The 115,343-nt window shown below is 67.7% G+C and carries 101 protein-coding genes (2 of these 101 cut by a window edge); 60 read left to right on the forward strand and 41 right to left on the reverse strand.

The genetic code is table 11. The annotated features are described in order from the left end of the window. The 20 genes from TEF_10945 to TEF_11040 form a co-directional block, all read left to right on the forward strand. On the forward strand, positions 1-58 hold the end of the coding sequence (locus TEF_10945) for a proline--tRNA ligase (GenBank protein ANK81254.1). 1,259 nt of this gene lie to the left of the window's left edge; 58 of the gene's 1,317 nt are visible here — the last part of the coding sequence; its start codon lies off the left edge, out of view; the stop codon is at positions 56-58. 149 nt (positions 59-207) lie between these two features. Then, entirely contained in the window at positions 208-1,458 is a 1,251-nt protein-coding gene (locus TEF_10950; protein ANK81255.1) for a multidrug ABC transporter substrate-binding protein, read from the forward strand. Further along, complete coding sequence (locus TEF_10955) at positions 1,451-2,137, forward strand: ABC transporter (protein ID ANK81256.1); 687 nt, start codon at positions 1,451-1,453, stop codon at positions 2,135-2,137. The genes TEF_10950 and TEF_10955 overlap by 8 nt, the downstream gene beginning before the upstream one ends. A 390-nt stretch (positions 2,138-2,527) precedes the next feature. Further along, a complete protein-coding gene (locus tag TEF_10960; protein ID ANK81257.1) occupies positions 2,528-6,001 on the forward strand; it encodes a DNA polymerase III subunit alpha in 3,474 nt (1,157 codons plus the stop codon). A 179-nt stretch (positions 6,002-6,180) separates the two neighbouring features. After that, complete coding sequence (locus TEF_10965) at positions 6,181-7,110, forward strand: 30S ribosomal protein S2 (GenBank protein ANK81258.1); 930 nt, start codon at positions 6,181-6,183, stop codon at positions 7,108-7,110. A 73-nt stretch (positions 7,111-7,183) separates the two neighbouring features. Beyond that, positions 7,184-8,110: a translation elongation factor Ts gene (locus tag TEF_10970; GenBank protein ID ANK81259.1), complete on the forward strand. Its 927-nt coding sequence runs from the start codon at positions 7,184-7,186 to the stop codon at positions 8,108-8,110. Positions 8,111-8,132: 22 nt separating this feature from the next. Next, entirely contained in the window at positions 8,133-8,855 is a 723-nt protein-coding gene (locus TEF_10975; GenBank protein ID ANK81260.1) for a UMP kinase, read from the forward strand. 37 nt (positions 8,856-8,892) lie between these two features. After that, positions 8,893-9,450 carry a ribosome recycling factor gene (locus tag TEF_10980; protein ANK81261.1) on the forward strand — a complete coding sequence of 186 codons (558 nt, stop codon included), beginning with the start codon at positions 8,893-8,895 and terminating at the stop codon, positions 9,448-9,450. A gap of 6 nt (positions 9,451-9,456) precedes the next feature. Next, complete coding sequence (locus TEF_10985) at positions 9,457-10,191, forward strand: di-trans,poly-cis-decaprenylcistransferase (GenBank protein ANK81262.1); 735 nt, start codon at positions 9,457-9,459, stop codon at positions 10,189-10,191. Then, entirely contained in the window at positions 10,151-10,975 is an 825-nt protein-coding gene (locus TEF_10990) for a hypothetical protein (protein ID ANK81263.1), read from the forward strand. Before TEF_10985 ends, TEF_10990 begins: the two co-directional genes overlap by 41 nt. 32 nt (positions 10,976-11,007) lie before the next feature. Then, positions 11,008-12,183, forward strand: coding sequence for a 1-deoxy-D-xylulose-5-phosphate reductoisomerase (locus tag TEF_10995; GenBank protein ANK83423.1), 1,176 nt, complete (start codon positions 11,008-11,010; stop codon positions 12,181-12,183). Next, positions 12,180-13,298, forward strand: a complete 1,119-nt coding sequence (locus tag TEF_11000) for an RIP metalloprotease RseP (protein ANK81264.1) — start codon at positions 12,180-12,182, stop codon at positions 13,296-13,298. The genes TEF_10995 and TEF_11000 overlap by 4 nt, the downstream gene beginning before the upstream one ends. Before the next feature lie 47 nt (positions 13,299-13,345). Next, complete coding sequence (locus TEF_11005; protein ID ANK81265.1) at positions 13,346-15,595, forward strand: outer membrane protein assembly factor BamA; 2,250 nt, start codon at positions 13,346-13,348, stop codon at positions 15,593-15,595. A 10-nt stretch (positions 15,596-15,605) separates the two neighbouring features. Next, a complete protein-coding gene (locus TEF_11010) occupies positions 15,606-16,166 on the forward strand; it encodes a hypothetical protein (protein ANK81266.1) in 561 nt (186 codons plus the stop codon). Further along, positions 16,166-17,194: a UDP-3-O-(3-hydroxymyristoyl)glucosamine N-acyltransferase gene (locus tag TEF_11015; protein ID ANK81267.1), complete on the forward strand. Its 1,029-nt coding sequence runs from the start codon at positions 16,166-16,168 to the stop codon at positions 17,192-17,194. Before TEF_11010 ends, TEF_11015 begins: the two co-directional genes overlap by 1 nt. Next, positions 17,194-17,664, forward strand: coding sequence for a 3-hydroxyacyl-[acyl-carrier-protein] dehydratase FabZ (locus TEF_11020; protein ANK81268.1), 471 nt, complete (start codon positions 17,194-17,196; stop codon positions 17,662-17,664). Before TEF_11015 ends, TEF_11020 begins: the two co-directional genes overlap by 1 nt. A gap of 1 nt (position 17,665) precedes the next feature. Next, the gene (locus TEF_11025) at positions 17,666-18,466 is read left to right on the forward strand and encodes an acyl-[acyl-carrier-protein]--UDP-N-acetylglucosamine O-acyltransferase (GenBank protein ID ANK81269.1); all 801 of its coding nucleotides are present in this window, start codon (positions 17,666-17,668) and stop codon (positions 18,464-18,466) included. Next, positions 18,456-19,286, forward strand: a complete 831-nt coding sequence (locus TEF_11030) for a hypothetical protein (GenBank protein ID ANK81270.1) — start codon at positions 18,456-18,458, stop codon at positions 19,284-19,286. Before TEF_11025 ends, TEF_11030 begins: the two co-directional genes overlap by 11 nt. Before the next feature lies 1 nt (position 19,287). Then, on the forward strand, positions 19,288-20,457 hold the full coding sequence (locus TEF_11035; protein ANK81271.1) for a lipid-A-disaccharide synthase: 1,170 nt from the start codon (positions 19,288-19,290) through the stop codon (positions 20,455-20,457). Next, on the forward strand, positions 20,454-20,855 hold the full coding sequence (locus TEF_11040; GenBank protein ANK81272.1) for a lactoylglutathione lyase: 402 nt from the start codon (positions 20,454-20,456) through the stop codon (positions 20,853-20,855). The genes TEF_11035 and TEF_11040 overlap by 4 nt, the downstream gene beginning before the upstream one ends. Here TEF_11040 and TEF_11045 read toward each other — a convergent pair. From TEF_11045 to TEF_11055, 3 genes are all read right to left on the reverse strand, one after another. After that, positions 20,852-21,070, reverse strand: coding sequence for a hypothetical protein (locus tag TEF_11045; GenBank protein ANK81273.1), 219 nt, complete (start codon positions 21,068-21,070; stop codon positions 20,852-20,854). The two genes, TEF_11040 and TEF_11045, sit on opposite strands and share 4 nt — an antisense overlap. Before the next feature lie 10 nt (positions 21,071-21,080). After that, positions 21,081-22,388, reverse strand: coding sequence for a citrate (Si)-synthase (locus TEF_11050; GenBank protein ANK81274.1), 1,308 nt, complete (start codon positions 22,386-22,388; stop codon positions 21,081-21,083). Positions 22,389-22,502: 114 nt separating this feature from the next. Beyond that, a complete protein-coding gene (locus tag TEF_11055) occupies positions 22,503-23,906 on the reverse strand; it encodes a glutamate--tRNA ligase (protein ANK81275.1) in 1,404 nt (467 codons plus the stop codon). A 55-nt stretch (positions 23,907-23,961) separates the two neighbouring features. Here TEF_11055 and TEF_11060 point away from each other — a divergent pair, with 55 nt between their 5' ends. Then, complete coding sequence (locus TEF_11060) at positions 23,962-26,127, forward strand: hypothetical protein (protein ID ANK81276.1); 2,166 nt, start codon at positions 23,962-23,964, stop codon at positions 26,125-26,127. Here TEF_11060 and TEF_11065 read toward each other — a convergent pair. The 6 genes from TEF_11065 to TEF_11090 form a co-directional block, all read right to left on the reverse strand. After that, positions 26,091-26,804 carry a repressor LexA gene (locus tag TEF_11065; protein ANK81277.1) on the reverse strand — a complete coding sequence of 238 codons (714 nt, stop codon included), beginning with the start codon at positions 26,802-26,804 and terminating at the stop codon, positions 26,091-26,093. The genes TEF_11060 and TEF_11065 overlap by 37 nt on opposite strands. Before the next feature lie 80 nt (positions 26,805-26,884). Further along, entirely contained in the window at positions 26,885-28,087 is a 1,203-nt protein-coding gene (locus tag TEF_11070) for a molybdopterin molybdenumtransferase MoeA (protein ID ANK81278.1), read from the reverse strand. Then, entirely contained in the window at positions 28,084-28,560 is a 477-nt protein-coding gene (locus TEF_11075; GenBank protein ID ANK81279.1) for a molybdenum cofactor biosynthesis protein C, read from the reverse strand. The genes TEF_11070 and TEF_11075 overlap by 4 nt, the downstream gene beginning before the upstream one ends. Position 28,561: 1 nt before the next feature. Next, positions 28,562-29,380, reverse strand: a complete 819-nt coding sequence (locus TEF_11080; protein ANK81280.1) for an indole-3-glycerol phosphate synthase — start codon at positions 29,378-29,380, stop codon at positions 28,562-28,564. Positions 29,381-29,382: 2 nt separating this feature from the next. Then, on the reverse strand, positions 29,383-30,402 hold the full coding sequence (locus TEF_11085) for an anthranilate phosphoribosyltransferase (GenBank protein ID ANK83424.1): 1,020 nt from the start codon (positions 30,400-30,402) through the stop codon (positions 29,383-29,385). A 5-nt stretch (positions 30,403-30,407) separates the two neighbouring features. Next, the gene (locus TEF_11090) at positions 30,408-30,986 is read right to left on the reverse strand and encodes an anthranilate synthase component II (protein ANK81281.1); all 579 of its coding nucleotides are present in this window, start codon (positions 30,984-30,986) and stop codon (positions 30,408-30,410) included. Between the two features lie 210 nt (positions 30,987-31,196). Between TEF_11090 and TEF_11095 the strand changes: the two genes are divergently transcribed. The 5 genes from TEF_11095 to TEF_11115 are packed head-to-tail and all read left to right on the forward strand — an operon-like array spanning position 31,197 to position 37,156. Next, positions 31,197-31,847, forward strand: coding sequence for a hypothetical protein (locus TEF_11095; GenBank protein ANK81282.1), 651 nt, complete (start codon positions 31,197-31,199; stop codon positions 31,845-31,847). A 7-nt stretch (positions 31,848-31,854) separates the two neighbouring features. Then, entirely contained in the window at positions 31,855-33,189 is a 1,335-nt protein-coding gene (locus TEF_11100) for a hypothetical protein (GenBank protein ANK81283.1), read from the forward strand. Between the two features lie 12 nt (positions 33,190-33,201). Beyond that, entirely contained in the window at positions 33,202-34,566 is a 1,365-nt protein-coding gene (locus tag TEF_11105; protein ANK81284.1) for a ribosome biogenesis GTPase Der, read from the forward strand. Beyond that, positions 34,563-35,942, forward strand: a complete 1,380-nt coding sequence (locus TEF_11110) for a hypothetical protein (protein ID ANK81285.1) — start codon at positions 34,563-34,565, stop codon at positions 35,940-35,942. The genes TEF_11105 and TEF_11110 overlap by 4 nt, the downstream gene beginning before the upstream one ends. A 29-nt stretch (positions 35,943-35,971) precedes the next feature. After that, entirely contained in the window at positions 35,972-37,156 is a 1,185-nt protein-coding gene (locus TEF_11115; GenBank protein ID ANK81286.1) for a formyl-CoA transferase, read from the forward strand. A 3-nt stretch (positions 37,157-37,159) separates the two neighbouring features. Here the strand turns inward: TEF_11115 and TEF_11120 are convergent, their stop codons facing one another. Both TEF_11120 and TEF_11125 read right to left on the reverse strand, forming a co-directional pair. Further along, complete coding sequence (locus TEF_11120) at positions 37,160-38,257, reverse strand: hypothetical protein (GenBank protein ANK81287.1); 1,098 nt, start codon at positions 38,255-38,257, stop codon at positions 37,160-37,162. 7 nt (positions 38,258-38,264) lie between these two features. Next, a complete protein-coding gene (locus TEF_11125) occupies positions 38,265-39,374 on the reverse strand; it encodes a hypothetical protein (protein ANK81288.1) in 1,110 nt (369 codons plus the stop codon). Positions 39,375-39,521: 147 nt separating this feature from the next. Between TEF_11125 and TEF_11130 the strand changes: the two genes are divergently transcribed. The 7 genes from TEF_11130 (at position 39,522) to TEF_11160 (ending at position 46,564) form a co-directional block, all read left to right on the forward strand. Beyond that, entirely contained in the window at positions 39,522-40,892 is a 1,371-nt protein-coding gene (locus tag TEF_11130; GenBank protein ANK81289.1) for an aminotransferase, read from the forward strand. Beyond that, positions 40,889-41,590 carry a hypothetical protein gene (locus TEF_11135; protein ID ANK81290.1) on the forward strand — a complete coding sequence of 234 codons (702 nt, stop codon included), beginning with the start codon at positions 40,889-40,891 and terminating at the stop codon, positions 41,588-41,590. The genes TEF_11130 and TEF_11135 overlap by 4 nt, the downstream gene beginning before the upstream one ends. Next, positions 41,591-42,034, forward strand: a complete 444-nt coding sequence (locus TEF_11140; GenBank protein ANK81291.1) for a hypothetical protein — start codon at positions 41,591-41,593, stop codon at positions 42,032-42,034. Beyond that, positions 42,031-42,429: a lyase gene (locus TEF_11145; GenBank protein ANK81292.1), complete on the forward strand. Its 399-nt coding sequence runs from the start codon at positions 42,031-42,033 to the stop codon at positions 42,427-42,429. The genes TEF_11140 and TEF_11145 overlap by 4 nt, the downstream gene beginning before the upstream one ends. Positions 42,430-42,501: 72 nt before the next feature. After that, positions 42,502-44,109 (forward strand): methylcrotonoyl-CoA carboxylase, encoded by a 1,608-nt coding sequence (locus TEF_11150; protein ANK81293.1) that lies wholly within the window; start codon positions 42,502-42,504, stop codon positions 44,107-44,109. Positions 44,110-44,119: 10 nt separating this feature from the next. Then, entirely contained in the window at positions 44,120-46,135 is a 2,016-nt protein-coding gene (locus TEF_11155; GenBank protein ANK81294.1) for a hypothetical protein, read from the forward strand. 3 nt (positions 46,136-46,138) lie between these two features. Further along, complete coding sequence (locus tag TEF_11160; GenBank protein ANK81295.1) at positions 46,139-46,564, forward strand: glyoxalase; 426 nt, start codon at positions 46,139-46,141, stop codon at positions 46,562-46,564. Positions 46,565-46,567: 3 nt separating this feature from the next. On the opposite strand, the gene TEF_11165 is transcribed toward TEF_11160, so the two are convergent. Beyond that, positions 46,568-47,266 (reverse strand): alpha/beta hydrolase, encoded by a 699-nt coding sequence (locus TEF_11165; protein ANK81296.1) that lies wholly within the window; start codon positions 47,264-47,266, stop codon positions 46,568-46,570. Positions 47,267-47,423: 157 nt separating this feature from the next. On the opposite strand from TEF_11165, the gene TEF_11170 reads away from it, so the two are divergent. The 3 genes from TEF_11170 to TEF_11180 are packed head-to-tail and all read left to right on the forward strand — an operon-like array spanning position 47,424 to position 49,971. Then, the gene (locus TEF_11170; protein ANK81297.1) at positions 47,424-49,085 is read left to right on the forward strand and encodes a hypothetical protein; all 1,662 of its coding nucleotides are present in this window, start codon (positions 47,424-47,426) and stop codon (positions 49,083-49,085) included. 12 nt (positions 49,086-49,097) lie between these two features. Next, on the forward strand, positions 49,098-49,340 hold the full coding sequence (locus TEF_11175) for an AsnC family transcriptional regulator (protein ID ANK81298.1): 243 nt from the start codon (positions 49,098-49,100) through the stop codon (positions 49,338-49,340). 10 nt (positions 49,341-49,350) lie between these two features. Continuing rightward, complete coding sequence (locus TEF_11180; protein ID ANK81299.1) at positions 49,351-49,971, forward strand: nicotinamidase; 621 nt, start codon at positions 49,351-49,353, stop codon at positions 49,969-49,971. 4 nt (positions 49,972-49,975) lie between these two features. On the opposite strand, the gene TEF_11185 is transcribed toward TEF_11180, so the two are convergent. Both TEF_11185 and TEF_11190 read right to left on the reverse strand, forming a co-directional pair. After that, positions 49,976-51,088, reverse strand: a complete 1,113-nt coding sequence (locus tag TEF_11185; GenBank protein ID ANK81300.1) for a hypothetical protein — start codon at positions 51,086-51,088, stop codon at positions 49,976-49,978. Positions 51,089-51,198: 110 nt separating this feature from the next. After that, on the reverse strand, positions 51,199-53,091 hold the full coding sequence (locus TEF_11190; protein ID ANK83425.1) for a transcriptional initiation protein Tat: 1,893 nt from the start codon (positions 53,089-53,091) through the stop codon (positions 51,199-51,201). A gap of 157 nt (positions 53,092-53,248) precedes the next feature. On the opposite strand from TEF_11190, the gene TEF_11195 reads away from it, so the two are divergent. From TEF_11195 to TEF_11215, 5 genes are all read left to right on the forward strand, one after another. Then, complete coding sequence (locus tag TEF_11195; GenBank protein ANK81301.1) at positions 53,249-54,907, forward strand: NAD+ synthase; 1,659 nt, start codon at positions 53,249-53,251, stop codon at positions 54,905-54,907. Between the two features lie 2 nt (positions 54,908-54,909). Further along, positions 54,910-56,256 carry a glutamate--tRNA ligase gene (locus TEF_11200; GenBank protein ID ANK81302.1) on the forward strand — a complete coding sequence of 449 codons (1,347 nt, stop codon included), beginning with the start codon at positions 54,910-54,912 and terminating at the stop codon, positions 56,254-56,256. Positions 56,257-56,289: 33 nt separating this feature from the next. Beyond that, positions 56,290-57,909 (forward strand): citramalate synthase, encoded by a 1,620-nt coding sequence (locus tag TEF_11205; protein ID ANK81303.1) that lies wholly within the window; start codon positions 56,290-56,292, stop codon positions 57,907-57,909. Positions 57,910-57,921: 12 nt separating this feature from the next. Further along, complete coding sequence (locus tag TEF_11210; protein ID ANK81304.1) at positions 57,922-58,734, forward strand: hypothetical protein; 813 nt, start codon at positions 57,922-57,924, stop codon at positions 58,732-58,734. Positions 58,735-58,829: 95 nt separating this feature from the next. Next, positions 58,830-59,450: a 30S ribosomal protein S4 gene (locus tag TEF_11215; GenBank protein ID ANK81305.1), complete on the forward strand. Its 621-nt coding sequence runs from the start codon at positions 58,830-58,832 to the stop codon at positions 59,448-59,450. A 388-nt stretch (positions 59,451-59,838) separates the two neighbouring features. Here TEF_11215 and TEF_11220 read toward each other — a convergent pair whose 3' ends face one another. Genes TEF_11220 through TEF_11230 form a run of 3 tightly spaced genes read right to left on the reverse strand, consistent with a single transcriptional unit; the run spans position 59,839 to position 62,293 of the window. After that, entirely contained in the window at positions 59,839-60,627 is a 789-nt protein-coding gene (locus TEF_11220; GenBank protein ANK81306.1) for a hypothetical protein, read from the reverse strand. 53 nt (positions 60,628-60,680) lie between these two features. After that, a complete protein-coding gene (locus tag TEF_11225; protein ANK81307.1) occupies positions 60,681-61,289 on the reverse strand; it encodes a hypothetical protein in 609 nt (202 codons plus the stop codon). Between the two features lie 35 nt (positions 61,290-61,324). Next, the gene (locus TEF_11230; protein ANK83426.1) at positions 61,325-62,293 is read right to left on the reverse strand and encodes a delta-aminolevulinic acid dehydratase; all 969 of its coding nucleotides are present in this window, start codon (positions 62,291-62,293) and stop codon (positions 61,325-61,327) included. Positions 62,294-62,487: 194 nt separating this feature from the next. Between TEF_11230 and TEF_11235 the strand changes: the two genes are divergently transcribed. Continuing rightward, positions 62,488-63,273 carry an enoyl-CoA hydratase gene (locus TEF_11235; protein ANK81308.1) on the forward strand — a complete coding sequence of 262 codons (786 nt, stop codon included), beginning with the start codon at positions 62,488-62,490 and terminating at the stop codon, positions 63,271-63,273. A 142-nt stretch (positions 63,274-63,415) separates the two neighbouring features. Here the strand turns inward: TEF_11235 and TEF_11240 are convergent, their stop codons facing one another. Beyond that, positions 63,416-63,703 carry a hypothetical protein gene (locus TEF_11240; protein ID ANK81309.1) on the reverse strand — a complete coding sequence of 96 codons (288 nt, stop codon included), beginning with the start codon at positions 63,701-63,703 and terminating at the stop codon, positions 63,416-63,418. Between the two features lie 68 nt (positions 63,704-63,771). Between TEF_11240 and TEF_11245 the strand changes: the two genes are divergently transcribed. Together TEF_11245 and TEF_11250 are read left to right on the forward strand one after the other, a co-directional pair. After that, the gene (locus tag TEF_11245; GenBank protein ANK81310.1) at positions 63,772-64,566 is read left to right on the forward strand and encodes a hypothetical protein; all 795 of its coding nucleotides are present in this window, start codon (positions 63,772-63,774) and stop codon (positions 64,564-64,566) included. Between the two features lie 189 nt (positions 64,567-64,755). After that, positions 64,756-66,579 carry a metal ABC transporter permease gene (locus TEF_11250; protein ID ANK81311.1) on the forward strand — a complete coding sequence of 608 codons (1,824 nt, stop codon included), beginning with the start codon at positions 64,756-64,758 and terminating at the stop codon, positions 66,577-66,579. Positions 66,580-66,582: 3 nt separating this feature from the next. On the opposite strand, the gene TEF_11255 is transcribed toward TEF_11250, so the two are convergent. Beyond that, on the reverse strand, positions 66,583-68,079 hold the full coding sequence (locus TEF_11255) for a betaine-aldehyde dehydrogenase (protein ID ANK81312.1): 1,497 nt from the start codon (positions 68,077-68,079) through the stop codon (positions 66,583-66,585). Positions 68,080-68,158: 79 nt separating this feature from the next. On the opposite strand from TEF_11255, the gene TEF_11260 reads away from it, so the two are divergent. After that, positions 68,159-68,647 (forward strand): hypothetical protein, encoded by a 489-nt coding sequence (locus tag TEF_11260; protein ANK81313.1) that lies wholly within the window; start codon positions 68,159-68,161, stop codon positions 68,645-68,647. 106 nt (positions 68,648-68,753) lie between these two features. Here the strand turns inward: TEF_11260 and TEF_11265 are convergent, their stop codons facing one another. Then, positions 68,754-70,271, reverse strand: coding sequence for an anthranilate synthase component I (locus tag TEF_11265; GenBank protein ANK81314.1), 1,518 nt, complete (start codon positions 70,269-70,271; stop codon positions 68,754-68,756). A gap of 20 nt (positions 70,272-70,291) precedes the next feature. Further along, positions 70,292-72,187, reverse strand: a complete 1,896-nt coding sequence (locus TEF_11270) for a hypothetical protein (protein ANK81315.1) — start codon at positions 72,185-72,187, stop codon at positions 70,292-70,294. Positions 72,188-72,332: 145 nt separating this feature from the next. Between TEF_11270 and TEF_11275 the strand changes: the two genes are divergently transcribed. The 10 genes from TEF_11275 to TEF_11320 all read left to right on the forward strand — a co-directional run bounded on the left by TEF_11275 (position 72,333) and on the right by TEF_11320 (position 87,966). Continuing rightward, on the forward strand, positions 72,333-73,082 hold the full coding sequence (locus TEF_11275) for a triose-phosphate isomerase (GenBank protein ANK81316.1): 750 nt from the start codon (positions 72,333-72,335) through the stop codon (positions 73,080-73,082). A 92-nt stretch (positions 73,083-73,174) separates the two neighbouring features. Beyond that, positions 73,175-73,507: a preprotein translocase subunit SecG gene (locus tag TEF_11280; GenBank protein ANK81317.1), complete on the forward strand. Its 333-nt coding sequence runs from the start codon at positions 73,175-73,177 to the stop codon at positions 73,505-73,507. An 81-nt stretch (positions 73,508-73,588) separates the two neighbouring features. Continuing rightward, entirely contained in the window at positions 73,589-75,223 is a 1,635-nt protein-coding gene (locus tag TEF_11285) for a CTP synthase (protein ANK81318.1), read from the forward strand. Positions 75,224-75,233: 10 nt separating this feature from the next. After that, a complete protein-coding gene (locus tag TEF_11290) occupies positions 75,234-76,085 on the forward strand; it encodes a 3-deoxy-8-phosphooctulonate synthase (protein ID ANK81319.1) in 852 nt (283 codons plus the stop codon). Between the two features lie 211 nt (positions 76,086-76,296). Next, complete coding sequence (locus TEF_11295; GenBank protein ID ANK81320.1) at positions 76,297-77,571, forward strand: phosphopyruvate hydratase; 1,275 nt, start codon at positions 76,297-76,299, stop codon at positions 77,569-77,571. Between the two features lie 83 nt (positions 77,572-77,654). Further along, positions 77,655-78,809 (forward strand): carnitine dehydratase, encoded by a 1,155-nt coding sequence (locus tag TEF_11300; GenBank protein ID ANK81321.1) that lies wholly within the window; start codon positions 77,655-77,657, stop codon positions 78,807-78,809. 1 nt (position 78,810) lies between these two features. Beyond that, positions 78,811-79,569, forward strand: a complete 759-nt coding sequence (locus TEF_11305) for a hypothetical protein (protein ID ANK81322.1) — start codon at positions 78,811-78,813, stop codon at positions 79,567-79,569. A 97-nt stretch (positions 79,570-79,666) separates the two neighbouring features. Then, positions 79,667-81,958 (forward strand): hypothetical protein, encoded by a 2,292-nt coding sequence (locus TEF_11310; GenBank protein ANK81323.1) that lies wholly within the window; start codon positions 79,667-79,669, stop codon positions 81,956-81,958. Then, on the forward strand, positions 81,906-86,804 hold the full coding sequence (locus tag TEF_11315) for a hypothetical protein (GenBank protein ANK81324.1): 4,899 nt from the start codon (positions 81,906-81,908) through the stop codon (positions 86,802-86,804). Before TEF_11310 ends, TEF_11315 begins: the two co-directional genes overlap by 53 nt. A 1-nt stretch (position 86,805) precedes the next feature. Continuing rightward, positions 86,806-87,966 carry an aminotransferase gene (locus TEF_11320; protein ID ANK81325.1) on the forward strand — a complete coding sequence of 387 codons (1,161 nt, stop codon included), beginning with the start codon at positions 86,806-86,808 and terminating at the stop codon, positions 87,964-87,966. Here TEF_11320 and TEF_11325 read toward each other — a convergent pair. The 5 genes from TEF_11325 to TEF_11345 form a co-directional block, all read right to left on the reverse strand. Beyond that, positions 87,963-88,457: a hypothetical protein gene (locus tag TEF_11325; GenBank protein ANK83427.1), complete on the reverse strand. Its 495-nt coding sequence runs from the start codon at positions 88,455-88,457 to the stop codon at positions 87,963-87,965. The two genes, TEF_11320 and TEF_11325, sit on opposite strands and share 4 nt — an antisense overlap. 34 nt (positions 88,458-88,491) lie before the next feature. Further along, positions 88,492-88,923: a hypothetical protein gene (locus TEF_11330; GenBank protein ANK83428.1), complete on the reverse strand. Its 432-nt coding sequence runs from the start codon at positions 88,921-88,923 to the stop codon at positions 88,492-88,494. Positions 88,924-90,417: 1,494 nt separating this feature from the next. Continuing rightward, on the reverse strand, positions 90,418-91,437 hold the full coding sequence (locus TEF_11335) for a cyclic pyranopterin phosphate synthase MoaA (GenBank protein ID ANK83429.1): 1,020 nt from the start codon (positions 91,435-91,437) through the stop codon (positions 90,418-90,420). A 50-nt stretch (positions 91,438-91,487) separates the two neighbouring features. Beyond that, a complete protein-coding gene (locus tag TEF_11340; GenBank protein ANK83430.1) occupies positions 91,488-92,621 on the reverse strand; it encodes a hypothetical protein in 1,134 nt (377 codons plus the stop codon). A 94-nt stretch (positions 92,622-92,715) separates the two neighbouring features. Then, complete coding sequence (locus TEF_11345; GenBank protein ANK81326.1) at positions 92,716-93,090, reverse strand: hypothetical protein; 375 nt, start codon at positions 93,088-93,090, stop codon at positions 92,716-92,718. A 137-nt stretch (positions 93,091-93,227) separates the two neighbouring features. Here TEF_11345 and TEF_11350 point away from each other — a divergent pair, with 137 nt between their 5' ends. After that, positions 93,228-93,689 (forward strand): hypothetical protein, encoded by a 462-nt coding sequence (locus tag TEF_11350; protein ID ANK83431.1) that lies wholly within the window; start codon positions 93,228-93,230, stop codon positions 93,687-93,689. Positions 93,690-93,692: 3 nt separating this feature from the next. On the opposite strand, the gene TEF_11355 is transcribed toward TEF_11350, so the two are convergent. The 11 genes from TEF_11355 to TEF_11405 are packed head-to-tail and all read right to left on the reverse strand — an operon-like array spanning position 93,693 to position 106,962. Next, the gene (locus tag TEF_11355; protein ID ANK81327.1) at positions 93,693-96,245 is read right to left on the reverse strand and encodes a hypothetical protein; all 2,553 of its coding nucleotides are present in this window, start codon (positions 96,243-96,245) and stop codon (positions 93,693-93,695) included. Further along, positions 96,226-96,540 carry a hypothetical protein gene (locus TEF_11360; GenBank protein ANK81328.1) on the reverse strand — a complete coding sequence of 105 codons (315 nt, stop codon included), beginning with the start codon at positions 96,538-96,540 and terminating at the stop codon, positions 96,226-96,228. The genes TEF_11355 and TEF_11360 overlap by 20 nt, the downstream gene beginning before the upstream one ends. Before the next feature lie 26 nt (positions 96,541-96,566). Continuing rightward, a complete protein-coding gene (locus tag TEF_11365; protein ANK81329.1) occupies positions 96,567-97,724 on the reverse strand; it encodes a hypothetical protein in 1,158 nt (385 codons plus the stop codon). After that, positions 97,715-99,538 carry an asparagine synthase (glutamine-hydrolyzing) gene (locus TEF_11370; GenBank protein ID ANK81330.1) on the reverse strand — a complete coding sequence of 608 codons (1,824 nt, stop codon included), beginning with the start codon at positions 99,536-99,538 and terminating at the stop codon, positions 97,715-97,717. Before TEF_11370 ends, TEF_11365 begins: the two co-directional genes overlap by 10 nt. 6 nt (positions 99,539-99,544) lie before the next feature. Next, positions 99,545-100,558, reverse strand: coding sequence for a hypothetical protein (locus tag TEF_11375; GenBank protein ID ANK81331.1), 1,014 nt, complete (start codon positions 100,556-100,558; stop codon positions 99,545-99,547). Between the two features lie 4 nt (positions 100,559-100,562). Then, positions 100,563-101,261, reverse strand: coding sequence for a hypothetical protein (locus tag TEF_11380; protein ID ANK81332.1), 699 nt, complete (start codon positions 101,259-101,261; stop codon positions 100,563-100,565). Continuing rightward, on the reverse strand, positions 101,258-102,349 hold the full coding sequence (locus tag TEF_11385; GenBank protein ANK81333.1) for a nucleoside-diphosphate sugar epimerase: 1,092 nt from the start codon (positions 102,347-102,349) through the stop codon (positions 101,258-101,260). The genes TEF_11380 and TEF_11385 overlap by 4 nt, the downstream gene beginning before the upstream one ends. Next, positions 102,336-103,475: a cell wall biogenesis protein gene (locus TEF_11390; protein ID ANK83432.1), complete on the reverse strand. Its 1,140-nt coding sequence runs from the start codon at positions 103,473-103,475 to the stop codon at positions 102,336-102,338. The genes TEF_11385 and TEF_11390 overlap by 14 nt, the downstream gene beginning before the upstream one ends. Before the next feature lie 10 nt (positions 103,476-103,485). Beyond that, on the reverse strand, positions 103,486-104,493 hold the full coding sequence (locus TEF_11395) for a hypothetical protein (GenBank protein ID ANK81334.1): 1,008 nt from the start codon (positions 104,491-104,493) through the stop codon (positions 103,486-103,488). After that, on the reverse strand, positions 104,490-105,182 hold the full coding sequence (locus TEF_11400; GenBank protein ANK81335.1) for a hypothetical protein: 693 nt from the start codon (positions 105,180-105,182) through the stop codon (positions 104,490-104,492). Before TEF_11400 ends, TEF_11395 begins: the two co-directional genes overlap by 4 nt. 7 nt (positions 105,183-105,189) lie before the next feature. Next, the gene (locus TEF_11405; protein ANK81336.1) at positions 105,190-106,962 is read right to left on the reverse strand and encodes a hypothetical protein; all 1,773 of its coding nucleotides are present in this window, start codon (positions 106,960-106,962) and stop codon (positions 105,190-105,192) included. A 208-nt stretch (positions 106,963-107,170) separates the two neighbouring features. Here TEF_11405 and TEF_11410 point away from each other — a divergent pair, with 208 nt between their 5' ends. The 3 genes from TEF_11410 to TEF_11420 all read left to right on the forward strand — a co-directional run bounded on the left by TEF_11410 (position 107,171) and on the right by TEF_11420 (position 108,737). Then, the gene (locus TEF_11410) at positions 107,171-107,575 is read left to right on the forward strand and encodes a flagellar biosynthesis repressor FlbT (protein ID ANK81337.1); all 405 of its coding nucleotides are present in this window, start codon (positions 107,171-107,173) and stop codon (positions 107,573-107,575) included. Beyond that, on the forward strand, positions 107,556-107,915 hold the full coding sequence (locus TEF_11415; protein ANK81338.1) for a hypothetical protein: 360 nt from the start codon (positions 107,556-107,558) through the stop codon (positions 107,913-107,915). The genes TEF_11410 and TEF_11415 overlap by 20 nt, the downstream gene beginning before the upstream one ends. Before the next feature lie 63 nt (positions 107,916-107,978). Beyond that, positions 107,979-108,737 (forward strand): hypothetical protein, encoded by a 759-nt coding sequence (locus TEF_11420; GenBank protein ANK81339.1) that lies wholly within the window; start codon positions 107,979-107,981, stop codon positions 108,735-108,737. 90 nt (positions 108,738-108,827) lie between these two features. On the opposite strand, the gene hppA is transcribed toward TEF_11420, so the two are convergent. The 4 genes from hppA to TEF_11440 form a co-directional block, all read right to left on the reverse strand. Further along, positions 108,828-110,933, reverse strand: coding sequence for a sodium-translocating pyrophosphatase (gene hppA, locus TEF_11425; GenBank protein ANK81340.1), 2,106 nt, complete (start codon positions 110,931-110,933; stop codon positions 108,828-108,830). Between the two features lie 165 nt (positions 110,934-111,098). Continuing rightward, entirely contained in the window at positions 111,099-112,331 is a 1,233-nt protein-coding gene (locus TEF_11430; GenBank protein ID ANK81341.1) for a hypothetical protein, read from the reverse strand. A gap of 70 nt (positions 112,332-112,401) precedes the next feature. Then, complete coding sequence (locus TEF_11435; protein ID ANK81342.1) at positions 112,402-113,907, reverse strand: microcystin degradation protein MlrC; 1,506 nt, start codon at positions 113,905-113,907, stop codon at positions 112,402-112,404. Then, a complete protein-coding gene (locus TEF_11440) occupies positions 113,907-114,626 on the reverse strand; it encodes a pyrimidine 5'-nucleotidase (protein ANK83433.1) in 720 nt (239 codons plus the stop codon). Before TEF_11440 ends, TEF_11435 begins: the two co-directional genes overlap by 1 nt. 110 nt (positions 114,627-114,736) lie before the next feature. Here TEF_11440 and TEF_11445 point away from each other — a divergent pair, with 110 nt between their 5' ends. After that, a protein-coding gene (locus TEF_11445) for a hypothetical protein (GenBank protein ID ANK83434.1) crosses the window boundary here: on the forward strand, positions 114,737-115,343 show its beginning. Its footprint extends 620 nt past the window's final position; only the first 607 of its 1,227 coding nucleotides appear in the window; the start codon lies at positions 114,737-114,739; its stop codon lies beyond the right edge, outside the window.

The raw sequence follows: 115,343 nt of genomic DNA on the forward strand, positions 1-115,343 counted from the left end.
CGAGAAGGAGGAGATGAGCCTGGAGGCCGCGGTCAACAAGGTCGTGGGTTTCGAATGATGGCGTGTTCGTACTCTGACGAAGTTACCGTGCAGCCCGATCCCCGGGTCTCGCCTTGCTCGACCGGGGATGACAGTTCCGGTGCTCGCCCCCTCGACGTCATCCCCGCCGCCGCGGTCGCGGCGCGCGGGGATCGGGAGGCCTCCTAGATGTTTTCCGCCTTCGAATGGATGATCGCCGTCCGCTACCTTCGCGCCCGCCGCGCCGAGGGTTTCATCTCCGTCATCGCCTGGTTCTCGCTGGTCGGCATCGCGCTCGGCGTCGCCACGCTGATCATCGTCATGGCGGTGATGAACGGATTCCGCACCGAACTGCTGGACCGCATCCTCGGGCTGAACGGCCATGTCTCCGTGCTCTCCTACGAGCAGCCCATCGAGGACTACGAGAGCCTGGCGGACCGCATCCGCGGGATCGAGGGGGTGGTCAGCGCCGCGCCGCTGGTGGAGGGCCAGGTCATGGCGACTGCCGGCGGTGAGGCGCGCGGCGCGGTGGTGCGCGGGCTGAAGCTCGACGACATCACGGCCCACCAGGCGTTGTCGGGCAAGCTGGTGGCGGGCGAACTCGCCAATCTGTCCGAACCGGGCACCGTGATGGTCGGCTTCCGCCTGGCCGAGCGCTTCGGCCTGCAACTCGGCGACCGCATCACGCTGATCTCGCCCAAGGGCTCGTCGACCGCCATGGGCTTCGTGCCGCGGCTGGCGACCTACCGCATCGGCGCGATGTTCGAGGTCGGCATGTACGAATACGACTCGAGTTACGTCTACATGCCGCTGGACCTGGCGCAGAAGTATTTCCGCACCGGAGAGGGGGTGACGGGACTGGAGGTCGTGGTGGCCGACGCCGACCGCGCCACGATGCTGGCCCAGGAGATCCACCGCGAGATCAGCAGCGACCGCAATCTGCGCGTCTTCGACTGGCAGCAGGCCAATGCCAGCTTCTTCACCGCGCTGCAGGTGGAGCGCAACGTGATGTTCCTGATCCTGACGCTGATCATCCTGGTGGCGGCGTTCAACATCATCTCCAGCCTGATCATGCTGGTGAAGGACAAGGGCCGCGACATCGCCATCCTGCGCACCATGGGCGCGACCCGGGGCGCGATCCAGCGCATCTTCTTCATCGCCGGCGCCTCGATCGGCGTGGTCGGTACGCTGGCCGGCTTCACGCTGGGCGTCGTCTTCTGCCTGAACATCGACAGCATCCGGCGCGGCCTTGAGAGCCTGACCGGCACCGAGCTGTGGTCGCCGGAAATCCGCTTCCTTTCCCAGATACCGGCCCGGATGGAGACCGGCGAGGTGGTCATGGTGCTGATCATGGCGCTGGTGCTCTCCTTCCTCGCCACGATCTACCCGGCCTGGCGGGCGGCGCGCCTCGATCCGGTGGAGGCGCTCCGCTATGAGTGATCCGGCGCTGCGACTGGACGGCGTCACCCGCACCTTCCGCCAGGGCGGGAAGGCGCTGGAGGTACTGCGTGGCGCCTCGCTGGAAGTCCGGACCGGCGAGATCGTCGCCCTGGTCGGCCCGTCCGGCGCGGGCAAGTCGACGCTGCTGCAGATCGCGGGTCTGCTGGAAAAGCCCGACGGCGGCGACGTCGTCATTGCCGGCCAGTCGGCGGCGGGGCTGAACGACGACCGCCGGACGGCGATGCGCCGGACCCTGTTGGGCTTCGTCTACCAGTACCACCACCTGCTGCCGGAGTTCACCGCAGCGGAGAACGTGATCCTGCCCCAGATGATCGCGGGCAAGAGCCGCAAGGAGGCGGCGGTGCGGGCCGCGGAACTGCTGGGCCAGATGGGCCTCGCCGAACGCGGCGACCACCGCCCGGCGCGGCTGTCGGGCGGCGAGCAGCAGCGCGTCGCCATCGCCCGCGCGCTGGCCAATCTCCCGGCCGTCCTGCTGGCCGACGAGCCGACGGGCAATCTCGACCCAGGCACCGCCGGCCGGGTCTTCGATCACCTGGTCGAAGTCGCCCGCGCCGCCGGCACCGGCGTCCTCGTCGCCACCCACAACCTCCAGCTCGCCCGCCAGATGGACCGCGCGGTGCTGATGGAGGACGGCGTCCTTCGGGAGGCGGCATTGTGAGAGAACATGGGTTGACATAAAGAGAACATAAAAGAAACATATGCCTCCAACGCAGCAGGAGGAGGCGATGATGGAATGGATGAGGGATCTCGGCGCGCTGGCCGCGCTGGTCGGAATCTGGGGCGTGCTGGCGGCCTGGACGCAGATGTTCGGCGCACTGTCCGGCATCGGCTGAGCGGAAGCGGGACGGACCCGGGCGGCGAGGCGCCGACGGTCCTGTCCACAGCTTCGTCCACAGCAATCTTGCAAACGGGGGACGAATGACGCCCGCCGCATGGGGACTTGGACGCCGCGGTCTGGGACAATGGACGCGCGGCGGCCGATTCTCCGGCAGGGCACGGGGGGCGGCCGCGCGGGTTCTGATCGGGCGGCAGCGGAGAGAGTTCGGCCATGGCGCATGCGGAGTTCGTGCATCTGAGGACGCACAGCGCCTATTCCCTCGCCGAGGGCGCGATCCGGCTCGGCGACCTTGCCGGGGCGGCGGCGAAGGCCGGCATGCCCGCGGTGGCGGTCACCGACACCAACAACCTGTTCGGCGTCATGGAGTTCTGCCCGGCGGTGGCCGGGGCGGGGGTGCAGCCGATCATCGGCTGCCAGCTTTCGGTCCAGTACGGCTGGGACAGCCGCGCGCCGGCGGGCCAGCAGCGGCCGCTCTTCGCGCCCTTCGTCCTGCTGGTCCAGAACGAGACCGGCTACATGAACCTGATGGCCCTGGTTTCCGCGGCCTTCCTCGAATCCGATCCGATGTTCTCGACGCATCTGCCGCTCGGGGCCATGGAGGGCCGAGCGGACGGGCTCATCGCGCTCACCGGCGGGGCGGGGGGACCGCTGGGACGGATGCTGGCCGACGGCGACGCCGCCGGCGGACGCGCCTGGCTTGCGGAGATGAAGGCCCGTTTCGGCGACCGGCTCTATGTCGAAATCCAGCGTCATGGCGAGACCGAGGAGGACCGGGTCGAGGAACCCATGATCGACCTCGCCTACGATCTCGACCTGCCGCTGGCGGCGACCAATGACTGCTATTTCCTCGACAAGGACATGTACGAGGCGCACGACGCGCTGATCTGCGTCGCAGAAAGCGCCTATGTCGGCCAGGAAGAGCGGCGGCGGCTGACGCCGGAGCACCGCTTCAAGTCGGCCGAGGAGATGAAGGCGCTGTTCGCCGACCTGCCCGAGGCGACGGCCAATACCCTGGTGATCGCGAAGCGCTGCGGCTATGCGGCGCCGAAGCGTGACCCGATCCTGCCGGGTTTCGCCACCGAGGGCGGCCGGGCCGAGGCCGACGAACTTCGCGCCATGGCCGAGGCGGGGCTCACCGAACGGCTCGCCTTCATGCGCGAGCAGGGTCATGAGCCCGACGAGACCGTCTACCGGGAGCGGCTGGACCGGGAACTGGGGATCATCATCTCCATGGGCTTCCCGGGCTACTTCCTGATCGTCGCCGACTTCATCCAGTGGGCCAAGGCGCAGGAGATTCCCGTCGGCCCGGGCCGTGGTTCGGGCGCGGGCTCCCTTGTCGCCTATGCGTTGACCATTACCGACCTGGATCCATTGCGTTACGGGCTGCTGTTCGAGCGGTTTCTCAACCCTGAACGCGTGTCCATGCCGGACTTCGACATCGACTTTTGCCAGGACCGGCGCGACGAGGTGATCGAGTACGTTCAGGCCAAGTACGGCCACGACAAGGTCGCCCAGATCATCACCTTCGGAAAGCTGCAGGCCCGGGCGGTGATCCGCGATGTCGGTCGGGTGCTGCAGATGCCCTATGGCCAGGTCGACCGCATCTCCAAGCTGGTGCCGGCCAATCCGGCCAATCCGGTGACGCTCGGCCAGGCGCTGGAGAGCGAGCCCAGGCTGCGCCACGAATACGACTCCGACGGCTCGGTGCAGTACCTGGTCGACATGGCGCTGAAGCTGGAGGGGCTGTACCGCCACGCCTCGACCCATGCCGCGGGCGTCGTCATCGGCGACCGGCCGCTGGAACAACTCGTGCCGCTCTACCGAGACCCGAAGTCCGACATGCCCGTCACCCAGTTCTCGATGAAGTACGTGGAATCCGCGGGGCTGGTGAAGTTCGACTTCCTGGGGCTGAAGACGCTGACCGTCCTCGACCGCGCCATCGCCCATGTCCGCGAGGGCGGCCGGCCGGACTTCTGCCTGGCCGACATCCCCGAAACCGACGAGCGGACCTTCGAGATGCTGGGGCGCGGAGAGACGGTGGGCGTGTTCCAGCTCGAAAGTTCGGGCATGCGGGATGTGCTGCGGCAGATGAAGCCCGACAAGTTCGAGGACATCATCGCCATCGTCGCCCTCTACCGGCCGGGCCCGATGGACAATATCCCGACCTACATCTCCACCAAGCACGGCCGGGAGGCGGCCAGCTATCCGCACCCGATGCTGGAGCCGATCCTGGCCGAGACCTACGGCATCCCGGTCTATCAGGAGCAGGTGATGCAGATGGCGCAGGTGCTCTCGGGCTACAGCCTGGGCGAAGCGGACCTGCTACGCCGGGCCATGGGCAAGAAGATCAAGGCCGAGATGGACGCCCAGCGCGAGCGCTTCGTCGAGGGCGCGGCGGAGAACGGCGTCACGGCCGAGAAGGCGGGCCAGATCTTCGAGCTGATCGAGAAGTTCGCCGGCTATGGCTTCAACAAGTCCCACGCCGCGGCCTACGCCCTGATCGCCTGGCAGACGGCCTGGCTGAAGGCGAACTATCCGGCCGAATTCCTGGCCGCGTCGATGACCCTGGATATGGGCAACACCGACAAGCTGGATGTCTTCAAGCGCGAGATGAAGCGCCTGAAGATCCCGCTGCTGCCGCCTGCGGCAAACCACTCGGAGGTCGCGTTCTCGGTCGAGCGCAACCGCGACCTGACCGTCGCCGGCATCCGCTACGCCCTGGCCGCGATCAAGAATGTCGGCCGCGACGCCATGGGCGCCATCGTCGCCGCACGGCGCAAGGACGGGCCGTTCGCGGACCTGTTCGACTTCGCCGTGCGTACCGCCGGCTCGGCGCTGAACAAGCGCCAGACCGAGAATCTCGCCCGCGCCGGCGCGCTCGACGAGCTGGACCCGAACCGCCGCCGGGTGCTGGCGTCCGTGGATATCCTCGCGCGCTACGCCCAGCAGCAGGCCGAAGACCGCGCCAGTGGCCAGATGGGCCTGTTCGGCGGCGGGGGCGGTGGCGGCGGCAATGCGGACCGGCCGCCCCTGCCGGCGGTCGAACCCTTCGACGACCTGGAGCGGCTGGCCGAGGAGCGCGGCGCGATCGGCTTCTACCTATCCGGCCATCCGCTGGACGACTACCAGCAGAAGCTGGCGCAGAAGGGAGTCTCCCGCATTGACGAACTGCCGGCGATACTGGGCGAGACGCAGAAGACCAACATCGCCCTGGCCGGCACGATCTCGGCGGTGCAGATCCGCCGCAACGCCAAGGGCAAGGCCTTCGCCTTCATCGGCTTCTCCGATCCCAGCGGCGAATGCGAGATTCTCTGCTTTTCGGAGGCGCTGAACCGCCATCGCGACGAGATGGAGGCGGGGCGCAACGCCGTCTTCTATGTCGACATCCTGCGCGACCGCGACGAACCCACCCTGGCGCTGAACAAGATGGCGGACCTGGACGGCTATGTCGCGGATGCGGAGGCGGGCGCACGCATCGTCATCGCCGACAGCTCGGCGCTGCCGCCGATCCGCGCCACGCTGGACCGGGCCGGGCCGGGCAAGGGCCTGATCCGGCTGGTGATGCGGCCCCAGGACCGGACGCGGGAACTGGAGCTGGAAGTCCCCGACGGCTTCCGTATCGACCGCGCCGTCCGCCAGTCCCTGAAATCCATGCCGGGCGTGGTCGACGTCCGCGAAATCTGAGACGCAGTTTCTCGCCCGCGCAGCTTGCATTTGCCGGCCCGGCGGCGTATGACCCGCCGCGATCACACACGCGGGTTCAGGGCGCGCGGACAGAAAGCCCCGCCGTCCCTTCCGGTGTCCGGGAACGATCCGGACCACACCCGCGGAGGCGAAACCGGATCAAAAGGAGCATACAGGCCATGGCATTGCCTGATTTCTCGCTGCGCCAGCTTCTCGAAGCGGGCGTTCACTTCGGCCATCAGACCCACCGCTGGAACCCGAGGATGGATCCCTTCATCTTCGGTTCGCGCAATGGCGTCCACATCATCGACCTGTCGCAGACCCATCCGATGCTGCACCAGGCGCTGAAGACCATGCGCGACATCGTCGCCGGCGGCGGCCGTGTCCTGTTCGTCGGCACCAAGCGGCAGGCCTCCCAGGCGGTGGCCGATGCCGCCGGGCGTTGCGCGCAGTTCTACGTCAACCATCGCTGGCTGGGCGGCACGCTGACCAACTGGAAGACCATCTCCCATTCCATCCGCCGCCTGCGCGAACTGGAAGAGCTGCTGGTGCAGAGCGAGACCGGCCTGACCAAGAAGGAGCTGCTGCAGCTCACCCGCGAACGCGACAAGCTCGACCGGGCGCTGGGCGGCATCAAGGAGATGGGCGGCCTGCCCGACGTCATGGTCGTCATCGACACGGGCAAGGAGAAGATCGCCGTGGCCGAGGCCCGCAAGCTGGGCATCCCGGTGATCGGCATCTGCGACACCAACGCCGATCCCACCTTCATCGATTATCCCGTGCCGGCGAATGACGACGCCCTGCGCGCCATCAACCTCTACTGCGAACTGTTCAGCCAGGCCGTGCTCGACGGCATCCAGGCGGAGATGAGCGCGGGCGACGAGGATGTCGGCGAGCTCGAAAATCCGATTGTCGACATCCCCGTCGAGGAGACCGGCGCGAGCGAGGCAGGCGAGGGCACGGGCCACGAGATCGAGGGCGGCGCCGACGAGACCACCGGCGACAAGCCTGCGGGCGAGGTCCCGGCCGCCGACGAACCCGAGACGCCGGCGCCCAAGGAGGGCGAGGAAGGCGCGGAGAACCTTGTCGAGAAATCGAAGGAAGCCTGAGCCGCAGTCTTCTGCGGGAGCGGCGTTGGCGCCGCGGTTCAAGCGGACAGGAAATCAAGGAAAGGGCTGAACAATGGCTCAGATCACGGCATCGCTGGTCAAGGAACTGCGTGAGAAGACCGGCGGCGGAATGATGGACTGCAAGAAGGCGTTGCAGGAGACCGACGGCGATCTGGAGGCGGCGGTCGACTGGCTGCGCAAGAAGGGGCTTGCCGCCGCCGCCAAGAAGGCCGGCCGTACCGCGGCCGAGGGCCTGGTCGGCGTGGCCACCGAAGGCAGTGAAGGCGCGATCGTCGAACTGAATTCGGAAACCGACTTCGTCGCCCGCAATGACAGGTTCCAGGCGCTGGTCAATGAGATCACCGCCATCGCGCGGGCGAAGGACGGCGATCTGCAGACCGTGCTCGGCGCGGACTTTCCGGGCACCGGCCGCACTGTCGAGGAAGAACTGACCAACGCCATCGCCACCATCGGCGAGAACATGAGCCTGCGCCGCACGGCCGCACTGAAGGTCGAGAACGGCGTCGTCTCCAGCTACGTCCACAACGCCGTGGCGCCGGGCCTCGGCAAGATCGGCGTTCTGGTGGCGCTGGAATCGACCGGCGACGCCGCGAAGCTGGACCAACTCGGCCGCCAGGTGGCGATGCACGTCGCCGCCGCGAACCCGCAGTCGGTCTCGCCGGCGGACATGGACCAGGACATCGTCGAGCGGGAGCGCTCGGTGCTTCGCGAGCAGGCCCTGGCCTCCGGCAAGCCCGCGGAGATCGTCGAGAAGATGATCGAGGGCCGGATCCGCAAGTTCTACCAGGAAGTCGTGCTGCTGGAGCAGACCTACGTGATCGACCCCGACAACACCGTCGGCAAGGCCCTGAAGGCGGCGGAGGCCGATGTCGGCGCGCCGATCGCCGTCACGGCCTTCATCCGCTTCGCCCTGGGCGAGGGGATCGAGCGCGAGGAAAGCGACTTCGCCGCCGAGGTGGCCGCGGCCACCGCGAGCTGATTCCGGCGGGGGCGGTGCTGCGATGACGGACGCGTCTCCATGGCGGCGGGTTCTCCTGAAATGCTCGGGAGAGGCCCTGATGGGCGAGGGCGCGTTCGGCATCGACTTCGCTGCGCTTGACCGGATCGCCGGCGACATCGCCGAGGTCCGCGATCTTGGTGTGGACGTCGCGGTCGTCGTCGGCGGCGGTAACCTGTTCCGCGGCGTGCGCACTGCCGCGCAGGGCATGGACCGCGCCAGCGCCGACCAGATGGGCATGCTGGCCACCGTGATGAACGGTCTGGCCCTGGCCGACGCGCTGGAGCGCCGGGGCGCTCCGGCGGTGGCGATGTCGGCCATTCCGATGCCCACCGTGTGCGCCGCCTACACCAGACGCGATGCGGTCGCCGCGCTCGCGGCCGGCAGCGTCGTTGTCTCGACGGCGGGCACCGGCAATCCCTTCTTCACCACCGATACGGCCGCCGCGCTGCGCGCCGCGGAACTGGGCTGCGACCTGCTGGCCAAGGGCACGCAGGTCGACGGCGTCTACAGCGCCGATCCGAAGACCGATCCGTCGGCGACCCGCTTCGATCGGCTGAGCCATGACGAGGTGATCGCGCGGGATCTGAAGGTGATGGACATGGCCGCCATCGCGCTGACCCGCGAGAACCGCATTCCGGTCATGGTTTTCGATCTCCATGAGGCGGGCGGCTTCGCGGCGGCATTGACGGGCCGGGGACGGTCGACAACGATCACCGATCAGTGAGCCGCCCGGCAAGGGCGACGGGCAGCGGGAGGGCCAGATGGCAGAACTCGACATTGACGACATGAAGCGCCGCATGGCCGGCGCGGTCGATGCGCTGAAGAAGGATCTGAGCGGACTGAGGACCGGCCGCGCCTCGGCGGGGCTGCTCGATTCCGTGACGGTGAAGGTCTACGGCAGCGAAATGCCGCTCAACCAGGTGGCGACGGTCAACGTGCCCGAGGCGCGCATGCTTTCGGTCCAGGTCTGGGACCGCAACAACGCCGGCGCCGTCGAGAAGGCGATCCGCGAATCGAATCTCGGCCTCAATCCGGCCGGCGAGGGCCAGATCATCCGCGTGCCGATCCCGGAGCTGACCGAGGAACGCCGGCGCGAATACACCAAGGTCGCCGGCCAGTATGCCGAACAGGCGCGTGTCGCGGTGCGCAATATCCGCCGCCATGCCATGGACGAGCTGAAGAAGCAGGAGAAGGACGGCGATATCAGCCAGGACGACCATCGTCTCTACGCCGACGAGGTCCAGACCGATACCGACCAGACCATCAAGGAGATCGACCAGCTTCTGGAGCAGAAGCAGCAGGAAATCATGCAGGTCTGATCCCGGATGGCCAACCCCGAACCCCGCATGGAAGCCGCGCTGCCGCCGCGTCACGTGGCCATCATCATGGATGGCAACAGGCGCTGGGCGAAGGCGCGGGGCCTGCCGCGGCTGGAGGGGCATCGCCGGGGCGCCGAGGCCGTGCGCGCGACCGTGCGCGCCGCCGCAGAAATCGGCATCGAGTACCTGACCCTGTTCGCCTTTTCCTCGGAGAACTGGCGGCGTCCGGCCGAAGAGGTCGACGATCTGATGGGTCTGCTGCGCCATTACCTGCGGCGGGAACTGGCCGAACTGCACCGCAACGACGTGCGGGTTCGCGTGGTGGGCGATCGTGAGGGCCTTGCCCGCGACATCCAGGCCCTGATCCAGCAGGCCGAGGAGACGACGCGCGGCAACACCCGGCTGGACCTGATCATCGCCGTCAACTACGGCGGCCAGGCGGAGATCGTCCATGCCGCGCGCCGGCTGGCCGGGCAGGCGGCCCGCGGCGAGATCTCGGCCGAGGATATCGACGAGGACATGATCCGCGCCGGTCTCTACGCCCCCGACGTGCCCGATCCCGAACTGCTGATTCGCACCAGCGGCGAACAGCGGCTCAGCAATTTCCTGCTCTGGCAGGCGGCCTATGCGGAGCTCGTCTTCGACGACGTGCTGTGGCCGGACTTCGACCGCGAGGCGCTGGAGCGCGCCCTCGCCACCTATGGCTGCCGCGATCGCCGGTTTGGCGGCCATATTGGCTAGAATCCCGCGCGGCCTCCGGGTTCGTATCGTCTCGGCGCTGGTGCTGGCGCCCGTCGCGCTGGTGATCATCTATCTGGGCGGCGTCGTGTGGCTGCTCATGGTCGCGGGCGTCGGCTGGCTGGTCCATCGGGAGTGGCGCACGGTGACCGGCGCGCCCGGGCTCGTTGGCTCGCTGGCAATGCTTGCGCTGACCTGGGCCGGGGCGGTGGCCCTGCACTACGGCGACGCCGACCTCGGCTGGGGGCTGGCCGGTCTCGGCTTCGTGGCGGCGGTGCTGGCGGCGCTGGGCGGCCGCGGATCGCCATTGTGGGCAGGCGCCGGCGCGGCCTATGTGATCCTGCCGACTCTGGCGCTGGTGACGGTGCGCGAGGTCGGACCGGAATCCGTGATATGGTTGTTCCTCGTGGTCTGGGCCACGGACACCGGCGCCTATCTGGCAGGCAGCCAGATTGGCGGGCCGAAGCTCTGGCCCAGGGTGAGCCCCAACAAGACCTGGGCCGGCGCGCTGGGCGGCGCCCTGATCGGCGCCGCGGCAGGCGCATTGCTGGTCTGGCTGGCCGGGGAGGACGAGGCCGTGGGAGCGGCGCTGGTCCTCGGCGCGGTGATCGCGGTGGTCGCCCAGTTGGGCGACCTGGCGGAGTCGGCCTGGAAGCGTCACTTCAAGGTCAAGGATTCCGGCGGTATCATACCTGGTCATGGCGGCGTGATGGATCGCATCGACGGTCTCATCGCCGCCGCCGTCGCCCTGGCGGTGATCATACGGCTTGACGGAGTATCGATTTGACGGTTGCCGAGCCCATCCCCAAGGCCGCCCGCCTGCGCGGCGAGATCAAGACCGTGACGGTTCTGGGGGCCACCGGCTCGATCGGACTGAACACGCTCGATCTGGTCGAACGTCATCGGGACCGCTACGCGGTCGACGCGCTGACAGCACACAGCAATGTCGACGAACTGGCGGCGCTGGCGCGCCGGCACGGCGCGCGCCGCGCGGTGATCGGCGATCCGGCGCTGCATGGCCGCTTGAAGGCGGCGCTGTCGGGCAGCGGCATTGAGGCCGCTGCGGGCCCGGAAGCGCTGGTCGAGGCCGCCGACGGCGACGCCGAGTTCGTCATGGCCGGCATCGTCGGCTCGGCGGGGCTGGCGCCCACGCTGGCGGCGATCCGGCGGGGCGCCCAGATCGGCCTGGCCAACAAGGAATGCCTGGTCTGTGCGGGCGAGATCGTGATGCGGGAGGTCCGCCGCTCCGGGGCCGAACTGTTGCCGGTGGATTCGGAACACAACGCCATCTTCCAGGTCTTCGACGTCGAACGCAGCGAATCGGTGAAGCGCATTCTGCTCACCGCGTCCGGGGGACCCTTCCGCGAATGGAGCCGCGAGCGGATGGCCCAGGCGACGCCGGAGCAGGCCGTGGCCCACCCCAACTGGTCGATGGGCGCGAAGATCTCGGTCGATTCGGCGACGATGATGAACAAGGGCCTGGAGATGATCGAGGCCTTCCACCTGTTCCCGCTGCAGCCGGACCAGATCGTCATTCTGGTGCATCCCCAGTCGGTGATCCATTCGATGGTGGAATATGTCGACGGCTCGACCCTGGCGCAGCTGGGCAGCCCGGACATGCGCACGCCGATCGCCTACTGCCTGGCCTGGCCGGAGCGGATCGCCGCGCCGTCGCCGCCGCTCGACCTGGCCGCGATGGGCCAGCTTACCTTCGAGGCGCCGGACGAGACGCGTTTTCCGGCGCTGCGGCTGGCCGGCCACTGCCTGCGGGCCGGCAGCGAGGCAGCGACCGTCCTCAACGCCGCCAACGAGATCGCTGTTGCGGCCTTCCTCAAACGCCGAATCGGCTTCCTCGATATCGCGGACTGCGTTGAAAAGACCCTCGACCGCATCAATATCGAGGATGCGACGTCGCTCGAAGACGTTTTCGCGCTCGATGCCGCCGCCCGTCGCCTGGCCGACAGCCTGATTCCCGGGAGCTCATCTCAGAAATGATCGATCTCATCATCGGCTACGCGCTGCCGTTCGTCGCGGTGCTGACCGTACTGGTGTTCGTGCACGAACTCGGACACTACCTCGTGGCGCGCTGGTGCGGCGTCGCGGTCGAGACCTTCTCCATCGGCTTCGGACGGGAAATCTACGGCTGGAATGACAGCCGCGGCACGCGATGGCGGTTCTCGATACTGCCGTTCGGCGGCTACGTGAAATTCGCCGGCGACCAGGGGCCGGCCAGCACGCCGGACCGGGCCGCGCCGGCGGACGACCCCGACAATTTCCACAACAAGCGGCTCTGGCAGCGTGCGGCGGTGGTCCTCGCCGGGCCGGCGGCGAACTTCCTGTTCGCCATCTTCATCTTCGCGGCGCTGTTCATCAGCCTGGGCCAGCCTCAGACGCCGGCACGCGTCGACACGGTGCTGCCCGACAGCGCCGCCGCGCAGGCCGGACTGCAGCCGGGCGACCTGATCGTCTCGGCCGACGGCGAGACGGTCGACGACTTCGGCGATATCCGGCGGATCGTGGCCGTGAACCTCGACCGCGAACTCGATCTGGCGGTCGAACGCGACGGCGAGATCGTGCGCTTCGTTCTCAGGCCGGAGGTCGTGGAGATCGATGACGGTTTCGGGCGCACCAGCCGTGTCGGCCGCATCGGCATCACTGCCGTCGCCCAGTCCGAATACCGCTCGCTTGGCCCGCTGGAGGCCGTGGGGGAGGCCGTCGAGCGCACCTGGGAGACGACGACTGCGACGTTGTCGGCGGTCGGCGACATGTTCCTCGGCGAACGCTCCGTGCAGGAACTGCGCGGCCCGCTGGGTATCGCCCATCTGTCGGGCGAGGTGGCCCAGTTCGGAATTGTGTCGCTCGTCAACTTCGCCGCGTTCATCTCCATCAGCCTCGGGCTTATCAACCTGTTTCCCATCCCCATGCTGGACGGCGGACATCTATTGTTTTATGCCGTCGAGGCGGTTCGCGGGCGGCCGCTCGGCGAGGCGACGCAGGAGATCGGTTACCGGATCGGCCTCGGCCTCGTCGTGGGGCTCATGTTGCTCGCGACAATGAACGATGTCGTCCAGTTCGGCCTGGCGGATTTCGTCACCGGGCTGTTCTCCTGACCGCTGAGGGGGAGGGCACTGGAACAGAGAGTGGGGCGCAGGGCTTGTTGCGACGTATCGCCGGAATACTGACGCTGCTGGTGCTGCTCGGCTCGCCGGCGGCCGCGCAGCAGGTCATGATCGAGGACATCGCCGTCGAGGGCAATCAGCGCATCGAGGCCGAGACCGTGCGCTCGTACATGCGCCTCCAGACCGGCAGCGCCTACGAGCGCAAGGAACTCGACGCTGCGCTGAAGCGTCTCTACGCCACCGGGCTGTTCGCCGATGTCACCTTCCGCCGGCAGGGCGATGTGCTGGTCGTCAGCGTGGTGGAGAACCCGGTGATCAACCAGATCGCCTTCGAGGGCAACAAGGCGCTGGACGACGATTCGCTCTCGGCCGAGGTCCAGCTCCGTCCCCGCATCGTCTACACCCGTGCGCGCGTCCAGAGCGACGTACAGCGCCTGCTCCAGCTCTACCGCGTCAGCGGCCGCTTCGCGGCTGTGATCGAGCCGAAGATCATCCAGCTGCCTCAGAACCGCATCAACCTAGTCTTCGAAATCCAGGAGGGGACGCCCACGGAAGTCCGCTCGATCCGCTTCCTGGGCAACGAGGAATTCAGCGACAGCGAGCTGCGTTCGGAGATCGCGACGCAGGAGAGCGCCTGGTACAGCTTCTTCTCGACGTCCGACATCTACGATCCGGATCTGATCGCCCTGGACCGGGAGCGGCTTCGGCAGTTTTACCTCAACAACGGCTATGTCGATTTCCGCGTGCTGTCGGCGGTGGCCGAACTGACCCCGGACCGGAAGGACTTCTTCATCACCTTCACGGTCGAGGAGGGTGAGCAGTACACGATCTCCAGCGTCGAGATCGACGCGTCGGTCAAGGATGTCGAGCCCGAGACACTGCGCGCCAGCGTCGCCGACGAGCCCGGCGACGTCTACAGCGCCGAGCGGATCGAGCAGGCCATCCAGGATATCAAGTTCGAGCTCGGCCGCCGGGGCTTCGCCTTCGTCGAGGTGCGCCCGCGCACCCAGCGCAACCGCGAGGAGCGCACGATCGACCTGACCTACCAGGTCCGCGAAGGTCCTAGGGTCTATGTCGAACGCATCGACATCGAGGGCAACACGCGCACCCTGGATTCGGTCATCCGGCGCGAACTCCAGCTCATCGAGGGCGACGCCTTCGACACCGCCAAGCTGGAGCGCTCGCGCCGCCGGCTGCGCGGCATCGACTATTTCTCGAACATCGAGATTCAGCCCGAGCAGGGTACGCGGCCGGACCGGGCGGTCATCAAGGTCAATGTCGAGGAACAGCCGACCGGCGAGCTTTCGTTGGGCGCCGGCTTCTCCACCAACGAGGCAGTGATCGGCGACATCTCGATCCGAGAGCGGAATCTGCTTGGACGTGGCCAGGACCTGCGGCTGGGGCTGTCGCTCTCGCTGCGCCGGCGTGAGGTCGACCTCTCGTTCACGGAGCCCTATTTCCTCGACAAGCCCATCGCGGCGGGTTTCGACATCTTCAACACCAACCTGGACTTCCAGGACGAAAGCTCCTTCGACCAGAGCACGACCGGCTTCCGCCTGCGCTCGGGGGTATCGCTCAGCCAGCGTCTGAGGCTGAATCTCAACTATCAGTTCCGCCGCGACAACATCAAGAACGTGGGTGCGACGGCCTCGCTGTTCATCCAGCAGCAGCAGGGCGTGGCCTTTACCTCCTCGGTCGGCTACACGCTGCGCTATGACCAGACAGACGATCCGATCACGCCCACCAGCGGCTTCGTCTCGACGCTGGAGCAGGAGTTCGCAGGTCTTGGCGGCGACGTCCGCGACATCCGCACCCAGGTTCGTCACGCCCACTTCTTCCCGCTATGGGGAAACTTCGTGCTGCAGCAGTCGGTGCGCGGCGGCGCGGTCGTGGGCCTGTTCGAGGACATCCGCATCAACCGGCGTTTCTTCGTCGGCGGCGACACCTTCCGCGGCTTCGCGCCCAGCGGCGTCGGTCCCCGCGACGTGGCCACGCGCGACGCCCTGGGCGGCGAATTCTTCGCCGTCGGCACGACCGAACTGCAGTTCCCCCTGGGGCTGCCAGAGGAACTCGGCATGTCAGGCCGGGTCTTCAGCGACTACGGCACCGCCTTCGGCGTGGTCGCCAACGGTGTGGAGGACGATCCGTCGCCGCGGCTTTCGTTCGGTGTCGGCGTTACTTGGAAATCGCCCTTCGGCCCGATGCTGTTCGATGTCTCGCGCGCGGTCCTCAAGAACGATTTCGACGAGACGGAGGCTTTCCGTTTCAGCTTCGGTACCCGGTTCTAGAGGTGTTGGCATGACGCGTTTTCTGTCATTTATCTTTCTGTTCGCCATGCTCGGCGTCGCCGCTGCACAGCACCAGGCGGCGGCGCAGTCCAATCCCCCGGCGGTGATCGCCACCATGGACAGCCAGCGGATCCTGCGGGAGGCCAAGGCGGGCAAGAGCGTCGCCAATCAGATCAAGAGCTTCATCGACGAGTTGCAGGCGGTGATCAAACGCGAGGACGAGGCGCTGAAGGCCCGTCAGGACGAACTGCGCCAGCAGGCCGCGATCCTGTCCCCGGATGCGCTGGAACAGCGCCGGGCGGAGTTGCAGCAGTCCTTCAACGACGCACAGCGCATGGTCCAGGACCGCCGCGTCGCCATCGACCAGACCCGCCAGCAGGCGCTGGAAGTGATCAAGGGCCAGATGCTCGACATCATCGAGGAACTGCAGCAGGAACGTGACTTCAACGTGGTGCTCGACCGAAGCAGCTACTCCTGGGCGCTGCCGTCGCTGGACATCACCGACGAGATCGTCAAGCGCCTGGATCAGCGTCTGCCATCGGTCAGCGTGGCGCGCCCGAAGGGTTTCTGATGGCTGACAGCCGTTTCCACAGACGGGCGGGACCTTTCACGCTCGGCGACCTTGCCGCCCGCACCGGCCTTTTCCAGGTGCCGGAAGGCGCCGATCCGTCTCGCGAGGTCGCCGATGTGGCGCCACTGGAGACTGCGGGCCCCGACGACCTCAGCTTTCTGGACAACCGCAAGTATCTGCCGCAGTTCGCCGAGACGCGCGCGGGCTTTGTCGTTGTCGATCCCGGTCTTGCCGCGCGCGCGCCGGCGGGGACGGTGGCGCTCGCGACGCCGCATCCCTACTTGGCCTATGCGCTGGTGGCCCAGGCGCTCTATCCGGAGCCGGCGGTGGACAGCGGCCGCCATCCGAGCGCCGTGGTCGACGCCTCCGCGCGTGTGGCCGAGAGCGTGGAGATCGGCGCCAATGCCGTTGTCGGACCCGGGGCCGAAGTCGGCGAAGGCACGGTGATCGGACCGGCGGCCACGCTCGGGGCCAACGTCGTGGTTGGCCGGGATTGCCGCATCGGCGCCAACTGTTCGCTGGAAACCTGCGTGCTGGGCGACAGGGTAGTGCTGCAGCCGGGCGCGCGGGTCGGTATGCCGGGCTTCGGCTTCGCCCCCCATCCGGAGCGGCATCAGAGGGTGCCGCAGCTTGGCCGCGTGCTGATCGGCGACGACTGCCAGATCGGCGCCAACACCTGCATCGCCTGCGGCTCGGGGCATGATACGGTGCTTGGCCGGAACGTGTGGATCGACAATCTTGTGCAGATCGCCCACAACGTCGAGATTGGCGACGGATCGATTCTGGTGGGCCAGGTCGGCATTGCCGGTTCGGCCAGGATCGGCCGGTTCGTGCAGATGGGCGGCCAGTCGGGACTGGCGGGCCATGTGCGCATTGGCGACCAGGTGCAGATCGGCGCGAAATCGGGCGTGATGAACGATGTGCCGGACGGCGCTGCGGTGATCGGTCAGCCGGCGATACCGGTGAAGGACTTCTGGCGGCAGCTCGCCGCGCTGCGCCGCCTGGTTTCGAAGAAGGGGTCGGACTGATGACTGAAGCGGAGAAGACCGCCGTCGGACCCGTCGAGGTGACGCGGATCATGGAGATGATTCCGCACCGCTATCCGATGCTCATGGTCGACCGTGTAATCGACATCGTGCCGGACGTGAGCGCCGTCGGCATCAAGAACGTTACCGTCAACGAACCCCATTTCACCGGCCATTTTCCGGTCCAGCCGGTCATGCCGGGCGTGCTGATCATCGAAGCCATGGCCCAGACCTCGGCGGTGCTGTTCGCGCAGACCCTGGGCGCCAGGATGGAGGGCAAGGTGGTGTATTTCATGACCATCGACGAATGCCGCTTCCGCCGTCCCGTGATCCCAGGCGACCAGTTGATGATCCATGTCCGGAAGCTGCGCGGGCGGGGCGCCCTTATCTGGAAGATGAAGGGCGAGGCCTATGTCGGCGAACATCTCGCCGCCGAAGCCGAATTCGCCGCCATGATCCAGGATGACGGCTGAGATGGCTGCCGAGGTTCACCCCAGCGCTTTCGTCGCCGACAATGTGCGGCTGGGCGAGGGCGTCCGCATCGGGCCGTTCTGCGTCGTCGATGGCGATATCGAACTGGGGGACGGCGTCCGGCTGGCCTCCCATGTCGCCGTGGCGGGGCGTACCCGTATCGGGCCGGGCAGCCGCGTCTTCCCCTTCGCCTCCATCGGCCACGAGCCCCAGGATCAGAAGTATCACGGCGAGGAATCCTCGCTGGAGATCGGCGCGAACTGCACCATCCGCGAGCATGTCACCATGAATCCCGGCACCGAGGCGGGCGGTCTGGTGACGCGGGTCGGGGACAACTGCCTGGTGATGATCGGCGCCCATATCGCGCATGACTGCCTGATCGGCGACAACTGCATCCTGGTCAACAACGTGACCCTCGGCGGCCATGTGGAAGTCGACGACTGGGCCATCATCGGCGGCATGACCGCGGTGCATCAGTTCGTGAAGATCGGACGTCACGCCATGATCGGCGGCGCTTCGGCACTGGGCACGGACGTCATCCCCTATGGCCTGGCGCGCGGCAATCTGGCGACCCTGGACGGCCTCAATCTCGTTGGATTGAAACGGCGGAATTTTAGCCGCGAGGAGATCCACACGCTCCGTCGCGCCTACCGCTTCCTGTTTGCGCCGGAAGGCACGATGGAGGAGAAGGTGGCCGACGCCGAGAAGCTGTTCGCCAACGAGGCGGGCGTCGGCGAGATCCTCGAATTCATCCGCGGCAGTTCCTCGCGCGGCCTCTGCACCCCGGCGCGGGATGTCGCCTAGGCGCCTCGGACTGATCGCCGGCGGCGGAGAGGTGCCCGGCAATGTGGCCGACGCAGCCGTCGCTGCAGGGATGGAGGTTTTCGTCCTGGCCTTCGAGGAAGCCACGGATCCCGCCCTGCTGGCGCGCTTTCCCCATCGTTTCATCCGTTTCGACAAGGTCGGCGGCACCCTCGAAGCGCTGAGGGCGAACCATTGCGACAGCGTCTGCATGGTTGGCAAGGTCGCACGGCCGGACTTCAGCAAGCTGCGGCCGGACATGGCCGGCATCGGCCTTTTGCCGAAGGTGCTGGCTGCGGCCCGGAAGGGCGACGACGCCCTGCTTCAGGTGCTGGTGGATTTCTTCGACAGGAAGGGCTTCCGGGTCATGGGCGCGCACGAGATTGCGGGCGACGTGCTGGCCGCCATGGGGCCCATGGGCCGCGTCGCGCCGGGCGAGCGGGACCTTGCCGATATCGAGAAGGGCATGGCGGTTGTCGACGCGCTGGGCGCGCTCGACATCGGCCAGGGCGCCGTGGTGCGCGACGGGCTGGTGCTTGCCGTGGAGGCCGCGGAGGGCACCGACCGCATGCTGGAGCGCTGCGCCGGCCTGGGCACGGGCGCCGGGGGCGTACTGGTCAAGCTCACCAAGCCGGGACAGGATCACCGGGTCGATCTGCCGACCATCGGCGTGGAGACGGTGGCGCGGGCCGTCGCCGCAGGTCTGAACGGCATCGCCGTTGAGGCGGGCGCCGCCATGGTGATCGACCGCGTCGCGACGCTGGCGCGGGCCGACGCCGAGGGCCTGTTCATCACCGGGGTCGCCCGCGCCGGAAGGACCTGAGATGCTCCCCATCCGCATCATGCTGGTGGCCGGCGAGCCGTCGGGCGACGTTCTGGGCGCCCACCTGATGCGATCGCTGAAGAAACTGGCCGGGGAGCGCGTCGAGATCGTCGGCGTCGGCGGCGACGCCATGGCGGCGGCCGGGCTGGAGTCGCTCTTTCCGATGGATGAGCTCTCGGTGATGGGGTTGTTCGAAATCCTGCCGCGGGCGCCGGCGATCCTGCGCCGGCTGCGGGAAACCGAAGCCTTCGCGCGCGCGAAGCGGCCACATGTGCTGCTGACCATCGATTCGCCGGGGTTCAACAAGCGTCTGGCGCGGCGGCTGCAGGATCTCGACACGATCCGGGTTCATTATGTCGCGCCGTCGGTCTGGGCCTACAGGCCGAAGCGGGCCGTGACCATGGCGGCGCTCTACGATCATCTGCTGACGCTGCTGCCCTTCGAGCCGCCGCTGTTCGAGAAGGAGGGCCTGGCGGCGACCTTCGTCGGCCATCCGGCGGTGGAGGCGGAGAACGCCTATCGGGGGGACATGCCGGCTTTCCGGGCGGCGCAGGGACTGTCCCCTCATGTGCCTGCGCTGGCGGTACTGTTCGGCAGCCGGAGGGGCGAGGTCCGGCGGCTGGGGCCGATATTCGTGGATGCGCTGCGCCGGTTGGCGGCCCGGGTGCCGGGCGTCCACGTGCTGGCGCCGACACTGCCGCATCTGCAGGCGGAGGTCGACCGTCTGCTCGCCCGCCAGCCATTGCCGTACACCGTGCTCGGGCAGACCGGGAAGATGGACTGCTTCCACGCCGCCGACAGCGCCCTGGCCGCCTCGGGCACGGTCGCGCTGGAGCTCGCGCTGGCCGGGACGCCGGCGGTCGTCGCCTACCGCATGAACGCGCTGACCGCGGCGCTGGCGCGGCGGCTGATCCGCATACCTCATGCCAGCCTGGTCAACATCCTGATGGACAAGCCCGTCGTGCCCGAGCTGATTCAGGAGAACTGCACCGCCGGGGCCATCGCCGGCGCGCTGCAGCGGATCATGACCGATCCGGTCGCCCGCGACGCCCAGATCGAGGCCGGGCGGACGGTCGCCATGATGCTGAAGCCCGGCGCCCTCTGGCCTTCGGACAAGGCGGCGCGCGTGGTATTGAACCTGGCCGAAGCGAACAGGGAGAAGGACGCATGAAGGACGCTCGTCTGCTGCACACCATGATCCGGGTGAAGGATCTCGACCGATCGCTGGACTTCTACACCCGCCTGCTGGGAATGAACTTGCTGCGAAAGAAGGATTTCCCGACCGGCGAGTTCACGCTGGCGTTCGTCGGCTATGGCGACGAGGCCGACAGCACGGTCATCGAGCTGACCCACAACTGGGGCCAGGCGGAGAACTACGATCTGGGGGACGGTTTCGGCCACCTGGCAATCGGCGTGCCGGACATCTACGGCACCTGCGACGAGCTGGAAAAGGAAGGCGTTCCCATTCCGCGCCCGCCGGGCCCCATGAAGCACGGGGGATCGGTCATCGCCTTCATCGAGGATCCGGACGGCTACAAGATCGAGCTGATAGAGCGCAAGGCAGCCTAGGTCAGGGCCGCGGCGCAGGCCGCGGCGGCCGCGACCGCCGCAGCCAGCAGAATCAGCCGGAATCCGGTGCCGGCCCGCCAGGGCGGCACGTTGTCGTTGGCGGGCCGTTTCGGCAGCACGGCGAGCCGGCCGATGGCCGGCCCCGGCCGCGGGAACCCGTTCCCGCGAAACCGCGGGACGGTGGCATTACGCGACTGATTCTGTTCCCGCCGCATGGTTCATGCCTCAGTCGCGCTTGTGGATCGGCACGTAGGGACGCTGTGCCGGGCCGGTATAGAGCTGGCGCGGACGGCCGATCTTCTGGTGGGGATCCTGGATCATCTCGTTCCACTGGGCGACCCAGCCGACCGTGCGGGCCAGGGCGAAGAGAACGGTGAACATCTCCATCGGGAAGCCCATGGCCTTCAGGATGATGCCGGAATAGAAGTCCACATTCGGGTAGAGCTTCTTGTCGACGAAGTAGTCGTCTTCCAGCGCCACCTTCTCCAGCTTCATGGCAATCTCGAGCAGCGGATCGTCCTTGATGCCGAGCTGGTCGAGGACCTCGTGGCAGGTCTGCTGCATGACCTTCGCGCGCGGATCGTAGTTCTTGTAGACGCGGTGACCGAAGCCCATCAGACGGAAGGGGTCATCCTTGTCCTTGGCGCGCTTGACGCACTCGTCGACGCGATCGACGGTGCCGATCTCGTTGAGCATGCGCAGCACCGCCTCGTTGGCGCCGCCATGGGCGGGGCCCCAGAGGCTGGCGATGCCGGCGGCGATGCAGGCGAAGGGGTTGGCGCCCGAGGATCCGGCCAGGCGCACCGTCGAGGTCGAGGCGTTCTGCTCGTGGTCGGCGTGCAGGATCAGGATGCGGTCCATCGCCTTCGCCAGAACCGGATCGACCCGATAGCTCTCGGCCGGGACGGCAAACATCATGTCCAGGAAACGCTCGGAATAGGACAGGTCGTTCTTCGGATAGATGAAGGGCTGGCCGATGGAATACTTGTAGGCCCAGGCTGCGATGGTCGGCATCTTCGCCACCAGCCGATACGACGCCACCATGCGCTGGTGCGGATCGTCGACGTCGGTGGAGTCATGATAGAACGCGCTCATCGCGCCGACCACGCCGACCATGATCGCCATCGGATGGGCGTCGCGGCGGAAGCCGCGGAAGAAGTAGTTCATCTGGTCGTGCAGCATGGTGTGCCGGGTGACCGTGTCGACGAATCCGGCCTTCTGCTCCGCGGTCGGCAGCTCGCCGTTCAGCAGCAGATAGCAGACTTCCATGTAGTCGGAATGCTCCGCCAGCTCGTCGATCGGGTAGCCCCGATGCAGCAGCACGCCCTTGTCGCCGTCGATGTAGGAGATCGCGGACTGGCAGCTCGCGGTCGCCGTGAAGCCGGGATCGTAGGTGAAGTAGCCGGTTTCGCCGTAGAGCTTGCGGATGTCGATGACGTCCGGACCGACCGTCCCGGAGAGGACGTCGACGTCCAGCTTGGCCTTCTTGCCGACCGAGATCGCGGCCTTTCCGTTGGTTTTGGCTTCACTCATCGTGGACCCCCATCCTGTTGTTCGTTGGGCGGCTCGGTCGCCGCGGAATTCCCTTGACCCTTATATGGGCATTATAGCCCAAGCGCCGCGCGAGAAAATCTCGCGGACCCTGCGTCAGATGCGATCACCTATGCGCGCGAGCGACTCCTCCCGGCCCAGTGCGACGAGCACATCGAAAATGCCCGGCGAGACATTGGATCCGGTCAGCGCCGCGCGCAGCGGCTGCGCCACCTTGCCGAGTTTCAGTTCGTTGGTCTCGGCATAATCGCGCACCGCGGCCTCGGCGGCTTCGGCGTTCCAGTCCTCCAGCGCGGCGAGGCTGTCGCGGACGCCGGCCAGGATCTGCGGCGCTTCGCCGGAGAGCAGCTTGGCCGCCTTCTCGTTTGTCGCGAGTGGCCGTTCGGCGAAAAGGAAGTCCGCACTTTCAGCCAGTTCGGCGACTGTCTTTGCGCGTTCCTTGAGCGAAGGCATGATGGCGAGCAGGCGGGCGCGTCCATCGGCGTCGACGTCCTGGCCCTTGCGCGCCAGCATCTCGCAGACGAGCCCGACCAGCCGGCCGTCGTCAGCCTGGCGCAGGTAGTGGCCGTTCAGATGCTCCAGCTTCTGGAAATCGAAGCGCGCTGCGCTGCGGCCGACATGATCCAGATCGAACCACTCGATGGCCTGTTCCGTGGAGAAGATCTCGTCGTCGCCATGCGCCCAGCCGAGACGCACCAGATAGTTGCGCATGGCCTCGGGCAGGTAGCCCATGTCGCGGTAGGCGTCGACGCCGAGTGCGCCATGGCGTTTCGAGAGCTTGGCGCCGTCGGGGCCGTGGATCAGCGGGATGTGGGCGAACTTCGGCGGCGTCCAGCCAAGCGCCCGGAAGATCAGGCTCTGCCGCGCCGCGTTCACCAGATGGTCGTCGCCGCGGATGATGTGCGAGACGTTCATGTCATGATCGTCGACCACGACGGAAAGCATGTAGGTCGGCGTGCCGTCGGCGCGCAGCAGGACCATGTCGTCGAGCTGTTCGTTCTGGAACGAGACCTGGCCCTGGACCAGATCCTCGATGATCGTCTCGCCGGTCCGCGGGGCCTTCAGGCGGATCGCCGGCAGAACATCCTTCGGCGCGTCCGCCGGGTCGCGGTCGCGCCAGCGCCCGTCATAGCGCACCGGTTGCCCCGCGGCGCGCTGGGTGTCGCGCATGGCCTGCAGTTCCTCGGGGCTGGCGTAGCAGCGATAGGCTTCGCCGCGGTCCAGCAGCTGTTCGACGATCTCGGCGTGACGCTGCTGGCGCGCGAACTGGAAGACGGGTTCCTCGTCGGCCTCCAGGCCGAGCCAGTTCAGGCCGTCGAAGATGGCTTCGATCGCCGTGTCCGTGGAGCGCTTGCGGTCCGTATCCTCGATGCGGAGCAGGAAGCGGCCGCCGTGATGGCGGGCGAAGAGCCAGTTGAACAGGGCGGTGCGTGCGCCGCCGATGTGCAGGAAGCCGGTCGGCGAGGGCGCGAAACGTGTGACGACGCCGTCCTTGGGCATGGATGACTTCTCCTGATGATCGGGATTGACGTAGCATCGCTTCGGGAGGGCGTGGATGTATCATATCCCCGCAGGACTGACGAGACGGCTTGGCGCGGCGGCGGCCCGCCTGTTGCGCGATCCGGCCGGCGCCCTTGCTGCGGCCCTGGAGGCGGAGCGGGGCCGGCTGTTCAACTTCGTGCCGGTACTCTTCGGCGGCGGCATCGCCGTGTATTTTGGTCTTCCCTTCGAACCCGCGCTGCCCTGGCTGGGGTTTCTCGCGGTGCTCGCGATGTTCGCCGCGGTCCAGTTGCGGGCCACGCCGATCCGTCTGCCGGCGCTTGCCTGCCTGCTTGTTGTGCTGGGTCTCGCCGCGGCGGCGCTGCGGACGGAGGCTGTTCGTGCGCCCATTCTGCCGGCGGAGGTGGGGCCGACGGAGCTGGCGGGCGAGGTGCTGGCGGTGGAGCGCCGGCCCGACGCGGCACGCCTGGTCATCGCGCCGGATCGCTTCGGCCGGCTTCGGGCCGAGGATATGCCGCAAAAGGTGCGGATTTCCGTCCGCACCGGTGCCGAGGCCATTCGCGCCGGCGACACGGTCACGATGCTGGCCGTCGCCGGCCCGCCCTCGCCGCCGGCCGAGCCGGGCGCCTTCGATTTCCAGCGCTACGCCTTCTATCGCGGTCTCGGCGGCTATGGCTATGCGCTCGGCGCGGCCGAAATCGTCCGGCCGGGCGAAGGGAGCGGCTGGCTGAGCCGGCTCAGGGACCGCATGGCTTCCCGCATTGCCGGCGCGATCGGCGGTGCGGCGGGGGGCGTCGCGGCAGCCCTGATCACCGGTGACCGCAGCCGGATCGGCGAGGCGGAGGAGCAGGCGCTGCGCGATGCGGGGCTGGCGCATCTGCTGGCGATCTCGGGCCTGCACATGGGTCTGGTGACCGGATTTCTCTTCTTCGGTCTGCGCGCGCTGCTGGCCCTGCATCCGCCGCTGGCGTTGCGGCGGCCGATCAAGAAATGGGCGGCGCTGGCCGCGATTGCCGGAGGCGCGGGCTATCTCGTGCTCACCGGCGGCTCGGTGCCGACCGTCCGCGCCTTCGTCATGGTCGCGCTCGTCATGCTTGCGGTGCTGGCGGACCGGCGCGCGATCTCGCTGAGAACCGTGGCCCTGGCGGCGATGCTGATCCTTGCGCTGTCGCCCGAAGCGCTGGTCGAACCCGGCTTCCAGATGTCCTTCGCCGCGGTCACCGCGCTGGTCGCCGCCTATGAGCGCTATGGCGACCGTTGGCGACGTTCGGGCGGGGAGAGAGGACTGCTTCGCCGCATTGGCGGCTATCTGGCCGGCGTCGCGCTCACCACGCTGATCGCTGGCGCGGCGACCGGGCCGTTCGCGATCTACCATTTCAACCGTTTCGCCGACTACGGCGTGCTCGGCAATCTGGCGGGGATTCCACTGGTCGCATTCTGGGTCATGCCCACGGGGACCCTGGCGGCGCTGGCGATGCCCTTTGGGCTCGACGGACCGCTGCTCTGGCTGATGGGGCAGGGCATCGACGCCGTGCTGACGGTTGCCCACTGGGTTGCGGCGCTGCCCGGCGCGGTCCGTCTGGTTCCCGCCATGCCGGTCTGGGGGCTGAGCGCCGTGGCCCTGGGCGGACTCTGGCTCTGTCTCTGGTCGCGCGGCTGGCGCGTGCTGGGGCTCGGCGGCATCGCCATCGGGCTGGCCTCGCCGCATCTGGCCGAGCGGCCGCTGATCCGCGTCGATTCGGACGCCCGGCTTGTCGCGGTGCGCACCGAGGCCGGTGCGGTGATGCTCTCCTCGACGCGGCGGGAGAAGTTCACGGCGGATCAATGGCTGGCGCGTGACGGACTGACGGGTTCGCTTCCATGGCCCGCGCGGCTGGCCAGCCCCGACGGGCGCATGCGCTGCGACGACGCCGGTTGTATCTGGCGTGCGGATGGCTGGATGATCGCCCTGCCGGTGCATCAGCGCGCTGTGGCCGAGGACTGTACGCGGGCCGACGTGGTGATCAGCCTGGTGCCGGTCTTCGGGCGCTGCCCGTCGGCCCGGATCGTCATCGACCGCTTCGACATCTGGCGCGAGGGCGCGCACGCGCTCTGGTTCGATGCCCGCGCCGGCCCTTCGGCCAGGTCGGTGAACGCCGTTCGCGGCCGGCGGCCCTGGATCAGGGATCCGGTGCCGGCGAAGGATCAGTACTGGCGGAAGAGGGCGGTCAGCCGGCCCTGAATGCGCACCTGGTCGGGGCGGTAGATGCGGGTTTCGTAGGCCGGGTTCTCGGCTTCCAGCGCGATGGCGTTGCCGCGGCGGCGCAGGCGCTTCAGCGTCACTTCCTCGCCGTCGATCAGGGCCACGACGATGGCGCCGTTCTCGGCGGTGTCGCAGCGCTCGATCACGACCGTGTCGCCGTCCAGAATGCCGGCGTTGATCATGGAATCGCCGGCCACTTCCAGGGCGTAGTGTTCACCCCGGCCCAGCACGTGGCCGGGAACGTCGATGTAGTTGGACTGATCGCGCAGCGCCTCGATCGGCGTGCCGGCAGCGATCCGGCCGTAAAGGGGCAGCGTGGCGCTCTCGCCGGCCGCGGGGGCGGGGGTCGCCCGGGCAGGCAGCGGCTGGCTCGCCACGACCTGGGGCTGGAACGCGCCGACCTTCGGCTCCTGTATCCTCTGGCGGCCCTCGGGCGTCGCCGAATCCGGCAGTTTGAGGATCTCCAGCGCTCGCGCCCGGTGCGGCAGGCGGCGGATGAAGCCGCGCTCCTCGAGCGCCGTGATCAGCCGGTGGATGCCGGACTTGGACCTGAGGTCCAGCGCATCCTTCATTTCGTCGAACGAAGGACAGACGCCATTGTCCTTCAGATAGTCGTGAACATAGAGCAGGAGCTGGTGTTGCTTGCGGGTGAGCATGGGCGTCGGCCTCCTGAACGCTCGAAAACGAATCCTGTTATGTTCTACGTAAGTTCCTCGATTCCGTCAATGTTCCCTCGTCAGGCGAGGTGATCGAGCGCGATGTAGTCGATCGGCTCGCCGGCCGCCATCGCCGGCGCGTGCGGCGGTCTTACCGCCAGGGCGTTGGCGCGCGACATGACCGAGAGCATCGAGGAATCCTGCCGCTCAAACGGCGTGACCGTCTGCAGCCCGTCGTCCCCGCGGACGGCGATGCTGCGCAGATAGTCTTCGCGGCGGTCGTTGGGGGGCAGGTCCCGTCCAAGACGCCCGCGGCGGAGCGGCGGCAGGGTGTCTTCGGCGCCCAGCATGGCGCGGATGGCGGGGCGCAGGAAGATGACGGCGCAGACCAGCGCCGAGACGGGATTGCCCGGCAGGCCGAGCAGGGGCACGTCGCCGAAACGGCCGAACATCAGCGGTTTGCCGGGCCGCATGGCGATGCGCCAGAAGTCGATGTCCAGCCCCTTGCCGCCCAGAACCTCCTGCACGAGATCGTGTTCACCCACCGAGGCGCCGCCGAGCGTCACCAGCATGTCGCAGCCTGCCGCCCGGCGTCCGGCCTCCGCGAGAGCGTCGGGCCGGTCGAGGGCGATGCCGATATCGACGGCCTCGCCGCCGGCCCTGGCCACCAGTGCGCCGACTGAAAGCGCATTGGATGAGATGATCTGGTCCGGTCCCGGCGCCTCGCCGGGGCGCACAAGCTCTTCGCCCGTGGAGAGCAGCGCGATGCGCGGCCGCCGCCGCACGGGAACCCAGGGCGCGTTCATGGCCGCCAGCAGGCCGATATTGCGCGGCCCGATCTCCTGGCCCGCCGCCATACCGGCATCGCCTTCGCGGAAGTCGAGGCCGGCAGGCCGGACATAGGTGCCCGACCGGACGGCTTCCCTCGGGCGGATGACGTCCCCTTCCGCTTCGGCGTCTTCCTGGATCAGGATGGCGTCGGCGCCTTCGGGCAGGGGCGCGCCGGTGAAGATGCGTACCGTCTCGCCCGGGCCGATCGATCCGCTGAAACCGCGGCCGGCCGCGGATTCGCCGATCTGCCGCAGCGGCTGGCCGGTTCCGGTGTCGGCGGCGCGGACCGCGTATCCATCCATCGCCGACATGTCGGCGGGAGGCTGGGTGCGTCGCGCCAGCACGGCCTCGGCCAGCACCCGGCCGCTGGCGCGTTCCAGCCCGACCCATTCCAGGGGTGTCGGCGTCAGCGCCGCCAGGATGCGCTCGCGCGCTTCCGCGACGGGGATCATTCGGCCTCGAACCGGCCGGACTTGCCGCCTTCCTTGGAGATCAGGCGAACGCCGGTGATGACCATGTCGCGCTGCACCGCCTTGCACATGTCGTAGACGGTCAGGGCCGCGACCGAGGCGGCGGTCAGCGCCTCCATTTCCACGCCGGTCTTGCCGGTGACCTTGCAGGTGGCGCGGATGAGAATGGCGGGCGGATCGTCCTCCGTCGCGAGATCGACCTCGACGCTGTTCAGCGACAGCGGGTGGCACAGCGGGATCAGATCCGGTGTCTTCTTCGCACCCATGATCCCGGCCAGACGCGCCACGCCCATCACGTCGCCCTTCTTCGCGCGGCCCTCGACGATCAGGGCCAGCGTTTCCTGGGAGACCAGAACCCGCGCCTCCGCGACGGCGGTGCGCTTCGTCTCGTCCTTGGCGCCCACGTCGACCATGCGGGCCGCGCCCTTGTCGTCGAAATGGGTGAAGCCGGCCATCTCAGCCCGCGGCCCGCATCGCCGGCTCGCCGATCAGGGCGCGTGTGGCGCCGGCGACATCCTCCTGACGCATCAGGCTCTCCCCGATCAGGAAACTGCGGCAGCCGGCGGCGGCCATCCTGTCCAGGTCGGCGCGGGTGTTCAGCCCGCTCTCGCTGACCGCCAGGCAACCGGCGGGCAGGGCGGCGGCGCAGGCCTCCGTGGTCGCCAGATCGACATCGAGTGTCTTGAGATTTCGATTGTTTACGCCGATCAGTTCGCTTTTCAGATGAGATTTGGCGCGCTCGAGCTCTTCGAGGTCGTGGACCTCCACCAGCACGTCCATGCCATAGCCGAATGCGGCATCCTCGAGCTCCCGGGCCTGGCCGTCCTCCAGCGCCGCCATGATCAGCAGCACGCAGTCGGCGCCGAGCGCCCGTGCTTCGGCGATCTGATAGACATCCAGCATGAAGTCCTTGCGCAGGACAGGCAGGTCCACGGCGGCGCGGGCGGCGGTGAGATAGCCGTCGGCGCCCTGGAAATAGGGCGCGTCGGTCAGCACGGACAGACAGCTTGCACCGCCGGCGCGATAGGCCCGCGCCAGCGCCGGCGGGTCGAAATCCGCCCGGATCAGGCCCTTGGAGGGCGAGGCCTTCTTGATTTCGGCGATCAGGCCGTAGCGGCCGGCGTCCTGATGTGCGCGCAGGGCCTGCAGGAACCCGCGCGGCGCCGGCTGCGCCTTCGCCGCGGCCTCGACCCGCGCCAGCGGACGCTCGGCCTTGCAGCGGGCGACATGGTCCAGCTTGTCCGCGCAGATCCTGTCGAGCACCGTGCCGGTCATGGTCAGGCGGCCTCGTTGGAGATCGTCACGAGCTGCGCCAGCCGGGCGGCGGCCGAACCGCCGTCCAGCGACGCCGCGGCCATTTCGGCGCCTTCCTTCAGGGAACCGGCCTTGCCGGCGACGATCAGCCCAGCCGCGGCGTTGAGCACGACGATGTCGCGGAAGGCGTTCTTCGCCCCGTTCAGCACGGCCTGCAGCGCCCGGGCGTTCTCCTCCGGGCCGCCGCCCTTCAGATCTTCCGGGCGCGCGACAGGAAGACCGGCGTCAGCGGGATTGACCTCGAAGACGCTGACCCTGCCATCCGCCAGTTCGGCGACGGTGGAGGGACCGGTGGTGGTCAGTTCGTCCATGCCGTCGGAGCCGTGCACGACCCAGACCTTCTCCGCGCCCAGCTTCATCTGCACATGGGCCAGCGGTTCGACCCACTGCCGGGCGAACACGCCCATGAGCTGGCGTTTCGCGCCGGCCGGGTTCGAAAGTGGACCCAGCAGGTTGAAGATGGTGCGCGTGCCGAGTTCGACACGCGTCGGCCCGACATGCCGCATGGCGCCGTGATGACGCGGGGCCATCAGAAAGCCGATGCCGGCTTCCTTCAGCGCCTTCTGGATCAGCGGGAAGGGGCAGTCGATGTTGACGCCCAGCGCCGTGAGTACGTCGGCCGTGCCGGTCTTCGACGACAGCGCCCTGTTGCCGTGCTTGGCGACGGGAATGTCGTGTGCGGCGAGGACGAAGGCCGTGGCGGTCGAGACGTTCCAGGTTCCCTTGGCGTCGCCGCCCGTGCCGCAGGTGTCGATCGCATCCGCCGGGGCCGGGATCTTGTCGGCCTTGGCGCGCATCGCCATGGCCCCGCCGGTGATCTCCTCGACCGTTTCGCCCCGGACCCGGAGCGCCATCAGAAAGGCGCCCATCTGCGAGGGCGTGGCGTCGCCCGACATCATGATGTCGAACGCCGTCCGAGCATCCTCGACCGGCAGCTTCTCACCTTCGGCGACGCGCCCGATCAGGGCCTTGAAGGTTTCCATCTCGTTCATTGCTTCAGACCCGCCAGCTTCAGGAAGTTGTCGAGCAGGGCGTGGCCGTGCTCCGAGGCGATGCTCTCGGGGTGGAACTGGACGCCGTAGACGGGCCGTTCACGGTGGCGCAGGCCCATGATCGCGCCGTCCTCCGTCTCCGCCGTGATCTCCAGCGACTCGGGGAAGCCGTCCCGGTCGACCACGAGGGAGTGGTAGCGCGTGGCGGTGAATCCCTGCGGCAGGCCGGCGAAGACGTCCTCGCCGCGATGGGTGATCGTCGAAGTCTTGCCGTGCATCAGGATCTTGGCGCGAATGATCCGGCCGCCGAAGACCTCCCCGATGGTCTGGTGGCCCAGGCAGACGCCGAGGATCGGCAGCTCGGGCGGCGCCGAGGCGACGAGTTCCAGCGAAATGCCGGCGCTGTCGGGCCGGCCCGGACCAGGCGACAGCACGATGGCCTCCGGCTTCATCTCCAGCGCTTCGGCAACGCTCAGCACGTCGTTGCGGCGCACGGCGATATCCGCGCCAAGCTCGCCCAGGAAATGGACGAGATTGTAGGTAAAGCTGTCGTAGTTATCGATCAGCAGGATCATGACCGTCGCGCCGTTGTGAGCCGCCGTTCGGGCGGGTGGGCAACAAAACAGCGCCCCGCGCGGCCCGTCAAGCGCGAGCTGGCCGGAGACCGTGCTGCCGCGCCCGCCGCGGCGTGTTTGCATCCGGACCGCGCAATCGTTATCTAGGTCGCGGATTTTCATCTGCCGCCGCCGCCATGGCGCGGCCCGTTCCGAGGACGCTTCTGACCCGTGAGTGACGATCTCATTTTCCGCGAGGTGGACGAAGACGTCCGCCGCGAACGCTACGAGACGATGTGGAAGCGCTATGGCGCCTATGCCATCGGGGCGACCGTACTGATCGTCGCCGTCGTCGCCGGCGTGGTGTTCTGGCAGGACTATCGGCTGAACCAGCGCCAAGAGGCGGGCGCGGCCTTCGAGTCGGCGCTGGATCGGCTGGACGGGGGGCAGGCGGCCGAGGCCGCCGCCGCCTTCGACCAGATCGCTGCGTCCGGTCCCGGGGGCTATGGAGCTCTGGCCGAAATGCAGGCCGCCGCCGCGCGGGCCGCCGCCGGTAACGGGCCAGAGGCGCTGGCCGCCTATGACCGGCTGATCGCCGACGGCGAGCTGCGCGCGCTGCATCGCGATGTCGTGCGACTGAAGGCGGCCCTTCTGGCTCTGGAACTTGAAGGCGGCGATGCAGCCGTTCAACGACTCGGCGATCTGCCTGACGGCGGGGGCGTGTTCGCCAATGCGGCGCGGGAGATACGCGCCTCTGCGCTGCTGGCGAAGGGTGACCGGGCCGGGGCTATTGCTGAGCTGCGCGCCATTGCCGAAGACGCCAATGCGACGGCGCGGCAGCGCGATCGCGTGCGGAACTACATCATGGCGCTGGGGGGCTGAGAAGGCCTTGGGCGCAAGTCTGCTCGGAAGGGTGCTGATCGCCGCCGCGCTGGCGGCGACGGTGGGCGCGTGCGATACGATCGGCTCCTGGTTCGAGACCGAGAAGGTGCCGTTGCCGGGCGAGCGCATCTCCGTCCTGGCGCTGGAAACGTCGCTGGAGCCGGACGAGAGCGTTCAGGATCTGACCGTGACGCTGCCGGCGGCGGTTTCGAACGCCGACTGGCCGCAGGAGGGCGGCACGCCGGAGGCGGTGATGCGGCATCTGGCGCTTTCCGGGTCCCTCAGCCGGGCCTGGAGCGCCGATATCGGCACCGGCTCCAATGATGAGGAACGCGTGACCGCACGGCCCGTTTCCGCGAACGGTCGTGTCTACACCATGGACGCCCGCGCCAGGGTGAGTGCTTTCGATCTCAGGACCGGTGAGCGGATCTGGCAGGTCGGTCTCGGCCGCCGCAGCGAGGATCCGGGCGAGATCGGCGGCGGCGTGGCCGTGGGCGACGGCGTGATCGTGGCGACGACGCCCTTCGGCGACCTCTATGCCCTGGAACCCGAGACCGGGAACTACTTCTGGCAGGTGAGGATCGACGGTCCGATCCGCGGGGCGCCGCTGGTCAGCAACGGGCGGGTCTATTTCCTGGCGTCGGACAGCCGGCTCAAGGCACACGATCTGGAGACCGGCGAGGAGATCTGGGTGCACCAGGGACTGCAGGAGACCGCCGAACAGATCGGCACGCCCGCGCCGACGGGCAGCGGTCCCTTCGTCATGGCCCCGTACGCCTCGGGCGAGATCTACGCCATCCGCGCGGACACCGGCCAGGCAATCTGGTCTGACCAGTTGCTGCGAGCCCGGCGGATCACGCCGCTCGGCGCCATCAACGACATCGATGCCCAGCCTGTGATCGACGACGGCCGCGTCTACGTGGTCGGCCAGGGCGGCGCCGCGGCGGCGATCGACTTGCAGCGTGGCATTCGTATCTGGGACCAGGAGATCGCAGGCCGGCAGACGCCCTGGTTGACAGGCGATTTCCTCTATCTGGTCTCCTCGGAATCGGAACTGGTCTGCCTCTCGGCCGACGACGGCGGCATCCGCTGGGTCACCCAGATGCCGAAGTTCGAGGATCCCGAAGACAACGAGGGCCGGCTGACATGGGTCGGTCCCGTAGTCGCCGGCGAACGGGTCATCGTCGCCAACAACGAGGGCCAGGTGGCCTTCTATTCGCCGTTCGACGGTTCGCCGGTCGGCGGCTTCGAACTGGATGACGGCATCGCCGCGGCCCCCATCGTGGTCGACGGCACGCTGCTCATCGTCACCGATGGCGGCGAACTACTCGCCTATCGCTAGGATCGGGCTTCCATGAGCCTCACTATCGCCATTCTGGGCCGACCCAATGTCGGCAAGTCGACGCTGTTCAACAGGCTGGTCGGCAAGCGCCTGGCGCTGGTCGATGACCTGCCCGGTGTTACCCGCGACCGCCGCGAGGGCGAGGGACGCATCGGGACGCTCCGTTTCCGCGTGATCGACACCGCCGGACTGGAGGAAGCCTTCGACGACAGTCTGGAAGCCCGGATGCGCCAGCAGACCGAGATGGCGCTTGCCGAGGCGGACGTGGCGCTGCTGATGTACGACGCCCGCGCCGGCCTGACGCCGCTGGACAGCCATTTCGCGGGCTGGCTGCGCGAGCAGAGCACGCCGGTCATCGTCGTCGCCAACAAGTGCGAGGGCCGCGCCGGCGAACCGGGCCGGCTGGAAGCCTATGAACTGGGGCTCGGCGATCCCGTTGGCGTCTCGGCGGAGCACGGCGAGGGCCTGGTCGATCTCAAGGACGCCATCGAGGCGCTGGCGCCGGAGACGACGAAACGGGCCGGCCGGGACGCCGCCGCCGATGAGGCGGAGAAGCCGCTGCTGCTCGCCGTCGTCGGACGTCCCAATGCGGGCAAGTCCACGCTCATCAACCGGATGATCGGCGAGGACCGCCTGCTGACCGGTCCGGAAGCGGGCATCACCCGGGATTCCATCTCGATCAACTGGCAATGGAATGGCCATCCGGTGCGCCTGTTCGACACCGCCGGCATGCGGCGGAAGTCGCGCGTCAACCGGAAGCTGGAGAAGCTGGCGGTGGCCGACGGGCTGCGTGCGGTGCAGTTCGCCGAAGTCGTGGTGCTGTTGGCCGACGCGACCCAGCCTCTGGAGCGTCAGGATCTGGTCCTCGCGCGGCAGACCCTGGAAGAGGGCCGCGCGCTGGTGATCGGCATCAACAAGTGGGATCTGCTTGATGACGGTCCCGAAGTCATGCGCGAACTCCGCTATCGACTGGAGCAGCAGCTGGCCCAGGCCCGGGGCGTGCCGATCGTCGCCTTCTCGGCGTTGACCGGCCGCGGCGTCGACAAGCTGATGCCCGCCGTCATCAAGGCCTACAAAGCCTGGAACCTCCGCGTGCCGACGGCACGCCTCAATCGCTGGCTGGAGGAGATGACGGCGCGCCATCCGCCGCCACTGGTCAACGGCCGGCGTTTCCGCATCCGCTATCTGACGCAGGCCAAGTCGCGGCCGCCGACCTTCGCATTGTTCACCTCTTCCGGCGGCGAACTGCCGGACGCATATGAGCGGTATCTGGTGAACGGGCTGCGCGAGGCGTTCGGCCTGCATGGCGTGCCGGTCAGAATGATGCTGCGCAAGAGCCACAACCCCTACGAGGAGAAGGCGGGCAAGCGACGATGACGGATACCGGACAGGGCGCGCCCAGTCTGCGCCATCCCGGCATGAACCGGCGGCTCGGCGTGATCGAGACCATGCGGGTGATGCGCGACAACGTCATCGATCTCTATCCCGACTACATCTTCGACAAGGACTATTCGGTCCGCCGCTTCGCCTTCCAGACCTTCGTCATCGTCAACCGGCCCGACCTGATCAAGGAGATGCTGGTCGCCAAGCCGGAGATCTACACCAAGGGCCGGCTGAACCGGCAGATCCTGGGGCCCGCGCTGGGCAACGGGCTGCTGACCGCAGAAGGCGATTTCTGGCGGCGTCAACGCCGGATCGCCGCCCCGGCCTTCCATTTCCAGCGGCTGCAGGCGCTGGCCGGCATCATGGTCGACAGCGCCGAGGCGACAGCCGAACGCTGGGCGGCGCATGCCGATACCGGCCGCCATGTCGACATCGCCCACGAGATGATGCGCCTGACCATGGAGATCGTGGCGCGGACGCTGTTCACCTCCGACATTGCGGGCGACATCGACCGGCTGGGCAAGGCGGTGTCGATCCTGATCGAGAACCTGGGGCGCCTTTCGCCGATCGATTTCCTGGGTCTGCCGGAATGGCTGCCGCGCTACCGCGACCCGAAGGTGCGCGAGGCGATGAAGACCCTCGACAGCATGATCTACGCGATCATCGACCAGCGCCGGACGGCGGGCGAGGCCGCGCGCGAGGATCTGCTGCAGATGTTGCTGGACGCCCGCGATCCGGAAACCGGGGAGGGGATGTCCGACCGGCAGCTCCGCGACGAGGTGATGACCCTGTTCGCGGCCGGTCACGAAACCACGGCGCAGGCGCTGAGCTGGGCGTTCTATCTGCTGTCCGTGCACCCGGAGGAAGAAGCGAAGTTCCACGCCGAGATCGATTCGGTGCTGGGCGACCGCCGGCCGAATTTCGATGACATGCGCACGCTGGAGCGTACGCGCATGGTCATCGACGAGACGCTCAGGCTATACCCGCCGGCCTTCTCCATCAGCCGCACGGCGGAGAAGGACGACCGGCTGGGCGGCGAACTGGCGGTCCCGAAGGGGGCCATCGTCTCCGCCGTGCCGTGGATCACCCACCGCAATCCGAAGCTCTGGTCGGAGCCCGACCGCTTCGATCCGGAGCGCTTCGCCGATCACGAGGTCTATGCGCGCCACAAGCACGCCTATTTCCCGTTCGGCGGCGGCCCCCGCATCTGCATTGGCTCCGGTTTCGCGCAGCTCGAGGCGCGCATGGTCCTGGCCGTGCTCGGCCGCCGTTACCGGTTGACGCTGAAGCCCGGACACCCGGTCCAGCCGCAAGGGCGCGTGACCTTGCGCCCGCGCTTCGGTATGAAGATGCGTATCGATCGACGATAGAGCGGCATTCTTTTTCGGGGAGGGGAGCGATGTCGGGAGTTCTGAGCGGATACCGTGTGCTGGATTTCGGCCGCTATATCGCGGGACCGTACTGCGCCAGCCTGCTGGCCGAATTCGGCGCGGACGTCATCCGCATCGAGAAGCTGGCCGGTTCCGAAGACCGCTGGACCACGCCGGTCAACGATGACGGCATCGGCGCGCTGTTCCTGCAGATCAACCGCAACAAGCGTGGCCTCACTCTCAACCCGATGAAGCCGGAAGGCCGGGAGATCGTGAAGAAGCTGGTTGAGACCGCCGACGTGGTGGTCGCCAATCTGCCCCCTCAGGGCCTGAAGGCCATGGGACTGGATTACGACAGCCTGAAGGCGATGAAGCCGGACATCGTCCTGACCACGGTTTCCGCCTTCGGCCATGGCGGCCCCTACAGCGACCGCGTCGGCTTCGACGGCATCGGCCAGGTCATGTCGGGCTCCACCTACATGTCGGGCAGCGAGGACCAGCCGGTGAAGTTCGCCGGCCCCTGGGTGGATTTCACCACCGCGATGATGTCGGCGATCGGCACGCTGGTGGCCCTGATGCACCGCAAGGAGACCGGCGAGGGCCAGATGGTTGAGGGCGCGCTGGTGCGTTCGGCGCTGACGATCGGCAACGCCGCGCTGATCGAGCAGGCGATGCTGGGCATCAACCGCAAGCCTACCATGAATCGAGGCCAGACCTCGGGCCCGAGCGACATCGTTCCGACGAAGGATGGCTGGTTCATCGTCCAGGTGGTCGGGCGTCCCCTGTTCGAGCGCTGGGCGAAGCTGGTGGGCCGCCCCGACCTGATCGACGATCCGCGCTTCGCCGACGACCTCGACCGCGGCAACAACAGCGAGATTCTCTCCGAGATCGCCCGCGAGCACGCGAAGGACAAGACCACCAACGAGGTGCTGGCGGAGTACGCCGCGGCCTCGGTGCCGGCCGGGCCTCTCTATACGCCGCAGCAGACCCTGGACGATCCGCATGTCCAGGCCATGGGCTTCCTGCAGGACGTCGAGTTTCCGAACCTGCCGAAGCCCGCGCCGGTGGCCAGCGCGCCCATCAACCTGTCGAAGACGCCGGGCGGCATCCGTCACCGTGCGCCCGTGCTCGGCGAGCACACCGAGGAAATCCTGGGCGAGCTCGGCTACGGCGCCGACGCCATTGCGGAATTCCGCGACAAGCGCATCGTCTGAACCTCAGTCTTTCGGGCAGATCGCCTTCAGCGCGCGCCATTCGGCGTCGCTGAGGATAGGTTCGTCGCCGGTGCCGCGCGCGGCGATGGTCTCGGCGCGCTCGGTCGGCGCCGGGTGACTGGCCAGGTACTGCAACAGCGAGCCGCCCTGGCCGGCATCGTGTTTCTGCGCCATGCGTTCGAAGAAGCTCGCCATGCCGCCGGTGGTCACCCCGATGCGGTTCAGTGTTTCGACGGCGAAGGCGTCGGCCTCCCGCTCGGCATCGCGGCCATAGGACTGGGTCAGCAGCGCGCCGCCAAGCTCGCTGCCGATGTCGCCGGCCGCGCCCGGCGCGAAGACGCTGAGGACGGCGCTGATGGCGCTGTCGCGGACCATCCGCTCCATCCCGTGGCGGTTCTCCACATGGCCGAGTTCGTGGGCGACGACGCCTGCGACTTCCTCGGCGCTTTCGGCCTGCTGGATCAGGCCGTCGAAGATCAGGACCCTGCCGCCGGGAAAGGCCACGGCGTTGACCATGTCGACCGGTACGACACGGACATCGACGCCGCGTTCCATCCGCGCGCCGTCCATGATCTGCGCCACCATCCAGTCGAGCGCCTGCTGTCCCCCGCGCTCCCGGCATTCGTTTTCCATGCCGTCGAAGAACTGCGAGAAGGCCGCCAGAGCCTGGTCGCCGAGACGTTTCTCGACCGACTGGGGAATCAGCGCGGCGACGCCGGAGACGATTGCCGGCAGGAAGAGGAAGAAGAGCGCCGCCAGCGCCGCCACTGCGCCGCCCCAGACGCCCAGCTTCTTCAGGTCGTATTTTCGGCTGTCCGGACGCCGCGCCAGCAGGCCGGGCAGGGCATCGCGCACTTGCGCCACCAGGGCCTCGCCCTCCAGCAGCAGGCGCGCGCCGTCATGATCCGCGTGACCGAGGCGAAGCGCCTTTGCATTGGCCGGGGCATCGACGACCTCCAGCCCGGCCTCGCCCCAGTGGATGCTGACGTCGTCCCCCTCGATTCCAATACCCTCGGGGGCAATGTCGACTTCGACATCGTGGATCGCGGCGGTGCGTCCGTCCGAGAATGTCGCCCTGGAGCGGTTCCATGGCGCTTCCATGACGAGGTCAGATTCCGTCCATGCTGAGCACGGCGTCGAGGCCGTCGCCCGGACCGGCGGCCTGCGGATGCACCTGCTCGATGTCGTTCCAGTCCATGCTGCCGCTGATCAGCAGGGCCTGCAGGGCGTGCTCGGTGATGCGGTACTCGACGAAATAGAGCAATATGGCCCAGGCGGCGGCGAAGAAGACGGAGAAGGCGATGACGCCAGCCACGGCGATGGCGGCGAGATTGCCGACAGCGGTGGTCGCAGCGCCGGCGGCGGCGAAGACGAGACCCGCCGGCAGGTAGAAAAGCAGACCGATCAGCAGACCGCCGATGATCGAGATGACGACGATCTTCCAGGGATCGAGCGAGGAATTCAGCGCCAGCCCGTTCATCCGTGTCGCGTTGTAGTGGTAGCGCATGGCGCGGCCCCGCCACCAGACGAGCGCGTAACCGGCCGTTGGAAGCAGCAGCAACCAGACCGCCAGCCAGGGCCTGAACAGCTCCCGGCCTCGCCCGTCATAGTGGAAGCGGGCGCTGCCGAGGGACATGTTCTCGATCAGATAACGCTGGACCACGACATTGAGCCAGGGAAAGGCCAGCCCGAGCGTGAACACGGTGGCCAGCGCCGCGGGCAGGGCGTGGCGGACAAAGCCGAGGCTCGATCCTTCCAGACCACAGCGTATGCCGCGCCAGGATGTGCGGCGGACCATGTAGCGGCGCGTGCGATAGGCGGCCAGCGCATAGAGGAAGGTGAAGAACAGGGCGTAGACGCCGAGGGAGACGACGGTGCCTTCCAGCGGGCCGAAGCCGGCGCTCAGCACGGCGAGTTGCAACAGCCAGTAGGTCAGGGCGAACAGCGCGCCGGCAATGACGAAACCGAGAAACAGCTCCAGACCGCGGCCCGAATACTCCAGCGGCGTGCCGTTGATCTTGGTATGCGCCCAGATGAAGCGGCGCACGCGGGTGCGCGCCCAGAACCAGTAGATGCCGCCGGTCGCGGCGATCAGCGGCGCCTCCCGCATCAGCAGCCGCCTGAACGCCTTCCGCTCGCCGTCATAGGTGATGCTGGTCCAGCGCGGACGTTCCGGCTCCCGGGCGTCCGGAACGCTGAGTGGCGCCTGAGTGTCCATATCCCTGCTTTCCTGCGAGCCCCGGGAATGAACAAGGTATTTCGGGAACCTGCGAGTCTCAACCCGCGATTGCGGCCGTTGCGCTGGCGGCGCGCCGGCGGCGGGTCTACTCTTGCCCCGATCGAGACGCCGGGAGGGGAGACCGCCATGAACGAATTCGCGCCGCGCCACGGCCGCAATCAGCCGTCCTCCATGTTCTTCTGGCCCACCGCCGACCGCCCGGTCGCGGTCCGGGGCGAGGGCATCTTCATCTGGGATGACGAGGGCCGCCGCTATGTCGACGCGAGCTGCGGGCCCCAGACCACGAATATCGGCCACAACAACCGCCGCGTGGTCGAGGCCATGCGCGCGCAGATGGACGATATCTGTTTCGCCTTCCGCAGCCATTTCAAGAACGGCCCCGCCGAGACGTTGGCCGACCGGCTGGCGGATCTGGGCCAGGACAAGGGCCTCACCCGCGCCTTCTTCTGTTCCGGCGGCTCCGAAGCGGTCGAGGGCGCGATCAAGCTTGCGCGCCAGTACGCCCTCGCGAAGGGGGAGGGGACCCGATACAAGATCATCTCCCGTCTGCCTTCCTATCACGGCTCTACCCTTGGCGCGCTTTCGCTGACCGGCGATCCCGCGATGTTCGCGCCCTTCGCGCCGATGATGCAGATCCAGCCCAAGATCCCGGCGCCCTTCGTGGTGGAGCGGCCCGAAGGTGAGAGCGAGGATGCAGCGGCGCTGCGCTTTGCTCAGGCGCTGGAAGACGAGATCATCAACCAGGGCCCCTCGACGGTGCTGGCCTTCATCATGGAACCGATCGGCGGCGCGGCGACCGGCGGCCTGATCGCGCCGGACGTCTACTATGCCCGCGTCCGGGAGATCTGTGACCGCCACGGGCTGCTGCTGATCTACGACGAGGTGATGTGCGGTTCGGGCCGGAGCGGCAAGTACCTCTGCGCCGAGCACTGGGACGCCAACCCCGACATCATCGCGATGGCCAAGGGCCTGGCCGCCGGCTACGTGCCGCTCGGCGCGGTGCTGGCGAGGGGCGAAATGGTCGAAGCGGTCTACGACGCCGGCGGCTACGCCCACGGCCATACATACTCGGCCGGGCCGCTGGCCTGCGCTGCGGGTCTCGCCGTGATGGACGTGCTGAAGGAGGACGGTCTGGTGGCCAACGCCGCCCGCCAGGGCGCGAAGCTGAAGGCCGCGCTGGAAGGACTGATGGACGAGTTTCCGTTCATCGGCGAAGTGCGGGGCCGGGGGCTGATGCTCGGCTTCGACGTCATGGCCGACCGCACGAAGCGCATCCCTCTGCCGCCGGAACTCAACGCCGGCAGCGAGATCGCCCAGGCCTGCTACGACCGGGGGCTGATCATCTATTCCCGGCGCATGCTGGACGGCCTCCGCGGCGACCATTTCCTGGTCACGCCGCCGCTCAACGTTACCGACGAAGAGATCGGTATGATCGTCGACTTGCTCCGGCAGGGGCTCGGGGACTTCGCCCCGAAGGCGGCGGCCGCGACGCGGTGAGCGTCCGCGGCAAGGTCATCATCGTCACCGGCGCGGCGAGCGGGATCGGCCGGGCCATCGCCGAAGGCTTCCACGCCGACGGGGCGACGGTGGTCGGCGCGGACGTGGCGCTACTCGACGGCGCGACGGACTTCACGTTGCGCGAATGCGATGTCAGCGACGCGGCGGCGGTGGGCGATCTCATCCGTTCCGTCGCCGGAGAACACGGCCGGCTCGACGTGCTGTTCAACAATGCCGGCCTCGGTTTCCGCACCGCGATCCCCGATCACGCGCCCGACCAGTTCGAGAAGCTGATCCGCGTCAATCTTCTCGGCCCCTATTACGGCATGAAGGCGGCGATACCGCTGATGCGGGCACAGGGCGGGGGACACATCGTCAACACGCTCTCCCGGGCCGCGGAAACCGGGGCGAAGGGCTTCGGCGCCTACGGCGCGTCGAAGGCGGGGCTTTATGCCCTGACGCGAACGGCGGCGCGCGAATGCGTGGGCACGGGCGTGCTGGTCAACGGCCTGATCCCCGGGCCGACGCGGTCGGGCATGAACCCCGAGGCGCCGCAGGATCCGGCAGACGTCTATCCGACGGCGAAGTGGCTTGCGGCCTTTGCCGCCGACGACATGACCGGACGGGTCTTCTGGAACCGCCAGGAATATCGCATTTTCGACGAGGCGAACGCCGCCTTCAGCCGGGAGATCGAGTGAATGGACGATATCGAGCGCATGCTGATCGAGCGCGCCTGCGAGCGGCTGATGATCGAGTACTGCCACTTCGTCGACCACGGCGAGGCGTCGCGGATCGCGGATCAGTTCACCGATGACGGGGTCTGGACCTCGCCCGACAACACCATGACCGGCCGCGCCGAAATCGAGGCGGGGTTCGGGCGGCGCGAAGCCGCGACGCACCGCCGTTCGCGCCATGTCTGCACCAACGCGCTGGTGAACGTCATCGACCGGAACAACGCCACCGGCGTGGTCTATCTGACGCTTCACCGCCATGACGACCACGAACGGCCGGAACGGGTGCGCCCGTCGGAAGTGCCCGACATCGTCGGCGAATACCGTGACACCTTCGTGCGCACGGACGCGGGATGGCGCTTCACCCGACGAGAGATCGCCGTGGATTTCGCCCGAACCGTGAAGCCGTGATCGATCACGTCTCCATCCAGGTCCGCGACCTGAAGGCGGCGGCGGATTTCTATCGTAAGGTTCTCGCGCCGCTCGGATTCACGGTGCTGGCGGACAGGCCGGCGACCGTCGGTTTCGGCAGGCGCTATCCGGAATTCTGGCTGAACGCCCGGCCCGACGCTCCCTCGGCGCGGGCCGATACGGGCTTCCATGTCTGCCTGAGGGCGCGGGACCGGGCAACGGTCGATGCGTTCCACCGCATTGCCCTGGCCGAAGGCGGAACCGGCGACGGCGCGCCGGGCGAAAGGCAGGTGGCGGTGACGACCTGCTACGCAGCCTTCATCCGCGACCGCGACGGGAACCGGATCGAGGTGGTGACCTTCCCGCGTCAGCAGGCGACAGCGGGACAGCCCTGATCGGGGTTCCCGAGTCCGGCCAAACATGCTCAATATCGGCGCAATCGTCACGGTGCAGGGGAGCGACGCCGGATGCCGGTACTGAAATCCGAACTCAACACGCGCTCGGACGTGTTCAGGGCCAACATGGACTTCTGGCGCGGCGAGGTCGGCCGTCTGAAAGAACGCGTCGGCGAGATCAAGCAGGGCGGCGGGGAGCGCGCCCGCAACCGCCATCTGGAGCGCGGCAAGATGCTGCCGCGCGAGCGCATCCGCGCCCTGGTCGATCCCGGCGCGCCCTTCCTGGAGTTCAGTCAGCTCGCCGCCTGGGGCCTGTATGACGGCGAGGTTCCCTCCGCCGGCGTCATCACCGGCATCGGCCGGGTGTCGGGGCTGGAATGCGTCATCGTCTGCAATGACGCGACCGTGAAGGGCGGCACCTATTACCGCGAGACGGTGAAGAAGCACGTCCGGGCGCAGGAAGTGGCGCTGGAGAACAACCTGCCCTGCATCTACCTGGTCGATTCGGGCGGCGCAAACCTGCCGCAGTGGCCCGAGGTCTTCCCCGACAAGGAGCATTTCGGGCGCATCTTCTACAATCAGGCCAACATGTCGGCCGCCGGCATCCCGCAGATCGCCGTGGTTATGGGAAGCTGCACCGCCGGCGGCGCCTACGTGCCGGCCATGTCCGACGACGCGATCATTGTCCGCCAGCAGGGCACTATCTTCCTCGGTGGCCCGCCGCTGGTGAAGGCGGCGACGGGCGAGATCGTCTCGGCGGAGGATCTGGGCGGTGCGGACGTCCATTCCCGCACCTCGGGCGTCACCGACCACTACGCCATGAACGACGCCCACGCCCTGGCGCTGGCGCGGCAGATCGTCGGCAACCTGAACCGCCTCAAGCCGAAGTCGGTGCGGATCGAGCGCCCCCAGGCGCCGGCCTACGACCCGGAGGAGCTCTACGGCGTGCTGCCCCGGGACGTGCGCCAGCCCTATGACGTGCGCGAACTGATCGCGCGCATGGTCGACGGCTCGGAGTTCGACGAGTTCAAGAAGCTCTACGGCCAGACGCTGGTCTGCGGCTTCGCGCGCATCTTCGGCTATCCGGTGGGCATCGTCGCCAACAACGGCATCCTGTTCTCGGAATCGGCCATGAAGGGCGCGCACTTCATCGAACTCTGCAGCCAGCGCCACGTGCCGCTGATCTTCCTGCAGAACATCTCCGGCTTCATGGTCGGGCGGAAGTACGAGGCGGGCGGCATCGCCAAGGACGGCGCCAAGCTGGTCACCGCCGTTTCCACGACGAAGGTGCCGAAGTTCACCATGGTGGTCGGCGGCTCATACGGCGCCGGCAATTACGGCATGTGCGGGCGCGCCTACGGGCCGCGGTTCCTGTGGATGTGGCCCAGCGCCCGGCTCGCCCTGATGGGGCCGGAGCAGGCCGCGGGCGTTCTGGCGACGGTCACCCGCGCCAATCACGAACGCCAGGGCAAGACGTGGTCGGACGCGGAAGAGGCGGAATTCAAGCGGCCGATCATCGAGCAGTTCGAGGAACAGTCCGATCCCTATTTCGCCACCTCGCGCATCTGGGACGATGGTCTGCTGGACCCGGCCGACAGCCGCATGACGCTGGGGCTGGCCATCTCGGCGGCGCTGAACAGGCCCGTCGAGGATACGAAATTCGGCGTGTTCAGGATGTGAGGCGGCAGAGATGGCATTGTTCGAAAAGATACTGATTGCGAACCGCGGCGAGATCGCCTGCCGCGTCATCCGCACCGCCCGCCGCCTCGGCATCCGCACCGTCGCCGTGCATTCCGACGCCGACGCCAACGCCATGCACGTCCAGATGGCCGACGAGGCCTGCCGCATCGGCGAGTCCGAGGTCACGAAGAGCTACCTGCTGGCCGACCGCATCCTGGAGGCCGCGAAGCGCACCGGCGCCCGCGCCATCCATCCGGGCTATGGCTTCCTGTCGGAGAACGCGGCCTTCGCCGAGGCCATCGAGAAGGAGGGTCTGACCTTCATCGGTCCCAGCGCCGACTCAATCCGCAGGATGGGGCTGAAGGACGCCGCCAAGGCCATCATGGAAAAGGCCGGCGTGCCGGTCGTGCCCGGCTATCACGGCGAGGATCAGGATCTGTCGGTGCTGGCCGCCGAGGCGGGTCGCATCGGCTTCCCCGTGCTGATCAAGGCCGTCGCCGGCGGCGGCGGCAAGGGCATGCGCCGCGTCGACGGCGAGAAGGACTTCCAGAAGGCGCTGGAAGGCGCCCAGCGGGAGGCGAAGAACGCTTTCGGCGACGAGCGGGTGCTGATCGAGAAGTTCCTGGTCAAGCCGCGCCACATCGAGGTGCAGGTCTTCGGCGACAGCCACGGCAATGCGGTGCATCTGTTCGAGCGCGACTGCTCCATCCAGCGCCGCCACCAGAAGGTGATCGAGGAAGCGCCGGCGCCGGACATGCCCGAGGCCATGCGGAAGGCGATGGGCGAGGCGGCGGTCGCCGCGGCGAAGGCCATCGACTACCGCGGCGCGGGCACCATCGAGTTCATCGCCGATGTCTCGGAAGGTCTCCGCCCGGACCGCTTCTTCTTCATGGAGATGAACACGCGCCTGCAGGTGGAGCATCCGGTCACCGAACTGATCTCCGGCCAGGACCTGGTGGAGTGGCAGATCCGCGTCGCCGCCGGCGAGAAGCTGCCGCTGGCCCAGGCGGACCTCACCATCGAGGGCCATGCCATCGAGGCGCGGCTCTACGCCGAGAATCCGTCGAAGATGTTCCTGCCAGCCACGGGCCGGCTCGACATGCTCCGCTTTCCACCGGAGGGTGAGGGCGTGCGCATCGATACCGGCGTCCGCGAGGGCGACAGCGTGACCCCGTTCTACGATCCGATGATCGCCAAGGTCATCGCCCATGGCCGCGACCGCGGCGAGGCGATCCGCAAGCTTTCGGGTGTGCTGGACGCCACCCGCGTCGTGGGGCTGACCACAAACGTGTTCTTCCTGAAGCGGGTGATCGACCATGCGGCCTTCGAGGCCGCGGACCTGGACACCGGTTTCATCGAGCGGTTCCAGCAGGATCTGGTGCCGGCGAAGCCGGAACCCGGCCCACGGACGCTCGCACTGGCGGCGCTGGCCGTGCTGGCGGAGCGGGAGGCCGCGCGCAGGCCGGCTCATGACAGCGATCCTTTCAGCCCCTGGAACGATGCTCATGGCTGGCGGCTGAATGATGACGGCCATGAGGAGCTGCGCTTCCGCGTCGGCGGCGACGAGCATCCGGTGATCGTGCGCTATCTGCGCGGCGGCGGCTTCCGTCTCGAGGCCGGCGGCGAAACCAGGACGGCGAGCCACGCGCTGAACCGGCATGGCGACCTGGTGGCGACGCTGGATGGCGACCGCATGCACGCCGCCTACCATCTGGAGCGCGGCCGGATTTCGGTGATCCACGATGGCGCGCTGCTGGCCTTCGAGATCGTCGATCCGCTGGATGCCGACCTCTCCGACGAGGCCGCCGCCGGCGCCATCGCCGCGCCGCTGCCCGGCAAGATCATCAAGGTCATGGCGGAAGCCGGCCGGAAGGTGAAGAAGGGCGAGGCGCTGATGATCCTGGAGGCGATGAAGATGGAACACACCATCGCTGCGCCGGCCGCCGGCACTGTCCAGGAAGTCAATTTCGGCGAAGGCGACCAGGTGGACGAAGGCGCGGTGCTGATCGCGCTGGAGACGGGATAGACGATGGAACAACGCTACACGCTGCTGACGCTCGGCGTCGCCGATCTCGAACGGAGCGTCGCCTTCTACGAGTATCTGGGCTGGCGCCGGTCGATGCGCGCAGCCAGCGGCGTCGCCTTCTTCCAGTGCGGCGGGGTCGCGCTCGGCCTGTACCCGCGTGAGAATCTGGCGAAGGAGGCGGGCGTGCCGGATGACGGCGGCGGGTTCCGCGGTGTGGCTGTCGCGCACAACACCCGCAGCCGCGACGAGGTCGATTCGGTTCTGGCCGAAGCGGAAGCCGCGGGCGGCCGCGTCGTCCGGCCGGCGGAGGAAGCCTTCTGGGGCGGCTATACCGGCTATTTCGCCGATCCGGACGGGCATCTGTGGGAGGTGGCGTGGAATCCCGGATTTCCGCTGGATGCCGAGGGCAACGTCACGCTGCCTGTCTGAGGGCTAGGCCGCCAGCCACCGTTTCAGGGCATCACTCACCGCTTCCGGGCGTTCCATGGCCGACATGTGGCCGCAGTCCTCGATCACCTCCAGCCGTGCGCCGGGGATCAGGCCGGCCATCTCCTCGCTCATGGCGAGCGGCGTCAGCGCGTCCTGGCGTCCGCAGAGCACCAGCGTCGGCACGTCGACGGTCTGGCAGGTCTCCCGGCTGTCAGGGCGGGCCATGATCGCCTTCGTCTGGTTGACGAAGCCGTCGCGTCCCGTCTCCTCGGCCATGCCGGCGATGGCGGCGGTCAGGGCTGCCTCCTTCAGCCGGTCCTCGTGGATCAGCAAGGGCATCAGCCGTTCGTGGATTCCGGTGAAGCGGCCCTTGTGCGCGAGTTTCAGAAGGTCCTTTCGCCGCTGCGTTTCCTCGGCCGTGTCACCGCTGGCGCGGGTGTCCAGCAGCGCCAGGCGCTCGACGCGCTCCGGCGCCTGACGCCAGATCTCGAAGGCGATGTAGCCGCCCATGGAAAGCCCCGCGAGCGCGAACCGCGCCGGCGCGGCGTCCAGCACCCGCCTTGCGATGGCGGCCATGTTGTCGTCCAGGTCGTGGCGGGGAATGACGATGTCCGCGGCCGGCTCCAGCGCGGCGACCTGGTCGCGCCACAGCCGTTCGGTGCAGAGCAGGCCGGGAACGAGCACGACATTCGCTCTGCTCATGCGTCCATACGCCCCTGAAGTCCGCGATTGACAAGGGATAGCGCCACCATTACGTCACCTCTCAGAACGGTTTGCTCAGAGTTAAACCGCCGCGGGCCCGACGGACAATGCGTTTCCGGGGCCACGCGTCCGAAGGAGTTCCGGTATTAGTAATCCAATGACGTTCAGGGATCTGGGCCTCAGTGACGAGGTTTGCCGCGCAGTAGACGCCGCCGGCTATCGCACAGCGACCCCGATCCAGCAAAAATCCATTCCTCATGTCCTGATGGGCCGCGACCTGCTGGGTACGGCGCAGACGGGAACCGGCAAGACGGCGGCTTTCCTGCTGCCGATGATCGACGTGATGGCGCAGGGGGTCTCCAAGCCCCGCATGCCGCGCGCGCTGGTGCTGGAGCCGACGCGCGAACTGGCGGCACAGGTCGCCGACAGTTTCGATGTCTACGCCGAACATCACGGGCTGAAGCGCGCGCTGGTGATCGGCGGAGTCAATTCCCGGGAGCAGGAAGCCGACCTGGAAGGCACCTGCGACATCATCATCGCCACGCCCGGCCGTCTGCTGGACCTGTTCGACCGCGGCATGATGATGCTGCGTGGCGTGCAGTTCCTCGTCATCGACGAAGCCGACCGCATGATGGACATGGGCTTCATCCCCGATGTCGAGAAGATCGTCTCCCTGTTGCCCGCCAACAGGCAGACCCTGTTCTTCTCTGCGACCATGGCGAAGCCGATCCGCAGGCTGGCCGACAAGTTCCTGACCGACCCGAAGGAGGTCGAGGTGGCGCCGCCGGCCTCGCCGGCGGAAACCGTCGAACAGCGCATTTTCCGTACCCGCGACGACGACAAGCGCGCGGCCCTGTTCGAGCTGATCGAGGCGGAGAACGTCCGCAACGCGCTGATCTTCTGCAACCGCAAGATCGACGTGAAGACCCTGCTCAAGTCGATGCAGAAGCACGGCTATGACGCCGTCGCGCTGCACGGTGACATGGACCAGGCCGACCGCATGGCGACGCTGGAGAAGTTCAAGACCGACAAGGCGCGGTTCATGGTCTGCTCCGATGTTGCGGCGCGCGGCCTCGACATCCAGGGCCTCAGCCATGTCTTCAACTTCGATGTCCCCTTCCATGCCGAAGACTACGTCCACCGCATCGGCCGTACCGGCCGCGCCGGCATGCGCGGGAAGGCGTTCATGCTGGTGACCCCGCGCGAGGAAAAACAGCTCAACGCCATCGTGCAGCTGATCAAGAAGCCGATCGCCGAAGTGGACAGCCAGGGCATCGACAAGGCCGGCGCTGCGACCGCGGAGAGCGGGGAGACGGCCGAGGCCGAAGCGAAGCCCTCGCGCCGGCGCCGTTCGCCGGCGAAGAAGGAAGCGTCCGAATCCGCGCCGGAGCCGGAAGCGGAGGCCAAGCCAAAGCGCCAGCGACGCAAGGCTGCGAAGAAGGACGATGCCGTGGCGGCGCCCGAGGCCGAAGCCGAGGCGAAGCCGGAGACCGAATCCGAGGCCAAGCCGAAACCGAAACGCCAGCGCCGTTCTGCGGCCAGGAAGGACGAGGCCCCGGCTGCGGCCGAAGCGGACGCCGAGGCCAAGCCGAAGCGTGCGCGCCGTGCGCCCAAGGCCGAGGCGGAGGCGGCAGACGAGCCGGCGAAGGAGCCTGCGCTGCCCAATGGCGACGGCGACAGCCGCGCCGCGCGCCGGGCCGATCCGCCGGCCGGCAAGGGCCGCCAGAACCAGAACCGGGGTGACACGCCCAAGGGTCTGGGCGACCATGTGCCGGCGTTCCTGCAGAGGCCCCTGCGGAACCAGCGCGACGCCAACTGATCGGGACAGTCGATGCAGACGATCTTCATCTGGGTGAAGTGCCAGCTCGGTGAGAGCTATGACGTCGCCGATGCGGCCATCCAGGAGATCGAGCAGGTCTCGGAAGTTCATTCCGTTTCAGGGGAATGGGACCTGTTGATGAAGTGCTACCTCAGTGACGAGCAGGATATCGGCCACTTCGTCTGCGAGAGCATCCAGCGCCTGCCGGGGATCAAGGACACGTTCACCACGATCACCTTCAAGGCCTTCTCCTGAGCCGGCGGTGATGGCGTTCGACACCGCGCGCGACCTGCTGCTGCTGATCGATATCCAGAACGATTTCTGTCCCGGCGGCGCACTCGCCGTTGCCGATGGCGACTCGGTCGTTCCCGTCGCCAACAGGCTCGCCGGCCAGTTCGACCATGCCGCCGCGACGCAGGACTGGCACCCGGCGGATCATTTCTCCTTCGCAAGTCATCACGCGGGCCGTGCGCCCTTCGAGAGCATCGACGCGCCCTATGGACCGCAGACGCTGTGGCCCGATCACTGCGTCCAGGGCACCGGCGGCGCGGCGTTTCACCCCGATCTCGACATCGGCCGGGCCGAGATGATCGTGCGCAAGGGCTATCGCCCCGATCTGGACAGCTACTCCGCCTTCTTCGAGAACGATCAGCGGACGCCCACAGGCCTTGGCGGCTACTGCCGCGAGCGCGGTTTCGAACGGATTGTCATGGTCGGGCTGGCGACCGACTTCTGCGTCGCCTGGTCGGCGCTCGACGCCCGCCGGATCGGCTTCGAGGTCTCTGTCGTGCTCGAAGGCTGCCGGGCCATCGACCTCGATGGCTCGCTCGACAAGGCGCTCCACGACATGCGCGCGGCGGGCGTCGAATTGCTCGAGCGCGCCTGATTCCCTACTCGAAGGTCTCCGGGTAGAAGAAGACACGCGAACTGCAGTCCACCGGGTCGTCCGGCATGGGCGAGCATGCCCCGGCGCCGGGCACGTCGAACGGCGCGAAGATCGACAGCGCCGTGCGCTCGCCGGCCTGCTGCGGCAGCCACAGATGCAGGTCCCAGACGCGCGGATGCCACATCAGCACATTGTTCGGTGTCGGCGCTTCCAGACCCGGGGTTGGGGTCAGGTCGTCGACGACCGTCTCTCCGGCGACATCCTCGTCCGGTGCACGCAGGGCCATGACGCCGCTCTGCAGATGGTATCCGGCTTCGTGCAGGAACCATTCGCTCGAGGGGATGCAGCCCAGAGATGGACGTCGTTCGGCGTCGTCCATGATCTTGCCCCAGGCGCCGCCGATCAGGCGGTAGGGGCCGGCGAAGCCGAGCGGGTTCGCGATCGCGGCGTTGTAGGCGGCTTCCGTTTCGCCCGCCTCGCGGGCCCGCGGAGCGAAGAACAGCAATCCGGGCGCCTCCATGGTCACCTGATTGCTCGTGAAGATACTCGCCGCGCCGGCGAACGTGACGCCGATGCCGGCCAGGCTGGTGTTGCCATGCGGTACGGCTCCGTAGCCCGGCAGAACCAGGTCGAAATGCGGTTGTGAGGTCGCGAACTGCGCAGTGAGCGCCCTCAGCGTGTCGATGGTGGCGTTGATGGCGTTCTCGCTGCAGCCGACGACGAAGTCCTGCCGGCCTGAGCGCGCCGTGGCGATCTCGTTGCCGTCCGGCAGGCGGTAGTCCAGGAACCATTCGTAGAACAGGTGATCCGCCGTCAGTGAGGCCACGGCCTGCGCCGGGGTGGCCCGATAGATTCCGCCGGGCTGGAGAGTCGCTACCGCCTCGTGCGCGTCGGCCGGTCCGGGCCAGTGGTGGCGGCTGAAACGGGCGTAGACCGCCACGAGCTCGTAACCGGAAGGCACGTCGATCTCGGCGGTCAGCACGCGTGAATCGCCACTCATCCACGGGTCGGTGGTATCCGTGATCGTCGGGTTCTCGAAACTCTGCAGAAGCTCGCAGCCGGCAAGCAGCAGAAGGGCGGCGATGATGGTGGCTGTGCGTTGCATGATCTGCTCCACGACTGCCGGGCCGTGGGGCCATGGTACCCGAATCTGCTTCGAATTGGAAAAAAGGTGGCGAACCGGAACCTGCCGCCTTCTCCCGCGTTATCCCACGGCTGGGCGGAAACTCAGCCGACCACGCCGCCGTCGTCGCGGCGGATGGCGATGACCGCCGAGCGCGGGACGGCGTCGCCGCCCCCCGGCCAGTGGCTCTTGCCTGAATCACCCGGATGCTGGATGCCGATGAAGACGGTGCGCCGGTCCGGAGTCCAGGCGAATCCGGTTATCTCGCACTCCTTCGGACCAACCATGAAGCGCCGAATCTCGCCGGTCGCCGGGTCGCCGATAAGCATCTGGTTGTTGCCCATGCCGGTGAAGTCGCCCTCGTCGGAGTCGTTGCCGTCGGTCTGGATCCAGATCAGGCCCGTGGAATCGAAGGCGAGACCGTCGGGCGAGTTGAACATGTTTTCCCGGGTCACGTTCTCCGAGCCCGCATAGGCGTCGCTGTGGACGGCCGGATTACCGGCCATGACGAACAGGTCCCACGAGAATGTGCTGGCCGTGTGGTCCTCGTTGTCGGGGACCCAGCGGACGATCTGGCCGTAGTTGTTGGCCGCGCGCGGGTTCGGGCCGTTGACCGGGGTGGGGTCGCCGCCGGCATTCGGCCTGGCGGCCCGGTGCCTGTTGTTGGTCAGGCAGCAATAGGCTTCCGCCTTCATCGGATTGGCCGCGACCCATTCGGGGCGGTCCATCGTCGTGGCGCCCACCGCCGAGGCCGCCTGCCGGGTGTGGATGCAGATCTCGGCCCGGGACTTCATGCCCGTGGTCTCCGGCGTCAGTTCCAGCCACGCGCCGCGGCCGTCGTCATGGAACCTGGCGACGTAGAGCCTGCCATCTTCCAGCAGGTCGGCGTTGTCGCCGCCAGCCACGTACCTGCGGTCGGAGACGAAGCGGTAGATGAACTCGCCGCGTTCGTCATCGCCGAGATAGACGACAACGCGCCCGTCATTGGCGACGACCAGTTCGGCGTTCTCGTGCTTGAAGCGGCCGAGAGCGGTTCGCTTCTTCGGTGTCGAGGCCGGGTCGAGGGGATCGATCTCGACGACGTAGCCGGCGCGGTTCGGCTCGTTCGGGTGTCTTGCGATGTCGAAACGCTCGTCCACCGTCGCCCAGTCATAGCCCCAGTCCTTCGGGCCGATGCCGTAGCGCTTCATCGCGTCGGTGATCGCGGGGTTCTCGTGGGACGAGGAGAAGTATCCGTTGAAGTTCTCCTCGCAGGTCAGGTAGGTGCCCCAGGGCGTGCGGCCATTGCCGCAATTGTTCCAGGTGCCGAGCGTCCGGGCTCCGGCCGGGTCGGCGGCGGTCTTCATCAGGTCGTGACCGCGTGCCGGGCCGGTGATCTCCATGGGCGTCTGCGGCGTGATCCGGCGATTGAACGCGCTGTCCCTGACGATCGACCACTTGCCGTCCTGCCAGGTGATCTCGACGACCGAGACGCCGTGGGCCAGCATGCCCTTGAGGATGTCGTCCTCGCCCGCCGGCTTGTCATTCTCCCGGTTGCCCCAGATGACCTTCCGGTTCGTGTACTCGTTGTTGACCGCGAGAACGTAGCGGCCGTCGCGGGTGAACAGCGCCATGCCGTCATTGTTGTCGCCGAAGGCGCGGGCCTGGCTGTCGGCGCTGCCGCGTGTGGCATGGTCGAACTCGGGCGCGTCGGACCACATCGGCTCGCCCCAGACGGCGACCGTGTGCCAGTTGTAGCCCTTCGGCAGCGTGATCGTGTCCAGCGTGTTGGCCTCGACCGGCGCGAACCCGAAGCGGCCCGCAGCGTGCGCCGGACGGGTCAGCGCGGAGGTGCCCAGGAACATTGCCGTCGCGCCCAACGCCGCGGCGCCGCCGACGAAGGCGCGACGGGAATAGCGGCGCGCGGCGATCCGGTCGAAATCCGTCGTCTCGACCGGCGGATTGTTGAGTTCGTCGAACTCGTCGAACGAGATTTCAGTCAGCTTCTGCTCTGACATCATGGTCTCCATCGATGGTCGGGGCGTCGTCGCCAGCGCGATCCTCATTCGCCGGCACATTTGATCCATGTAGATACTCCCGCAATGCTGCATCGCCGTGACACCGGTGTCCGCGCGGGCTGTTCCGCAGGGTGCGGATGTGGTCTAGAGAAGCTGCATGCCGGACACACTCAGAATAGCACTGGCACAGGCCAATCCGACCGTCGGCGACATCGCCGGCAATGTCGCGCTGGCGCGGATGCTGCGCGCCGAGGCCGCCGTTGCCGGGGCCGACCTGATCGCCTTTCCGGAGATGTTCGTCACCGGCTATCCGCCCGAAGACCTGCTGTTCCAGCCCGCCTTCCAGACGGCGGCCATCCGGGCGGTCGAGGATCTGGCGTCGGAAACCGGCGATGGCGGACCGGCGATGCTGATGACCGGCTGCTGGCGGGCCGATGGCCGGCTGCACAATGCGGCGATGATGCTGGACCGCGGCGCCGTGCAGGCCACGACGTTCAAGCACCGCCTGCCCAACTATGGCGTTTTCGACGAGAAGCGGCAGTTCGCCGAAGGGCCGCTGCCCGGTCCGCTTTCCTGCCGTGGCGTGCGGCTGGGGGTGATGCTCTGCGAGGACATGTGGTCCCCGGATGTGGCCGAGTGCCTGCAGGAGACCGGCGCGGAGATCCTGATCGTCGCCAACGGTTCGCCCTTCGACGTGACCAAGCCGGATCTGCGGATCAACGGCGCCGTCGCGCGGGTCACCGAAACGGGCCTGCCGCTGCTCTATCTCAACCTGGTCGGCGGGCAGGACGAGCTCGTGTTCGACGGCGGCTCATTCGCGCTGAACGCCGATCTCCGCACCCCGGTCCGCCTGCCGGAGTTCGAGCCGATGCTCTGCGTCACGGACTGGCGGCGCAACGGTGAGGCCTGGCGCTGCGTGCCCGGGACGGACATTGCTCCTCTCGGACATGTGGACGCGATCTACCGCACGGTGATGCTGGGGCTGAGGGACTTTGCGGAGAAGAACGCCTTCCCGGGCGTGGTTCTCGGTCTGTCGGGCGGCATCGACACGGCGCTCAGCGCCGCCATCGCCGTCGATGCGGTCGGGCCCGAAAGGGTCTGGTGCACCATGCTGACATCCGAGGCGACGGATGCGGACCGCCGCCGGAATGCGGAAGCGGTGGCGGCGCTGCTGGGCGTCAGGCTCGATGTCTGTCCGATCGCCGACAGCCTCTCCGCGCTCAATGCCGCGTTGGGCCCGGCCTTCGGTGAGGGCCAGCCCGACACTGTCGACCGCAATCTCGAGGCGCGGACGCGGGGATCGATGCTGACGGCGCTGGCCGAACGCAGTGGCTATCTGCTGCTCGGCACGGGCAACAAGTCGGAAATCTCGGTCGGGCTCGATACGCTCCACGAGGACGAATTCGCCGACTTCGGCGTGCTCAAGGATCTCTACAGGACGACGGTGAGGGCTCTGGCCGAGTGGCGCAACGCCAACCGGCCCGCCGGCGGGCTGGGACCCGATGGCCGGGTGCTGCCGCAGAGCCTGATCGAAATGCCTGCGGCGGCGCGGCCGTCGATTGCGGTCGGCGCCGGCGACCTGCCGGCCTTCGATGAGCTCGACGACATGCTCGAGTGCCTGATCGAAGGCGAGATGTCGGCCCGGCAAGTGGTCGAACGGGGCCATGACGCGGCTGTCGTGCGCCATGTCGAATACCTGTTCCATCGCGCCGAGCATCGCCGCCGCCGGACTGCGCCCGGGGTCAAGGTGACCACCCGGAGTTTCGGCCGCGACCGCCGGTTTCCCATCACCAACGCCTTCCGGGAGACTGGATAATCATGGCCGAACCCTCCGCGCCCCGCGTCCGCTTCGCGCCCAGCCCGACGGGCCAGCTCCACCTCGGCAACATCAAGGCGGCGGTGATCAACTGGCTGTTCGCGCGCCATCATGGCGGCGACTTCCTGCTCAGGATCGACGACACCGACGGCGGCCGGTCGGAGACCGCCTACGAGGAGGACATCCTGCGGGATCTGAAATGGCTGGGACTGCGCTGGGACCGTTTTGCCCGGCAGTCGGAACGGACGGAACGCTACGCCGCCGCCATCGAGGTGCTGAAAGGGCAGGGGCGCCTCTACGCCTGCTACGAGACGCCGGAGGAACTGGAGCGCAAGCGCGGGCTGCAGCGCGCCGCGGGCCGGCCGCCGGTCTATGACCGCGCGGGGCTGCGCCTGACCGACGAACAGCGCGCCGCTCTGGAGGCGGAGGGGCGGCGGCCGCACTGGCGGTTCCTGCTGACGCAGGAGCGGGTGGTCTGGGACGATCTGGTGCGCGGGCGCCAGGAGGTGGACGCCGCCTCGCTCTCCGATCCCGTGCTGATCAGGGAGGACGGGCGGCCCCTCTACACGCTCAGCTCGACCGTCGACGACGGCGAGTTCGGGATCACCCAAGTCATCCGCGGCGAGGACCACGTTGCCAACACTGCTGCCCAGATCCAGCTTTTCGAAGCATTGGGCCACGCGTCGCCGGCCTTCGGTCACTTCGCGCTGCTGGTCGACACCGATGGCGCACCGCTGTCGAAGCGCGCCGGCAGCCTGACAGTCGCGGCGCTGCGTGAGGCCGGCATCGAGCCGGTCGCGATTGTCAGTCTGCTGGCGCGGCTCGGTACGTCGAAACCGGTGGAACTGTTCCGCAGCAACGAGGCGGCGGGGAAAGCGTTCGACCTTTCGGCCTTTGGCCGCGCCGCCGCGCGCTTCGACATGGCCGAGCTGCAACGCCTGTCCGCACAGTTCGTTCACGGGCTGGAACCCGACGAGGCGGCGCGGAGGCTGGGCGATCACCGGCCGGCCGTGCTCGCCATCTGGGAGGCCGTTCGAGGCAATCTGAACAGCTTCGACGACTTCCAGGCCTGGATCGACCGGATCGAAGAGGCCATCGTGCCGACGATCGAGGAGCCGGACTACTGTGCCGAGGCTGCCGGACTGCTGCCGGAAGGCGACCTGGACGAGACAAGCTGGAAGACCTGGACCGACCTCCTGAAAGCCGAAACCGGCCGCAAGGGCAAGGCGCTGTTCCGCCCGCTCAGGCTGGCGCTGACCGGCCGGGAACATGGACCGGAGATGCAAAAGCTGCTACCCCTCATCGGCCGCGACCGGGCCGTGCGGCGCCTTCGGGGCGAAACAGCCTGATCCACCAGGGACTTCGCTGGCGAAGTGAATGCGATGAGCAAGGAACGCCTCTACCTGTTCGACACCACGTTGCGCGATGGTGCGCAGACCAAGGGCGTCGACTTCTCGGTCGAGGACAAGCGGACCATTGCGCTCGCACTCGACCAGCTAGGGCTGGACTACATCGAAGGCGGCTGGCCGGGTGCGAACCCGACCGACACCAGCTTTTTCGAGAACCCGCCCAGGCTGCGCCGCGCCAAGCTGGTCGCCTTCGGCATGACCAAGCGCGCGGGCCGTTCCGTCTCCAACGATCCGGGCCTGTCGCAGGTGCTGGGCGCCCAGGCGGACGCCGTCTGCCTGGTGGGCAAGTCCTGGGACTTCCATGTCGATCTTGCCCTGGGGATTCCGCGCGAGGAGAACCTCGTCTCCATCCGCGAGAGCATCGCCGCCGCCGTCGAGCGCGGGCGGGAGGCCATGTTCGACGCCGAGCACTTCTTCGACGGCTATCGCGACAACCCCGACTACGCCCTGGCCTGTATCGAGGCGGCTCTGGAAGGCGGTGCGCGCTGGGTCGTGCTCTGCGATACCAACGGCGGCACCCTGCCGGCGGACGTCGAGCGGATCGTCGCCGAGGTGGCGGCGAAGTATCCCGGCGAGCGGATCGGCATTCACGCCCACAACGATACCGAGAACGCCGTGGCCAACAGTCTGGCCGCCGTCCACGCCGGCGCCCGGCAGGTGCAGGGCACGCTGAACGGTCTGGGCGAGCGCTGCGGCAACGCCAACATGATCTCGGTGATTCCGTCGCTGATGCTGAAGCCGACCTATGCGGACCGGTTCGAGACCGGCATTCCGGTGACCGAGCTCAGGCATCTGACGCAGACCTCGCGGCTGCTGGACGAACTGCTCAACCGGGCGCCCAACCGCCATCAGGCCTATGTCGGCGACAGCGCCTTCGCCCACAAGGGCGGGCTGCATGTTTCTGCGGTGCAGAAGGACCCGAAGACCTACGAACACATCGACCCCGAAATCGTCGGCAACCGCCGGCACGTGCTGGTCTCGGACCAGGCCGGGCGCTCCAACATCCTGGCGCGGCTGGAGGAGTGCGGCATCGAGGTCGAGAACGACGACCCCCGGGTCGGCCGCCTGCTGGATGCGGTGAAGCAGCGCGAATTCGAGGGCTATTCCTATGACGGCGCGGAGGCGAGCTTCGAGCTGATGGCGCGCCGGACCCTGGGGCAGGTGCCGGAGTATTTCCGCGTCGAGCGTTTCCGGGTGATGGTGGAGCGCCGCTTCAACGCCCGCGGCGAGCTGGTCACCGTCTCCGAGGCGACGGTGAAGATACTGGCCGGGGGCGAGGATCGCCTGACGGTCGGTGAGGGCAACGGTCCCGTGAACGCCCTGGATCAGGCGCTGCGGCAGGCGCTGGACGGACTCTACGCCGAACTGTCGGATCTCCGTCTCGTCGACTTCAAGGTCCGCATCCTGACCGGCGGCACCGAAGCGGTAACGCGTGTCCTGATCGAGAGCGCAGACGGTACGGGCGAGCGCTGGTTCACGGTCGGCGTCTCGAGCAACATCGTCGAGGCGAGCTTCGACGCGCTCCACGATTCGATCACCTACAAGCTCTACCGCGACGGCGCCCGCACGGCGGGCCGCATCGCCGCCGAATAGACAGCATCGCGCATGGCCGGCACCGACCGCCGCTTCAGGGATTCCGCCTTGCCGCAGCCGGCGATCATTCTCGTCCGGCCACAGATGGGCGAGAATATCGGCGCGGCAGCGCGGGCGATGCTGAATTTCGGCCTGGGCGAGATGCGTCTCGTCGCGCCGCGCGACGGCTGGCCCAGCGAATCGGCCCGCGCCATGGCCTCCCGCGCCGACGAGGTGCTGGAGCATGCGCGGCTGTTCGAGACCACCGAGGAAGCGATCGCCGATCTGCATCACGTCTACGCCACCACGGCGCGGGGGCGGGAGATGGCGAAGCCCGTGGTGACGCCGAGGGAGGCTGCGAGCACGGGCGTCGGGCGCGTGCGCGCGGGCGAGCGGGTCGGCATCCTGTTCGGCGGTGAGCGGGCCGGTCTGGACAATGACGACGTGGCGCTGGCGCGGGCTGTGGTCCAGGTCACCGCCAACCCGGCGTTTTCCTCACTCAACCTGGCGCAGGCCATTCTGCTCGTCTCCTACGAATGGCGGCTGGCGGCTCTTGCGGCAGGCGAGGCGACGACCATGCCTCCGGCGCCGGAGGAGGCCGGGCCCGTGGCCGAAGCCGCGCAGATGACCGCGTTCCTCGATTTCCTTTCGGCGGAGCTCGACGCAGCCGGGTTCTTCCACCGCATTGCCGACAAGCGGCCCACCATGCTGCGGAACATCCGGGCGATGTTTCACCGCGCGGATCTGCGTGAGCAGGAGGTCAGGACGCTGTTCGGTGTGGTCCGCAGTCTCTCCGGCCACCGTCAGGGCACAAGGGGCGCGAAGGACGGGGAAAAGGGCGGTTGACAGCCCGCAGCCCCGGTCCTATAGCACGGCCTCCCGCGACCGGAACGCACCGGCCGCGTTCATCTGTGATTTGACCGAACGGCAGAAGGCAACCGATGTCGAAGCGTATCAGCGCGAAATACAAGATCGATCGCCGCATGGGCGAGAACCTCTGGGGCCGTCCGAAGAGCCCCGTCAACCGCCGCGACTACGGTCCCGGACAGCACGGGCAGGCAGGCAAGCGCAAGAAGGTCTCCGACTTCGGTCTGCACCTCCGCGCCAAGCAGAAGCTCAAGGGCTACTACGGTTCGATCACCGAGAAGCAGTTCCGCCGGGTCTATGGCGAGGCCGTGCGCCGCAAGGGCGACACCTCCGAGAACCTGATCGGCCTGCTGGAGAGCCGCCTCGACGCGCTCGTATACCGCATGAAGTTCGTGCCGACCGTGTTCGCGGCGCGGCAGTTCGTGAACCACGGCCATGTCAACGTGAATGGCCGGCGGGTGAACATTCCGAGCTACCGCTGCAAGCCGGGCGACGTGATCGAGGTCCGCGAGAAGTCGCGCCAGATCAACCTGGTGCTGGACGCCGCGGAGTCGTCGGAGCGCGAGACGCCCGACTATGTCGAGGTCGACCACAACAAGATGACCGGCAAATACACCCGCGTGCCCAAGCTGGCCGACGTGCCCTACGCGGTGCAGATGGAGCCGAATCTGGTCATCGAGTACTACTCGCGCTGAGTTCCGGAAGCCGGCGGGCCGAGGTTGGATGGGCCGGCCAGGCAGACCAGATCGAGGACGGCGTCGGAGCAATCCGGCGCCGTTTTTCATTTCCGGTCGGCGTGCGGGAGATTCTGTCATGCCCGTCGCCGGAGGCGCGCGGGCATCGCGCCGCGGCAAGACGCCGGAGTCCGGCTTAGAGCATTCCACGAAGTGATGGAATCACTTGGCGTCCTGGGGCTTGACCCCAGGACCCAGTCCTTCTGTCCGCTGGGCCCTTGGATCGAGTCCAAGGGCGACAGAGTAGGGCGGTTCAATCAAACATCGGAACGGCCTTGCCCGATCCCCGAGTGGCGCAGGCGCCATCGGGGATGACAACAAGGGCCATCCACGGGCGGGCGGTGTCGGTTCAGCCCATGCGCATGCCGCCCGAAATGGTGATCGTCTGGCCGGTCATGCCGTCGGATTCGCCTGAGCCCAGATAGACGGCGATATGCGCGATTTCGACCGGCTCCAGCATGCGCCCGATGGGCACGCGGTTCACCAGCATCGTCTGCAGTTCCTCGACCGGCATGCCCAGGATCTCCGCGTGATCATCGAACTGGTCGATCATGTCGGTATTCACGAAGCCCGGGCAGATGGCGTTGACGGTGATCCGGTCCTTGGCATGCTCCAGCGCCGCGCAGCGCGTCATGCCGACCACGGCATGCTTGGAGGTGTTGTAGGCGCCCTGATTGAGGGATTCCCACTTGCCGGCGGTCGAGGCGATGTTGACGATCTTGCCGCCGCCGGACTTCTGCATGTGGCGCAGGGCGAACTGCATGGCGTGGAAGACGCCATAGGTGTTCACCTGCATGATCCGGTCGAAGGTCTCGGGCTCGTAGTCGATGAAGCGGCTGGCCTTGTAGACGCCGGCATTGTTGACCAGCACGTCGAGGCCGCCGAGCCGGTCGACGCAGGTTTCGATCATGGCCTCCACCGCGGCGCGGTCGCTGACATCCGCTGCCAGCGTCTCCACCTTGCCGCCGTGGGCAGCAGCCTTCGCCGCAATGTCCCGGAGCTGCGGCAGGCCGGTCGCGACCAGCATGAGGTCCGCGCCTTCCTCGGCGTAGCGTTCCGCGATCGAGGCGCCGATGCCGCGGCTCGCACCCGTGATCAACGCCCGCCGGCCGGCGAGCCGTCCCTGTCTTTCGGCCATTCCGTGTTCTCCCCCTGGAACCCTGTAGGGGAGTCATAACCCGGCGGCGGCGGTCAATAAATCCGGCGTTTCGGGGCCCAGCGTTTCACGGCCTTGCCGCCGGTGATGACCCTGGGCACCCCGTCAGGCAGTTCGGGGCGTTCCTCGTTCGCCGCCGGCGGTGGCTTCACCTGGGCGGCGGGGCGGCGTTCGGCTTCCCGGGCGGCGGGCTGGATGAAGGTCCGGCGATAGGCCTCGGCCATCAAGTCCAGCGGAATCTCCGCATCCGGCGCGGCCTGGCGCACATCTGAGAAGATGCCATCGGTCTCGACGAAAGCGTCGAGCTGCTCGACCGGCGACCTGGCGAACTTGCGGTAGATGAGTTTCAGGCAGGCCTCGGCGCGGTCATCGATCTCCTTGGGCCGGTCGGGCTCGCCGCCCTGCTCCAGCACGGGATAGAGATTGGGGTCGCAGGGTCCGAGGGTACTGGCGACGAAGCGGCTCGGCATCAGCGCGCGGCCTTCATTGGCGGCAGCGTAGAGTCCCTGCGCCATGTAGAGCAGAAGTTGCAGCTTGCGCGGCTGCAGCCTTATGCCGTCCTGCTCCGCCGCGAAGCGGAACCAGCCGACGGCTGCAATGGTGGATTTCAGCGCGGGCGCGCGGAATCTGGGGCTCCCTGTCATGGCGCGCAGTCTCGCCCGCCATGGCGAACAAAGGGTTAATCGCCGGCGCGAATCCGCTTCGCCGCCTCGACCGCGAAATAGGTAAGAACGCCGTCGCAGCCGGCCCGCTTGAAGCCCAGCAGGCTCTCCATCATCACCTTCTCGCGGTCCAGCCAGCCATTGTCGGCGGCGGCGTTGAGCATCGCGTACTCGCCGGAGACCTGGTAGGCGAAGGTGGGCAGGTGGAAGGCGTCCTTCACCCGCCGGCAGAGATCCAGATAGGGCATGCCCGGCTTGACCATCACCATGTCCGCGCCCTCTGCGATGTCCATGGCGACCTCGCGGATCGCCTCGTCGCCATTGGCCGGGTTCATCTGGTAGGTCGCCTTGGTCGCCTTGCCGAGATTGGCCCTGGAGCCGATGGCGTCGCGGAAGGGTCCGTAGAAGGCGGAAGCATATTTCGCCGCGTAGGACATGATCTGGACGTTGTGGTGGCCGTGCGCTTCCAGCGCCTCCCGGATGGCGCCGACGCGCCCGTCCATCATGTCCGAGGGCGCGATGATGTCGCAGCCGGCCTCGACCTGGATCAACGCCTGCTGGATCAGCACCTCCAGCGTGATGTCGTTCTGCACGTAGCCGTCGCGAATCAGGCCGTCATGGCCATGGCTGGTGAAGGGATCCAGCGCCGCGTCGCAGAGCACGCCGACATCGGGTATGTGCTGCTTGACCGCGCGCACGGCGCGGCAGACCACGTTGTCGGGATTGGTCGCCTCGGTGCCTTCGTCGTTCTTCCGCTCCGCGTCGACAGCGGGAAAGATGGCGATCAGTGGCACGCCCAGTTCGCCGGCCTCGCCGACGGCGTCGACCAGACTGTCCACCGAATGACGGCGCACGCCGGGCATGGAGGGAACGTCAATGACATCATCGCCCTCGTGGACGAAGACCGGCCAGATCAGGTCGTCGACCGTCAGCACGTTCTCCGCCACCAGCCGGCGCGACCAGTCGCTGGCGCGGGGCCGGCGCAGGCGCACGCGCGGATAGGCCGACAACGGCAGGTCGGCGCGCTCGGCCTCCGGTGCGGGACGGCGGAAGGGAAGGGGATTCTCGCTCATGGCAATGGCCCGTCTGTGGCGTATAACCTGCCGAACCATAGACCAGCGCGGGCGTCGGGCAAAGCGGTCCGGCGATGCGGGATCACCGTTCGAGGGAGGAGAGACGGATGAGCTACGAACACATGACCATGGACGTGTCCGACGGGGTGGCGCTCTGCCGCTTCAACAGGCCCGACGCCGCCAACGCGATGCACCTGGCGCTGACCGAGGAACTGCTGGACATCGCCATCCGCTGCGACGAGGACCCGGCAATCCGCGCGGTGGTCTTCACCGGCGCGGGCAAGATGTTCTCCGCCGGCGGCGACATCGCCTTCTTCCAGAAGGAGGGCGACGATCTGCCGGCCATGGCCAAGAAGATGACCGTCTTCCTGCATGCCGCCATCAGCCGGCTGCACCGCATGGACCCGCCCGTGATCTGTGCGGTCAACGGCACCGCCGCCGGCGCCGGTTTCAGCTTCGCCATCCAGGGCGACCTCGTGCTGGCCGGGGAAGGGGCGAAGTTCACCATGGCCTATACGCGCCTCGGCGTTTCGCCGGACGGCTCGGGAACGTACTTCCTGCCGCGCCGCGTCGGCACCAAGCGGGCGCTGGACCTGATCCTGACCAACCGCCTGCTCAGCGCCGAGGAGGCGCGTGAGTGGGGCCTGGTCGACTATGTTCATCCGGACGACGCGCTGCTCGACGAGGCGATGAAGCTCGCCGCCACACTGGCGAAGGGGCCGACAGCGACCTATGGCCGGGTCAAGCACCTGATCCACGACAGCCTCAACGAGACGCTGGAAAGCCAGATGGAGCGGGAGACGCGGGGCATTGCCGAATCGATGCGCTCCGCCGATGGCCGCGAGGGCATCGAGGCGTTCCTGGCCAAGCGCCCGGCGAAGTTCGGGGGGTAGTCGCTCCCGGCGTCCCGGAAGGGCCGGAGGCTCTGTCCGGGATCGATGCCGGAGCATTTCCGGCAATCGGACCAGGGGCGGCGGTGCTCAGGCATGGGCCCCGGCTCAGAGGCCGGGGCGCGTCGGTCTCGCGCGCCTCGCTCTACAGCCCCTCGACGACGATGAACTGGCCGTCGGCGGCGCCTTCGCGTTCCTTCTTGGCGGCCTGGTATTCGGGTGAATTGTAGAACGCCTGCGCCGCCTTCATGTCGGCGAAGCGGAGCACCACCACGCGGCGGGTCTCCTCGTCGCCCTCCAGCGTCGCCAGCGCGCCGCCGCGGGCCAGGTACTCGCCGCCGTACTTCTTGATGGCGGCCGGGGCCAGCGCCTTGTAGTTCTCGTACTTCTCCGGATCGGTGACGTTGACGCGGGCGATCACGTAGGCGGCCATGGCTTCTTTCCTTCGCTGATTGGACTAGGCTGAGCCGCAATCTAGCCTGAACGCGCGGGGAGGAAATCATGGAACTGCAGTTTTCGACGATCGAGCGGCGGGGGCGCATCGTCATCGTCCGCTTCGACAGGGGCATCGCGGCCAATCCCCTGTCGGACGCCCTGATGAAGGAACTGACCGACATCGCCCGCCATCTCGACGACGATCTCGAGAGTTCGGTGGTGGTGCTGGCGGGCCGCGACGACAACTTTTCCATGGGCTTCGATCTGAAGGATCCGGTCGCCGAGCAGCGCGCCGAGGCCGGCCTGCTCGCCAGGCGGCGCTCGATCCAGCGCGGGCCGCGGCTCTGCCGCGCCTGGGAGGAACTGGAGCAGATGACCATCTGCGCCGTTGAAGGCTGGTGCGTCGGCGGCGGCGTGGCGCTGGCCTGTTCGCTCGACCTCCGCGTCATGGGAGAGGGGGCGACCTACTACGTTTCCGAGATCGAGCGCGGCATGAACATGAGCTGGAACTCGGTGCCGCGCTTCGTGAACCTGTGCGGCCCTGCGCGGACCAAACGGCTCGTCGTTATGGCGGAGAAGGTCGGCGCGGAACGGGCGCTGGAATGGGGCCTGGCCGACGAGGTGGCGCCGAAGGGCGGCGCGCTGGAGAAGGCGCTGGAAATGGCCGAACGCATCGCCAGCCTGCCGCCGGTGCAGGTGCGCATGTGCAAGAAGGACGTCGACGTCGCCGCCAAGGCGCTCAACCACGCCGTCAGCTTCATGGACGCCGACCAGTTCTGTCTCTCCATGACCGGCGAGGACTACAAGGAAGGCGTGCAGTCGTTCCTCGAGAAACGCCCGCCGCGCTATACGGGACGTTGAATTGCGCGGGCGGAGCGACAGTTCTGCTTCCATGAGGCCTGGATTTCCGGGTGCAGGCACACGGCATTTCAATTGGCTGTCCCGGGGCCTGGCCCCGGGACCCGGTTTGCATGGTCAGTTTCTCTGGGCCCGGCGATCAAGTCACGGGGCGGAACAGGGCCAGCATTTCGGTTCGCGGAAGGAGGATCGTTGAGGAACACCGTATCCGGCACGCCGTCCGGCCCGCCCGACTGGAGCGTGCTGCGCCGGTTGCTGCCCTATCTCTGGCCGAAGGACGACTGGCGGCCGAAGCTGCGCATCGTCCTCGCCGCCTGCTTCCTGGCCGGTTCCATCGCGGCGGGGGCGACGGTGCCGTTCCTGCTCAAGCACGCCGTCGACTCGCTGGATGCGGAGAGTATCGCCATCGGCGCGGCGATCGCCTTCGTGGTGGCCTACGGTCTCGGGCGGGTGTTGCAGCAGGGTCTGGCGCAGGCCCGCGACGGCATCTTTTCCGCGGTCGGACAGCGGGCCGCGCGGCGTGTGGCGCGCCGCGTCTTTCAGCGGCTGCACGAGCTCAGCTACCGCTTCCATACCGAACGCCGCACCGGCGCCCTGCATCAGCTCATCGACCGCGGCGCCAAGGCGATCGACTTCCTGTTGCGCATGGCGCTGTTCAACGTCGTTCCCGTGGTCGGCCAGGCGGTGATCTTTCTCGGTATTCTGGTGATCGAGTATCAGTTCTGGTTTGCGGTCGCGACCTTCGCCACGGTGATCGCCTTCATCGCCTTCACCTTTCTGGTGACCGAGTGGCGCATCGGCATCCGCCGGGAGATGAACCGCCGCGACGAGGAGGCCTATGCCAGCTCCGTCGACAGCCTGCTGAACTTCGAGACCGTGCGTTATTTCGCCAATGAACCCTACGAGGTCGAGCGTTTCGACAATCGGCTTGCGGGCTACGAGAAGGCGGCGGTGCGCAGCCAGGTCAGCCTGGCTTTCCTGAACACCGGGCAGGGCTTCATCGTGGCCACGGGCCTGGTCATCGTCATGGTGCTGGCGGCAAGGGGCGTTGCCGACGGCTCCATGACCATCGGCGATTTCGTTCTGATCAACGCGTTCCTGATCCAGCTCTACATGCCGCTCAACATGCTGGGCATGGTCTACCGCGAGGTGAAGCAGAGCCTGGTCGACATGCAGAAGATGTTCGGCCTGCTGGACCGGGAGATCGAGGTCGGCGATGCGCCGGAGGCAAAACCGCTCGCCTTCCGCGGCGGCCACATCGAGTTCGACAACGTGACCTTCGGCTACGACCCGCGGCGCACGGTGCTGGACGGCGTTTCCTTCGAGGTGCCGCCCGGCCACACCATCGCCGTGGTCGGTGAATCTGGCGGCGGCAAGTCCACGCTGACGCGGCTGCTGTTCCGCTTCTTCGACGTCACCGGCGGCCGCATCCTGATCGACGGGCAGGACATCCGCGACGTCACCCAGGCCTCGTTGCGCCGGACGCTGGGCGTCGTGCCCCAGGACGTGGTGCTGTTCAACGACACGCTGGAGCACAACATCCGCTATGGCGATCTGGAGGCCGGCGACGAGGCGATGAACGCGGCGATCGACGCAGCCCAGCTCCGCCCCCTGATCGACAGCCTGCCCGACGGCCTGGCCAGCACCGTCGGCGAACGCGGCCTGAAGCTCTCCGGCGGCGAGAAGCAGCGCGTCGCCATCGCGCGGATGATGCTGAAGGATCCCGGCGTGATGATCTTCGACGAGGCGACCTCGGCGCTGGACACGGCGACGGAGCGGGAGATCCAGAAGGCGCTGACCCGCGTCTCTCAGGGCCGGACGACGCTGATGATCGCGCACCGGCTCTCGACGGTGGTCAACGCCGACCAGATCATCGTGCTGGACGGCGGACGCATCGCCGAACGCGGCCAGCATCACGAACTGATCGCCCGTAACGGCCTCTACGCCCACATGTGGCGGCGCCAGCAGGCCGAGCGGGCGCAGGACGGCGAAGGCGCGGTCAGCGCCGCGGAGTAGATTTCAGAAGTACGGCGCGACCTTGCCGAGATTGGCGTAGATGGTCTTCGTCTGGGTGAAGTGGCCGATGGTTTCCAGCCCGTTCTCCCGGCCGACGCCGGACTGCTTGTGGCCGCCGAAGGGCACTTCCGGCGGCGTCACGTTGTAGTCGTTGATCCAGACCGTGCCGGCCTGCATCGCATTGGCGACGCGGTGGGCGCGGGCGAAGTCGGTGGTGAAGACCGCCCCGGCCAGTCCGAAGGGCGTGTGGTTGGCGCGGGCGACGACCTCGTGCTCCTCCTCGAAGGGCAGCACCGCCATGACGGGACCGAAGATCTCGTCGCGCACGAAGCTCATGTCGTCGGTGCATTCGGCGAAGACCGCCGGGTGGACGAAATTGCCTGCGGCGAGGGTCGGATCTTCCGGGCGGTGGCCGCCCACGACGTGCAGCGCGTTGGAGCGGCGCGCCGCCTCGATATGGCCCATGACCTTCTCCAGATGGCCGGCGCTGATCAGCGCGCCGATCTTCGTCGCCGGGTCGAACGGGTCGCCGAGCGGAATGCGAGCGACCTTGTCTTCCAGGCTTTCCAGGAAGCGGCGGTAGATGCGGCGCTGGACGAAGACGCGGGTGCCGTTGGAGCAGACCTCGCCCGCGGAGTAGAAATTGGCCGACATGGCGGAGTCGACCGCGCCGTCGAAATCGGCGTCGTCGAAGACGATCAGCGGGGACTTGCCGCCCAGCTCCAGGGTGACCCCCTTCAATGTCTGCGCGGCGTCGGCCATGACCTTGCGGCCCGTGCCGACCTCGCCGGTCAGGCTGATCTTGGCGATGCCGGGATGGCGGGAGAGCAGCTGGCCCACCCGGCCGTCGCCCTGGACGACATTGAAGGCGCCCGGTGGCAGACCAGCCTCGAGATAGATCTCGGCCAGCTTCAGCGCCGACAGCGGCGTCAGCTCGGCGGGCTTGAAGATCATGGTGTTGCCGCAGGCCAGCGCCGGCGCGGACTTCCAGAGCGCGATCTGGATCGGATAGTTCCATGCTCCGATGCCGGCGCAGACGCCCAGCGGTTCGCGGCGCACCATGGCGAAGGCATCGGGACCGAAATCATGGTGCTCACCGTGAATGGCGGGCGCGAGGCCGGCGTAGTACTCCAGCATCTCGGCGCCGGTGATGACGTCGACCTCGGCGGTCTCGGCGATGGGCTTGCCGGTGTCCAGCGTTTCCAGCCGCGCCAGTTCCCCGTTGCGCTCGCGCAGGATCGCCGCGGCGCGCAGCAGCACCTTCGCGCGCTCCCGCGCCGGCGTCGTCGACCAGGTCAGAAAGGCCTCCTGCGCCGCCTCGACGGCGGCCTCCACGTCCTCGGGCGAGGCCATGTCGACCTCGCAGATCACGTGGTTCGTCGCCGGATTCAGGGTCTCGAACGTCTCCTCGGCCGTGCCGGGCCGATAGCGGCCGCCGATGAAGAGCTGTTGCACGCCGAGGGTGGTGTTCGGACCGTAATGGGTCTGGTCTTCAGCCATCGCGTTGGCCTTTCCTTGATCCGCCGGAGGGCGGCGATAGGATCATTGCCCGACCGCTCGCCGCAACAGGAAATCCGGCTTGAAAGACAATACCCCCGACCCGCGCACGCCCCAGGTGGTCGCGCGCGCGCCCTTCACCGTCCGCCGTCTGGTCCGCTGGGGGGATTCCGATCCGGCGGGGATCGTCTACACCGGCACCTATCTGGATTACATGGTCGAGGCGGCGGAGGATTTCTTCATCACGCTCACCGGCCGCCACTGGCGGGACATGCAGACGGAAAGCGGCACCGGCACCCCCATGGTCCACGCCTCGATGGATTTCCTGAAGCCCGTGCCGGCGGGGCAGGCCATCGACATCGCCGTCCATGTGGGCAGGCTGGGCGCCTCGTCCTTCGATCTGCACTTCGTTTCCCGCACCATGGCGGGCGACGTCTGTTTCACCGGCAAGCTGACCGGCGTCCACATCCGCCATGTCGGCCCCGGCGCTATTGCCGCCCAGGCCATGCCGGCGGACTGGAAGGCGAAGCTGGAAGAGTATTCGAAGGCGTTTCCGGTTCCGGAGAAATAGGTCATGCCCGCCTCCGTGCGGGCATCCGGTCAATTCATTGACTCGCGGCGAAGCCGCACCGGACCCCCGCACAGGGGCGGGGGTGCCGGAGTGTGGTGAGACAACTCTACCGCATGTTCCCCGACCGCGCGGCGAAGCGCACGGCTTCCTCGGCGGCGCGCATCAGCGCTTTGGCCTTGTTCACCGTCTCCTGATACTCGGCTTCCGGGTCGCTGTCGGCGACGACGCCGCCGCCGGCCTGGACGTGCATCACCCCGTCCTTGACCACGGCGGTCCGCAGCACGATCGCCGTGTCCATGGCCCCGCCGGCGGAGAAATAGCCGATGCCGCCGGCGTAGAGGTGGCGCTTGTCCTTCTCCAGTTCCTCGATGATCTCCATCGCGCGGACCTTGGGCGCGCCGGAAACCGTGCCGGCCGGAAAGCCGCCGATCAGGGCATCGAGCGCGTCGTGGGCGTCGTCCAGTTCGCCTTCGACGTTGGAGACGATGTGCATGACGTGGCTGTAGCGTTCGATGACGAACTTCTCGGTGACGTTGACCGTGCCGATCCTGGCCACCCGGCCGACGTCGTTGCGGCCCAGATCGAGCAGCATCAGGTGCTCGGCCAGCTCCTTCGGGTCCGACAGCAGTTCCTCGGCCAGCGCCGCGTCCTCCGCCGGCGTCGCGCCGCGGGGCCGGGTGCCGGCGAGCGGGCGCAGCGTGATCCGGCCATCCCGGACGCGGACCAGGATCTCCGGACTGGAGCCGACGACGGAAAAATCGCCGAAATCGAGGAAATACATGAAGGGCGAGGGGTTGGTGCGCCTGAGCGCGCGATAGAGCGCCAGCGGGGGCAGGGTGAACGGCACCTCGAAGCGCTGGGAGGGCACGATCTGGAAAATGTCGCCGGCGCGGATGTACTCCTTCGCCTTCTCGACCATCGCGTGATACTCGCCACGCGTGGTGTTCGACGTCGGCGGCGGCAGTTCCGCCAGTTCGTCGGCGCCTGCGCGGCTGTGGGGCAGAGCGCGGTCGAAATCGGCCACCGAGTCGGCCAGCCGCTCGCAGGCCCGCGCATAGGATTGTCTGGCGCTGACGCCCTCCTCGGGCCAGACCGGGGTCACGATCGTGACCATGTCGCGCACGCTGTCGAAGATCGCCATGACCGTCGGGCGCACGAACAGCGCATCCGGCACACCCAGCGCGTCGCGGTTGCCCGAGGGCAGGCGCTCCATCAGCTTGACCGTGTCATAGGCCATGTAGCCGAACAGTCCCGCCGACATCGGCGGCAGTTCGGGCGGCAGGTCGATGTGGATCTCGGCCAGCAGCTTGCGGAAGCTTTCCAGCGTCGGTTCGGCACAGGGTTCGAACGCCTCGGGGTCGAAGCGCGCGGAGCGGTTGATCTCCGCCTTGTCGCCGTGGGCGCGCCAGATCAGGTCCGGCTTCAGGCCGATGAAGGAATAGCGGCCGCGGATCGCGCCGCCCTCCACCGATTCCAGCAGGAAGCAGTTGGGACGGCCGTCGGTCAGCTTCATGAAGGCCGAAACGGGGGTCTCCAGGTCGGCGACGATCTCCGTGTAGACGACCTGGCCGCGGCCTTCGTCATGGACCGTCCGGAAATCCTCGAGGGTCGGCGTGAAGCTCATGGAAGGGTTCCGATGGCAGGCTACTGTTCGAGATAGATGCCGTTGGGGTCCACGGCGTTGGTGAAGGCGCGCTGGTTGATCGAGACGCCGTGTTCGTCGCGGAGCGTCTGCAGCAGGGTCTGGCGCACGTCTTCGGAGAACGACTCGCCGATCACTTCGGCGAGGGCTGCGGTCCGGTCGCCGCTGCTGCTGACATCCGCCTCCGCGACCGCGTCGACGGTGACCAGAACCTGTGCGCCGCGGGCGCCGCCGCCCGCCGACTGGCCGGCCTCCAGGCCAAAGACGGTGTCGCGCAGTTCGCCGCTCAGGTCCGGCGCGCCGGCCTGACGGGTGACGCCCTCGGCGGTCTCGACCTCGGCCTCGAAGCCGCTGGCGATGTCTTCCAGGCTCTCGCCGCCCTCCAGACGCTGTTCCAGCTTCGCGCGCTCGGCGGCAGCCAGTTCGGCAAGCTGTTCGCGCCGCCAGGCGGCGGCGACCTCGCCGCGGACATCCTCGAAGGGTTGCAGGGCGGGCGGGACCACTTCCATCGCCTGCACCAGCAGAATCGCGCCGTTGTCCAGTTCCTGCGCCGCCAGGTCGTCGCCGGGTTCGGCGGCGAACAGTTCCTCCAGCGCCGCGGACGGCAGGCTCTCGGAAGGGTTCCCGCCTTCCAGGGTCAGGCCCTGGCGGGTCACCGGCGGAAGTTCCATCATCTTCAGCGACAGGATGTCGGCGACCTCGGCGACCTTCGCGCCGCCGGCCAGTTCGTCCTCGATGCGATTGGAGATGCCGACCAGATCGCCGATGGCGCGGTCCAGCTTCAGATCCTGCGCCACGGCTTCCCGCACCTCGGAGAGCGGCCGGACGTTCTCTTCGGTGACCTCCGTGACGTGAACCAGGTGCCAGCCGAAATCGCTCTGCGCCGGTCCGGCAACCTCGCCTTCCGCGGCGGAGAAGGCGGCGTCGGCCACACGGTCGGGCAGATCTCCGGGTCCGACGCGGCCGACATCGATCGGCGCGGAGCCGGTCGCATCCTCCACGGCCTTGTCGAAGGCCACGCCCTCGTTGATCCGCGCCAGCACATCGGCGGCGGCGGCCTCGTCGGCGAAGATCGCCTGTTTCACGGAGCGGCTGGCCGGGCGGGTGAACTCCGCCAGCCGGGCCTGGTAGGATTCCTCGATCTCGCTTTCGGAGACTTCGATGTTCTCGGCCAGATCCTGCGGCCGCACCAGGATGATACGGGCCGAACGGCGCTCCGGCGCAGTGAAGGGGGCGGGGTTGGCCTCGTGATAGGCCCGCAATGCGGCCTCGTCCGGCTCCGGCGCGCTCGCCAGGGCATCATTGGGCAGCCTGAGGATACGCAGGTCGCGGCTTTCGAGCTGCCAGGCCAGGATGGCGCGCGCCATCGGGGCGGGCCCCTGGGCCAGACCCGCGGTCATGGTCGACTCGATCTGCCGGTTCAGCATGTCCTGCCGCATGTTCTCGACGAACTCGCCCTCGGAAAAGCCGGCGCGGCGCAGGATTTCCTCGAAGCGGAAGCGGTCGAAGTTCCCGGTCGGGCCCGTGAACCCCGGGTCGTTGCGGATCTCGATGGCCACTGCATCGTCGGTCACGCCAAGACCGAGTTCCTCGGCTTCCTCGGCCAGAACCGCGTTGTCGACCATCCCCGAAAGGACCTGATTGTAGAGCCCGATCTGAATGGCGAGTTCCGGGTCGATGGGCCGGTTCTGCTGCTGGGAGAGAAACTGGATCCGCCGCTGCGCCTCGTTGACGAAGCGCTGGCTCTCGATCTCGCGGTCGCCGACGGTGGCCACCGGGGCATTCGGGGCCGTTCCGACAAAGTCGTTCAGACCCCACAGCGCGAAGCTGAGGATCAGGAGGACCAGCAGGGCCCGGACGACCCATTTGGCCATGCCCTTTTGCGTCTTCTGCATCATGGTGCTGTCTCGCGGCTCCGCGCTTGGAATTCGGCTGGCGGACATTAGTCGCGCCCCGCGCGCCCCGCAACCGCCGCGCGCCCTTGCGACGGGTGACCTCGGGCGCGATCCGCGCTATGCACTCCATATGGATCCAGCAGGGGGTATGGTGATGCTGATTGCCGGCAACTGGAAGATGAACGGACTTGCCGCTGACGCCGCGGCGCAGGTCAGGGCGCTGGCGGATGATATCGGACGCGCCGGCGGGGCCGAACTTCTGATCTGTCCGCCGGCGACGCTGATCCAGGTCATGGCGCGGGCGTTGGAGGAAGCCGGGATCCGCGACCGCGTGGCGCTGGGCGGCCAGGATTGCCACATCGCCGAGAAGGGCGCGCACACCGGCGACATCTCCGCCTGGATGCTGAAGGACATCGGCTGCAGCCATGTCATCGTCGGCCATTCGGAACGGCGCATCGACCACGGCGAGGACGACGACCTGATCCGCGCCAAGGCCGAAGCCGCGCTGGAGGCGGGACTCGTCGCCATCGTCTGCATCGGCGAGACCGAGGCGCAGCGGCAGGCCGAGGAAACCGAACTCGTGCTCTCGCACCAGCTCCGGGGGTCAATGCCGTCGGGGGCGACGCGGGAGAACGCGGTGATCGCCTACGAACCGGTCTGGGCGATCGGTACCGGACACACGCCGACGGCCGAGGACGTGGCCCATGTGCATCGGCATATCCGCACGGTCGCCGAGGATTTCTTCCCCGACGACCTGCGCATTCTCTATGGCGGTTCCGTCAAGCCCGACAATGCCGGGGCGCTGCTGGCGGTCGACGGGGTTGACGGCGCGCTGGTCGGCGGGGCCAGTCTGAAGGCCGAGGATTTTCTCGCCATCGCCGCGGCGGCGAAGGCCTGATGCCTGCCGCTTGACCAGCCGGGCATTGCATCCGATCTGATAGTGTGTAAAAGCCGCCCCAGCCCCAAGTCAGCCCGGAATTCCCGCAGCCCATGCTTACCATCATCACCGTCATTCACGTCCTGATCGCCATCGCGATGGTCGGCGTCATCCTCATGCAGCGGTCCGAAGGCGGTGCGCTCGGCATCGGTGGCGGAGGATCGGGCGGCGGCATGGGCGGCATCATGTCCGGCCGGGGCACGGCGAATCTGCTGACGCGGACCACGGCGGTGCTGGCGGCGATGTTCATCGCCACGTCGATCATCCTGGCCATCCTGGTCGGGGGCAAGGACGAATCGGGATCGATTCTCGACCAACCGGTGCAGCAGCAGGCCCCTGCCGCGCCCGCGCAGCCCGAAGGCCCGGCCGTCCCGCAATCCGATTAATCCGCCGGTTTTCCTGCGGCTTGCGCCGGTCCGCGGATCGGCGCTTTGTCGCCTGCGCGTTTTCCGATAGAAGGAAGGTCCATGACGCGGTTCATCTTCATCACCGGCGGCGTGGTTTCCTCACTCGGCAAAGGACTGGCATCCGCCTCTCTGGGCGCGCTGCTGCAGGCCCGCGGCTATACGGTACGGCTTCGCAAGCTGGACCCCTATATCAACGTCGACCCGGGGACCATGAGCCCCTACCAGCATGGCGAGGTCTACGTCACCGAGGACGGGGCCGAGACCGACCTGGATCTGGGTCACTACGAACGTTTCACCGGCGTCGCGGCCAACCAGGCCGACAACGTCACCACCGGCCGTATCTACCAGACCGTGATCGAGCGCGAACGGCGCGGCGACTATCTGGGCGCCACGGTGCAGGTGATCCCGCACATCACGGACGCCATCAAGGAATTCATCCTGGCGGGCACCGAGGGCCATGACTTCGTCCTGGTCGAGATCGGCGGCACGGTGGGCGATATCGAGAGCCTGCCGTTCCTGGAGGCGATCCGCCAGCTGGGCCAGGAACTCGGCCGCGACCGGGCCATGTTCGTGCACCTCACCCTGGTGCCCTTCATCCGCGCCGCTGGCGAGCTGAAGACCAAGCCGACCCAGCACTCGGTGAAGGAACTGCGCTCCATCGGCATTCAGCCGGAGATGCTGGTCTGCCGCTGCGAGACCGGCATTCCGGAAGGTGAGCGGCGCAAGATCGCGCTGTTCTGCAATGTCCGGCCGGAGGCCGTCATCCAGGCGCCGGATATCGACAACATCTACAACGCGCCGATCATGTTCCACGCCCAAGGGCTGGACGTGGAGGTGCTGAACCACTTCCGTCTGGATTCCATCGACGAGCCCGATCTGAGCCGCTGGCGCCTGATCGGTGAGCGGGTCGGCAACCCGGAGGGCGCGGTTAAGGTCGGCATCGTCGGCAAGTATGTGGGCCTGCCCGATGCCTACAAGTCGCTGGCCGAAGCGCTGCGCCATGGCGGCATCGCCAACAATGTCCGCGTGGACGTGGAGTGGCTGGATTCCGAGGTCTTCGAGACCGACGAGGGCGCGGTACAGCGCCTGGAGGACGTCAACGCGATCCTGGTCCCCGGCGGCTTCGGCGAGCGCGGCGCGCAGGGGAAGATGCGCGCGGCGCAGTTCGCCCGCACCCGCCAGGTGCCGTATTTCGGCATCTGCTTCGGCATGCAGATGGCGGTCATCGAGGCCGCCCGGAGCCTTGTCGGCCTCAACGATGCCAACACGACAGAATTCGGCCCGTGCCAGGACCCCGTGGTCGGCCTGATGACCGAATGGGAACGCGAGGGCGGTCAGAAGGAGCGGCGCACGGGCAAGGACGACATGGGCGGCACGCTCCGCCTCGGGCGCTATCCATGCGATCTGAAGGACGGCAGCCGCGTCGCGGAAATCTACGGCAGCCGCTCGATCAGCGAACGGCACCGCCACCGCTACGAGGTCAACATCAACTACCGCGAGGCGCTGGAGGCGAACGGCATGATCTTCTCCGGCCTGTCGCCGGACGGCCGCCTGCCGGAGATCGTGGAACTGTCCGACCATCCCTGGTTCATCGGCGTGCAGTTCCATCCCGAATTGAAATCGCGGCCCTTCGAGCCACATCCATTGTTCGCCTCCTTCATCGAGGCGGCCGTGAAGCAGTCGCGACTGGTCTAGGAACAACGACATGGCGGATACCGCGAAGACGCCGACACCGGGCCGGATGACCGCCGGGGCGGTGGAGATGGGCAACGACCTGCCGCTCGTCATCATCGCGGGCCCCTGTCAGCTCGAGGACCGGGATCACGCGCTGAAGATGTCGGAGGCGATCCGGGAGATCGGCCGCCGGCTCGACGTGCCGGTGATCTACAAGACCAGCTACGACAAGGCCAACCGCACCAGCCTGAAGGGCAGGCGTGGCCTGGGACTGGAGAAGTCGCTGGCGATCTTCGACGAGATCCGCCGCGATATCGGCCTGCCGGTGCTGACGGACGTTCACAGCGAGGCCCAGTGCGCCGAGGTCGCACCGCATGTCGACGTGCTGCAGATTCCGGCCTTTCTCTGCCGCCAGACCGACCTCTTGCTGGCCGCCGGCGAGACGGGATGCGCCATCAACGTGAAGAAGGGCCAGTTCCTGGCGCCCTGGGACATGGTCAACGTGGTCGACAAGATCCGCTCCACCGGCAACGGCAACGTCTCGGTCTGCGAACGCGGCGCCAGCTTCGGCTACAACACGCTCGTCACCGATTTCCGCGGCCTGCCGATCATGGCCGAGCAGACCGGCTGCCCGGTGGTGTTCGACGCCACGCACTCGGTGCAGCAGCCGGGCGGGCAGGGCGGCAGTTCCGGCGGCGACCGGCGCTTCGTGCCCTATCTGGCGCGGGCCGCGGCCGCCGTAGGGGTTGCGGCGATCTTCATGGAGACCCATCAGGACCCGGACAACGCGCCGTCCGACGGGCCGAACATGGTGCCGCTGGACCAGCTCGAGGGTCTGATCGCCACGCTGAAGCGTTTCGACGGGCTCGCCAAGTCGCTCTGAGGCGATGGAGCGCCGCCCGCGCCAGCCCCACCGCGAGCCGCCGCGCTTCCGTAAGGGGCCGCCGGACTGGCGCCAGGTGTGGCGCTTTGCCCGCGCGCCCATGATCGCCTTTGTCATTTTCGCCCTGCTGGTTTACCTCTTGCAGCGCCTCGGTTTCGCCTGACCGCCGGACAGCAGGAAAACAAGACAACAAGCCATAGTGAGGGTTCCGATGACCGCCATCATCGACATCATCGGCCGCGAGATACTCGACAGCCGCGGCAACCCGACCGTCGAGGTCGAGGTGCATCTGGAAACCGGCGGGTTCGGCCGGGCCATGGTGCCGTCGGGGGCGTCCACGGGCGCCTACGAGGCCGTGGAAAAGCGCGACGGCGACGAGCGCTATGGCGGCAAGGGCGTGCGCCAGGCCGTCGAGGCGGTCAATGGCGAAATCTTCTCCGCCATCTCCGGCATGGACGCGACCGATCAGCTCGCCATCGACCGCATGCTGATCGAGCTGGACGGCACGCCCAACAAGTCGCGTCTCGGCGCCAACGCCATCCTCGGCGTCAGCCTGGCCGCGGCGCGGGCCGCCTCCGACGCGCTGATGCAGCCGCTCTACCGCTATGTCGGCGGCGTCTCCGCGCGCACCCTGCCGGTGCCGATGATGAACATCCTGAATGGCGGCGCCCATGCCGACAATCCGATCGATATCCAGGAATTCATGATCATGCCGGTCGGCGCGGAGACCTTCTCCGAGGCGCTTCGCTGCGGCGCCGAGATCTTCCACTCGCTCAGGAAACGCCTGCAGGACGCTGGCCACAACACCAATGTCGGCGACGAGGGCGGTTTCGCCCCGTCTCTGAAAAGTGCCGACGAAGTTCTTGGTTTCATTATGTCGTCGATCGCCGCCGCCGGCTATCTGCCGGGCGAGGACGTGTTCCTGGCGCTCGACGCCGCGTCGACCGAGTTCTTCGAGAACGGCCGCTACGAGCTGAAGGGCGAGGGCAAGTCGCTCGACGCCGAGGGCATCGTCGAATACTACGCCGACCTCTGTTCCCGCTATCCGATCATTTCCATCGAGGATGGTTGCTCGGAGGACGACTGGGTCGGCTGGGCGGCGCTGACCGAGCGTCTGGGCGACAAGATCCAGCTTGTCGGCGACGACCTGTTCGTCACCAATCCGGAGCGGCTGGCCGACGGCATCGCGCGCGACGTTGCGAACTCGATCCTGGTCAAGGTCAACCAGATCGGCACCCTCTCGGAGACCCTCGAGGCGGTCGAACTGGCGCACACGGCGGCCTATACCGCGGTGATGTCGCACCGTTCGGGCGAGACCGAGGACTCCACCATCGCCGACCTGGCGGTCGCCACCAACTGCGGCCAGATCAAGACCGGCTCGCTGGCCCGCTCCGACCGGACGGCCAAGTACAACCAGCTTCTCCGCATCGAGGATCAGCTCGGCCCCGACGGGATTTACGCGGGCCGTTCCATCCTGCGGGTCTGAGGCGCGCGAAAGCCGCCTTGAGTGGGCCCCGATTAGCGGGCACTCTCCGGCCAGCAAGTGATTTGCACGGGGAGGATTGAATCATGCGCGGTCAGGGACCCCTCAGCGGGATCAAGGTAGTCGAACTGGCGGGCATCGGCCCGGGGCCGATGTGCGGCATGCTGTTCGGCGATCTGGGCGCCGACGTCATCCGCATCGACCGCCAGGAGGCGGCGGATCTCGGCATCGACCGGGGCAGCAACAAATGGGATCTGCTCAACCGTTCCAAGCGGTCGGTGGCGGCGAATCTCAAGACTTCGGATGGCGTGGAGACGGTGCTCAGCCTGGTCGAGAAGGCCGACATCCTGATCGAGGGCATGCGTCCGGGCGTCACCGAGCGTCTCGGCCTCGGGCCCGACGAATGCTGGGCGCGCAATCCACAGCTGGTCTACGGCCGCGTCACCGGCTGGGGCCAGACCGGGCCGATCGCGCACGCTGCCGGACATGACATGAACTACATCGCGCTCACCGGTGCGCTGCACGCCATCGGGCGCAGCGACAGCGGGCCGGTGCCGCCGCTCAATCTGGTCGGCGATTTCGGCGGCGGCGCGCTCTACCTCGCCTTCGGCTGTCTCGCCGCGGTGATCGACGCGAAGGAATCCGGCAAGGGCCAGGTGGTCGACGCGGCGATGATCGACGGCGCCTCCAACCTGATGACCGCGATCTACGGCATGAAGGCGGCCGGGCGCTGGAAGCAGGAGCGGGGCACCAACATCCTGGATACCGGCGCGCATTTCTACGACGTCTACGAGACGAAGGACGGCAAGTACGTCTCCATCGGCTCCATCGAGAAGAAGTTCTACGCCGAACTGCTCGAGAAGACCGGCATCGACCCCGCGGAAATGTCGGAGCAGATGAACCCGGATAGATGGCCCGAATATTCGGAGAAGCTCGGGAAGGTCATCAGGACGAAGACCCGCGACGAGTGGACCGAGATCATGGAAGGTTCCGACGTCTGCTACGCGCCGGTCCTGGACATGGACGAGGCGCCGGAGCATGCGCACAACAAGGCGCGCGAGACCTTCATCGACATCGACGGGGTGGTGCAGCCGAACGCCGCGCCGCGCTTCTCCCGTACGCCCAACGGCCGGCCGACCGTCGCGCCCGATCCGGGGCAGAATACCGACGAGGTGCTGACCGAGTGGGGCTTCACCCCCGATGAGATCGAACGGTTGAAGGCCTCCGGCGCGGTTCGCTGAGATGGGCCGTCTCGACCGCAAGGTCGTCTGGATCACCGGCGCAGCCTCGGGCCTGGGCCGGGAATCCGCGTTGCGCTGCGCCGCCGAGGGCGCCCGCCTGATCGTCACCGATCTGGCGGCGCCGGAAGCCGTCGCCGCCGGGATCGCGGACGCGGGCGGGGAAGCCCTGGCGCTGGCGCAGGACGTCACCGTCGAAGGGCGCTGGGACGAGGTCGCCGACGAGGCGGAGAAGGCCTTCGGCGGCTTCGACGTGCTGGTCAACAATGCCGGCCTGGGTGAGAACCGGCCTCTGGCGGAGACCACGCTCACCCAGTGGCGGCGCGTGCAGTCGGTCAACCTCGATTCGGTCTTTCTCGGCACGCGGCTCGCCTTCCGGCGCATGCGGCCGGGCGGTTCGGTGATCAACATCTCGTCGATTCTCGGGCTGGTCGGCAATGCCGGTACCGCCGCCTACTGCGCATCGAAGGGCGGGGTCCGCCTGCTGAGCAAGTCCGCCGCGGTCGACGCGGCGCAGGCCGGGCTGACGATCCGGGTCAATTCGATCCATCCGGGTTACATCGAGACGCCCATGGTGGTGGATGCCGTCAACAAGCGTCCCGAACCCGATCAGGTCATGGCCTACATCGCCAGCCGGCATCCGGTCGGTCATCTGGGGGAGCCCGCCGACATCGCCCACGCCGTGGTCTACCTTGCCTCCGACGAGAGCCGGTTCGTCACCGGCGCCGAAATGGTCGTCGATGGCGGCTACACCGCCTGGTGAGTCGCCGCCGGCCCCCTGCGCCCCGGAAGATTGCCCTTCGCGCCCGGTCGTGACACCTTGACCGGTCAGGGGGCAGCGCTTGGGAGTGGGCGTCGGTATGGACAGCGTCGGCGCTTCGCAGAATATCGGCGATAGTGCGCTTTCGGCCGTCGACGTGACGCCGCGGCGGCCGGCGGGAAGCCCGGGCGATTCGTCGTCCCTCGACCGCGATTCCCGCATCCGCGCGGCCATGATCGCGGAACTGATCCGCGATTCGTCCCGGCTGCGGGTCAGTCCCTTCATTCTGGTCGCGATCCTCGGCACCGTCTTCGTCGACCGCGCGCTTTGGCCGACCATCGTCCTGATCGTCGGCGCGGCCCTGTTCACGATTGCCGGCGACCGGCTGCGCAAGGCGTTCGATGCGGCAGGCACTGCGCCGGAGAACGCCGAGGCCTGGGGCCTGCGGTATGTCGCGCTTTCCGCTGTGGTGGGGGTGATCTGGGGTTCCTGCCTGGCGGGCTATTTCGACCCCGGTTCCTATCCGCATCAGGCGTTTCTGGCCCTGCTCACCTTCGGCTCGCTGTTTGCCGCCATCGTCCACAGGGCGCTCTATCCGCCGGCCTTCATCGCGCTGGCCGTGCCGACGGTGGCGCCGCTGCTGTTCATGCTCGCGCTGACGGGTGACGAACTCGGCGTCGCCACGGCTGCCATGGGTCTGCTGGGCTTCGCGGTGCTGCTGGGCTGGCTGCGCATCCTCAACAAGCGGTTCAGGGAGTCCTTCTCGCTCCGGTTCCAGAACACGGACCTGATCGAACGGCTGGAGGCGGCGCACCGTTCGGCGGAGGCCGCCCGGCAGGCGGCGGAGGCCGGCGACCGCACCAAATCCGAATTCCTCGCCACCATCAGCCATGAACTCCGCACGCCGATGAACGGCATCATCGGCATGACCGGATTGCTGCAGGGCACGAAGCTCGGCCCGCAACAGCGCTCCTACGCCGACATCATCAAGGAATCGGCGGATGCTCTGCTCAATCTGATCAACGACATCCTGGACCTGACCAAGCTCGAATCGGGCCGGGTGGAACTGGACGACAGTCCCTTCGAACTGGCCCGGACCATCGAAGGGACCGTCGGCCTGATGGCGGAACGGGCGCAATCCAGCGGGCTCGAACTGGCCAGCTACATCGCCCCGGACGTGCCGGACATCCTGACCGCCGACGCCGGGCGGTTGCGCCAGGTGCTGCTCAACCTGCTCAGCAATGCGATCAAGTTCACCGAGGAGGGCTCGGTGACGCTGACGGCGACGCTGGCGCCGCAGTCGCGCGCCATGCTGCGTCTGGAAGTCACCGATACCGGCATCGGCATTCCCGCCGACGTTCTGCCCCGCCTGTTCCGCCCGTTCAGCCAGGCGGGCGGCATTTCCAGGCGGTTCGGCGGCACGGGACTGGGGCTCGCGATCTCGCGCCGCCTGGTGGACGCCATGGGCGGCGAGATCTCGGTCGAAAGCGAGGATGGCGGCGGTTCGACCTTCCGCGTCGACCTGCCCATACGATCCGGCAAGCAGGCGCAGGCGCCCGACTCCCTGGATGGCGTCGAGGTGATTCTGGTCGGTCCGTCCGGCGTGGTGCGCGACGTTACCGCCCGCTATGCCGAATGCTGGAACGCGACGGTGCGGGCAGCGGACGATCCGGCGGAGGGACTCCGCTGCCTGCGGGCCGCCGGCGGCGATCCGGTTGCGGTGATCGACTGGCGCGTGAGGGGCGGCGCGGGGGATCTGGCGCGGCGTGTGCGGGCGGATGCCGCCCCGAAGAACTGCCGGCTGGTCCTGACCGTGCCGGTGGGCGTTGTCGAGGCGGTGCCGGAGGATGAAGACGCCCTGTTCGATGCACGGCTGTTGCAGCCGGTGCGCCGCGCCCGATTCCACCGGGCGCTGGCGGGCGGGCCGGCCGAAGCGCCGGACGAGAGCGCCCGTCCGCGCCGGACCGTTGCCGCCCCGGGCGCGCGCCTGCGCGTTCTGGTCGTCGACGATGTCGCTGTGAACCAGAAGCTGGCGGCCTCGATCGTCGAGATTTCCGGCCATGAGGCCGTGGTCGCGGGCGGCGGACGCGAGGCGTTGCAGGCGCTGCGCACGCTGCCCTATGACCTCGTGCTGATGGACGTCGAGATGCCGGAAATGGATGGACTGAGCGCGACCCGCGCCATACGGCAGATGCCCGGCACCGCCGGCGCCATTCCGATCATCGCGATGACGGCCCATCCGGGCGACGAATATGTCTCGCGCTGCATGGACGCAGGCATGAACCGTTATCTGGCCAAGCCGCTGGACGCCGCGGAACTGATTTCGATCCTGCAGGAGCATGCGGACCGCGCCGCGAGCCTGCCGCCGGGCGACACCGCCGAAGGAGACTGAACCGATGCTGCTGAAATGGTCGGGACGTTCGGAAGAGGAAGCGGTTCGCGCGGAGGCGGCGGACGAGGCTGCGGCCGCGGATATCGGCAGGGTCCGGCGCGTCACCGCCGTGGTCCTTGGCGGTGCGACCGTCGTCTGGGCGATCCTGGTCTGGCGCTACATCGCCTGGTCGGTGGGCTTCGGCTCGCTCGGCCTGATGCTGCCGCACGAAGTGGCGCTGCTGGTGCTGGCGGCCTTCACGCCGCCGCTGTTCCTGTGGCTCGCCGGTTTCCTCTACTGGCGCAGCGTCGAGGCGGGCCGCAGCCGCGCCGCCCTTCTGGAAGTGCTGTCGGACATCAGCGGTCCGAACGCCGAGGCGGAGGCGAAACTGAACGCCGTGGCGCTCTCGCTGCGCCGACTGAGCCAGACCGTCGAGTCGGAACTGTCCAATGCGCTCGCCCGCGTGGAATCCCTGGACTCCCGCATCGGCGCGGGGGCAGAGGCGCTGTCGCGCAACGCCGCTGCCGCCGGCGGCCGGGCCGACGATGTCTCCGCGCTGCTGAGCGATGCTCTGGCGGAACAGAACCGGCTGCTGGCGGAGTTCGAGCGCGTCGGCGAAAGGGTGCGTGAACTGGGCCGGACCGAGAGCGGCAATCTGAGCGCGACTGTGGCACTGGCCGAACGGCGCACGGCGGAGATCGGCGCCGCCCTGGAATCCAAGGTGAAGGCGGCCGGGGAAACCGTTGAAATCGTGGCCAGAAGGGCGGAGCAGATCGGCCATTCCATCGATCAGCCGCTGGGGCGTCTGCGCGAAGAGAGCGACCAGACGGTGCGCCGTATTGCGGGCGCCACCCAGGATCTCAAGGCCAGGATCGAGGCGCTTTCCCAGGAGATGGCGCGGACGGCGGATCAGTCCGGAGCGGTCGGCAAGGGCGTCGACGACAGCCTGATTCGGGTGCGCACCGCTGCCGGCGAGATCCGCACCCTGATCGGCGATCTGGATCAATCCACGCGGGAGCGGCTCGAGGAACTGGGCGAACTGGCATCGGGGGCCATTCGGGCGTCCGATCAGGCGGCAGGCCGCGTTGACCGGCGGATGGCCGAACTGGCGGGCTCTCTAGACAGCGTCAATGTCGGCGCCGGCGAAGCGGAGCAGGCGCTGCTGGCCGCGGTCGAACAGGCCCGGGCCGCGGTCGACCTGTTCCGCGAGCATGCCGAGGCGGCGGGCGAGACGGCGTCCGCGACTGCAGATCGCTCCGAAGGCGCCGCAGCGCATGTGACCGAAGCCGGCGCGGCCTTCGCCGCTGCGGGCCGGCAGATCGAAGCCGCCGACATCAGGCTGTCCACCGCGCAGGAGCGGATCGACGCCACCGTTTCGCATCTGTCGGGCGTCGTCGAGGAAGGCATGGCCGGCCTGGAGGAGCGCGTGCGGGAGGTCGCCAGCTTTGCCGAAGCGGCCACGGAGCGGTCGGCCGAACGGCTGGCCGCGGTCTCCGGCGGCCTCGCCGGGACCGCCCGCGACCTGGAGAAGCAGATCGCCTTCCTGGAGCAGCGCACCGAGGCCTCCGGGGAGAAGGGACGGGAGACGTCGGCGCGGCTGTCGGCGCGCGTAGCCGAACTGTCTGCCGCGCTGGAGGAAGTCGGGCTGGAAGCGGCGCGCAGCGATGCCGGTCTGCGGGACCTGGCGGAACGCGGCCAGGACGCCGTCCGCAGCCTGGGCGAGGCGCTCGACGAGGTTGCCCGCGGCGCCGAAGGCAGCGAGGAACGCGCCCGGCAGTCCGTGGAGTCGATCGAAGGTGCGGCGCTGTCCTTGTTGAGCGCCGGCGACCGTGTCGACGAGCGTCTGGCGCAACTGGGTGACGTCGTGACCCTGCGCACCGGCGAACTGGAAGACATCGCGGCGCGGATTGCCGCGGCGGCGCTGGCCGCGGAACAGGGGGCGGCCGAACGCCTGGAACAGGTCGCCGACCGGGTGGAGCATGCGACGTCGGCGGCGGGCGGATCCTTCGCCAGTCTGTCGGATGATCTGTCGGCCTTCATGTCCGACCTTCAGAGCCGGACGGGAGCCATGCGGGCGACGGTGGACGAGGCCACGGGCGCATCCGACCGGGCCTCGGCGCGGCTGTCGGAATCGGTCGCCGAACTGGCCCTTCTGCTCAAGGATATCGAGCAGGCCGTGGGCGGGGCGGGCGAGAACATGTCGACGCTGGATGGTCAGGTGCGGGATCTGGCCGCCGCGATCCGCCACAGCATCGAGGAGAACCTGGAAGTCCTGGAGGGACGCAGCCGGGCGGTGACCGCGGAACTGACCGCGCGCTCGGGGGACCTTGAGGAAGCTTCGGGCCGTCTGGAGGAGCGCGCTGCGCTCTCGGCGGAACGGCTGGTTGCGGTCGAGGGGCGGCTCGGCGCGCAGGCGCGGGAGACGGAAGACGCCTTCGGCGTGTTCGTGGATCTCTGGCGCGACCGCACCGAGGGACTGGAAGGGATGGCCGGCCGACTCCGCGCCTTGGCCGAGGGCCTGGACGGGGAGACAGCAGCCAGACTGGAAGGCGTCGTCGGCGGACTCCAGCGGGCAGTGGACGAAACCCGGAGCGCTATCGGCAGCCTGGAGACGGAGAAAACGGGCCTGCAGAAGATCAGCTCGGAGCTGGGCGAGAATCTGAGCGGTGCCGCGGCCGAACTGGAATTGAAACTGTCGGCGGCGGCGGCCACGGCGGACGGCGCCGCCGGGCGGCTGGCTGAGCGGATCGGCGAACTGGAAGCGGCTGTCGCCAGTCTGGACGCCGCCGCCGGCGCCGGCGCCGAACGGGCCGAGGAACGCACGCGCGATGTCCGTGCCCTGCTGAGCGATGTCACCGATTCATCCGCCGTGCTGGGCCGCGAGATCGTGCGCATCGCCGAGCTTGGCGACCGGACGGCGCAGTCGCTGGAGGAGAACGGAAGCCGCCTGGGCGAGACCGCCGACGGCATGCAGCGGCAGATGACCGAGGCCGCCGGCCGTCTGGCGGGCGAGGGCGACCGCATTGCAGGGGTGCTGGAACGGCTGCAGGAACATGCCGGCGGCGCGGACGAGGCGCTTTCGGCATCGCTTTCGGGCCTTGCCCGGAAGGTCACCGAAGCGAGCGAGCTCGCCCGTATCACCGCCGAAAGCCTGGAGGTCGGCAGCGGCGCTCTGACCGAGGAGGCCGAGCGCGTGCGCGACCGGATCATGGATCTGACCGCCCGGCTGCAGCAGGAGATCGACGGGCTGGACGAGCGGGCCGGCGCGGTTTCCGGCCGGGTTCTCGGCGCAGCCGACGAGATCGAACTCAGGGCCACCGCGCTCAGCGCCACGGCCGACGGCGCCGCCAATGCGAATCTGGAAAAGGCGGAGGCGATCGCGCGGCAGATGCAGGCGCTCACCGACCGCAATCAGGCGTCCCAGGCCATGCTCGAGCGGACGGCGGAGCGCATTGCCGAAGCGGCGAATTCCGGCGAGAACTCCGCGAAGTCCGCCAGCGCCGCGATGGAGGAGGCCGCGAGCGCCATGGCCGCGGCCCTGCCCAAGGCCGGCGAGGTGGAGATCGCCGCAGGGCGGCTGGCCGACGCCAGCGCGTCGATGCGGGAAGATCTTGTCCGGACGTCCGAGGAAAGCCTGGAGCGGGCGCGGCGCCTGTCGGAGGAGCGGGACGCCTTCGCGGCCGAGCACGAGCGGCTGGCCAAGGCAGTCACCGCAAATGCCCAGCGTCTGGCCGGAGAACTGGAGCAGGCCCGGGCTCGGATGTCCGCCTTCGTCAATGCCGGCGAGGCCGCAGGGGCCAGCGCCGAACAGGTGACCCGCCGTCTGGAGGCGCAGGTGGAGCGGAGCGAGCAGGTCGCGGCGACGCTGGGTGAGCGCGGCAGCGAACTGGAAGCCCTGCTTCAGTCGCGCCTGGCCGCCGTATCGGAGGCCGAGGAAGCGGCGACACGCGCGGCGGAGACACTGCGCGCCGGCTTCGAGGCGGAGGCCAGGCGGCTGCAGGCGATGCGCGAGAGCGCGGTGGAAGGCGGCCGGGAACTGACCGGGACTGTCGCCGTGGCGCTGTCCGAGTTGCAGCAGAAATCGGAGGCCTTCGAAACCAGGATCGAGACGCTCGGCGCCGCCTCGGCCAGGCTGAACGAGGATCTGGTCGCGACGGTCCGCGCCATGACCGAGGAGGTCGAGCGCACCGGTGAGGCGGGCCGGGCGCTGACCGAGACGGCTGAGAAGTCGGACACGGCGATGACCCGCCAGCGCGAGGCATTCGCCGAGTCCGTGTCGCTCGCAGAGAAGGCGGCGGACCGGGCGCGCCGCCTTCTGGGCGAGCAGGCGACAGCCGTCGCCGGCGCGTCCCAGGCCGTGACCATCCAGTCCGGACTGGCCGCCCGCGCTTTCGAAGGGCAGGCGGACAAGCTGCAGTCGGCGGCGGAGAAGGCCGCGGATGCGGCGCGGCGCGTCCGCGAGGACATCCGGCTCGACCGCGACAAGCGCTTCCTGCGCTCCGCGGCCATGGTCTCGGAAGGTCTGCATTCACTGTCCGTGGACATGCATGCGATGCTCGGCGACACGGTCGACGACCGGCAATGGCGCGCCTTCCGCAAGGGGGACCGGGGTCTGTTCGCCCGCCGGCTGGCCGAGCGCGGCCAGCGCAAGCGGATCGCCCGTGCGTATGCCGAAGACGGCGAGTTCCGCCGTCACGTGGACATGTACGTCAACGAGTACGAATCCCTGCTGCAGGCAGTGGACGAGGCAGACAGCCAGGGGCTGCTCTCCTCGGTCTTTCTCAGCGCGGATGTCGGAAAGCTCTACCGCGTGCTATGTGCCGCGCTCGACCGCACGCCCATGACAAGCAGACCTGCAAGACACTGACATGAAACAAGGCAACTCGATCCTCGGCGAGTACGGGGTGACCGTATTCGAACTGATGAGCCGTCTGGCCATGCAGCACGGTTCGATCAATCTCGGCCAGGGCTTCCCGGACGACAACGGTCCGGAGGACGTCCGGCGCGTCGCCGCCGAGGCGCTGGAAGACCGGCCCAACCAGTATCCGCCGATGCTCGGCGTGCCGGAACTGCGCCAGGCCGTGGCGTCCCACGGGAAGCGGTTCTATGACCTGGACGTCGACTGGCAGGCGGAGACGATGGTCACGTCGGGCGCGACAGAGTCGCTGGCCGCATGCTTTCTGGCGCTGATCGAGCCGGGCGACGAGGTCGTCTGCTTCGAGCCGCTCTATGATTCCTATCTGCCCATGATCCGCCGGGCGGGCGGCGTCCCGAAGCTGGTGCGCCTGTCGCCGCCTGACTGGAAGTTGCCCGAAGACCGGCTGCGCGCCGCGTTCTCCGACAGGACCAAGCTGATCCTGCTTAACAACCCGCTCAATCCGGCGGGCAAGGCGTTCAGCCGTGCGGAGCTGGATCTGATCGCCGAACTGGTTCTGGCCCATGACGCCTACGCCGTCTGCGATGAGGTCTATGAGCACATCGTCTTCGACGGGCTGGCGCACATTCCGCTGATCACCCTGCCGGGCATGCGCGACCGGGCGGTCAAGATCGGGTCGGCCGGCAAGACGTTCTCGCTGACCGGCTGGAAGGTCGGTTACGCCACCGCGGCGCCGGAACTGCTGCAGCGCATCGCCAAGGCGCATCAGTTCCTGACCTTCACCACACCGCCCAACCTGCAACGCGCCGTCGCCTACGGCCTGGAAAAGGAAGCCAGCTACTTCGCCGGCCTGGCGGCGGTGATGCAGGCCAAGCGCGACCGCATTGCCGAGGGGCTGGTGGCCGCCGGATTCGAACCCGCGACCTGTCAGGGCACGTACTTCCTGAACGCCGATATCCGGGGGCTGGGCTTCACCGACGGCGACGTCGCGTTCTGCGAGATGATCACGAAGGAGGCCGGCGTCACCGCGGTGCCGGTCAGCGCCTTCTATGCCGGCGCGGAGGCGCCGTCGAACTTCGTGCGCTTCTGCTTCTCCAAGCAGGACGACATACTCGACGCAGCGTCGGAAAAGCTGGCGGCCCGGTTCACCTAGCGGAAGTGCTTGCCGCCGGCCTTGCGGTAATTGGGGTTCTTCATCGCTTCGGTCCGGCCCTGGATGAACTCGAGGACGAACAGGACGGCTGCGGCGCCCACAGCCAGCGGCAGGGCCAGCCAGAACAGGCCGAGGCCGCAGGCCACGCCCATCGAGCCGGTCACCCATGTGGCGGCGCCGCTGGCCATGCCTGACAGCCGGTCCTCGCCGGACTTGATGATGGCGCCGGCGCCGAGGAAGCCGAAGGCGCCGATAATGCCTTCGATGACGCGGCCGGGATCGATCCGGTTGTTGACCGGCGCATCCTGGTGAGCGAGTTCCATGCCCGCGATGGTGAAGGCGGCCGCGCCGACCGCGACGAGCATGTAGGTGCGCAGGCCGACCGGCTTCTTCTTCAGTTCCCGGTCGAGGCCCAGGATGAACCCGCAGCCGGCGGCGGCCAGGACGCGGAGCAATGCCTCGCCTACCGGGACGTAGTCCGTCTGCAGCAACTCTTCCATCATCAACTCCCGATCTTGCGCCGGTTCAGTTGGCCGAGATGCGTCCTTCCAGAAGCCGGACCACGCGGGGCCAGGATTCTTCCTGCGCCCGGTCGAGCGCGGTCTTGCCCTGCCGATCCTCGATCAAGGGGTTCGCGCCGCCGTTGAGCAGCGTTTCGGCAACCTCGAAGTGGCCGTTCCACGCCGCACGGATCAGCGGTGTCGTGCCCGTGTCGTCGCGGGCGTTCGGGTCGGCGCCGTGGGCCAGCAGATCCTCGACGATATGCACGTAGCCATTGATGGCGGCCCATGCAAGCGGGGTGCGGCCATCCAGGTCGACGGTGTCGATGTCGACGCCCTTCTCGATCAGGAACTCCACCACCATTTCGCGTCCGCGCCAGGCGGCGGCGATAATGGCGTCCCGGCCGGAAGCGTCGATGGCGTTGGGATCGGCGCCGGCGCGAAGCAGCGTCTCCATCTTGCCGATATTCCCGCGGTCGACGGCCTCGCGCAGGTTCTCGTCCAGCGCCTTCTGGCGCGCCGGCGGCAGGCGCTTCTCCGGGCGCTGCTGCTCGAGCTTCCGCCGCCGGTCGGCTGCCTCCCGCTCCGCCTGCTGGCGCTCCTCCAGGCTCATCTCGTCGCGCAGCGCCCTGAGCGCGCGGCGGGCGACCACGTTGTCCTCCTCCGCAGCGTTCTTCAGCAGGATGTAGGCCTTCTTGCGACTCTCCTCCACGCCATCGCCGGTCAGATGCTTCTTCGCCAGTTCGATCTGGGCCGGCTCGTAGCCCTTCTCGGCGAGGTTCTCCATGATTGAGCGGGCCCTGGCGCGATCCTTCTCGACGCCATCACCGCGGTCGAGGGCGCGGGCGAGGTTCATCTCCGCGGCGGGAATGCCTTCCTCGGCGGCCTTGCGATAACGCTCGACGGCCTGGCGCGCCCTTTCCCGTTCAGCCGGTGTCAGTGCGTCATCCTGCTTTTCGCGCCTCTCGGAGCGTTCCAGGACCTCCGCCGCCTTCTCCGGCTTCGCCGCATCCGGTGTGACGGTGGCGCGTGTACGCGCATCCTGTGCGATCTGGCGCGGGGCTTCCGGGGTCGCGCGGTCGGGCGGCTCGATCCTGGGCACGCGCGCTTCGGCCTTGGCGATCTGCAGCCGCTCGAGCCGGCGCTGCATGGCCGCCAGCCGCTCCTCGGCGTCGCGCGCCGCCGCCTCCTGCTTGCGGGCGGCGGCGAGTTTCTGTTCGACCACGGCCTGGGCCTTCATCGCCTCCAGGCGGCGGATCTCGGCCTCGATCGCGCGTGCGTCCTCGGGCAGCCGCTCGCGGTCCTGCAGGCGCGATGCGTCAGGTGTCTCTCTCTCGCCTCTCTCCTCGTCCGGGGTCAGCGGCGCGCCGCGTTCGTAGATCAGGGCGACGTCGCCCGGCGCGGCCGGCTCGGGGGCGGCACCGGCATCGGCCGGACGGGGCGCGCGGCGGGCGGCCTCGATCGCGGCCGGGCGTACATCGGGCAGCGCGATCTCGGGCGCATTCTCCGGCCTGGCGACTGCGTCTTCGGGCGGATCGGGGTCGCTGGATTCGATCGCGGTCTCCACAGGGATCGCCGCGGGCAGGTCCGGCTCGATGCGCAGCACGTTCTGCGGCTCGGGCTGCTGGTAGACGCCCTCGAAGATCTGGATCGAAATCGGCGGCGCGAAACGGTCGAGATCGCGGTCGAAGAGCTGCGGCGCGGCCACGATCAGAACGCCGAGCGCCGCGCCATGGGCGAGACCGGCAACGGTCATGCCCCGGCTGACGTTTTCCGTCACCGAGAGGAACTTCGGTATGATGCGGCGCGCGATCATGGCGCGTTGGGACCCCGGGCGTCTGCGTTCAGGCGCGGCGCGCCCTGTGCCCTGCTGGCACAGCGCACGATCCGCACAGGAATTTCAGCAAGATACATGCCCGCGATGGGCGCGTCGCCGTCAAACGGCCCGGGTTCAGCCGCCGGTGACGCTCATGTGCCGGCCGACCGCAGGCGCGGCGCGGCGGCGGTCGATGATGAAATCATGGCCCTTCGGCTTGCGCGCGATGGCCTCGTCGATGGCCTGGTCGAGAGCATTGCCGCTCGGGTCGGCGCGCAGCGGCGCCCGCAGATCGGCCGCATCCTCCTGGCCAAGGCACATGTAGAGCGTACCGGTGCAGGTCAGCCGCACCCGGTTGCAACTCTCGCAGAAATTGTGGGTCATCGGGGTGATGAAGCCCAGCCGCTGGCCGGTCTCCTTCACCACGGTGTAGCGGGCAGGGCCGCCGGTCTTGTAGTCGGTGTCTTGCAGCGTCCAGTCCTGCGCCAGGCGCGCCCGGACCATGGAAAGCGGCAGATACTGGTCGGTGCGGTCGCCGTCGATGTCGCCCAGCGGCATGGTTTCGATCAGGCAGAGGTCGTGGCCGTGGCGGCCGCACCAGTCGACCATGCAGGAAATCTCGTCCTCGTTGACGCCCTTCAGCGCCACGGTGTTGATCTTCACGTGCAGCCCGGCCTTCTGCGCCGCCTCCAGGCCGCGCAGCACCTTGTCCAGCTTGCCCCAGCGCGTGATGCGCTCGAATTTCTCGGGGTCCAGCGTGTCGATGGAGACGTTGACGCGCCGTACACCGATGGCGGCGAGTTCGTCGGCGAAGCGGTGAAGCTGGCTGCCGTTCGAGGTCAGCGTGAGCTCCTCGAGCGCGCCGCTTTCCAGATGCCGGCCGAGATTGCGGAACAGGGTCATGACATCGCGGCGCACCAGCGGCTCGCCGCCGGTGATGCGCAGCTTGCGTACGCCCTTGGCGACGAAAGCCGAGCAGAGGGTATCCAGTTCCTCCAGGCTCAGCACTTCCGACTTGGGCAGGAAGGTCATGTTCTCCGACATGCAGTAGACGCAGCGGAAATCGCAGCGGTCCGTCACGGAGACGCGGAGATAGCTGATCGTTCTGCCGAACGGGTCGATCAATGGTTCGCCCTTCCGATTGCTCAGGTCCAGTCCGCTATATTGCGCGGCGGACCCGGCGTGTAAAGGCGTGGGCGGCCGGCCTACTTCTGGTGGGCGAGCTGGTTCAGCGCTGCCAGATAGTCCGGATCCTGGCGCCAGCGGCGCACGACGGCGAGCGCGCATTCGAACGAGATGTCGTGATAGAGGTCGTGCAGACGCTGGCGTTCCTCCGAGTGGCTGCGCGTGAGCGAGCCGCGCGCCGCGCGCGTCAGATCATACATGGTCAGGAAAACCTGCCGATCCATCTCCAGCGCCCGGCAGGCAATGGCGAAGGCCTCGCCGCCCGGTTCGTAGACCAGCCGCCGCATCAGCTCGACGCGCAGTCCGCAGAGCCGGGCCAGGGCGTATTCGAACAGGCTGACCTCGCCCTGGCGCAGCGATTTCAAGACGAATCCCGCGTTGAGCTGCCCGGCGTTGTAGAGCCGTTCCACCAGCCGCTCAGAGGGGTCGCGTGGCTCGTCTTCGCCGTTGTTGGCGCGCACCGCCTCGTTCATGGCGTTCAGCATCGTTTCGTCCAGCGCGGCCTGGTCGAACTTGTAGTTGTCCAGGATGTACTGGCGCAGCGCCGCTGAAACCCAGGCGTACATCCGCTTGGCCAGTGGCTTGGGAAGATCCGGCCGGCGCAGCAGCGGCTTCTGATACCGGTCGACGCGCTCCGATTCGGCCACCAGGTGCTCCAACAGCACTTCGGAGATCTGCGCGCTGCTGTTCTCCAGCAGGGCAACCACCACGTCCTCGCCGCCATGCCTGGCCAGCGCATCGCTGACCTCGGCGGAGATGTCGGCGCGCATGGCGGTCGCCAACTGATGCTGCAGCGTGCGGTGGCGGACGATCTCGACGAGATCGGCGTCGCGCAGCGCGCGGCAGTCCATCAGGATGGGGTAGGCGACCTCGATCTGGTCGTTGGCGAGCATGGCCGCCAGTTCCGGCGGGGCGTTGTCGTCGGCGGCGAGTTTCTCGGCCAGGCGCCGGCGCACCGTCATCTCGACGTCGTGGCTCAGGCGGCGGAGAATGTCGGTCATGATTCCCCGTTCGTTGTCGGACAGGGCGTCGCCGTCCGTTTCGAACAGGTTCCAGACATCCTCGTAGAGACGCGCGCGGCCTTCCCGGCTCTTGCGCTGAGCCAGATCAAACAACGCCTTGACGTCAGGTTTGGCTCTCTGCGCCGGATTCAACACCAGAAGCTCCAGTCGTGCGATCTTGCTTCCCACGTTATGCGGCAAGGGTTAACGAACGAATAAGCATGCAATTTCAATTGCGTGACGGGCGTCACCCGACGGCGCGACGGACGAAATCCACGATCGCGGGAAGCGGCAGCGGCTTTTCCAGAATGGCGAAGGCCGACAGCGAATCCCGGCTCGCCTTGGAGAGCTGCTCGGGGAATCCCGACATCAGGATGACCTTGGCCGCCGGCGCGTAGCGGTGGACCATCGCGGCCGCCGCAATGCCGTCGATGCCCGGAAGCTGGATGTCGAGCAGAACCACCGTCGGCTGCGCCCGGCGGACTGCGTGCAGACCGGCGAAGACGTTCGATTCGACACGCACCGTGAAGCCGGAACCCGCGATGAAACGGCCGATGATTTCGCCGCCGGCCCTGTCGTCGTCGATCACGACGACGCTCGGCGTGGCGCCGCCGTCTTCCATCTCACCGATATCGCGCGTACTCATGATTGATGGCCTGGTTGGGGCAGGGGCTTGTTAAGGAAACGCTGCCACCATCATCTTACCGTTCGCTTAACCGCCGGAGCGACTTCATGGCCGAAAGCCATCAGCCGGACAGCATGACCCGCGATCCGGGCCGCGCCTACCGCGCCGTAACCCGCATGATCGAGCGTCTTCACCGCCTCTACCTGGACGTGATCCGGGCGGAACTGGATCGCCTCGGCATCGGCGACATCAGCGCCGTCCAGGCTCTGCTTCTGACCAATATCGGCGAGGCGGAGGTGAACGTCCGCACCCTGACGGAGCGCGGCTACTATCAGGGCTCAAATGCGTCCTACAACCTCAAGAAGCTGGTCGAGGCCGGCTATATCGAGCAGTTCAAGTCGTCCCAGGACCGCCGCGCGACGATCGTCCGGCTGACCCGGACCGGACGCGCGCTGTCGGAAAGGATCGCCGGGCTGGAGGCCGATTTCGCCGACGTCTTCGACGCCGAAGGCAATGATCTGGCGGCGCTGCTGACTCGGCTGGAGGCTCTGGAGCACGGCTGGACCAACCACATCCGCAGCCTGCCGCTCGGCTGAGCGTCAGCGCGCGCCGATCACCCGCGCAGGCACGCCGGCGGCCAGCGCATAGGGCGGGATCGTGCCCGTCACGGTGGATCGCGCCGAGATCACCGCGCCATTGCCGATCTTCGCGCCGGGCGTGACCAGCACGCTGGAGGCCAGCCAGACGTCGGCGCCGATCAGCACCGGTTCATGCCGGTAGCCCTGGCGCATGATGGGCTCGCGCCCGCGATAGTTGTGCTCGGAAGCGATGATGGTGCAATGGCCGGCGGTCGCGGTGTCGCGGCCGATGGTGACGTTCTCGCCGGCGTTGATGATCGACGAGAAGGCGATCTGGGCGCGGTCACCGAGGCGGATCTCGGCGTCGTTCGCGGCCACCAGCCGGGCCATGGTGTCGATGGCGCAGCCATCACCGATGGTGATTTTCCCGTTCTCGCGCACCTTCAGATCGGCCCACGGCATGATCGTGACCCCGTCGCCGATGGTCAGATTGCGCGGATTTGCCTCGAGCCGGAGCAGGATCGGGCCCAGCACACGGAGGCCCCGGCCGTGGCGGACGCCGAGAGTCCGGAAGCGGAAGCGGTAGTACCAGGTCCAGAAGCCAGCGCGCTTTGACGACAGTGCCACGGGTCCGTCCGCACGCATCGGGACGTCTTCTGCGTTGAAGTCGAGGCCGGCTTCTTCGCCGCCGCCGCCGTCTTTCAGGCGCTCGACGGTCGCTGCGATGGCGGCGATCGTGTCGAGGGCGTCCGGGTCGGCGGCCACGCTCTCGGGCAGGCGGATGTCGAAGGCGCGCTCGATCTCGAGGACGAGGTTCACGATGGAGAAGCTGTCGATCCGGCCCGAACGGATGAGCGCATCATGATCGTCCGCCCGGCCCGCCGTCAGGATCTGGCCGTTCACGATCTGGCGCACGCGCTCCAGCGTCGTGGCGGGCGCGATCTGCGGCGCCGTGGGCCTGGTGGCGAATTCCGCGCGGTAGCGTTCCAGATTGGCGCCGCGGGCCAGCTTGCCGGAGGTCGATTTCCTGAGCCAGCGGGGCGGCACGATATGAACGGCGCGCGGGCTGACCTCGGTGGCGGCGGCGACCGTGGCGCGTACGGCTTCCGACAGGCCCGCCCATTCGGCTTCGGGGCGGTCGCTTTCGGCGAGCACCAGCAGATGCTGCGTGCCGGCGGCGTCGTCGGCCTCGCCGAGCGCGACGCTCCGGCCCGGCGTGATCCCGTGCACGCCTTCGGCCAACGCCTCGATATCATGGGGGTAGATGTTCTTGCCGCCGATGATGATCAGGTCGCGCTTGCGGCCGGTGACGTAGAGATGGCCGTCTTTCAGGAAACCGAGATCGCCGCTGAGATACCGGCCGCCGTTCAGCGCCTCTGCGGTCGCATCCGGATTGTCGTCGTATTCGCGGAAGAGCGAGGGCGAGTGAATCTCGATCTCGCCCGTCGCGCCGTCGGACAGGATCTCGCCGTCATCGCCCAGAATGCGGACCTCGGTGCCTGGCAACACGGCGCCGGACGAGACCAGCCTTCGGCCGTCCTGTTCGACGACCCGCAGCGGGTCGCCGAAGCCGCCCGACGTGACCGCGTAGGTCGCTTCAGCCATGGCGTAGGAAGCGGCCAGCGCATCCTCGCGGAAGCCGTGGGCGCGGAAGCGTTCGAGGAAGGCGTCGTGAGCGGCCGCGGTGACCGGCTCGGAACAGTTGACCACGCCACGCAGGCTCGACAGGTCCCAGCCGCCTGCAGGCGCGTTCCTGGCCATGAAGGCATAGGCGAAATTGGGCAGCCAGCCGAGCGTGCCCTTGTGCCTTGTCACCGCGTCAAGCCACATGCCGGGCCGCTGCACCCAGTCGAACGGCGAGATTGCCACCAGCCGGCAGCGGCGGATCAGCGGCAGGAAGAAGCACGCGATCAGTCCCATGTCGTGATAGAGCGGCAGCCAGGAGACGATGGTGTCGCGCTCGTCGGCGCCGATGGTCTCGCCATAGGCCCGGATCTGCCAGAGCAGGGCGCGGTGGCTGATGACGACGCCCTTCTTCAACCCCGTCGTGCCCGACGAATACTGCAGAAAGGCGGGGTCGTCAGGGGAAGGAGCGGGCGCGGGATAGTCGCGGCGGTCGCTATCGAGATCGCCGGGCGTCGCCAGATGCTCGAAGCTACCGATCCTGTTCACCAGCGGCGCGAGTTTCGGCGCAAGCTCCTCATAGGTGATCAGCGCCCTGGCGCGGCTGCCGGTGAGCAGCGTACCGATGGTCTCGAAATAGACGGCTTCCGAGAGCTTGGGCGAGGGGTGGGCGAACATCGAAGGGACCGCGCCCAGCAGCAGCGCGCCGATATAGGCGGCGTAGAGGTCGACACCATGGCGCAGGATCACGACAACGCGGTCGCCCTGAACCATGCCGCGGCCCGCGAGATGTGCCGCCCAGCATTCGGCCCGGTTCAGCAGTTCGGAATAGGTGAAGGCGCGTTCGCGCCCGTCCGCCTCGATCAGCGTCAGGAACGGGCGCCCGTCCTCGCGCAGCCGGTTGGCGGCGAGCACGCCCTGGATGGTGTCCTCAGTCCAGGGGGCGTTCATCGAGCCACTCCAGCACGCTCTGGCGTTCCGCGGCGCAATAGCGATCGAAATCCGCCATGCGGTCGCTGTCGACGACCATGACATAGACCTGCCCGCGCGCATTGCGGACCAGGGCTGTCTTGAAGCCTTCCGATTTCAGCCGGCCGTTCACGGACGGTGTGGCGTAGAAGCCGAAATCCTTGGCGGCGACATCCATGCGCTTCCCGGTTTCGGTGACCAGCGTGACCTGTTCGTCCGGCCGCAGCTCGACGTCGCCGCAGTCGCTGATGGTGATGCCGGGCGCAGGTTCGAACACACGCGGGGGATTCCTTTCCGCCAGCCTCATGCGGCGCGCTCCATCGGCACAGCCGGCCAGTTCCAGTTCTCGATGGGGAAACCCTCGATCACCCGGCGACCGTCGTGGACCGACCAGATGCCGTGATCGCGGAACTTCTCCTCCAGCGCGGCGAACTCGGCCGCCGAGAGCCCCATGAACTCGGAGGCGCGGGCGATGTCGGCGTCGGGCCGCTGATCGCCCAGCCGCGCGATTGTGGCCAGCGCCTCCTCGCGGCTCATCCGGCCATTGCGGATCTCCAGCGCCAAGTTGTCGAACAGCCGCGTGAAGCCGAACTTGGGCCACTTGAACCAGTGGTGGACGGAGATGAAGTCGCAGTCGATGTCGGCATAGTCGTAGAGGCCGATCTTGGGGCCCTCGGGGCGGCGGCGGAAGCCGTTGGCCTCGGCGACGCGCAGGCTCTCGGCGGGATCCCACTGCAGATAGTAGCCCATGAAGATGGAGCGGACCTGCGCCCGCTGGAATTCTTCCTCGGTCGGCGGGCAGTAGGCCTCCAGCTCGGCGGCGCTCAGCTCGTCGCCGGCCCAGTCCAGCGCCTCCCGGCCCTGCAGGATGCCGTGCCGCTTCAGCCAGGCGTGGTTCAGAAGGTCCAGGTCGCTGTCGCCCTTATGCCCGCCATACTCCATGAACGGGCTCTCGCCCCAGACGATCAGCGGCACGCGTATCTGCACGGCGATCCGCATGGGAATGGCGAAGATGGCGAGGTGCATCGGCACGGCGCTGGACCCGGTCTCCATCAGCGTCTTCTTCATGAAGCGCGCCTCGACGGACGGATCGATCGAGAAATCGATGTGGTCGACGCCGAGCGCCACCAACCGGTCCAGGTTGGCCTGTCCCAGGGCGTTGCGGCCCGGCGAGCGCCAGGTCACGGCAAGCACCTTCATGCCCATCTCGAGACACTTCGCGACCTGCCAGAAGCTGTCCTTGCCGCCGGAAACGGGGACGATGCAGTCATAGGGCGCCTTGCGCGCCTTCGCGCTGCCGAAGAGCCGTTCCAGGGCCTGGCCGCGTCCGGCCCAGTCGATGGTCAGCCGGTTGTCGCTGTGGCCCTTGCAGGCATTGCAGACCCCGTCGGTGCCGATCTCGATGCCGGGACGGCTGTCGGGCAGGACGCAGCTCTGACAGAAACGGACGCTCATGCCCATTGCTCCATGAACAGCTTGGCGGAGACGAAGGAGAAGAGGAACTTCGAAAAGCTGTTGGGCAGCTCCGCACGGCCCATGGCTTCCTCGATCTTCTCCCGGCGGACAATGTCGAAGATTGGGCCGTCGTCCAGGATGCGCTCGCGAGTCTTCGGGTTGTCGAGATCGAAGAGGCTGCGGAAGGCGGCATTGAAGCCCTTCTTGTGCCGGTCCAGACGCACCGTGTCGTTGAGCACGCCCTTCGCTGCCTCGCGCAGCGGCGCCTTGGCGTAGCCGTCGCGGATCAGGTGCTCGGGCGGAATGGTGTAGGCGAAGTCGCAGAGGGCGCGGTCCAGATAGGGGCTCCGGTTCTCGATCGAGGAGCGCATCGAATTGAGATCGTCTTCGCGGACGATGATCGGCACTGCCTCGACGCAGAGCTCGTTCAGCATGCGGTTGCGCAGCAGGTCGCCGGAGAGCCGTTCCTCGGTGAAGTCCTCCCGGAAGGGCTCGGTCAGATAGTCCGAGAAGACGTCCGCATTGAGGTAGATGTGGCCACGGAAGTCCGGGTCGTCGTCGTAGAGTCCGGGGTTCTGCAGGTGCGGGTTACGCACGATGGGCGCGAGATGCGTCTGCCAGTCCTGCAGCCGCGCCGCGCGGTCGGGGTGATTGCGTATGGCGTGCAGGTGCAGGTTGAAGTGGTCGTAATAGCCGGTGACCAGTTCGTCCGCGCCGGTGCCGGAGACGGCGACCTTGAAGCCCTGCTCCCGCATCGCTTCCGACAGCAGGCTGTGGACGTAATAGGACGCGGTGGCCACGGGCTTGCCGTGATAACCGACGAGATCGGCGAAGCGGTCGAGGTCCGACGATTGCGTCAGGCGAATCTCGTGGTGGCGGCAGCCCAGGTCGTCCACGGTGGCGCGGATGTTGTCGCTCTCGTCGTAGCGGGGATCGGGATCGATGATGGAGAACGCCACGACGTCCGCGCCGTGATGCTTCGCCGCGAAGGAGGCCAGCGCCGCGCTGTCGACGCCGCCCGACAGGCAGAACGCGATGGGCACGTCGGCGCGGAGCCTGAGGCGCATGCTCTCCGAGAGGTGATGGCGTACGCCCTCGACGGCTTCCGTGAAGCTCATGGCGGCTTCGGGCGCGTAGCGGGGCCGCCAGTAGCGGGTGATCTCGACATCGCCATTGCCGCCGACGGTGAGATTGCAGCCGGGCGGCAGCTCCTTCACCCCGCGGTGGAACAGGGCGTCGGACTTGTAGAGGGACTTGTAGCCGTTCACCAGGAAGCGGCGCACGGTCTCCTGCTCGACCTCGGGCCGCTCGCCGCTCAGCGCCGCCAGGCAGGCGATTTCGGAGGCGAAGTGGAAACCGTCGGGGCCATTGCGCCAGAGCAGGGGCTTTTCGCCGAACGGGTCGCGGGAGAGGAACAGCCGGTGGCGATCGGCGTCATGGATAGCGAAGGCCCACATGCCTTCCAGCCGGTCGACGCAGCTGTCGCCCCAGTGACGATACGCCTCCAGCAGCACCTCGGTGTCGGAACGCGTGGCGAAGCGCGCGCCCTGCGCCTCCAGTTCCCGGCGCAGTTCCACGTGATTGTAGATCTCGCCATTGAAAACGAGGGTCAGATCGCCACGGCGGAAGGGCTGATTGGAGCGGCGGTCCAGATCGATGATGGCGAGCCGGGTGTGCAGCAGCGTGACCGCAGCGGCGCCTTCATGGGTCTGGAACAGCCCGCGCGCGTCCGGGCCGCGCCGGTGCAGGGCGCGGAAGGCCGCCTGGAGGCGCGGCGGTGGCAGCGCGACCGGGCCGATATGTCCGGCGATGCCGCACATCGGCGGTCAGGCCAGCAGATCGGGCGCGAAGCGCTGGCCCGTGGCCATGGCCGCGGTCAGCGTGCGGCCGATGACGCGGTCTTCCTCGCCGGGCGCGAATCCGTCGCCGGGACGGACCCAGATCAGGTCGTCCTCGCCGATGACATGGCCGGGGTGGAGCGGGCTTTTCGCGGCGATGGAGCGCCTGATGAGCGGCGCGGCGTCGCGCTCGCAATCGGCCATGGCGACGCGGCCGTCGCCAAGCAGGGTCTCGGTCAGGCGGATGCGGTCCATCAGCGCCTTCATTTCCGCGGGGTCGGCGGAGAGCTGGTGGTCGCGGAAGTCGGAATGGTCATGCGCGATGGTGAAATGCTTCTCGACGATGCGCGCGCCGATGGCAACGGCGACGACCGCTGCGTCGATACCCTGGGTATGGTCGGAATAGCCCACGGCGCAATCGGGCAGGGCGGCCTGCATGGCGGCGACAGCCCGGACATTGGCCGCATCGGGCGGGGTCGGATAGGCGGAGACGCAGTGCAGCACGCCCAGGCCGGGCGCCACCCCACGGTCGGCCCAGAGGCCGTGAATCCTGTCCGCGGCCTGCCGAACCAGCGCCATGTCGGCAAGGCCGGTAGAGAAGATCGTGGGCATCTCCCGGCCGGCGACGAAATCGATCAGCGGCCAGAAATTGTTGTCGGAACTGGCGATCTTGAAGGCGTCGACATGGCCGTCGAGGAAGGCGGCGCTTTCCATGTCCAGCGGCGTCGAGATGAAGGCAAGGCCCTCGGCCCGCGCCAGCTCGCCCAGCTCGGCGAACTGGTCGTAGCTCAGCTCGAAGCCCTTCAGGCGCTGGAAACGGACGGCGTCCTCGGCCGCGATGAACTGCTCCGTGCGGAAGGTCTGGAACTTGACGGCGTCGACGCCGGCGTCGGCGGCGAGATGGACCATCTCCTTCGCCAGGCCGAAATCGCCCTCGTGGTTGTTGCCGATCTCGGCGATGACGAAGGCGCGCTGGTCGGTGTCGTGGCTGGCGATCCGCATGGCTCTACCCGTGATAATGGAAAACGTAGGTGGCGGAGATGATCCGGAACTTGTCGCGGCTGTAGGCGTGCAGGGCCCGCGCATTGGCGGCCTGGGTGCCGACCTTCACGCGGCCGAGATCCGGGATGGTCGATTCGGCGAAGGCCAGCATGTCGGAAGCCAGGCCGCGGCCGCGGAAGCGGCTGTTGACGGCCACCAGGTCGATGACCAGCAGGTCGCCCTGCTGGAAAAGCTGCAGGAAGCCGGCGATCTCGCCGTCGATCTCCGAGACGACCATGTGGTCGCCGCGCTTGCCGTCGAAATAGTTGCCCGCCCAGGCCCGCTTGATCCGGTCGGCCGTCGAACGCGGGATGAGCGGATCCATGTGGAAGCGGGAATAGGTGAAGGCGCTCTCGGCCAGCCGTTCCACGGCCGCCCGGTCCTCGGGCAGGGCGAAGCGCCCGGTGCGGCTGCGGGCCACCGGCCAGGCCGGCCGCTCGAGCTGCAGATTGGTGTCGACCAGACGGAATCCGGCATTCTCCACGCGGCCCACGGTTTCCACGTCGTTGGCCGGCGCCTTGGCGTCGACAAAGCAGGGACCGTCGCCGGGCAATGGCACGCGATCGAGTTCCCGGCCGGTCGGCGTCAGGTGCCAGGCCGGTTTCCCGATCATCTCGCTCAGCCATGAATCGGGCTGCAGCGCCATTGCCGGGGCGTCGTTCATGCCCAGGCGCGGCGGGTCAGATAGACGACCTGGCCGGCGTCGACACCGCCCTGGTTGAGCTGGTCCCAGTTCGCCTTGTACCAGTCGATGTAGTCGACGAAGCCCCGCTCCAGCGGATATTGAGGATCGTAGCCGATCAGCGAGCGCGCCTTGTCGACATTCAGCGTGCCGCGTTCCGGCATCAGGCTGTCACGCGGGTTGTGCTTCACGTCGATGCCCGGGAAGTGCTGGCGGATGATGTCGACCATCTGGTTGAGCGAGCGCGCGTCGCCATAGGTCAGGTTGAAGATCTCGTTGGCCGCGTCCTTCGAGGTCAGCGCGCCCATGACCCCGCCGATCAGGTCCTGGACATAGGTGAAGTCCAGGCAGTCGGAGCCGTCGCCGTTGATGGTCAGCGTGTTGCCGCGCAGCGCGTTCTCGATCAGCGCCTGACCGACGCGGCGGCTGACGCAGCGCTCGCCATAGAGCGCAGAGGGGCGGATGATGGTGAAGGGCAGTCCGAAGACCTGATTGTAGGCGATCACCATCTTCTCGCCCGCGAACTTCAGCGCGCCGTAGATGCCGAGCGGGTTGCACGAGGTTTCCTCGTCGACCACGCCGTCGGCGAAGGTGCCGTAGACCATCGACGAGGAGAAGTAGACGAAGCGGTCGACGTTCAGCCGCGAGGAGCGGGCCACGTCGAGGGCGTTCTCGAGCGTGCGCAGCGAATGGTCGAATGTGGAGTAGGGATCCTTGTTGGAGCGGTTGGCGTGCGCCACCGCGGCCAGGTGGACGATGGCGTCCGGGTTCAGGTCCTCCATCGTCTCCGACAGGCCATGATAGTCGCGGGCGTCCATCTCCACGAAAGGCACGCGCGCCTCGTGCAGCAGGTTCATGCGCTGCTTGATGAAGTTGAGATAGATCTCGCCGTTGGGGTTCGTGTACCGCTCGCGCTCGATGGCGTAGTAGTTGTTGACGCCCAGACTGTCGACGACGGCGACGTCGACGCCGGCCTGCTTCATGGTCAGCGCCATGTTGTGGCCGATGAAGCCGGCGCCGCCGATGATGACGACCTTGCGCCCCTTCAGGGGATGATCAGTTGCAGACATCGTGGATCGCCCTCTTCATCGCTTGCGTAATTCGGTCCATGTCGTCCTCGTCCAGGTGCGGCCCGACCGGCAGCGCGATCGACTGGCGGCTGATGCGGGTCGCGTGGGGGAAGTCCTCGGCCTTCAGGCCGTACTTGTCGCGGTAGTAGCCGAGCGCCGGGACAGGGCCGGGGTAGTAGACGGAGCTGCCGACGCCCTGCGCCTTCAGCGCCTTCACGATCTCCGAACGGCGGCCCTCGGCCGGCCCCTTCAGGATCACGCTCAGGCAGTAGTGGCTGCTTTCCAGGCCGTCATGGCTGGAGCGCAGGAGATCGAGTTCACCGATTTCCTTCAGCCCCGTCTCGAGACGCCAGTAGTTGCGGTGGCGCGCGGCGAGGAAGCCCTCGAGACGCTTGATCTGCTCGATGCCGATGGCCGCCTGGAGCTCGTTCATGCGGTAGTTGAAGCCGAGCTGGGTGACGTCATAGACGCCGGGCTCGGCGCGTTCGACCACCGTGCGGTCCAGGCCGAAGGCCTTCTGGCGGCGGATGCGCTCGGCGATGGCGGCGTCGCGGGTCAGCACCATGCCGCCCTCGGCCGTGGTCATGTGCTTGACGGGATAGAAGGAGAAGCAGCCGAGGTCGCCCAGCAGGCCCGCGTGGATGCCGTCGACAGTGGAGCCGATGGCGAGCGCCGCGTCCTCGATGACCGGCAGGCCGTGCTTCGCCGCGATCGCGTTCAGGCGGCGCATGTCGACCGGCATGCCGAGATAGTGCACCACCGAGATCGCCTTGGTGCGGTCGTTTATGGCAGCTTCGATCTGATCCAGGTCGGCGTTGCCCGTGACCGGCTCGGCGTCGACGAAGACCGGTTTCGCGCCGACATATTCGACTGCATGGGCCGTGGCGGTGTGGGTCTGGGCGGGCACGATCACCTCGTCGCCTTCACCGAGACCCATCTGGAAATAGGCGAGATGCAGGCCGGCGGTGCAGGAGGAGACGCTTATCGCCTCGCCGCCGCCGCACCAGGCGGCAAAATCGTTTTCGAAGGCGACGGCGCGGGGCCCGTGAACGAGTTGCGGGCTGTCGAGCACTTCGAGCACCGCGCGGCGCTCCTCGTCGCCCAGGATCGGGCGGCCGAAGTGGATTTCCTTCGGTTCAGAAGTAACGGACGGGCTCCGCGCGTCCGCTGTGGACGGCGCGTTCGATGGCGAAGCAGACGGCGAGGGCGCTGAATATCCCATCGACGCCTACCTCCGGCTCACGGTCTTCGATGACCGCGTCCACGAAATCGTGCAGAAGATCGCCCTTGTCGACACCGGGATAAGCCTCCGTGATCGCCTCCGGCTCCATGCCGGGATCACGGGAACGGTAAACAAACGCGCTTTCCAAACGGTTAACGAAGCTGGCCGCGGTGCCGTAGACCTCCAGCTTGTGGAAGTGGGGCTTCACGCAGCCGCCATTGCAGCCGATCTTGGCCACCATGCCGCTCTCGAAGCGCACGATCGCCTGGACCAGATCGTGATTGGCGAAGCCGCTGTCGCGGGTGGCGATCCGGTTGCCATAGGCCTGGACCTCCACGGCGCGGTCGCCGGTCAGCCAGAGCACGAGGTCGATCATGTGCACCGCGCCGCCCAGCACCAGCGAGTAGCCCGGCAGTTCGCCGCGCCAGCCGCCCAGCAGCTTGTGGATACGGCCGTACTGGTAGTCGGCGTCGATATGGAATATCTCGCCGAAGCGGCCTTCCTCGATCTCCGCCTTCAGCCAGCGGAAGCGGGGGCAACGGCGCAGGATCAGGTTCGACGACAGCTTCAGATGCGGCTTCTCGCGCAGCTTGTCGCGGACGATGCGGGCATGATCCTCGCGCAGGACGACCGGCTTTTCGACGAAGACATGCTTGCCGGCGTCGAGGGCGCGGACGACCTGCTCGAAATGATGCTGGTCGTAGCTGGCGATGGAGACGATGGCGATTTCCGGATCGTCCAGAACCGCATCCGCATCCGCCGAGATCGGCCGGTCGGGATGGCGGCTGGCGACGTCGGCGCGCTTGTCGGGGCAGAAGTCGGCGAGGCGGGTCACGCGGCAGCCCGGATGGCGTTCATAGCCCGCGATGTGGCGTTCGCCGACGCCGAGGCCGATCACGCCCGCGGCGATCGGGGCGGTCATGCGCTGCGCTCTTCCAGTTTCGGCGCCAGTTCGTGCCAATGATAGCGCCAGGCGGGGGCGGAGAGCTCGCGCGCCACCTGCCGGAAACGCTGGAACTCCTCCTCGGTGTCGATGACCATCGACGTCGCGCTCGCGTCGGTCTCCGCGCGGATGGAGACGATGCGATAGCCCGACTCGGGGCGATAGAACCACGGCGTCACGTGCTCGCGGTCCGCAGGATCATGCATGCGGCTCTCGGCGCCGAGGAAGATGGCGCTGTCGATGACCTCGATGGACTGCCCCTTGGGGAATGTGCGCTCGACGACATTGGACACGAGGTCCGGCCGTTCAGCGCGGAACAGTTCCACAGCGCGGTCGACGATGCGGTAGTCGATCAGCGGGCTGTCGCCGGAGATACGCACGAAGGCGCGGACGGGAAAGCGTTCCAGGACGCAGCGGAAGCGGCCGGCCACGTCCAGCAGGGGGCCGCGGATCACCGGTGTCCCGCGCGCGGTGCAGTGGGCGGCGAGCGCATCGTCCAGGGGATCGTCGGACGTCGCCACGATCAGCGGACGGGCGCTGCGGCAGCGTTCCAGCGCGTCGAGGGTGTAGTCGATCAGCCGACGGCCGGCCACCGCGCGCATCACCTTGGCGGGACAACGTTGCGAGCCCGTGCGCGCCTGTACGATAACCGGGATCAGGTCCTGCATCGTCGTCTCAGTCCAGTTCCAACCTCTCGCCGGCCCGCCTGCGGGCCGCGGCGCAGGGCACGGCGGGCCATTCATCGGGCCGGTCGGCGACGAAGATATCCGTGGTCGGGAACCAGGGCTCGACGCCGGCGCCGAAATGGAAGCGGTCGTGCTTGTGCAGCAGGGTGATCGCAGGAATTTGCATCGCGCCGGCGATGGCCACCGGCGAGGAGGAAATCGAAACCATGTAGTCGAGGGCGGCGGTATAGGCGGCCGCCTCGTCGAGCTGGTCACGGCGGTCGATATCGTCCCAGTCGTGCAGGATGACACCCTTCTCGTCGGCCAGGCGGCGGCAGTCCTCGCGCGCGTCCTTGTACATGCAGTTCACGAAATGGCCGCCCTTCTGCTGCAGGTCGAAGAAGGGCTGGAAGTCCATCAGTGACATGTAGCCCTTGGCGCGGATCGGCGTGATGAAACCGCCGGACCAGCAGATGCCGATCTTCGGGCCGTCGCCGATGGCGTCGAAACGGGAGCGCCAGAACGCCACCCGTTCCGGGTCGGGCTTCAGGTAGGCGCCGTTGCGGGCGAAGCTGGCGACATCGCCGCGCACGAGCTGGAAGATCGAGCCGGAGGGGATGAACAGGTCCGGCTGCGGCACGCCGTCTTCCCGCAGCCAGCCATAGTGGCGGTGGATCTTGGCGTTGGAGCGGAAGGTGACGTGGCGGTGCACCGTCGCGTCGGGGAAGGAGCGCTGGAACCAGGTCACAAGACGCCGGTCGCACTCGATGATGACGTGGCCGGCGCGTTCGATGACGTCCTGATAGGCGCTGGCGAAGATGATGGCGTCGCCGATGCCCTGTTCATCGCAGATCAGGATGGTCTTGTCGGAAATGTCCTCGCCCTGCCAGCGGGGCAGGTCGTGGACGAAGACGACCGAATCCTTGCGCCGCCGGTCCAGGCGCCATTCGTATTCGGCCCAGCCCTTTTCGAGGTCGCCGACACCGAGCAGGGAGGAAGCGTAGGAGAACCGCGTGTCGGCGTCGTCGGGGCGGAGCGCCACCGATTTCTCCAGGAAGGGCAGGGACTCCGCGAACCGTCCCTCGGCGGAATAGGCGTGGCCCATGTTCGACCAGGCGAGGTCGTAGTCGGGATTGAGCCGGAGTGACTCCTCGAAGAACGGCCGCGCATGATCGGCGCCCCGCGCTTCAGCCACCGTGACGCCCAACGCCTGCCAGAGCGTGTAGTCCTGCTGCGACTGCTCGATGGCGAATTTCAGTGTGTCGATGGCCAGGTCGTACTCGCCCTTGCCGCGCTTGACGGCGGCCAGCGCCGTATGGCCGCGGGGGTCGTCGGGGTTGCGCTGGATGACCATGGCGTACATGCGCTCGGCAGCGTCCAGCATGCCCAGGTCCTGGGCCAGCAGGCCGATCCCGTACAACAGCTCCAGATCCTCGCCCGCGGCCTTCAGGGCCTTCTCCATGACGTGGATCGCGGCCTGGACGTTGCCGGCATGGCGCAGGTTGTTGCCCAGCACCAGCAACGTGTCGGCGTTGTGCGGGTCCAGCCGGTGGGCCTGCAGCAGTTCGGCCGAGGCCTCCACGAACTTGTTCATGTGTGACAGCTTGCCGGCCTTGGCGAGATGCTGGATCGCGCGTTTCAGCTCCGCCCTGGTCGGCGTGCGGTCGTCATCGACGCGGGCGATCGCGTCCAGGATCTGGATCGTGTCGCCCTGCATGATGGTCCGGCCGACCTTGGGGCCTTGCAGCGGTTCGGACTTGGTCAGATGGGCGTGTCGGGCCATGGGAAACGGTCATCCGTTGTTTCTGGATCGAGCCGCATCAAAGACCGTGCACGGTTAAAATTGTTTGAAGCATGACTTCTCTCGGAGCTGTTCGGCGTTAACGATAAATCAACCGCGCCCGCGCAGATTCCGCATCGATGGCCGTGCCCGCGGCCGTCATGGATGTTCAACTGTCTCGGGAGGGCCGGGCGACCGGCCGGATCGCAACATGGCGCTGAAACTCACCCTCAAGCCTGGCGAGAAATTCGTCATCAACGGCGCCGTCATCGCCAATGGCGACCGCCGCGCGACGCTCGTCCTGCACAACAAGGCGTCGATCCTGCGGGAGAAGGACATCCTGAAGCCCGAGCGCGTCGACACGCCGGCGAAGCGAATCTACTTCGCCATCATGTCGATGTATCTCGACGAAAAGGTCCGGCCGCGGTTCTACGAAGAATTCGTCTTGCGCATGTCGGAGTTCATGGGGGTCGTCACGGATGCTGACGCCCTGGCGAATTGTGTCGCCATCAGCCAGTGCGTGATGGACCGTCAGTACTACAAGGGTCTGACGCTGTGCCGCCGCCTGCTCGACTTCGAAAGAGAGAGACTGAGCTATGAGCCTGCGAGCGTATAGCAATGCGCAGCGTGTCGTGGAGACGCCGCGCGATACCGAATACCGCCTGTTCGCCGAGATCACGCGGCGGCTGATCGAGGTCAAGGACCTGCCCCGTCATGACAATGGCGTCATCGAGGCGATCCACCGCAACAAGCGGCTGTGGTCGACCCTGATGGCGGATTGCTCCCGGGACGGCAACTCGCTGCCGGAATCCACCCGCGCCTCGATCATCTCGCTGGCGCTGTGGGTGGACCGTCATTCCAGCGCCGTGATGCGCGGCCAGGAAAGCGTCGACGACCTCGTGGCGGTGAACCGGACCATCATGGAAGGTCTGGCGCAGCGGCCCGCCGCCGCCTGATCGCGGTTCCATGCCGGCTCTCCCTGGGCTAGACCGAAGGTCTGAACCGGGGAGGGTTTTCACATGTCGAGATTCGTATCCATCACCGAGGCCCGGGCGATGTCCGGGCTGCGCATGGCGTGCCTGCGCGCAGTGCCGAGCCCCTGGACCGAAGCGGCCAAGGGCATCTTTCACATCAAGGGACTGGACTGCCAGTACGCGGGGCAGTCGGAGGACGATCCCGAGAACGCCATTGCCGAGTGGGCGGGCGATTCGTCGGCGCCCGTCGTGGCCTATGATGACGAGCCGCTGCGCAGCGGCTGGGCCGGGATCCTGTTGCTGGCTGAACGCCTCGCGCCTGAGACGCCGCTGCTGCCCGCCGATTTCGAGGGCCGGGCCGTTGTCATGGGGCTGGCCCACGAGATCTGCGGCGAGATGGGACTGGGCTGGGCAGCCCGCAATCTCCTCGTCGGAGAGGGATTCGCAAGCGAAGGCGCCAGCGGCTTCCACCCCAAGGTGGGCAAGTTCCTGGCCGGCAAGTACGGCTATCGGGAAGACGAGGACTATCGTGGCCGCGTCATCCAGATCCTCGAAGGGCTGTCGGCGCGGATCGCGGGCAGGCGCTTCCTGGTCGGCGACAGCCTGACCGCGGTCGATATCTACTGGGCCGTGTTCTCGAATCTGTTGGCGCCGCTGCCCGAGGACAAGCTGCCCATGCACCCGCGCTTCCGCCAGATGTGGGAGACGGCGCCCGCAGAGGTGAAGGCCGCGGCCTCCGGCGAACTGATGGCGCACCGGGACCGCATCTACGACGAATATCTGGAGACGCCGGCGGTTCTCTGAGCGCCGCCACCGGCAGCAGCACCGGAAAAGCAAAAGCCCCGCGGGATCGCTCCCGCGGGGCTTTCTGTTTCGGGACCGTGGTCCGTCCGCTCAGTGCGCCAGGATCGCCAGCAGCAGGAGCGCCATGATGTTGGTGATCTTGATCATGGGGTTCACGGCCGGGCCGGCGGTGTCCTTGTAGGGATCGCCGACCGTGTCGCCGGTCACCGCGGCCTTGTGGGCCTCGGAGCCCTTGCCGCCGTGATTGCCGTCCTCGATGTACTTCTTGGCGTTGTCCCAGGCGCCGCCGCCGACGGTCATGGAGATCGCGACGTAGAGGCCGGTGACGATCACGCCCAGCAGCATGGCGCCGACCGAAGCCAGGGCCTCCGCCTTGCCCGCCACCGCGAAGATGACGAAGTACACCACGATCGGGGCCAGCACCGGCAACATCGACGGCACGATCATTTCCTTGATCGCCGACTTGGTCAGCATGTCCACCGCCCGGCTGTAGTCGGGCTTGGAGGTGCCTTCCATGATGCCCGGATCGTCCCGGAACTGGCGGCGGACCTCCTCGACGACCGAGCCGGCGGCACGGCCCACGGCGGTCATCGACATGGCGCCGAACAGGAACGGCAGCAGGCCGCCGAAGATCAGGCCCACCACCACGAACGGGTTGGACAGCTCGAAGTCGACGACGATGCCGGCGAAGTACGGATACAGGTCCGGATTGGCGGCGAAGAACTTCAGATCCTGCGTGTAGGCCGCGAACAGCACCAGGGCGCCGAGACCGGCGGAGCCGATGGCGTAGCCCTTGGTCACCGCCTTGGTGGTGTTGCCGACCGCGTCCAGGGCGTCGGTGGTCTTGCGCACCGACTCGTCCAGGTCGGCCATCTCGGCGATGCCGCCGGCGTTGTCGGTGACCGGACCATAGGCGTCCAGCGCCACGACCATGCCGGCCAGCGCCAGCATGGCGGTGACCGCGATGGCGATGCCGAACAGGCCCGCGAGACCGTAGGTGACGATGATGCCGGTGCAGATGATCAGCGCCGGGATCGCCGTCGATTCCATGCCGATGGCGAGGCCCTGGATGATGTTGGTGGCGTGACCGGTGTTGGAAGCACTGGCCACCGAGCGAACGGGGCGGTACTCCGTCGAGGTGTAGTACTCGGTGATCCAGATGATCAGGCCGGTGACCACCAGGCCGGCGACGGCGCAGAAGAACAGGTCCATGCCGGTGAAGCTGCTGCCGCCGGCTTCCATGACCGTGTCCATGCCGACCACGTAGCTGGTGACCGGCCAGATCAGGATCGCCGACAGCACCGCCGAAGCGATGAAGCCCTTGTAGAGCGCGCCCATGATGTTCTGCGACGAACCCAGGCGCACGAAGTAGGTGCCGATGATCGAGGTGATGATGCAGATGCCGCCGATGGCCAGCGGATACATCATGGTCGAGTAGGCGAGGTCACCGACGAACAGGATCGAGGCCAGCACCATGGTGGCGACGACGGTCACCGCGTAGGTCTCGAACAGGTCCGCGGCCATGCCGGCGCAGTCGCCGACATTGTCGCCGACGTTGTCGGCGATCACCGCCGGGTTGCGGGGGTCGTCCTCGGGAATACCGGCCTCGACCTTGCCCACCAGGTCGGCGCCGACGTCGGCGCCCTTGGTGAAGATGCCGCCGCCGAGACGGGCGAAGATGGAAATCAGCGACGCGCCGAAGCCGAGAGCGACCAGCGGGTCGATCAGGGCGCGGCCGTCGACGCCGAGGCCGAGCAGGACCGCGTAGTAGCCTGCGACGCCCAGCAGGGCGAGGCCGGCGACCAGCATGCCGGTGACCGCACCGGCCTTGAAGGCGATGGAGAGGCCCTTGGCCAGGCTCTCGCGCGCGCCTTCGGTGGTGCGGACATTGGCCCGGACCGACACGTTCATGCCGATATAGCCGGCAGCGCCGGACAGGATGGCCCCGATCAGGAAGCCGATCGCGACCAGGCCGCCCAGAAGCAGGTAAAGGATGATGGCGATGACGACGCCGACGACCGAAATCGTCATGTACTGGCGGTTGAGGTAGGCGCGCGCGCCTTCCTGAATCGCGGCGGCGATTTCCTGCATGCGCTGGCTGCCTGCGGGCGAGCCGACGACCTGCAGGGCCGTGACGACGCCGTAAACGATCGCCAGCGCCCCGGCGACGAGTACGAGCAGTAGTGTCGTATCCATTTCTGTATGTCCCCTGTCGAACGGAAACGAATGGCAGGGTGGCCTCGAAACCCCTCCGAACACGCGGCCCTGCCGTCGAGAGTGGCGGCTATATGCCAAAACCGCCCGTCCAGCGCAACAGATGCGCAAGATTGCGGCACTCCCATGCGGGAGCCGCAGACGCGGTCAGGCGCGGCGCATGCCCCGCCGGGTGGCCATCAGCCAGAAGACGCCGGCCAGGGCGAGGCCGATCACCGGGACGGCGGTGAGCGTGACCGCGTTCCAGCCGATGAACTCCAGCAACTGGCCGGAACTCAACGAGGAAACGGCAACCATGCCGAACACCAGGAAGTCATTGAACCCCTGCACGCGGGGCGCTTCCTCGGGCTCGTAGCACTCGGCCAGCAGGGTCGTGCCGCCGACGAACATGAAATTCCAGCCGATGCCGAGAAGCACCAGTGCGGACCAGAAATGCAGGAACTCGAGGCCCGAAAGCGCGGTGGCGACGCAGATCAGGTTCAGAACGCCGCCGACGGCGATGATTCGCAGAACGCCGAAACGGCTGATCAGGTGCCCGGTGAAGAAGCTGGGGGCGAACATCGCCACCACGTGCCACTGGATCACGGTGAAGGCCTGGGTGTCGGCGAGCCCGCAGCCCACCATGGCCAGGGGCGTCGCGGTCATGATCAGGCTCATGACGCCGAAGCCGGCCATGCCGGAGCCTGCGGCCACCCAGAACACCGGCTGCTTCATGATCTCGGACAACGGTCGGCCCTGTTCCGCGCGGGTCCGGCGGACCGGCCGCGGGATGCGCAGGAACGAGAGGATAACAGCCGAGATGACGCACAATGCGACCACGCCCAGATAGGCGCCGAAATAGGGGATGGCGATCGCGCCGAGGCCCGGCAGGTCGATCACCATGTCCTTGGTCCATTTCACCAGTTCCGGACCGAGAAAGCCGGCGACGACGCCGCCGGCCATGACCAGGGAGACCGCGCGGGGCCTGAAGGGGATGGGCGCCATGTCGACGGCGGCATGGCGGTACTGCTGCACGAAGGCCGAGAACATGCCGACCAGCCCGGTGGCGGCGCAGAACAGCCAGAAACTCTGCAGATAGAGGGCCAGGCAGGCCATGAAGCCGCCGGCAACGCCCAGCAGCGTGCCCATCATGAACCCGGCGCGCCGGCCGACGCGGCCCATGAGATGAGCGGCGGGTATGGTCATCAGCGCCGTGCCCGTGACGACGGTCGTGACGGGCAGGGTGGCCAGGCCCTTGTTCTCGGCCAGCCAGTAGCCGACGAGACCGCCCATGGCGATCATCATCGACATGGTGGACGTGCCCAGGCCCTGACAGGTGGCCAGCAAGGCGACGTTGCGCTTCACCTCGGGGGTGGCGCGATGTTGTGCGGTCGCGGTCATGGGGCGCGAAGATAGGCGGGAGCGATCAAAAAGCCATCACGTATTTTGCATGCGGCGCATGTAAAACCGCTCAGCCGCCGAAGGGAGCGCCATGCGGTCCCAGACGGACGCCGGGCCGCAGATTGCGGTAGGCGTTCCGCGCCGGGTTGTCGACGAAGGCGCCGGGCGCCTCGACCACCAGGATCGTCTCGGCGATATCGGTGAAGTCGCCCCGGAAATGCACCGCCGATTTCAGGCCCAGAATGGGCACGTCGGCGGGCTCGATACCGATATGGCGGAACATTTCCTTGTCGGCCGCCTGCATCCGGTTCTCGCAGACCACGACGCTGACGCCGGCGGTGGTGAGCACCGCCGTCTTGCCGAGATTGGCGTTGGTGCCGCCATAGAACGGCCCGGTGCAGAGAAAACGGCCCTCCGACAGACCCGTGACCTCGAACTCCGCCTCGAACGGGGGATCACCGGCAGTGAACAGCTTGCCGCCGAGCGCCAGGGTCAGCCGCGCGCCGATGCCGGCCTCGTGGGCGGCGCGGGCCGCGGCCGGATCCGTCAGGTGACCGATCACGGCGCCCTGCGCGCCGCCTTCGACCAGTGCGCGGAGCAGGCCGGTCGTGTCAGAGGTACCGCCGGCGCCGGAATTGTCCTGGGCGTCGCAGAGCACCACGGTCTTCGTCGCCCGGTTGGAGAGCCGCAGGGCTTCTGCGACTGCAGCGCCCGGCGCCAGCATGGGCTCGGCGAAACCGGCCTCGTTGGCCAGCACGAAGTCGGCGATCTGCTGCGCCGCGCGATCGGCGCTTTCCTGGTCGTCGGCATAGGCGACCACCGCCGGTCCGCATTCGCGGATGTCGGCGGGGTGGAAGCCCGGCGTGTAGCTGGTCGAGGAGACCGCGCCGCCTTCCAGCCGCGCCACCAGTTCGTAGACCGCCTTCGACGGCTCCACCATGGTGCACTGCCCGGTCAGCGGCGGCAGGAAGTCCAGCTTGACGAAGGCCCTGGCCTGGCGTGGCCGGCCGCGCAGCAGCTCGTCCAGATGACGCGCCGCACGGCGGCCGGTTTCGGCCATGTCGACATGCGGATAGGTGCGGTAGGCGATCAGCGCATCCGCCAGATCCACCATCTGCCGGGTGATGTTGACGTGCAGGTCCAGGCTGACGACCACGGGGACCTCGTCGCCGATGCGGGACCGCAGCCGCGCCAGCAGCTCGCCCTCGCCATCCTCCAGATGCTCGGTCACCATGGCGCCGTGCAGATCCAGATAGACCGCGTCCGCGCCGTCGCGGACGGCCTGTTCCAGCCCTTCCAGCATCAGCGCGGTGATCCGCTCATAGGCGTCCTCGGTCACATAGCCCGCAGGCACGGCGGCCGACCAGCACACCGGCGCCAGTTCGTGTCCCAGGTTCTGCGCCTCGTTGATGAAGCCGCCGGTGCCGATGTTGATGGGCGGGAAGACCTTCAGCATGTCCTCGCCCAGGGTCAGCGGCGGCCAGCCCTCGCCCTTCTCGAAATGCTCGTAGGTCGTCAGGATCGGCGCGAAGGTGTTGGTTTCGTGCATGAAGCCGGCATGGGCGATACGGGCCATCAGTTCTGTCCCTCCTCGGGTTCGCGGCGTCCCTCGATGACATCGAGCGCCGCGCTCAGGAACCGGTTCAGATCCTCGGTGACATAGTGGATGTGTTCGCCCTCGGAATGGTCGAAGCTCCACTCGCTGATGCCCGGAATCCAGACCGTGGTCATGCCGAGCTCATGCGCCGGGGCGAGGTTGCGCGCCATGTCTTCGAACATCGCCGCCTTTGCCGGTTCGACCGCGTGCGCTTCCAGGAACCGGCGATAGGGTTCGACGTGCTTCTTGGGCACGTAGTCGGAATGGACGATGTCGAAGATGCCCTCGAAATGCTCGTGGATCCCGAGGTGGATCATGATGTTCTCGGCATGGCGGACGGAGCCGTTGGTGAAGATCAGCTTGCGTCCCGGCAGCCGGCCCAGGATCGCCGGCAATTCCGGATTGGGCGGAATGGGCGAAAGATCGATCTCGTGGACGTAGTCGAGGAAGTCCCGGGGGTTGATGCCGTGATGGTCGATCAGGCCCTTCAGGGTGGTTCCGTGCGAGATGAAATAGCCCTTCTGCAGCCGGTGCGCCTCTTCGGCGTCGATCTCCAGCAGGTCCATGATGAACTCGCGCATCCGGTCGGATACCTGTGCGAACAGGTCGGAACTCGCCGGGTAGAGCGTGTTGTCGAGATCGAATACCCATGTCTCGACATGGCGCAGGTCGGGTGCTTCGGGATTGGTCAGAGGCATGGCGCATTTATAGACGACCGCGCCGCCGGCGGGGCAAGTCATTAACCGCAGGTTAGCGATCCCGGCTTATCGTGGTGGGCGAGTGCTCCGAACCGAGGCGGGAGAAAATGATGGCAGATGACGCCCGCGCCACGACGCCCGACTACAGCGAAGCCAAGCCGCTGCTGCTGCGAGGGGATGCGGCCGACCGCGTGGCTCTGGCCGGGAACCCCGAGACACAGCCGGAGGTGCTTTACTACCTTGTCGACGATGATGACGAGGGCGTGCGCCTGGCCGTGGCCTCGAATGACGCAGCCCCGGGACTGGCCAATCTCAAGCTCACCGAGGACGACGCCGACGAGGTCCGCATCGAACTGGCGCGGAAGATTGGTCGCCTGCTGCCGGAGCTGAAGGCGGAGAAGAAGAAGAAACTCCGCGAGTTGACCATCCAGGCCCTGGAGAAACTGTCGGAGGACCAGTTGCCGGCGGTGCGCGCGGCGCTCGCCGAGGCGGTCAAGAGCTCCCGCGATATCCCGAAGGAATCGGTGATGAAACTGGCGCAGGACGTGGAAGCCATCGTCGCCGCGCCCATTCTCGAATACTCGCCGCTGCTCAGCGACGCCGATCTGGTGGAACTCATCGCCGCCGGCGTGACGATCGGCGCGCTGCCCGCCATCGCCCGGCGTCACGATCTGGGTGCCGAGGTCGGCGACGCCATCGTCGCCACCGCGGACATGC

The sequence above is a fragment of the Rhizobiales bacterium NRL2 genome, from assembly GCA_001664005.1.
Classification (GTDB): Bacteria; Pseudomonadota; Alphaproteobacteria; order Minwuiales; family Minwuiaceae; genus Minwuia.

What these genes read in the sequence shown, in the direction of transcription:
- TEF_10950 (ANK81255.1), top strand. Translation starts at nt 208, where the DNA reads ATGTTTTCCGCCTTCGAATGGATGATCGCCGTCCGCTACCTTCGCGCC.
- TEF_10955 (ANK81256.1), top strand. Translation starts at nt 1,451, where the DNA reads ATGAGTGATCCGGCGCTGCGACTGGACGGCGTCACCCGCACCTTCCGC.
- TEF_10960 (ANK81257.1), top strand. Translation starts at nt 2,528, where the DNA reads ATGGCGCATGCGGAGTTCGTGCATCTGAGGACGCACAGCGCCTATTCC.
- TEF_10965 (ANK81258.1), top strand. Translation starts at nt 6,181, where the DNA reads ATGGCATTGCCTGATTTCTCGCTGCGCCAGCTTCTCGAAGCGGGCGTT.
- TEF_10970 (ANK81259.1), top strand. Translation starts at nt 7,184, where the DNA reads ATGGCTCAGATCACGGCATCGCTGGTCAAGGAACTGCGTGAGAAGACC.
- TEF_10975 (ANK81260.1), top strand. Translation starts at nt 8,133, where the DNA reads ATGACGGACGCGTCTCCATGGCGGCGGGTTCTCCTGAAATGCTCGGGA.
- TEF_10980 (ANK81261.1), top strand. Translation starts at nt 8,893, where the DNA reads ATGGCAGAACTCGACATTGACGACATGAAGCGCCGCATGGCCGGCGCG.
- TEF_10985 (ANK81262.1), top strand. Translation starts at nt 9,457, where the DNA reads ATGGCCAACCCCGAACCCCGCATGGAAGCCGCGCTGCCGCCGCGTCAC.
- TEF_10990 (ANK81263.1), top strand. Translation starts at nt 10,151, where the DNA reads ATGGCTGCCGCGATCGCCGGTTTGGCGGCCATATTGGCTAGAATCCCG.
- TEF_11000 (ANK81264.1), top strand. Translation starts at nt 12,180, where the DNA reads ATGATCGATCTCATCATCGGCTACGCGCTGCCGTTCGTCGCGGTGCTG.
- TEF_11010 (ANK81266.1), top strand. Translation starts at nt 15,606, where the DNA reads ATGACGCGTTTTCTGTCATTTATCTTTCTGTTCGCCATGCTCGGCGTC.
- TEF_11015 (ANK81267.1), top strand. Translation starts at nt 16,166, where the DNA reads ATGGCTGACAGCCGTTTCCACAGACGGGCGGGACCTTTCACGCTCGGC.
- TEF_11020 (ANK81268.1), top strand. Translation starts at nt 17,194, where the DNA reads ATGACTGAAGCGGAGAAGACCGCCGTCGGACCCGTCGAGGTGACGCGG.
- TEF_11025 (ANK81269.1), top strand. Translation starts at nt 17,666, where the DNA reads ATGGCTGCCGAGGTTCACCCCAGCGCTTTCGTCGCCGACAATGTGCGG.
- TEF_11030 (ANK81270.1), top strand. Translation starts at nt 18,456, where the DNA reads ATGTCGCCTAGGCGCCTCGGACTGATCGCCGGCGGCGGAGAGGTGCCC.
- TEF_11035 (ANK81271.1), top strand. Translation starts at nt 19,288, where the DNA reads ATGCTCCCCATCCGCATCATGCTGGTGGCCGGCGAGCCGTCGGGCGAC.
- TEF_11040 (ANK81272.1), top strand. Translation starts at nt 20,454, where the DNA reads ATGAAGGACGCTCGTCTGCTGCACACCATGATCCGGGTGAAGGATCTC.
- TEF_11045 (ANK81273.1), bottom strand. Translation starts at nt 21,070, where the DNA reads ATGCGGCGGGAACAGAATCAGTCGCGTAATGCCACCGTCCCGCGGTTT.
- TEF_11050 (ANK81274.1), bottom strand. Translation starts at nt 22,388, where the DNA reads ATGAGTGAAGCCAAAACCAACGGAAAGGCCGCGATCTCGGTCGGCAAG.
- TEF_11055 (ANK81275.1), bottom strand. Translation starts at nt 23,906, where the DNA reads ATGCCCAAGGACGGCGTCGTCACACGTTTCGCGCCCTCGCCGACCGGC.
- TEF_11060 (ANK81276.1), top strand. Translation starts at nt 23,962, where the DNA reads ATGTATCATATCCCCGCAGGACTGACGAGACGGCTTGGCGCGGCGGCG.
- TEF_11065 (ANK81277.1), bottom strand. Translation starts at nt 26,804, where the DNA reads ATGCTCACCCGCAAGCAACACCAGCTCCTGCTCTATGTTCACGACTAT.
- TEF_11070 (ANK81278.1), bottom strand. Translation starts at nt 28,087, where the DNA reads ATGATCCCCGTCGCGGAAGCGCGCGAGCGCATCCTGGCGGCGCTGACG.
- TEF_11075 (ANK81279.1), bottom strand. Translation starts at nt 28,560, where the DNA reads ATGGCCGGCTTCACCCATTTCGACGACAAGGGCGCGGCCCGCATGGTC.
- TEF_11080 (ANK81280.1), bottom strand. Translation starts at nt 29,380, where the DNA reads ATGACCGGCACGGTGCTCGACAGGATCTGCGCGGACAAGCTGGACCAT.
- TEF_11085 (ANK83424.1), bottom strand. Translation starts at nt 30,402, where the DNA reads ATGGAAACCTTCAAGGCCCTGATCGGGCGCGTCGCCGAAGGTGAGAAG.
- TEF_11090 (ANK81281.1), bottom strand. Translation starts at nt 30,986, where the DNA reads ATGATCCTGCTGATCGATAACTACGACAGCTTTACCTACAATCTCGTC.
- TEF_11105 (ANK81284.1), top strand. Translation starts at nt 33,202, where the DNA reads ATGAGCCTCACTATCGCCATTCTGGGCCGACCCAATGTCGGCAAGTCG.
- TEF_11110 (ANK81285.1), top strand. Translation starts at nt 34,563, where the DNA reads ATGACGGATACCGGACAGGGCGCGCCCAGTCTGCGCCATCCCGGCATG.
- TEF_11115 (ANK81286.1), top strand. Translation starts at nt 35,972, where the DNA reads ATGTCGGGAGTTCTGAGCGGATACCGTGTGCTGGATTTCGGCCGCTAT.
- TEF_11120 (ANK81287.1), bottom strand. Translation starts at nt 38,257, where the DNA reads ATGGAAGCGCCATGGAACCGCTCCAGGGCGACATTCTCGGACGGACGC.
- TEF_11125 (ANK81288.1), bottom strand. Translation starts at nt 39,374, where the DNA reads ATGGACACTCAGGCGCCACTCAGCGTTCCGGACGCCCGGGAGCCGGAA.
- TEF_11130 (ANK81289.1), top strand. Translation starts at nt 39,522, where the DNA reads ATGAACGAATTCGCGCCGCGCCACGGCCGCAATCAGCCGTCCTCCATG.
- TEF_11140 (ANK81291.1), top strand. Translation starts at nt 41,591, where the DNA reads ATGGACGATATCGAGCGCATGCTGATCGAGCGCGCCTGCGAGCGGCTG.
- TEF_11150 (ANK81293.1), top strand. Translation starts at nt 42,502, where the DNA reads ATGCCGGTACTGAAATCCGAACTCAACACGCGCTCGGACGTGTTCAGG.
- TEF_11155 (ANK81294.1), top strand. Translation starts at nt 44,120, where the DNA reads ATGGCATTGTTCGAAAAGATACTGATTGCGAACCGCGGCGAGATCGCC.
- TEF_11160 (ANK81295.1), top strand. Translation starts at nt 46,139, where the DNA reads ATGGAACAACGCTACACGCTGCTGACGCTCGGCGTCGCCGATCTCGAA.
- TEF_11165 (ANK81296.1), bottom strand. Translation starts at nt 47,266, where the DNA reads ATGAGCAGAGCGAATGTCGTGCTCGTTCCCGGCCTGCTCTGCACCGAA.
- TEF_11170 (ANK81297.1), top strand. Translation starts at nt 47,424, where the DNA reads ATGACGTTCAGGGATCTGGGCCTCAGTGACGAGGTTTGCCGCGCAGTA.
- TEF_11175 (ANK81298.1), top strand. Translation starts at nt 49,098, where the DNA reads ATGCAGACGATCTTCATCTGGGTGAAGTGCCAGCTCGGTGAGAGCTAT.
- TEF_11180 (ANK81299.1), top strand. Translation starts at nt 49,351, where the DNA reads ATGGCGTTCGACACCGCGCGCGACCTGCTGCTGCTGATCGATATCCAG.
- TEF_11190 (ANK83425.1), bottom strand. Translation starts at nt 53,091, where the DNA reads ATGTCAGAGCAGAAGCTGACTGAAATCTCGTTCGACGAGTTCGACGAA.
- TEF_11195 (ANK81301.1), top strand. Translation starts at nt 53,249, where the DNA reads ATGCCGGACACACTCAGAATAGCACTGGCACAGGCCAATCCGACCGTC.
- TEF_11200 (ANK81302.1), top strand. Translation starts at nt 54,910, where the DNA reads ATGGCCGAACCCTCCGCGCCCCGCGTCCGCTTCGCGCCCAGCCCGACG.
- TEF_11205 (ANK81303.1), top strand. Translation starts at nt 56,290, where the DNA reads ATGAGCAAGGAACGCCTCTACCTGTTCGACACCACGTTGCGCGATGGT.
- TEF_11210 (ANK81304.1), top strand. Translation starts at nt 57,922, where the DNA reads ATGGCCGGCACCGACCGCCGCTTCAGGGATTCCGCCTTGCCGCAGCCG.
- TEF_11215 (ANK81305.1), top strand. Translation starts at nt 58,830, where the DNA reads ATGTCGAAGCGTATCAGCGCGAAATACAAGATCGATCGCCGCATGGGC.
- TEF_11220 (ANK81306.1), bottom strand. Translation starts at nt 60,627, where the DNA reads ATGGCCGAAAGACAGGGACGGCTCGCCGGCCGGCGGGCGTTGATCACG.
- TEF_11225 (ANK81307.1), bottom strand. Translation starts at nt 61,289, where the DNA reads ATGACAGGGAGCCCCAGATTCCGCGCGCCCGCGCTGAAATCCACCATT.
- TEF_11235 (ANK81308.1), top strand. Translation starts at nt 62,488, where the DNA reads ATGAGCTACGAACACATGACCATGGACGTGTCCGACGGGGTGGCGCTC.
- TEF_11240 (ANK81309.1), bottom strand. Translation starts at nt 63,703, where the DNA reads ATGGCCGCCTACGTGATCGCCCGCGTCAACGTCACCGATCCGGAGAAG.
- TEF_11245 (ANK81310.1), top strand. Translation starts at nt 63,772, where the DNA reads ATGGAACTGCAGTTTTCGACGATCGAGCGGCGGGGGCGCATCGTCATC.
- TEF_11255 (ANK81312.1), bottom strand. Translation starts at nt 68,079, where the DNA reads ATGGCTGAAGACCAGACCCATTACGGTCCGAACACCACCCTCGGCGTG.
- TEF_11265 (ANK81314.1), bottom strand. Translation starts at nt 70,271, where the DNA reads ATGAGCTTCACGCCGACCCTCGAGGATTTCCGGACGGTCCATGACGAA.
- TEF_11270 (ANK81315.1), bottom strand. Translation starts at nt 72,187, where the DNA reads ATGATGCAGAAGACGCAAAAGGGCATGGCCAAATGGGTCGTCCGGGCC.
- TEF_11275 (ANK81316.1), top strand. Translation starts at nt 72,333, where the DNA reads ATGGTGATGCTGATTGCCGGCAACTGGAAGATGAACGGACTTGCCGCT.
- TEF_11280 (ANK81317.1), top strand. Translation starts at nt 73,175, where the DNA reads ATGCTTACCATCATCACCGTCATTCACGTCCTGATCGCCATCGCGATG.
- TEF_11285 (ANK81318.1), top strand. Translation starts at nt 73,589, where the DNA reads ATGACGCGGTTCATCTTCATCACCGGCGGCGTGGTTTCCTCACTCGGC.
- TEF_11290 (ANK81319.1), top strand. Translation starts at nt 75,234, where the DNA reads ATGGCGGATACCGCGAAGACGCCGACACCGGGCCGGATGACCGCCGGG.
- TEF_11295 (ANK81320.1), top strand. Translation starts at nt 76,297, where the DNA reads ATGACCGCCATCATCGACATCATCGGCCGCGAGATACTCGACAGCCGC.
- TEF_11300 (ANK81321.1), top strand. Translation starts at nt 77,655, where the DNA reads ATGCGCGGTCAGGGACCCCTCAGCGGGATCAAGGTAGTCGAACTGGCG.
- TEF_11305 (ANK81322.1), top strand. Translation starts at nt 78,811, where the DNA reads ATGGGCCGTCTCGACCGCAAGGTCGTCTGGATCACCGGCGCAGCCTCG.
- TEF_11310 (ANK81323.1), top strand. Translation starts at nt 79,667, where the DNA reads ATGGACAGCGTCGGCGCTTCGCAGAATATCGGCGATAGTGCGCTTTCG.
- TEF_11315 (ANK81324.1), top strand. Translation starts at nt 81,906, where the DNA reads ATGCGGACCGCGCCGCGAGCCTGCCGCCGGGCGACACCGCCGAAGGAG.
- TEF_11320 (ANK81325.1), top strand. Translation starts at nt 86,806, where the DNA reads ATGAAACAAGGCAACTCGATCCTCGGCGAGTACGGGGTGACCGTATTC.
- TEF_11330 (ANK83428.1), bottom strand. Translation starts at nt 88,923, where the DNA reads ATGGAGACGCTGCTTCGCGCCGGCGCCGATCCCAACGCCATCGACGCT.
- TEF_11345 (ANK81326.1), bottom strand. Translation starts at nt 93,090, where the DNA reads ATGGAAGACGGCGGCGCCACGCCGAGCGTCGTCGTGATCGACGACGAC.
- TEF_11350 (ANK83431.1), top strand. Translation starts at nt 93,228, where the DNA reads ATGACCCGCGATCCGGGCCGCGCCTACCGCGCCGTAACCCGCATGATC.
- TEF_11355 (ANK81327.1), bottom strand. Translation starts at nt 96,245, where the DNA reads ATGAACGCCCCCTGGACTGAGGACACCATCCAGGGCGTGCTCGCCGCC.
- TEF_11365 (ANK81329.1), bottom strand. Translation starts at nt 97,724, where the DNA reads ATGGGCATGAGCGTCCGTTTCTGTCAGAGCTGCGTCCTGCCCGACAGC.
- TEF_11370 (ANK81330.1), bottom strand. Translation starts at nt 99,538, where the DNA reads ATGTGCGGCATCGCCGGACATATCGGCCCGGTCGCGCTGCCACCGCCG.
- TEF_11375 (ANK81331.1), bottom strand. Translation starts at nt 100,558, where the DNA reads ATGCGGATCGCCAGCCACGACACCGACCAGCGCGCCTTCGTCATCGCC.
- TEF_11380 (ANK81332.1), bottom strand. Translation starts at nt 101,261, where the DNA reads ATGAACGACGCCCCGGCAATGGCGCTGCAGCCCGATTCATGGCTGAGC.
- TEF_11385 (ANK81333.1), bottom strand. Translation starts at nt 102,349, where the DNA reads ATGTCTGCAACTGATCATCCCCTGAAGGGGCGCAAGGTCGTCATCATC.
- TEF_11395 (ANK81334.1), bottom strand. Translation starts at nt 104,493, where the DNA reads ATGACCGCCCCGATCGCCGCGGGCGTGATCGGCCTCGGCGTCGGCGAA.
- TEF_11400 (ANK81335.1), bottom strand. Translation starts at nt 105,182, where the DNA reads ATGCAGGACCTGATCCCGGTTATCGTACAGGCGCGCACGGGCTCGCAA.
- TEF_11405 (ANK81336.1), bottom strand. Translation starts at nt 106,962, where the DNA reads ATGGCCCGACACGCCCATCTGACCAAGTCCGAACCGCTGCAAGGCCCC.
- TEF_11410 (ANK81337.1), top strand. Translation starts at nt 107,171, where the DNA reads ATGGCGCTGAAACTCACCCTCAAGCCTGGCGAGAAATTCGTCATCAAC.
- TEF_11415 (ANK81338.1), top strand. Translation starts at nt 107,556, where the DNA reads ATGAGCCTGCGAGCGTATAGCAATGCGCAGCGTGTCGTGGAGACGCCG.
- TEF_11420 (ANK81339.1), top strand. Translation starts at nt 107,979, where the DNA reads ATGTCGAGATTCGTATCCATCACCGAGGCCCGGGCGATGTCCGGGCTG.
- hppA (ANK81340.1), bottom strand. Translation starts at nt 110,933, where the DNA reads ATGGATACGACACTACTGCTCGTACTCGTCGCCGGGGCGCTGGCGATC.
- TEF_11430 (ANK81341.1), bottom strand. Translation starts at nt 112,331, where the DNA reads ATGACCGCGACCGCACAACATCGCGCCACCCCCGAGGTGAAGCGCAAC.
- TEF_11435 (ANK81342.1), bottom strand. Translation starts at nt 113,907, where the DNA reads ATGGCCCGTATCGCCCATGCCGGCTTCATGCACGAAACCAACACCTTC.
- TEF_11440 (ANK83433.1), bottom strand. Translation starts at nt 114,626, where the DNA reads ATGCCTCTGACCAATCCCGAAGCACCCGACCTGCGCCATGTCGAGACA.